Genomic DNA, 111,536 nt, shown 5'->3' on the forward strand with positions numbered 1-111,536 from the left:
CTCGAGCCGCCGGTATTACCGCGGCGGCTGGCACCGGTCTTGCCCGGCCCTTTCTTCACCAGTTATTTAAACTGATGGACAGCCAGCCTGTGCTGGCACTCGGAGTTCCCTTGTCACGGTTTCCCGCATTGCAAAGTTTTCGCGCCTGCTGCGCCCCGTAGGGCCTGGATTCGTGTCTCAGAATCCATCTCCGGGCTCTTGCTCCCACAACCCGTACCGATTACAGGCTTGTTGGGCCGTTACCCCAACAACAACCTAATCGGCCGCAGACCCATCCTACAGCGGCGGACCTTTCGGCTACAGAGCATTCCAGCTTCCATAGTCTATAGGGTATTATCCCCAGTTTCCCGGGGTTATCCCCTTCTGTAGGGTAGGTTGTCCACGTGTTACTGAGCAGTATGCCGAGGTCTTGCACCTCTCGACTCGCATGGCTTAATCGAACTCTGATAGCAGTGGCCTCTGGCAGGATCAACCAGAATTACACAAATATACGCACACTATCTGAACTTTTCGAGGAATTGAGCGGTTACTAAACAAATTTCCGCATTGCCAATGCCAACGTCAGAACCAACTCCGGTCATGCCGGGTATCGTTGGATCTCCATCAAAGAGAATTTCCGTTTTTCGTCGTGTTTGTTTACTCAAACACAGGCCTATAGTGTAGGTCACGGTATTATTTATACCTTGTTACCTTCACCCGTTTTCTCCGACGCGTTCAGGCGTCGGATTCTTTCTCGGAACCGATCATGCCCGCAGGCATTTTTCGTCGGTTCGTCATCAGAATTTGTGGATCACATTATTGCACACCCGGGCATTTAAGGATTACCCCCCGGGCAGCTATGGTTTCCGGGCCGGTTTTATAGGCGTGAAAATTATGTGTCCGGAAGATACGGCCATTTCAGCTCCTGAGAGGGCGTAGCAGGTTATTTTGGGACTTTCAGATCCCGGGGCCCCGGGCCGGCGAAATGGCACAGGATTTTTCCGGACCGGAAAAATCCGTGCGGGGCGCACACAGGAGCGCGGGAGAGTTCTGCAGGTTTTCCGACGGTACTGCGCGTTTAAGGGCCCCTGAGGTGCCGCAAGCTCCCGGTATTCCCCAAACCAGCGATCGCTGATTCTGATCCAGAAGCTGATAACCCAGGCAAAACCATGGGCCGATCACACCCTGCATCCTGCGATTTTCATGCGCAGCCTTCAGGAAAGGGGACGCGGAACAAAGGAAAAGGACAAAACTTCCTCATGCGTATCCGGGTACCGTGAATATCCTGCAATCTCGGGGATCCGGAACGCGACTGCTCCTCTGGACGTGTCTTGCCGTAGCGATCATTGTGGCAGGATGCACGACAGCGCCGGATCAGGCATACCCCTCCCCTGCCTCTCAGGAAGGATATCCCCCCGTTGGCAACGCGACGATAGCGCCCCTTGCCTGGAATTCCACTCCCGCGAGCCCGGCGGGTGCCGCACTTCTCGAAGCAGCAAACAGTCTCATGGATAATATCTATACAAGGGCTCCCGACGCACCCGCATATCTCCCGGAATCCTATACAAATCCGGAGAGGGAAGCTACCGGCTATATCCCGCATACGTACCATCAGAATACCGTCTTCTGGCCTGCGGATGAGCAGAACCAGATTCACTGGATAAGTGAACCGGTATATTCCTCAAACGGCTGGGAGGCAGTCATCCAGTCTGCATATACTCAGCAGGATGTTATATCTCCTCTCCATGCCCGGGTCTTTACCGACTGTTCCGGGTTCATCACCGCTCTTTTTACCAGGGCAAACACCCGGACGGTGACCGGTTTTTCCGGCTGGAAAGCCGGGAATACCGTTCCCCGTGCCGGGTGTACCAATCCCTTCGGCGGATGCACGATCACTTCCCCGATCAACTATTATCGCTTTATCACGAGCAACAGCACCGGTTTTCGGAATATCCCCCTTCGTGAACTTGCTGCCGGGGATATTATTTCAGTGACGAGCACAGAACCCGGGCAATATGTCGGGCATGTAATGCTCGTTGCCGCCGTGTCGCCCGAAATGGATGACCATGGCTCGCGGATTGTCTCAATTATCGATGTTACCGATACTCCTCACAGGAACGATACTCGGAATCCAGCTTCCGGAATCGCCGGGGGATCCATCGGAAATGGCATAGGTATGGGATACATCCTGCTGGATACAACCCCGTCCGGTACCGTCAGGTCCTACCGTAACCTGGATGTCTTGCAACCCTATCCCGGCGCTGTTGCGCTCGGGAGGGCGCTCTGAAGGCCGGCAGTACCGGGGCTGCCCCCCGGGTCTGTTTTTCTTCGGCGGCTGTGTTGTCGGGAACCCTGATCCCGGAATCAACGTATGCCGTCATTGAAATCTCCGGAAATGTACACCCGGGAGGATGCAAGCCGGTTTTTATCACCGGTTCGCTTCGTCCAGCAGCATCCTGTTCAGCTGCAGCGGCATCGTCGCCATCGGCACGTGGGACGTGGGCAGTTCGAGACATCTCCATCCTGCAGGCTCCGCTGCAATCTTTTCCTTTGCTGCCTCCGTAACCCCAATAAACTCGCTCTTTGTGCAGCGGACATACGTGCGGGGGATCGTACGGGTTTTCCCGGGATCGAACTGCAGCTTCTCTACATATGCCTTCGTGGCTTCCAGCCCGGCAAAGGACAGCGGGTCAAAGCCCCCGGCGATAAAGAGGTCGAAGAGCGACTGGCCCGGGTCCGGCGGCGCGGCATCGATATACACGAGCCTCCCGATCCTTGCCGGAATCCTGCCGGCAACCCCCGTAACGACCATCCCCCCGTAACTGTGGCCGGCGAGGATGATTGTGCCGGAATCCTCCTTTTCCACCAGCCTGCGGACCTGCCCGATATGATCGGTCAGGCCATGGGTGTGCTCATCCGCAAGATCCGGTGCAAGGACACGGTGTCCGTGATCCCGGAGGAACGCAGCCGTATCATCCCAGATCTTCGCACGCAGCAGCCCGCCCGGGGGATACCGGTTCCTGCCGCTCAGCCGGTTCCACGTATCCGTCGACATGTTGCCGCCATGAACGAGGATGAAGGTTGCCATAACCAGAAGTGTTCTGACCGTGATCCACAAATGAGTACCGCATCAGACTGCCGGTGAGAACGCAGGAAGGAACGCCGTATTCCTCCCGAAGAGAGAGGAATATATTCCTCCGGCAGGGGGAGAATATCCGGATGCTTGTTTTATTCTGCCGGATTTTTCGGATTACTTTTATAGATTCATTTCCTAACCGAACGTATGGGGTTTGAAACCGGCCTGATTAAATACGTCATACTCGCTCTCGTCTTCCTTCTCCTTGTGGTAATCTATCTCTTCTGGGGCAGCCGGATTGAGGAATACAACCGCCTGAAGCTGATCCGTGCATACCGGGCTGCACCGCAGAAAACGGAAGGGAAGCCAATCCTGATCCATGGAACCGCAGGTCCGAAAGGTGTCGTGATGCCGACCGGGGGGGATCCGGTCGCATTCCATGCCACGTTCATCATGAGCCCCGGCTGCACGCTGATCCGGGATCTGAAGACCATGAAACCCCTCCCGTCATATACTTCGTTCAAGATCTTCACGACAAGCGGGGATTTCACGGTTACGGAGGCAGGCGTACCGTACCGGGTGAGTATCATCAGCGCTCTCGGGCGGATGAAGAAGGGTGCGGACTATTTTTCCAAAAACTACAAGCAGACCATGGTCCTCGACGGTATGGCGGAATGGGTGTTCGACGACATGGTGGCATTCGAGGCCGGCAGCCAGGCGCTCGTCCCGGTCTTTTCAATAACAGAGGCCGGGAGATCGGTGACGAGCACGATCGACTCCCGTGTCCGCACATTCACGCATGGCAGGGACGTTCCGCCCCCGATCGCCGACATTCTGAAACAGAAGATCATACGTCCGGAGCGTGGTACGGAGATCACGGTCATCGAGTTCTTCATCCCGCTGAAAAAGAGTGTCTGGGCCTTTGGTGAATTCGACGGGAGGGATACCATCAGGTATGGGGAAGGGAAAGGCGGGCTGTATATCTCATACATTGATCCGGATAACAGAGGAGCGAACCAATGAGGTCCCCTGAAGAGTTCCTGGCGGGGTGCCCCGGCGACAACGCGGGTAGTGGAGGACAGACACCGTGGGGATCCCTTTGGGAATTCCCCGGCTTCATGGCACGCCGGATGTACATTCTCCTCCGCCGGCCCGGGCAGGCTCTCGGGGAATTCGGGGCAGGGGACTGTCTCACCCCGTTCCTCTTCTTCCTGTTCTTTGCCATTATCACCGGTTTTCTGCGCAGCCTTGCCGTCGTGCTCTCGATACACGCCTTCACGCTTTTCCACCCCAGTGCCGCGTGGAGACCGGCACCACCGGGGATGACGGATGTGCTGAGCACAATCTCAGGCAATTCGTTGTTTCTTGTTTCCCTTACCCTCCAGGGAGTGCTGAACAACTGCCTGTTCCTTGTTGCAGCAGTGATCATGCTTGCAGCCGGGCTGTGGTATGTCACGGGCAATTTCTCATGGAACCCGGCATTCACCATCAGCGCGTATTGTCTTCCGGTCTCCGGGGTGGTTTTCACCATTGCCGATTTTGTCCAGGCCCCCCAGGTGCTTGCCGATCCGCTGCCGGCTTTGCTCAGTTCTGCCTTTTACGTCATCGCGATGATCCTGATGGGAGTAATTGCCGGCCATGGTATCATCGCACTGACAAAAATACCGGCCGAAGTGGCAGTAACAATCGCGTTCTGCTGGATTATCGTCTGGATGCAGGTTCATGGGCTGGGTATGGAGTACGTTGTCAGCCCGGTTGAGCAGGACCTCTCGCAGCGGATCTCGGCAGCGTTTTTCCCGGACAGTTACCCGGTGGCGGGAACACCCGGGAAGGTCCCCTGATCCTCTGTTTTTTACCACAGCATCAGAATAGCAGCAACCTGATTGCTGGTTGGTACGGCCACTATTGAAGATTCAACCAATCCGCGACGGCATACCCACAATTTCCGGCACACTGCACATTGCTCCTGCCCGACCCCCTACTGCTTCCGATGGAGCAATGGGGAGGGATTATTCCGTCGTAATCTTCCAGTGGAAATAAGGGTGTTTTCAGCCACAGTCAGCAGGGGGGTCGGAGGGGGGCAATCGTTCTTTTGGCTCCGGAAAGATTCGGAATGTGCACGAATAATCGCGGAGGTCATGCGCCGGAACCTGCTCGATCTCCAACGGGGAACGGGAAATGGAGCCTGTGGTCCCACGATTCCGCCAACGCGCCGGGATAGATTGCATGCCCCTGCCCGACCCCCCCCTTCCGACCACCAAGGATTTCTCGGACCCGCACGTTCTTCTCCTACATGCCCGATTTCAGGACCCGGCCGGGAACCAAGAGCACATACAAGAAGCTGGACCGGCCCATCGCGGATATCGCTGCGTTCGATGAGATCGTCCATTCGCTGATCATGAAAAACCCGCTTGGTTGCACACCGTACTACCACCGGCAGAAGCACCATCCCCCGATCGAGAGGCTGCGGGAGATGTACACGGCAAAGTTCGAGTACCGGAACACCGCACTGAAACGGATCGGGACCAGCATTGAGACGTACGATTCCGTTGAAGGGTACGAGACCGGCATTGCATCCGTCATATCCAACATGGCCAATATCGCGTCGCACCGGGGGAAGGTCCGGCACCTCTCATCAGCAGACCTCTTCTCGGTCATGCTCCGGTGCCATGACCCGTCCCATGAGGTGTATTACCTGAATATTGCCCGCACCAGGATAACGCTGTCATCGTATTCCGATGACAATATCCGCAGGAATGTGGAGGCGTGGGCGGACTCGGTACCGGCACTGGCATAGGAGGTATGAACTCTACGGGATCAGCCTGCTGACCGATGTTATGATCAGCGCTAACGGCGTGAAGCAAAGGACGACGAGCACGGCAAGGATCGCGAGCCATACAGCATACTCGGTTGCCAGTGATCCGGTGCCATCAGGGAGGGAGACTGTGCCCGCTCCCGTATCCCTGGTGTTCCCTGTGGCCGGAGAATACTGGTCCTCGTCGCAGAAATGCGCAACGAAGCGCGAGCAGAAGACGACCGGGACGGGACCGAGACAGAGTGCGATGACCGGGCCGGCATACGGCACGAGCGCGACCCCGCGGAGACTGAAGGTAAAGAGCAGCCATGAAAGGACAACGACCCCGAAGCCGAGATAGTAGTTCACGAAGCCGATCCGGTCGAACGTCCTCTTGATCTCCAGGATGGCAAACGCCTCGCGGACGCTGCCGGTCCGGGCAAACCGTATCATCCCGATCAGGCCGTACTGCACCGCGTAGAAGAAGAGAACGAGTTCGACGGCTAACAGGACGAGGATCTGGATCGTTGCAGGATCCGGTGGCCAGAGGATGATGGAGAACGTGCTGCTGCCGGCGATCGTGAACTGGATGAACGCCAGGATCTCAGGAACCAGAATCCAGACCAGCGGGATGGTGTGGGCCTTGATCCCGTCAAGGCAGAGGGAGAGGGGGCGGTCGAACTCCGGTGGCAGCGGGTTTTTCCGGAACAGCCTGACGATCCAGCCCCAGACGAGGAGGTTGCACAACACGCCGGCGCCTATCAGCAGGCCGGCTTCCCGCCATGGGACGAGGGCCCAGTGAATGATGTTTCCATCAAGGATCTGCCTGCTCTCCATCAGCGAGGACAGGGCCGCCCACGGGAGGCCAAGCAGGATGAAGACCAGCCAGCGGGACGGCTTTGAGAAAAGGGTGGCACGGGTGAAATATGCTGACTCAACGACAAACCGGCCGACATCCATCGCGTATCTGGTCAATCATATGCCGTGCCGGATTTAAAGGGATGCGGATTCAGGTGCTTTCCTCAGCCGCCCCGCCCCCGGCCTCTGCCGGCTCCGGGTGGCGGATCTGCACCCAGATATCGCCGAAGAACTCCTCCTGCCGGAGGCTGCACCGCCCGTCCAGCGCAAGGAAGAGGAGCGGGATGTACACCTCGGGGATCCCCCATTCCATCCGGGTGCAGAGCTCCGCAAGCGTCAGCTCCTGGTCGAGTTCCAGCCCTTCGAGGTACTCGGCGAGCCGGGTCATCGCGGTCTCCTGGAACCCTTCTTCGTGGGCGATGCTGACAACGTCCTCAGCATCGATGAGGCTGTCGGTGAGGTCCACGCCACGCCCCTCGGACATCCTGCGGCGCCGGCGATCCTCCTTCTCGATGTTCTTGAGCTCGGTGATCAGCTCGAAGAGCGTAGTGGGGCTCTTCCGCATGCTCTTGCGCTCGAGCCGGCGCTGGATTTCGTGCTCCAGCCGCTCGATGGGGCCGAGCCGGCTGCCGAAATCGATCTCCTCGCCCGTGCCGCCGCCGAACTCATCGCCAAACAGGTCCCCGCCATCGCCCTCGTCGTCCGCCTCCTCCACGACATCGAGCTGTTCGGATTTCATCCGCAGGAGCGTAGCCGCGTAGAAGAGCGTCCGGCCCGATACCTGGAGGTTGAGCTCCCGGCGCCGCTCGAGCAGCGAGAGGAAACGGTCGGTCACCTCGATGATGTTGATGTTCCACGGGTCGATCTCGCCCCGCTCCGCCATGCCGACCAGGATCTCGACCGGGTCCTCGACTGCCTGAGTTATGATCTGGCCTGGCGCCGTTTCTTCGCCGGGAGCAGGTCCGGACGGGGCGTCTGGTGCAGGTGCGGGTTCAGCATTTCCGGCAGTTGCACCACCTGCCTCATTCGGGACTGGTTGTTCCGGCACTGGCGGTTCCACGACAGGTGCCAAAGGAACGGCTTGTTCCGTTGCCGTGAGTTCTGGAAGGGGCTGCACTGGTACAGGCTGATCCGCAGGTTGTTCAGCAGGTTGTTCCGGTCCCGGCTGTGATTGTGCGGGTTCCGCCGGGATTGGAGATTCTGCCTGTCCGGATGCCGGTTTCTTCTTACCCTTCTTCCTCTCAGCCATTCGCCTTTACCCCGGTGACCAGCGTGCTCTTGTCCGGCCGCAGCGTCACACCCATGATCCGCTGTGCGGCATCAATCATCGGCTTGCGCAGCGAGATGATGATGAACTGCGTTTTCGGGGCGAGCTCCGCAACCATGGACGCGATCCGTTCCACGTTCGCGCCGTCGAGCGACATGTCGACCTCGTCGAACGCGTAGAAGGGGGCGGGGATGTACCGCTGGATCGAGAAGATGAACGCGAGGGTGGTGAGCGACTTTTCCCCGCCGGAGAGGGACGAGAGGAGGTGCACCTTTTTGTCCCGCGGCTGGACGGCAAAGGTCATCCCGCCGGCGAACGGGTCCTCCTCGTTCTCGAGCACGAGATGGCCGCTGCCGCTCGTGAGCCGGGCGAAGATCTCGCGGAAGTTGGCGTCGATGGCTTTGAACGCGGTCGTGAACGCCTCGTACTTCATCTGTTCGTACTTCTCGATCCGTTCGATCAGCGTGGCACGCTCGCTCGACAGGGTCTCCTTCTTGCCGGTGCGTTCCTCCACCTGCCGTTCGACCTTCTCGTACTCGTCGATTGCAAGCATGTTCACGGCCCCGATCTTTCGCAGTGCCCCGTCGGCCTCCGCGATCTTCCCCTCAATCTCGGAGAGGGAGAGGTTCGTGTCCATCTCCCCGACCTGCTGCTTCAGCATGTCCACCTCGATACCGAGGGTCTTTGCCCGCTCGTCGATTGCTGTCAGCTGGGCCGTGATCCGCTCGGTGTCGGCGTCGAACTTCATGATCTTCAGCTCGGACTCCTGGATATGCCTGGAGACCTCGGCCCGCTTCCCCCGCAGCTCGTCCAGTTCGCCGGAGAACTCCTTCTGGCGCTCTTCGAGGGTCGTTATCTGGGCCTTGTGAGCCCTGATCTGGTCCTGCGCACCGGCGATATCGGTGTCGATCTGGAAGTTACGTTCGTCCTGCCCCTTGCGCTCCTCGGCCAGCTCGCTGATCCGCTGGGTAAAGTGCTGGCGGTCGCGCTGGGCGTCGCTGATGTCCCCGTCCTTGTTCCGGAGGCGGCGTTCGGCCTCCTCGATCTCCCGGCGCTTCTTCTCCATCTGCTCGGTCAGGGCCGGGATGTTCGTGTCGTCGAGGCGTTTCTTGATCGCGTCGATCTTCGCGACGGTCTCGTTGATCTCTCCCGTCATCCGGTCGAGTTCCGCCTCCAGCGCCGCGAGTTCCGAAGCGCCGTTCTTCGTCTCCTCGGCCTGCCGGGCAACCGCCGCCTCGATGGTCTGCTTCTCGACCGTGATCGCTTCGAACCGTTTCGAAAACTCCTCGGTGAACATCCCGATACGGGCAATCTTCTGGTCGATCTCGTTCCTCTGCGCCCGCTTCGCGTCCACCTCTTCCGTGAGCCGTCTGACCCCCGCCTCGAGCGTCGCCGCCTCGCCCTGCAGCTCCGCAAGGTGCGACCGGATCCGTATGATCTCGTCGTCAACGGCGGCGCCGAATCCCCGGGGACCGGCCTGTTTCTTCGTGGCGCCGCCCGTAATCGCCCCGCTCTTCTCGAGCAATTCCCCTTCGAGCGTGACCATGCGGTATTTCCCGATCAGTTTCCGCGCACGGTCGAGCGTGTCGACCACGACTGTTCCGCCAAGGGCAACGCCGAATGCCTTGTCGAACTTCGGGTCGTAGTCGAGGAGGTTGACCGCGTAATCGATCACGCCCGGCTCCCTGAGCGGGGGAAGTGCCGGGGGCTTCAGCTTGTTCAGCGGGAGGAAGGTGACCCGGCCGAGCCGTTCCTCCTTGAGGTACCGGATCGCATCCGCAGCCACCTGGTCGTCGTCGCAGACCACGAAATGGAGCTTGTTCCCCGCGGCAACGTTGAGGGCCGTGGTGTACTCCTTGGGCGCCTTCCCGAGGTCGGATATCGTGCCGTGGACCCCTTCCATGGCAAGGACGGCCTCGAGGGCTTTTCCTCCCGACTCCCCGCGGGCCTGCTGGGCGGCCTCGAGCCGGATCGCGTCCTGCTCGTTCTCCCGGATCTCGTTGCGCAGGCGTTCGAGCGTGTTTCTCTGGGCAAACATCGCCCCTTCCAGCTCCGAGAGGTTCCGGTCGAGGTTCTTCTTCTCGTTCTGCAGCGCCGCGATGTTCGTGTCGCTGTCCGTGAGCTGCCCCTGCTTTGCCGCGTACTCCTCGTCCAGCTGGCGGAGGAGCCCCTGCAGCCGCTCGAGCTCGGAGGTACGCATCCGGCTCTTCTCGATGAGCATGTCCTGCTGGTGGAGGATGCCCGACCGCTGGCCCTTTTTCTCCTCGGCCTCCTGCATGAGGCTGAAGAGCTTCTCGCGGGCCCCTTCCGTGTCCTCGCTGTGCTGCTTTATCTCGGTCTCGATCTTCTCCAGCTGGGCCTTTGCTGTCGCGATCTCCATCGCGATATTTGTCCGGTCGATGGTCAGGGTCCGGATCTGGTCCGTGCACTCGGCCACACGGGTCTCGGCCCTCTTCGTATCCACGTACACGCGGTTGATGGTCTCGAGGTTGGCTTCCTTCTCCTTTTTCAGCCGGGCAATGGTCTGCTCGGAGAACTTGATCCCGCTCTTTGCCTCCTCGAGTTCGGCAATAAGCTTCAGGTACTCGGACCCGCTCTTCTTGTTGATCAGCTCGTCGATATCCGCGAGGTCGGCTTTGAGGTAGGAGAGCTCGTTCTCCTCGAGGCCCTTGTCCGCGGCGATCCGGGTCAGCTTCAGTTTGTGGTCTTCGGTGGATTTCAGGAGCGTGTTGAGCTCCCGGACGCGGTCGTGGAGCTGGGCGGCCGACCGGCAGTTCTGGTAATAGGAGAGCTCCTTCTGCCACTTCTGGTACTCAAGAGCGTGCTCCCGCTCGCGCCGGAGTTCGTTCGCCCGCTTGGAGAGCTCGAGCAGCAGGAGCTCCTCGCGCTCGATCCGCTCCCGGACGATGTCCAGCTCGGCAAGCGACTGGGCCTTCTTGGTATCGAACTCCGCAACCCCCGCGATCTCGTCGATGATCTTCCGGCGCTCGAAGTCGCTCATCTCCATGATGCGGGTGACGTCCCCCTGCATCACGACATTGTAGCCGTGCGGGATGATCCCGTACTTTGCCAGGTGCTCGACGATATCGCTCTGCTTGCAGAGCCGCTCGTTGAGGTAGTTGTAGCTGTAATACCCGTTGCCGGTCCGCTTGATCCGGCGGCGGATCTTCGTACCGTCGGAGAACTGGAGCGAGACCTCGGCGATGTTCTTGCCGGAGTTGAGGTTGATCAGGTCGGTCAGTTTCTCGGCCCGGAGGTTGCGGGAGCTCGAGAGGGCGAGCACGAACAGGATGGAGTCGATGATATTGCTCTTGCCGGAGCCGTTGGGCCCGGAGATGACACTGAAACCTTCCAGAAAGGGTATTTTTGTCTTTTTTGAAAAAGACTTGAAGTTGTCTATCTCGAGTTCTGTGATGTGCAAAGATCCGGCCCCTTACTTCTTTGCAGGATCCTTATTTTCTTCCACCGCGACGATCATGTCGCTCTGCTTGCCCTTTGCCATACCCTTCTTCCTGCCATAGCCGGCCGATGCAACGATATAGCTCTTGTCACCGCGCCGGGGCTCGAGCTTCATGGTCCCGTCGGGCTGCATGATCATGTCCATGGCGGGCTCCGGAGGGGCTGCCGGGGGCTCGGCTGCCTTGGCACTCTTGGGCCGGATGACGGTGCTGCCGGTTGCTGACGGGGTCTGGGCAGGGGCTGATGCCGGCTGGGGCGCCGTACCCTGGACAATGGGGCTGCTCCGCTTCAGTTCCTGCCGGCTGCGTTCCTCGCTCTGCTTGTTCATCTTCATCGCAACCGACTTGAGATCAAGGAGCTCCTGAGTCAGGCCCTTGACGAGTGCCTCCATCTCCCTGACCTTCTTTTCCAGCGTTGCAATCCGGTCCTCGGTTGCAGCGGACAATGAGGTTTCCATCATGGTTCTTTCTCTCTCCTGGTGTTAACGTTCGCGCTCAAGATATATGATCTTTGCACACGATTGCGCCGCCCGCTAACCAACGGTGCCGGTACAGGTGCAGCGCACTCCGTATTACTAATAGATTGATCGCCTGATTAGGATAAAGGGGTTTTGGTTCGTGAGGGCTCATCAGAGCCGGAACCGGAGAAGAACGCGTCAGCGTTCTTTGACATCCGAGGGGTCGTCAGACAACACACCGGTGAAGATATACAGAAGCAACTCTTCGACTTGCGAGGGGTCGGAGAAACCTGAGGTGGAGAAGAATGCGCCAGTATTCTTCCACTTGTGAGTTGCCATTGTTCCGTCCCAGCCGGGCCGGCACTCAGCACCTGAGAAAAAGGTATACCTGATCCGTGCCAACCCTTCTCCATATGTCGCATCTGTCAAAAACGGATCCAGCAATCGCAGATATTATCGAGAAGGAGAGGCTCCGGCAGGTCAACGGCCTGGAGCTGATCGCTTCAGAGAACGTCGTGTCCCGTGCAGTTCTTGAAGCCATGGGATCGATCATGACCAATAAGTATGCCGAGGGCTACCCCGGCAAGCGGTACTATGGCGGATGCGAGTTCCACGACATGGCCGAGAACCTGGCCCGCGACCGGCTCAGGAAGCTCTTCGGGGCGGAGCATGCCAATGTCCAGCCCCACTCGGGCACGCAGGCCAACATGGCGGTCTACTTCGCCGCGATAAAACTGGGCGACAAGATCCTTTCCATGAAGCTGAACCAGGGCGGCCACCTCTCCCACGGCTCCCCTGTCAGCTTCACCGGGAAGTTCTACCAGGTGGCGCAGTACGGCGTGGACCCGAAGACCGAGATGCTCGACTACGGTGCGGTAGCCGAGATGGCGAAGAAGGAGAAGCCCCAGATCATCGTCTGCGGTGCATCCGCATACCCTCGGACCATTGATTTCAGGGCGTTCCAGCAGATCGCCGACGACGTTGGTGCAGTCTGCATGGCCGATATCGCCCACATCGCGGGTCTTGTTGCAACAAAGCAGCACCCGACGTCGGTCGGCGTGGTCAACTACACGACCACGACCACTCACAAGACCCTCCGCGGGCCCCGGGGCGGCGCCATCATGTGCAATGCCGACCTCGGCGTTGCCATCGACAAGGCCGTCTTCCCCGGCATGCAGGGCGGCCCCCTGATGCATACCATTGCGGCAAAAGCGGTCTGTTTCGAAGAGGCGCTCAGGCCCTCGTTCACCGAATACAACAAGCAGATCATCAAAAACGCAAAGGTCCTTGCCCAGACACTCATGGACAACGGCCTGCGTCTCGTCTCGGGCGGCACCGACAACCACCTGATGCTCCTCGACCTCACCGACCAGGGCATCACCGGCCTCGAAGCCGAGACCGCTCTCGGGAAAGCCGCGATCACGGTCAACAAGAACACGATCCCGAACGAGACCAAAAGCCCGTTCGTGACCAGCGGCCTGCGGATCGGCACCCCCGCTGTCACCTCGCGGGGCATGAAGGAGGCCGAGATGCGCCTCATCGGCACCTGGATCGCGAGCGTGATCAAAGATATTAAAAACGAGAAGAACATCAGGGACGTTCGCGGCAAGGTCGAGGCCCTGGCGTCGAAGTTCACGCTCTACCCCGAGTAATACCCGAGGTTGTATGGCGGCCACGATCCTCGACGGGAAAAAATGCTCGGAGATGCGTCTTGAGATCCTCAAAGAGGAGATCGGGGAATGCGGTCTCCACCCCCACCTCGCCACGGTCATCGCGGGAAAAGATCCGGCCTCGCAGATGTACGTGCGGATGAAGCACAGGGCCTGCGAGCAGGTGGGGATCGGCTCCGTCGGGATCGAACTTCCCGGCGATATCTCCACGCAGAAAGTGCTGGAGAAGGTCCGGCAGCTGAACGCGGACCCTGATATCGACGGGATCCTTGTCCAGCTCCCCCTGCCGAAGGGGATCGACAGCGAGCGGATCATCGAAGCGATCGACCCGGCAAAGGATGTTGACGGTTACCACCCGGAAAACATGGGTCTCCTCTTCTCGGGGAAACCCCGGTTCACGTCCTGCACGCCCACGGGGATCATGACGCTGCTTGCTGAATACAAAATCCCGGTTGCCGGTGCCCGTGCCGTTATCGCGGGACGGAGCATCGATGTCGGAAGGCCCATGGCAGCCCTCCTCCTGAACGCTGATGCCACGGTCACCATCTGCCACAGTAAGACAAGGAACCTGGCGGACGAGCTGAAACGGGCCGATATCCTTGTCTCGGCTGTCGGGAAGGCACACTTCATCCGCCCGGAGATGGTGAAGCCCGGGGCTACGGTCATCGACGTCGGGATCAACCAGCTGGAGGGCAAACTTGTCGGCGACGTGGACTTTGCCGCGGTGAGAGAGATCGCGGGTGCCATCACCCCTGTCCCCGGCGGGGTCGGCCCGATGACGATTGCTACCCTGATGGAGAACACGCTGAAGGCTGCGAAGGTGAGAGCATGCAGCAGTGCACGATAAACAAGGTCACGATCGGCGGGGACGCCCCGGTCCGCGTGATGGGCGTCATCAACTGCTCCCCCGAATCCTTTTACGTGGATTCCTTCATCCCCACAAAAGAGATCCATGCAAAAGCCGTGGAGATGGTGGAGGCTGGCGCCGACATCCTTGATCTCGGCGCCCGGAGCACCGCACCGCATGCACAGGCCATCAGCGGGACTGAAGAAGCACGGCGTATCGACGAGGCGTTAAAGGAGCTCGACGGGACCGGCTTCACGGTATCGGTTGACACCATGAGCCCGTGGGTCCTGGACGTCTGCTTAAAGCACGAGATCCATGCCGTGAACGACATTGCAGGGTTCTGTTCGGAGGCGTACGTGAAACGGGTTGCCGATGCCGGCCTGCCCGCCATCGTGATGGCAACGGACTACACCCCGGGCGATGCGGTGGGGGTCGAGGCAACCCACACGGCCCTTCAGACAGTCATACAGCGCTGCAGTTCCGCCGGCATCGATAACTATGTCCTCGATCCCGGTATCGGTCTCTGGACCCCGTTCCGCTCGGTAGACGACGACTGGGAACTGAGCCGGAGGTTCGACGAGTTCCTCCGGTACGACCGCCCGCTTCTTGCCGCAGTCTCCCGGAAGAGTTTCATCGGCAACCTGCTGGACAGGCTGCCGCAGGAACGCCTGGCCGGCAGCCTTGCTGTCACCATGACCCTGCTCCAGAAAGGAGCCGCCATGGTCCGGACCCACGACGTGAAGGAGACAGTGGATACGGTCCGGGTCTTCGAACACCTGGTGAAACGGCGATGAACAGCTCGTTCTCGGTGTACGGGCTTTCCACGGGCATCATCCACTGCGGGGATTCTATCGCTGACCGGGTCATTGGTGCTGCAAAAATCTCCTGTGGCGGATTCCGGGACGGCGACATCCTTGTCCTTGCCGAGACTGCGGTTGCCACATCGGAGGGGAACGTGATCCGGCTTGCTGATATCGAACCCTCCGCACGTGCGCATGAACTGGCCGCAACATACCAGATGGACGCTGCAGTCGTCGAAGTCGTGCTGAGGGAGAGCGACTCTATTGTCGGGGGAATCCCGCATTTCCTGCTGTGCCTGAAAGGCGGGACACTGCTCCCCAATGCCGGCGTTGATGCCTCGAACGCCCCCCATGGCTGCGTTACGCCGCTCCCCGCAGATCCCGATGCCAGCGCCTGCAGGATCCGGGACGCCGTCAGGAAAGCGACCGGGGCAGCTATTGGCGTTATTCTGGCCGACAGCCGCACGCACGCGATGCGATCCGGCTGCAGCGGGGTTGCCATCGGCTGCGCCGGCATCCCGTCCGTCATCGATGAACGGGGGAGGAGCGACCTCTTCGGGAGGACGCTTGAAGTGACCAAACGGGCGGTGGCAGACAACCTCGCTTCTGCTGCCGAACTTGTCATGGGCGAAGCTGATGAATGTATGCCCGCCGCGATCGTCCGGGGAACCGGCCTGCCCGTATCCGACACATATACGGGTGTGGAATCCATCGATGCCGATGAATGCCTCTTCATGGGCATCTTTGCAAAGAGCCGGAAGCAAGAGTTCTGAAAATTTACCGCAGTCCGGAGCAGGGGGCAGACCGGTTCAGATACGCCGGCGGTGTTTGAAAAAAACGATCTTCTCCTCGAGCATCCGGCCCTTGCCGGTCACTTCCCGGGGGTTGGCATTGTCCGCCCGCATGTATTCGATCTCGGCAAAATCACGGATCAGTTCCTTCTGTTCTTCCTCCGTGAAGTGTTCATCCTCCAGCCGCTCGTAGAACTCTGCCTCACCTGCGATACCCTGTGAGGGAGGGGAGAAACCAATACGGTACCTGACTTTGCAGTACCGGCAGTGCGAATGGTATTCGCCTGCGGCCCGCTCTGCGGCGCTCAGGATCCTGAAATTGATCCCTGCACACGCCGGGCAATTCCACTCAAGCGTCATCCCCTTCAGGATGCCATCTGCCTTCTTCTCAAACAGCCGTTCGAACATAGCCGGGTCGCTGTTCCCTGCCGAATCGTGTCTATGTTCCGTTATGGGGGATAATCCTATAAACGCTCCGGTCGGGACAGGAAAGCGGCCGTGCAGGGAAATCCGGCCTTATTTCAGGTGTTCAAGCGCAGTCTGCGCCGCATTCCGGCGGGCTTCCGGCAGCGACATGCCGGTACCATCGAACGTTCTCCCGCCCGGGATATGGACCCGGACCGTGAAGAGGGGGCGGTGATCCGGGCCCGTGCGGGATATCTCGGAATAAAACGGCAGGTCCTCGCCCCGTTTCTGGAAATATTCCTGTAAAAGCCCGATCGCATTGTCGCGGGGATCATGCTCTTCGAGCAGGCCTCTCATGACAGAGGTGACAAAGAAGGTCACGTCATCCAGCCCGACCTCGCAGTACAGGGCACCAATGAAGGCTTCGAACGCCCCGCCCGAGATCCGGGCACCGTACGTCTTCTGTTCGCCGATACAACTCGGGACGAGACGGGAGAAGATCTCCCGGTCGTACTTTTTTACCAGCTGATCGAGCGCCCGGTTCGAGACGACCGCGGCCAGCCGCCGGGTCATCTCGCCTTCGTTCAGCGTACCTTCCGACCGGGTGAAGAGGGCCTGGGCAACGACAAGCCCGAGAACACGGTCGCCGAGGAACTCGTACCGCTGCCAGTCCTCCTTGGAGATGTCCCAGCGGGCGGAGTCCGGGTTGCCGTAGACCGTGTTGAACCGGGAAACAAAAGTATCGATGATCCGGTTGACATCCGGATCCGGAACATAGAGGAGTTCGATTAAGGAATTCCCCGACTGCCCGTTCATATGATGCCCTGAGCAGGGCAGAGCGATAAGCCTATCGCTTTCTTACCACGCCCACCCGGCCTTTTTCAGCCGAGATGGCAAACCCCAGCTCCTCGAGGTATGCCCTGCTCTTCCCGGTCCCGTGGATGAGCAGCTCCACGAGATCCCACGGCTCGTCGATGTCGGTGTGGAGCCGGAAGGAGTCGATAACCTCCACAGAAAGCCCCGCTTCCTCTGCAATCTTCATGTGTTTGAGGAAACTCGCACCATAATAATCGACATGGAACTTCGGAGGTTCTTTCATGAAGATGGCATTGGTCCCGCCCCCGCGCCCGGGAACGATGGCGATATCCTTTTCAGTCGAGAGAAGCCGCCGGACCGACTCCCGGTCAGCCAGCGGGAGGTCTGCCATGATGATCAGGGTGGGGCCGACCGTCTGCGGGAGGATGGCATTGATGCTCCCGCTCAGGTCGGTATCGGTGATGGTTATCTGGACATCCTCGGAGTCGAAGAGTTCGGAGCAGACGAGGACCGGGCTGCACATCGCGTCCTTCACGGCGGCCTTGACATCCTCGAGCATTGAAGCGGCAAACCGCTCCCGCTCCTCCTGGGAAAGAAGGCTTGCGAGCCGGGTCTTCGGGTTCTTCGGTTTATAGGGGATGAGGGCCGCGGGACACATGGTATACCGGGGTATGCCGGGCGATGAAAAAAAGGTGCTGATCCATGTGCGGGAAAAACCGGACGGTTTAACTTCCGGCATGCCGACATTTTATCAATGTTCGATATCGATGCCCCCTTTACCGTGAAGAAGATCCCCGCAACGATCGTTGTCGGGATCTCCCGCCGTACCTCGAATGCCGATGGCAGGAGCGTGACCGATATACCGGCAACGTGGACGGACTTTTTGCAGAGGAACGCGAACGCGAAGATAAAAAATCGTGCTGTCCCGCCGGTGATGTATGCCGTGTACTCGGACTATGCAAGCAACTGGATGGGTGAATATGCGTACCTCATCGGTGCCAAAGTGACGCGTGCCGGTACTGTCCCGGAAGGGATGGAGATCCGGAAGATCCCGGCCCAGACCTGCGCGGTGTTCAATGCGAAGGGCAAGATGCCGGATGCGGTCACCGCGATCTGGGCTGAGGTCTGGCTCTCCAGCCTTCCCCGGACATACACGTATGATTTCGAGGTCTATGATCGGCGGTTCGTGCACCCGACGGCAAAGGAAGTCGATATCTGTATCGCGGTCGATCCGAAGAAGATGAACGAGGCCGGGCTGGTGGCGCAATAAAAAACCACAATCATTTTCAGAGTTGTCGTTTTTTCATTCCCGGACAATCCCGGGATTTCTGCCAGCCTGTAGGGACCGGCTGGAACAAAGCGGGCTGAATATTCCCGGTATTCCGGTAGTATTCCGCCGGGAGGCTCTCAACCGTTTCACACCAGCGCCGGCACCAGCGTAAGGAGAACACATACACCCACCGGTATGATGAGGTTGTCATCTACAGGAGAGAACAGCTCGATGATCCCTGCAATCACGGATGTCACAACAGCACCGGGGATCGTAAGAAACGGGATAAGCGCAACGACTGTAACGGCGATACCGGAGAGCGTCCCTTCCCACGACTTCCCGTTATGGATGCGGTGACGGCCGAACCGGAGGCCGGCGAGCGTTGTGACACTGTCGAGGACGGACAGGGCAACCAGTGCCGGAACGACAACCGGAACAGGGAACAGGATGATGCAGGCAAGGGCGCTGACGGCAAAGAAGAACGCACCTTTCCCGGGGAGGGGATCGCACCGGTCGCCGTACTGCACGAGTGGGGATACGACGGGGACGTGATACCCGCGGAGGATAAGGTCAACCAGAAGGATCCCGGCAAGCAGGCCGCCCGCTATTATGGCGATGACGAGGGCATGGTCAAGGAAAAACACCAGCGCGGCAATCCCGAGGCCGAAGCAGAGATGGATCAGCTGGCGGACCGTCTCTCTCACAGCGCGGCCTCCTGCCGGTTCGGTTGCGGCTCCCGGGAGGTTTGCAGGCCGTCAAGCGGTATGGTGATCCGCCAGACGCCGTCAATCCCGTTAATCCGTGTGAAGTTCACAACCAGTTCCCGGGAGTCCTTTGGCAGCGGCTCTGTCATCCAGAATACCGAGGTTTCGTTATACCTCATACCGCCTCCCGGCTTCGTCAGGAGCGGCCGGCCTCCGTCAACCCGCCACTCTGCACGCGGGCCGGATCCGATCGGGGGCATCGTGGTCACGACCTGGGAGGGCGGGGGATCAGCCGGTGACAGAGTATGGATGTGAAACACCGCCGTACAGGCATCTGCTGTGCAGGAGAATGTCCTGATCGTGATGGTCTGCCCCGCTGCAGTCGCGCTCCTGTTCACCGGAAATGTCCCGACAAGCGGGTGCGCCGGCGGCTGGTACTCATACGGCGGCATGACCCCCTGCCGGTACGGTATGGGTTGTACGGAAGCGGCAATGGCCTCGAGTTCGTTTTTGGGTACGGGGCCCGAGAGGGTGAAGCACCACCCGTCCCTTCCCCAGGTGAGTTCCCCGGTTCCCTCGCGCTGTGTCAGGGTCTTTCCCACGGCCGCGGTCTTGTAAACAGGTTCATCAGGACAGGTCGTTGAATTCCGGGACTGTTCCTGGAGGTAGATCGATTCCTTCTGGCCCCGCTGGTAACTCAATGTATAAGATGCCTGATCGGCGGAGGTTTCCCCGTATCCCCCTGTCTGCGTACCGGTAGTGAAGACATACCCCTCCGGGAGACGGGTAGGAAGGGAGAGCGTGACTGAGGGCGCGAGCCGCTCCTGCATGGAGTACAGGGAATCAAAAAAGAGCGGCAGGTAATGGGGGGGATGGTTCGGGGTGGCATTTTCTGTTGCCTGGACTGATACAGGGGGGTTTGTCCCCGGGCTGATACAGCCGGCTGCTGCGAGGGCAAGAGCAAGAGCGATCGCACATGTCCCGAAGAGGGCTTCAGTTCCTTCCCGCATGATAATTTCTCAGGTAATATTCGAGAATAGTTATTTGAAAAGGCTTCGGGTATAGGCCAGCCCCACTGATACAGGTCAGGTGAAGGATACCGGAAACGAATTATCGTGGCGTCTCCACGCCATCCATCCTGAACGATCCCGCGGGCAGGACAATCTCGAACCGTGCTCCCTTTTCCGGTATACCACTCTCCCGGATGGTCATGCCCGTCACCGCCAGGATCTCCCGCGCGAGAAAGAGACCCCAGCCCGACTCTTTTCCAAAACCTCGCTCGAAGATCTTCTCCTTATCGTCAGCGGGGATCCCCGTGCAATTGTCTTCCACGACAAGGAGCCCCGACGGCCCCTGTTCCCGGAGGGTAACCCTGATCTCCGTTGTTGTCCCGCCACGCTGGACAGCGTTGTCGAACAGGTAATGGAGCGCCCGTTCGAAGAGCGGATCGGCAAGAACCGCGGCTGCCCCGGTTTCGGTGAGGACCCTGACGGTCTTTGCATCAAAGTCCTCGCTGACGCGGTTCACGACGTTCCTGAGGGTATGCCAGCGTGGAGGTTCGACGGCAATATTCTGGTAGTCCTTCGCATACTGGAACTGGCGGCGGATCCTGGTAAGAGCGGACTTCTCCTTCTCGAGGAAACTTTTGAATTTCGGGTCTTGCGCCATCATGCTGAGGAGCTCGTTGTACCCGACAATCGCAGTCATCTGGTTCAGGATATCGTGGCGGGTGACGCTTCCGACAAGCTGGAGTTTCTTTTCCAGGAACGCGACCTTAGCCGTCAGCTCGGCAATCGTCTTTTTATCGTCAGTGTCGTCCCCGCCCGTGCGGGCAGGATCCATACTGGTCTCTTTTCCTTCTCCCTGGGAGGACATCCCTTCTCCGTGTTGTACAGCACTACGCTGCACGATGTAGCAGACATACCTATAACCTGCCTGCTACATTAGCATTGCCTTCCGGGTATTCGGGAGCACGGCAGGCAGAACGTCAACATTCAAGAGAAAGGACGATCATCACTTTTCATGCAGGACCGGCCACTCACCTTCTCAAAAAACGTCTTTTTGCCGCTCACCACGGTCTGCCGGAACCGGTGCGGGTACTGTTGTTTCAGGACACCGGTGCAGGAGGGCTGCCTGATGGTGCCCGCGGAGGTCGAACGGATCCTGAAGAATGGATCTGCGCTGGGATGCACCGAAGCCCTGTTCACCTTTGGCGAACGCCCGGAGGAGGAGCCGGGGTTTTCCGCAATGATTCGGGATGGCGGGTTCCGGACGATCCTCGATTACTGCGAGGCGATGTGCCGGAAGAGCATCGCGTATGGTGTGCTCCCGCATACCAACGCCGGGATACTGACCCTTGAGGAGATGGAACGTCTCCGGCCGGTCAACGCGAGCATGGGGCTGATGCTCGAGACCACGGCGCGGGTGCCCGCACACCGGGGCTCGAAGGGCAAGGAACCGGAGGTGCGGCTCGCGATGATCGAGGATGCCGGACGGCTGAAGATCCCCTTTACGACCGGCCTTTTGCTCGGCATCGGGGAGACGATGGCCGACCGCGAGGACTCGCTCTTTGCGATCCGGGACATCCACCGGCGCTACGGGCATATCCAGGAGATCATCATCCAGAACTTCTGCCCCAAACCCGGAACCCCGATGTCTTCGCACCCCGTTCCGGGAACCGACGAAATCTGCGTGACGATCCAGATGGCACGCGACATCCTGCCGGATGAGATCGCCATCCAGATCCCGCCGAACCTGATCGACGCTTCCTCGCTCATCGCATGCGGGGTTGACGATCTCGGCGGCGTCTCGCCGCTTACCATCGATTACGTGAACCCCGAGCACCCGTGGCCTGCGGTGGAGGAGCTCAGGAGACTGGCCGGCGCACGCGGCCTTGCCGAGAGGCTCTGTATCTATCCCCGGTTCATTGAGAAAGGCTGGTATGACAGGAGTTTGGAACCCCTAATAAACCGGCTCGCACAAACAGTGTATGGAAGGAGCAGCGGACCATGAAGCAGGGAAAACTACTGTATTCCGGCAAGGCCAAGTCGGTCTACCTGACTGACGACAGGGACACGCTCATCGTCGAGTTCCGTGACGACATCACCGCGTTTGACGGCGGGAAGAAGGATACCCTGAAGAACAAGGGAAGCTACAACGCGGGGGTCTCCGCATTTTTCTTCGAATACCTGGAGAAACACGGGGTAAAGACCCATTTCATCACAATGCTGGACAACCACCGCATGGCCGTCCGCCGGCTGCAAATGATCCCCCTCGAGGTCATCGTCCGTAACGTGGCCGCAGGATCCATCGTCAGGAACTACCCGTTCAAAGAGGGGATGAAACTCTCCCCGCCGGTTATCGTGATCGATTACAAGGACGACACGCGCCACGACCCGATGCTCAACGACGACCTGATCGTTGCCCTGAAGCTTGCCACGCCCGCCGAGCTCAAGGCCATCAAAAATGCCGCCCTCGCGGTCAACCGCCACCTATCGGCCCTGCTTGCAAAGCAGGGGATCCTGCTCGTGGACTTCAAGCTCGAGTTCGGGAGGCAGGGAAAGACGATCCGCCTCGGCGACGAGATCAGCATGGACTCGATGCGCCTGTGGGATACAAAGACAAAGGAATCGCTCGATAAGGACGTGTACCGCTTCAACAAGGGCGACGTGATGGAGACCTACAACCGCGTTGCCGGCAGGATAACGAACACGGCGCCCCGCCGCGCTGCCCCCAAGAAAAAGGCCGCCCCCCGGAAGAAGGCCGGAGTAAAAAAACTGGCAGCCGCGAAGACAAAAAAGCGTTAATTATAATCCCCACGCGGAATTGCGGGATCTGAAATCGCAAAGACTAACAATCCCGGTGCATACACATACAATGACAGAACAGCCGGATCGATACCATGACCAACACAACGCATGAAGAGGCAGAGATGCTCCGCTGGGCCAGGGAGTATGCAGAGAACCACGGCTGGATCCTCAACCCCGATGAAAAACAGCTTGCCACGGTCATCAGGGGCCTTGTCCGCAACAGGAACAAATTCGGGCGGGCGTACTGCCCCTGCCGGCTCCGGAGCGGCGACGAGGAGAAGGACAAGGCCATCGAGTGCCCGTGCATCTACCATAAGGATGAAGTGGAGAACCAGGGCGCGTGTCACTGTCACCTCTATTTCCAGAAACCCTGACCTCATCTCCTTCTCATGACCAGTTCACCCGCTGCACCACCGTGCCATTCCCGCGGGCTTCCGCCAGTTACCGGCCCGGACCCCCGCGTTCTCGTTCTCGGGAGCTTCCCGAGCGTCCTGTCGCTCTCTCATGGCGAGTATTACGGGAACCCGAGGAACCGGTTCTGGGCTGTGATTGAGGATCTCTTTGGGATCTCTGCTTTGCTACCCTATACCGAACGATGCCAATACCTGACCGGAGCCGGGATCGCGCTCTGGGACGTTATCGCGTCCTGTTCGCGGCCGGGCAGTGCGGACAGCCGTATCCGGGATGCCGTTCCCAGTGATATTGCCGGTTTTATCAGGGCACACCCCACCGTCAGGCTCATCGTACTGAACGGGAGCGCTGCCGGCAGATTCTACCACCGGGCCGGGGAAGTGCCGGGCATACCGTTTGTCATACTTCCCTCCACGAGCCCCGCGAACGCAGCGGTGAGTTATAAGAAGAAGGTGCGGGCATGGGGGGTTGTGAAGGCAGCATGCGGCCGGGCGTGAACAGTTGATCTCCGGAATTTTTGGTTCTGCGGAACCCCGGCATGAACGAAAATTCACACCCGAATGATGAAAACTACGGGGATTCAGGATCTTATTTTTGTGAGAACTTCCCGCCTCAGGGCCTCTCCGAGGCACGGCGGGGCCAGAGCAAGTTCCGGGAAACGCTCACTGAAGGCCGCGGCGGGAGCGCCCCCGCGGGGGCGGCGGCAACTGTCCTAAGGGGGTATGGGGGCATCTGTCCCCATCATTCTATCATTGAGCGTAATTTTCATGAGAGATCCATTCCTACAACGCACCCCATGGAATTGCGAGGGTCGACAGACCCCGGTCGCCCGCGGTTCCCTCGCAATCTGACGTTCTACCCCGGGAGAGATTTTCTCCAGAGCTGGTTTTTCTCAATGACCGAAAGACAGGGGAGACCTACCGCTCCATCCGGAACTTAAGGAAGATGACGTGGTAGATGGCGTAGAACCCGCAGAGCACCGCCGCAGTGTACCCGAGGATCGCGATCCAGCCAATCTCCTTTGGCAGAGTGAAGGGGCTTGCCTGCAGCACGAGCGATGACCCGACGACGAGCGAGGCCACGACCATCCCGACCATGAGCTTGTCGGCTGCCTTGTCGAGGGCCATCTGCAGTTTCTGGATATCCGTGTCCACGATCTCGAGCTTGAAGGTCCCGGTCGAGAGCCGGCGCAGCATCAGGTTGAGGTTGCGGGGCATGTCGAGGATGGCATCGGCTGAATCGAGCAGCGTCATGGACGCCCGCTTGAGGTAGCCGGCGGAGAGGGTGTTGGTGTCCGCAAGCTTGGTAAGGTAGGGGGTGACCTCCTTCTCGAAATTAAACTTCGGATCGAGCCGGAGGCCGATGTCGAGCACCATCATGAAGACCTTTAAGAGGAGCATCAGGTTCATCGGTACCCTGAGCTGGTAGCGACGCATCGACTCCGTCAGCTCGGTGACCACGAGCTGGAAATTGAGCTGGCCGACATCGTCCCCGCCTCCGAAGTCGTGCATCATGATGTACAGGTCGTCCCGCAGGGGCTCGCGATCCTCTTCAGAGATCGCGATACCGAACCCCTCGAGGGAGCGCAGCATCAGCTCGATATCGTCCGTCGAAAGGGCGAAGAGGAGGTTGATGAAGTTCTGCCGTTTCTCCGGTCGCAGGATGCCGACGATCCCGAAGTCCAGGAACACGATATCCCCCTCTTTTGTCACGAGGAGGTTGCCCGGGTGGGGGTCGCCGTGGAAGAATCCGTCCTCGAAGATCATCTGGAGATAGGCGTTGAAGCCCCTCACGCCGACCTCGTGGGGATCGAGCCCGAGCGCCGTGATCGCCTCGGGATCGTCGATACGGACGCCCTCGATGTATTCCATGACCAGGACTTTGGGCGAACTGAACTCCCAGTAGATCTTCGGGAACCGGATGCCCTTCGCGTTCCGGAAGTTCCGTGCCATCCGGTCCGCGTTCCGGCCGTCCCGTGTGAAATCAAGTTCCTTCACGATCTGGTGGGCGAAGTCGTCGACCATGCCGGTCGGGTTGTAGAGGCGGAACTCGGGGAAGACGAGCTCGATCCGCTGGGCCATGGAGAGCAGGATGGAGAGATCGGTCTCGATGATCTCGCTGATGCCGGGACGCTGGACCTTGATGGCAACCGGCGTGCCGTCGGTCAGGTACGCCTTGTGGACCTGCCCGATGGAGGCAGAAGCGACCGGGGTCTCGTCGATTGCCGAGAACCAGAGCTCGAGGTCGGGGCAGTTCTCCTCGAGGGTGGTGTGGATCTCGGCAAACGGGATCGGTTTTGCATGGTCCTGCAGTTTCTTGAGCTCGTCGATCATCTCCGGCGGCAGCAGTTCCGTCCTCGTGCTCATGATCTGGCCGAACTTGACGAACGTGGGGCCGAGATCCTCGAGGGCGAGCCGGATCCTTTCATAGACCGTTGACGCTTCCGGGGCCTTTCCCGGTTTCCTGGGCGTCGGGAGCCGGAACCGTGCCCTTCCCGGGAAGAGCCGCTCGAGCCCAATCCCGAGACCGTACTGGCCCAGGATGTCAAGGATCTGCGCATACCGCCTGATACTGGAGACCATGATTAGTGGTACGTTCTCGTGATACAAAAGGTTGCTTTCCTGCCGTTCTGGTTACGCGATCGGCAGGAATCAGGGTTTCCGGAAGACAACGATCCGGTTCGTGTTGGTCCCGGATGCCATGTTACCGATACCCCAGATGTTCGAGGTCTTGGTGAAGTGCTGCTGGTTTATGATCACGCACGGGCACTCAAAGCCGGCACTAAGGCCGAGCGGCACGACATGCTCCTCAAGCCGGATCGTCCGCTTCCGGACCTCGCCCACCTCGAATGCGACAAAACCCCCGGGGCGGGTGACACGGTACAGTTCTTCGAATACCGCCCCCATGACCCGCGTCCATTCCCCCACGCTCCGGGCCATGGTGATCGACTTCCCGACATCATCCGCCGCAAGGCCGTTGAACCAGCACCGGAGCCAGTTGTCGTCGCGGTACTGCACGATGTCAAGGAACGGCGGGGACGTGACCGTGAGCTGCACCGATTCGTCCCGGATCTCCGGCGTGCTGCGGGCATCGCGGGTCAGCAGGACCGCCTTCTTCCCGGCCCGGGCAAGGTTCCGTATCTCTGCTTCGGGCATGTTCCGTACCAGGCTCCGCGTCTTTGCCAGGATGATCCGGTGCGTGTCCCGGTAGTCCGGTTCCTGCCCGCGTTTTTTGTTGATCCGCTGCTGGCTCCGTTGCGATACTGCCTGGTTGGGAGGCAGGGTGTAGACCGAAAAGAACCCCTTCGAATGGCCGGTCAGGCGGTTGGTTGCAACCATCGCGATCCACCGGTCGACCATGTCGTCCCGGCAGCCGGCCTTCCTGTTCAGCAGGTACGTCCGGAGCGCCACGATCTCCTTCTCCGTACCGGGGTGGTAGAACATGGAAAGGTCGATGTCCGCGGGCGTATCGCCCCGGGGGATGGCACCGAGTCTCTTTTCAACCACGGGAAGGGAGGGCAGGAAAAACCGGGGCTCGGTCATGATCCGTGACAGGGGGTTTGCATCGTTTGCGATAACGTCGCGGCCCATGAGGCCCGCCTCGATGACGGTTGTTCCCCGTCCGCTGAACGGGTCGTACACGGTATCCCCCTTCCGGGTCAGGAGGCCGATAAAGAACCGGGGCAGCTGGGGCTTGAAGCAGGCGCGGTAGGAGACCTCGTGGATCGGGGATGCCTGCCGCTGCCGGGAGGTCCAGAACTCGTTGGTGAAGAGTTTCACCGTTTCAGTCCCGGAACCCAGCTCACGCGTTTCCGTGGAACGGCCGTCCTGATTCCGGAACATGCCGAGATACCGTACGAGGTCATCACCGGTGGAAATGTTCGGCGCTGTCGCCATCTCGTACAGGATGTTGGCGGACAAAGGTAAAAGGGTGTATGAAACGGCGTTCTGTTGCCCCCACCGATATCCTGAAGAGGAGGGCGCACCAAGGGGGGCATGGTGAATACCCGGGATGGCACGGCCAGCCGAAGAAACCCCCCGGCGCCCCGGCGCCGGACGGGAATTTTTAGAAAGGACAAAGTACATCTATATCGGGAAGAGCGACCAGCAGCGCGGCCTGCCGCAGCCACCGATCGAACTCCCGCCGGATCCCGGCCTTCCGTTTTTCGATCTCCCCCGTCCGGAGATCCTGGAGATCCCCCCGGTTGATCTCAGGACCGCAATCGAACAGCGGCGGAGTGTCCGCGCATATGCCCGTACACCGCTCAGTCGTGAAGAGCTCTCCTTCCTCCTCTGGTGCACGCAGGGTGTCCAGCAGGTGTCCGGAACGTTCTGGACCATGCGCACGGTCCCGTCTGCCGGCGCCCGCCACGCGTTCGAGACGTACCTGCTGGTGAATGCCGTGAGCGGGCTCGACCCGGGCCTGTACCGCTACCTTGCCCTCTCGCACCGCCTCCAGCTGGCTGACCAGGATCCCACGCTTGCCCACCGGATCACTGCCGCGTGCTTCGACCAGCAGTTCATCCTCCGGAGCGGTGTCACGTTTATTTGGACCGCAGTCCCGTACCGGATGACCTGGCGGTATGGCGAACGGGGCTACCGCGACCTCCATCTCGATGCAGGGCATGTCTGCCAGAATCTGTACCTCGCCGCGGAGGCTGTCGGCTGCGGAGTCTGCGCCATCGCGGCGTTCGAGGACGATATGATGAACGCGATTCTTGGAATCGACGGTTCTGACCAGTTCGTGATCTACCTCGCGACCACCGGGAAGAAAGCGTGACGGAGCGCCGGTCAACAACTATGAGGTGTGGGCGCCCGTCGTGTCAAATGCCGGCGGATACCGGACGGTCCCTGATACGCCATCCAGTGCATTGTCTTCGAGCGGGAGCACCATGAAGGCTTCATCGGGGCAGGGGAACGGTGCATGGATTCCGAATTCCCGTGCGGGAACGAATCCGAACCTCGGGTAATACGCCGGGTGGCCGACGACGATCACGATCCGGTTCCCGAGACGCCGGCATTCCTTCAGCCCCTCTTCTATAAGGGCAGCACCGATTCCAAGGCACTGGAAATCCTGGTGGACTGCAAGGGGGGCGAGGGCGAGGGCAGCCGTTTCGGACCGGTCAGAGACGATGGTGACTGGCGGGAAAAGGATATGCCCGATGATCCGGTCGCCGCAGACAGCCACAAGGGAGAGCCCAGGAAAAAAGTCCCCGTCGTGGCGGAGTTCCCTGACGAGCCGTGCCTCGCCATCCTGCCCGAATGCCTGGAGATTGACCTCAAAGATAGCGTCGGCATCCCCGGCTCTTTCCGGCCGGATAATGTATGAATCCATCTCTTAATCTGGGATGGGTGAGATGATAAAGGGGATTTGAATCACCTGTGCCGCGTCTGCTGGTGAAAGGGTGAAATAGCAGACACCGCGAACCATTAGATAATGAACGCCACCCTCCGGGCATATGCCGACCTGCTCCGCATCCAGTTCTCGTTTGCGTGGCCGCTCCTCTTCTGTTCCGGGTATCTCCTCGCAACCGGACTCTCCGGCCCCGTGATCTGGGCAGAACTTCTCAAAGTTGCGCTGATCGGGTTCTTCGGGTTCGAGGCGGGGCTGGTGCTGAACGACTATGTTGACCGGGAGATCGACAAAAAGAACGCCGGAGACAACCGCCTGACCGGCTACTGGCGGTTCTTTGGCACCCGCCCACTGGCAGAGGGCCTTATCCCTCCCCGGCATGCGCTCATGCTCTTCTGCCTCTTTGCCGGGATTGCTGCGGTTCTCGTCCTGACACTGCCCTACCCCCACTCGGTCTACGTGCTGCTCATCATGGCATACAGCTACGTGGTCGAGGTCTTCTACCAGGAGGAGAAGCGTATCCCGCAGGTCTTTCCCTTCCCGCAGGTCATCGGGCGGACTGACTTCGCCCTCTTCCCGGTTGCCGGCTACATCTGTGCGGGGCTGCCGGATATCACTGCAGCCCTGTTCTTCCTCTTCTTCTATCCCTTCGCGCTTGCACATCTCGGCGTGAACGACCTCATAGACGAGGCAAACGACCGTGCAAAAGGACTGCGGACCATCCCCACGATATACGACGCTGAGCGGACCCGGATCTGGATAGCCGGCTTCACGGTCATCCATATCATGATGGCATTCCTCTTCATCAGCCGGCTTAGCAGCCTTGCCCGGCTGGGAGTGTTTGCCGGCCTGGCCCTGCTCATTGTCGCCAATATCATCATCCTCCGGCAACGCACTCCCGAAGGCGCCCTGAAAGCGCTGCCCCTCTTCCATGGTGCGATGGTGTTGTACGCAGGCGGAATCTGTGCGGGGGCGCTGCTGGGGATCTGATACTGTTTTTCTGGCAGGCAGTATTTTCCGAAATAACCAATGTGCGATTTTCAGATCATGTTTGCGATCATGATCGCGATCGAAAACCAGATCCGGATCAATCAAACCCTGATTTCATTGTCTTCATCAGACTCTGGTTTTTTATTTTCAATCAAACCCTGATTGAAATTTTTCCGGCAGACCTTGATTGAAATGCAAGATTCCGGAGCAGTGTTCCGACGGTGGGCGGGACACTAACCTGATAAAAACCCGTTTAACTTTTTACAACCAGACCTTGATTGAAAAATTTTCAGCAGACTTTGATTGAAATATTTTTAGCAGACCCTGATTGTAATATTTTCATCGCGACCAGGACCCTGCTTGAAAATGTGGTCCGGATAGACCATGGTTTGATTGAATTTTTTACCAGATTATGGTTTTTTTTCATTTTCTGGGTTTTATTCTGAGATGATGCCCCCTCTTGCGCCAGCCCTGCCCCCATTGGGGGCGGGGGCACTTGCGATAGTGCCGGAACAGGTAATACAGCATTATCACAATGCGGAGGGGTGGATTCGGGAGGGGACAGGCACTGTCCCCTCCCTGAGATTTAACAATGTAAACTCATATCCTCAGCAGCCGCTCGTTCTCCCGCAGCCACTCCCGGCGCTTCCGGTAGTCGGGCATCAGCCCCTCCACCTTCTCCCAGAACCTCTTCGAGTGGTCTGGCTGCCGGAGGTGAACGTGTTCGTGGACGATCACATAGTCAACAATCGAGAGCGGTGCCTGGATGAGTCGCCAGCTGAAATTGAGCCCGCCCCGGTGGTTGCACGAGCCCCAGCGCTGTGTGGCATTGGTGATCCGGATACCCGTCGGGGAATACCCGGTCATCATCGAGAACCACATGCACCGCGACCGGATCTCCTTGGCTGCCTCCTCCATGTACCAGTGCCGGATTGCCCGCGGGATGTCGGGCCGGATGGTGCGGGGAACAACGAGCCGGTCGGTGCGCCGGATTGTCGTGCCTCCGTCATCAGCGATGTGCAGCGGGTAGGGGCGGCCGAGGAACCAGAAGATCTCGCCCTCCCCGTAGGAATGCGGGACAGCCTGCGGCCTTTTTTTCATCTCGCAGATCTTCTTTAAGATCCAGCCGCTCTTCTCCCGGATTGCTGCTTCAATCACCGCATCGGGCGCCCGCAGCGGGGCCCTGACGATAAGGTGTGCATCCGGTGTAACGATGAGAGCAATGGTGCGCCGCCGCGAACGGATTACGTTCTCGATAAGGATTTCAGTCATGGCCGGACCGGTACTGTGCTATGGATGTACTGTCAGCCGGAAGGAGGAAAAAGGTAGGGGCCGCGGCAATCGCGTGCTGCACCTGAAAGGACCGGTCCCGAAGGACACGGGACGGGACAGATCATCCCCGGCTCAGCACGATGGAGACGACACTGCCCGGGATCTGCGATTCCAGCGACTGCTTGAGGGATGCTGCAAAGTCCTGCACGTCCCCCGCCCGCTGCTCCGGGTCGAAGCCAAGGAAGATCTCGATATAGATCCTTCTCCCGGAGCGGCGGGATCGCACACCGTGGAAATCGTGGTACTTGTCAAACGAGTCCGCCAGTTCGCGGAGGATGAGGATCTGGAGATCCTCCTCGAGGGTCTTGTCGAAGAGGTCCGGAAGGGACGATGAGATCTCGCGGTATCCCGCGAGCAGCAGGAACCCGATGATGACGAACGAAACGATCGGATCGATGTATTCCGCAAGGTGGTGGGATGCAAAGACGACCGAGACGACGAGCGCAAAGAGGATCAGAAGATCAGAGAAGGTTTTGGCCCGGCGGAGCCGCCACTGTGCTTCAATAATCGGGGAAGGATCGCGCTGGGCCCTGCTGAAGTAGGTCCGCCAGTGGTAGGAGTCGGCAGCTGCGGCGAGGATCATGAGGGGGATGCCGATGATCGCTGCATGAGTATCGAGCGGCTCGGGATGGAGAAGCCGGAAGGTGGTGAACGCGAGCAGGATGCAGAGAGATACTAACATCACGCCGCCGGTGATGATGCGGGTGAGGGACTCGAACTTGCCCATCCCGTAATCGTAGGAGAATTTCCCCCCTCTGGTCACTCTCCGGATGACCATGAGGGCAAATACCGAAGCCAGCATCTCGTTGGCAACCTTGATGACGTCAGCAAGGAGCGTGGCGGAGCCGGAGAGGATGACCGCAACAGTCTCGGGAATGATGATGATGAGGTCCATGAAGAGACCGGTCCGGACCAGCTTCTCCAGGGGCTCGTCGGCCGCAGCGGTCCCGCTGCCGGGTTCCTTGTCCGCCATACGTGTAGGTACCTGTTGGCAGGGAACCGATAAAAAACTGCAGGAATTTCAGGTGAGAGAGGAGGGGTGGATGCGGGGCCGGGACGCTGGATCGTCCGGGCCGCTAGGTAACTCCGGATTTTCCGTTGAACCCGTCGCTCACGACCTTGCCATCCCTGAGCCGGACAATGCGATGGAAGTAATCCTTGTGCCAGTCCTCGTGGGATACCATGACGATGGTCTGTCTGAACTCCTCGTTGATCTCCCGGAAGAGCTCGAGCACCATCCGCGAGTTCTCGGAGTCGAGGTTGGCGCACGGTTCGTCGGCGAACAGGATATCCGGCCGGTTCACCATGGCCCGGGCGATCGAGACACGCTGCTGCTGGCCGCCCGAGAGCTCGCGGGGCAGGTGGTCCCGGCGATCGCACAGGCCGATCCGCTGCAGGATCTCGTAACTGTCCTTCTTAATCTGCTCTCCTGTCCGGTCCTTCCGGAGCATGGCCGGGAGGGAGACGTTTTCCATCACGGTAAGGTCGGGAACCAGCGCGTAGTCCTGGAACACGTAACCGAGCTTGTAGAGCCGGAACATGGTCCGCTCGTAATCGGTCAGGCTGCCAAGATCGGTGCCGTCGATGACAATCCTGCCGGAGCTGGGGTAGTCCAGGAGACCGAGCATGTGCAGGAGCGTTGTCTTGCCGCTCCCGCTCGCCCCCATGATCCCGAGGAACTCGCCCTTCGCGATATCCATGGTCACGCCGTCGAGAGCCCTGACCTCGACGCTGCCCATTCGGTAGATCTTCTGCAGATCGGTAATCTCGATCATATCAGGCCCTCATCGCACTCTGGATGTCCTCGCGGGACACCTGCCAGGCCGGGACATAGCCGGCAACAACCGATGCAAGGAAGAGGATCAGGCTGTTGGTCACGTAGTCCATCGGCGTCAGGTACAGGGTTGCCGACCACTCGGGGGTCACCACGGGGTGGGCAGCCATGTACAGGGAGATAAGGAACGTGAGGATAACCCCGCAGAAGATCCCCATCACAGCCATGATCACAACCTGCATGCCGTAATTATGCATGATGACCTCCTTGTCAACGCCGATCGCCCGCAGGATCCCGATCTGCTTGCGGCTGTTGATGGTCTTGATGGTGATGACGATGAAGAGCACGACCGTCGTAATAACAATGCCGACGATGAGCGAGACCATGTTGATGATGGCAAAGCTCTGGAGGGCGCGGCCCATCCCCTTTTCCAGGAGGTCGCTCATGGTGGAAACGCTCTCCGCAACACCGTACTGCTCGAGTTCGTTCTTGATGAACTTCTCCGTGTACCCGGGCTTGGTCTTGACCGTGATGTATTCCGCATGGTCAAGGGTCTGCCCCTCCACCTGCTCCATGTCACTCCATGTTGTAAAGATCGTCTGGTCTGCGGAATACCATCCGGTAGAATAGATCCCCTTGACCCGGTACTCGCGGGAGTATCCCGGCCCGTACTCGACCGTAATCGAGTCGCCGACCTGGACACCGCCGAGCGATGGCTGGAACTCGTCCTCCTGCTTGATGGTCCGGTCGCCGGCAACCGCCTTACCGATGATGACCTCTCCGGTATCGTCCTCGCCAAGGTAGCTGCCGGCGATAATCTTCGAGTACAGGGGAGAAACGAACTTCTCGTCGCCGGGCTTGATGACCCGCACCGAAACGCCCAGCACCCGGCCCCGGTACTTCAGGGTCGCCGCCTTGGTCAGGTGGGGGGTCGCCCGTTCTACGCCGGGCATGCCGTTGATCAGGTCGAGCACCGCATCGAGATCGTTGACGTACTGCTCCCCGCTCTTGGGACCGACAAGGACATTGCCCGTCTCGTAATCCACGATCTGCGCGGTGATGCTCTGCCCGATCCCGTTGAAAAGGCCGGGCAGGAAGACCATGTTGGTGAAACACATCGCGATGATGAGCACGGTCAGGACAACGCTCGACCGGCTGCCCCGCTGGAGCGACCTGAGCGCCAGCAGGAACGCGACATTCAGCTCTTTCTTTCCCATGGGAACTTACCGTCGCCGTTGACCTTCGGGAGGTACCAGTACCGGTACCCGGCAAACCCGAGAATGACAAGGACAATCAGCAGCACCACGATCGTCCCGGTCATATCCGTTGGCGGGACCCGCAGGTTCATCTGCCGGGTCATCGTGTGCGTGCCCATGTCGTCGGTGTAGGTTATCGTCAGGTTGTACGGGTGATTGCCGCCCTGTGCCCCTTCGAGGAGGAAGATGACCGGCGCATCGTTGCCGGGCTTAATTTTCCCGATGAACGCCTCCTTTTTGCCCTCAACCGGCAGGTCGATGGTTGCCGAAACCTGTTTTGCCTCGCCGGTACCGGTGTTCTCGACCCGGATCGTGAGATCGAATGGTGTGCCCTCGGTCAGGCGGGGTGGGCTGGTGTCGACCGAGACGAACCCGAGCTCTGCCTTGCCCTTCATCATAATGTCGATCCCGGTCTGCTCGGTGACAACGGACCCGTCAAGGGCATTGTAGCTGACCGTCACCGGTACCCGGACCAGCCCGCTCTTCGCGTCCTTGTCGGACAGGAGGGCGATGTTCAGTGTCTTCTCCGAACCGGCGCCGATTGTGCCAAGGTGGTACAGGTCGGTGGACTTCGGCGCGACATCCGTGCTCACGTTGACGAGCTTCAGGGTGACGTCATCCGCCATCAGCTGGCCGGCATTCTTCATCGTCAGCGTTACCGGGATATCATCACCCGGGTTGACGCTGGCGGGGAGCGAACTTTCCAGGATCAGGATAGCCTGCTTCTGGATACCGGAGGCGGTGTTGACGTTGACCGGGATGGGATACCGGGTACTCCGGCCGCCCTTGGTATCGATCCAGACCTCAGGGAAGTACATCCCGCTCTTTGATGGTGCCCGGATAGAGAAGGTGATGGTCGTTGACTGACCGGGACCCAGGTCACCGATCCGATTAAAATCCTCGGTCAGGACGCTTACCCCTTTCTCCTCAAGGTGGATATTCTCGATATAGACGTTGATATCGGTCGTCCTCGTCGTTCCCGCATAATCGGGCGAGAGCGCGGTACTCTCGCTGACCGAGGCCGTTGAAGCCGTATTCCTGATGGTGACCGTGATGGTTCCCATACTGTCCGGCATCATGACTGCCGGGGCAGTTTTGTAGTCAGTGATCGTAACGGTAGGAGTCTCTGCCTGGGCCGGCGGGATAAAAACAACCATCAGCCCGAACAGCACGATGAATGCTGCAATGGTACCGATCTCCCGGGATAATGTCATGTTCATGGTTCTTTCGCTCATACTGCCTCCAGTTCAACCGACCCGACGCCCTGGGTGATGGCGATCTCGTTTACCGGCAGGGTGGGATTGAACCCGGCAGTGGTGTAATGTTCGTCAGTCTGTGCAAGGCCGCTGGCATCGGTATCCCCGACACCCTGGTGGAGGCGGATACGGGTATTGCTCTCCTTTCTGACACGGAGAGTCAAATCGCCGACACCGTTATGGATGACCGCGCTGAACGGGCCGCCGTGGTAATCGCCAAGGTCGATGGTCGTGTCCCCGGCGCCGGTGTTGACCGCAAGGGTTGTCAGGTTTGTATTCCCGAGCAGGATATCGCAGTCGCCCGCCCCGGAATTCACCGTCAGGGCAAACGGCACTGCATTGTTCAGGTTCACGTCCCACGTGTTGTCCCAGCTTTCGGGAGAATGGGCAAAGACCCAGTCTTTTTTCTTGTGACCCGTTTCGGTCATAACCACCCGTTTTGCCGATCCATTCATGCTCACGGCATAGTCCGGCTGCATAAGGGGACTTGCGGAATATACGGTTGTTTCCATGAGATTGTCCTGCTGTGCCCCGCCGTGTACGGTGAGGTCACCGGCACCAAGGATGATCCGGACTTCCCCGGAGGAGGCACCGTCAAGCGGGAACGAACTGGTATTGGCTGACCTGAATGCCGTCCTGTTGAAGGGGGATGCAACCGGCTCCGGGCCGGGCGAAAATCCTCCCGAGAGCGCGAGGATTGCAAACCCGGTTATGTATGAAACGATCGAAATAGCCACAAGCCAGAGGATCACCCGGGTTATCGTCAGGCGGGATATGCTGGCCGAAACAGCTGCCAGGGGATCATTGTCTCTGGTACTCTCAGGTTTCATGATGCACTCTCCGTTCCCGTTATGACCCTGATGTTCCACTTGAGATACCGGATGCAGACATGGTAGAAGAACCGGCCAAGGTAGTAGTTCCCGATGATGACGAGCAGCCCGGTTGTTGTCATACCGATTGAGATGAAGATCCCGGCAAGAGGGGAATACCAGATGGAGTATGCAGAAATTCCCGCGATCTGGAGCAGGGACCAGATGACCCCCGTAACCCCTCCAAAGGTGATCATCACCCCGACAAGGAAGATGACTGCCAGCATCACGACAAGGAGGATGAACGGCACGAGTACGAAGACAAGGTTGAAGAGGCCGAGGCCGAGCGTGGCGACAACCGCATGGACAATATTTGTGCACGAGCGGTTATCCTCGGCCTTCTTTACCAGGTGCATGACCCGGATCTCCCGGGCAACATCCTCGGGAGAGCCCAGGGACTTCCAGAGCTCCTCATCCGTTCTCCCGTTTGTTTTGCCGATCGAGAAATGCTCCGAATAATCCGAGAGGATATCGTCGAGCTCCTCTTTCGGGAGCGTTCCTTCAAGCCGGGTCCTGAGGATCCGGATGAATTCCTGTTCATTCTGCTGCATTGTTCTTCCCCTCGAGGAGCGCATTCACCGAAGCCGCAAACCGCATCCATTCTTCCTTCTGTTCGTGCTCTTCCTTCCGTCCGCTCTCTGTCAGCCGGTAATACTTCCGGGGAGGCCCGCCTGCCGACTCCTGCAGGTATGTCGTAACATACCCCTCGTCTTTCAGGCGGTGGAGCAGCGGGTAGATCGTTCCTTCCGAGATATCGATCCGTTTTGATATCTCGCTGACCAGTTCGTACCCGTAACAGTCCTTGTGCGCCAGAACAGAGAGAACGCAGATTTCAAGTACGCCTTTCTTGAACTGGATATTCATGGCTTCTTCCCGAATACAGGGGACTGCCCGGCACCGGTACAGGGTTTCTCTGGTGTTTTGAGTGCTGGTTTTTTTGGATTCCGGAAAATCCGGAGAGGGTAGGGCCGGGCAGGTCCGTGTTAATTGCTTAACACAGTATCTTGCATTGCAAGGTACTTACTATCATTGAGAACGCGCAATATATATAATGATCGTTTTTGTCGGGATCGTTCCGTGTTCTCCCATAAGGCCACCGGCGATGCTTTCATACTGACATGCCCGGGCCCGACCTATCCTGAGTCTCAGGTGTACTACCCAAAGACATAAAACTTACCATGAGTAAGATTAAGTTACCGGGAGTATCGAGTCCCTGATGATATTTTTCACCCAAGCCGGAGATATTCCATCCCATGCCGCGCATCATTCCCGAATACAAGGAAGAGGTCAGGAAGAAGATCATCGATACCGCGTACCACCTTTTCATGGTCAGGGGATACCATGGGACAACCATGGAAGAGATTGCCGGGGCGCTCGGGGTCACCAAGCCGGCGATCTACCAGTATTTCCCGGGAAAGGAGGACCTGTTTGCAGCGGTTTCGGAGCGGGGCCGGCAGGAACTGAAGGGCATCCTCGAGCGCTCGTACCGGGACCGCGATTTCCGGGGCGGCAGCGAAGCCCTCTTCGATTCCCTTTCGCGATACACTCCGCAGTTCTATGGCATGTTCTCGGAGATGATGATCCTTGCACCGCGGAACGAACGGATCCGCCAGATCCTCGAGGAGGACCGTCGCGGCGACATTCTTGTCATCGAGCGGTTCATCGCCCGCCAGCAGGAGAAGGGGCTCGTTCCGCCCCGGCTCGATGCCAACACCCTTGCCCTGGCAAGTCACGCCATCATCGGCGGCCTGCTCCTCGACATGAGCACCGGGCTTGACAGAGGAGAAGCAAAACGGATCTGGATCACGACCGTTGAAGCGCTCCTGAAACCATCCTGAACGGGTATCTCGTGCAGGAATGACGGAAAAGAGCGCCCCGTCTCCTCATCCTCTTCCCTGCGACCCTCCACCGGCCAGGACAACCGGAAGGAGATTACAGGACCATGTCGAACAACTCGGGATTTTCCCGGGAATAGGTTTCTCTCAGGCCCTTGAGCGGCAGGTTCTTGATATAATCATACGAACGCGAGAGGAATGCGATCAACTGTCCATGGTCCGGGTACCTGGCACGGAGGGGATCCGTGAGGCGGATAAGCGTCATCGCATCAGGGACAGTATCGGGAATGGTCACGCGTGATCACTACATGGATCGCTGAACAATTACTTATGTTTTATTATTTGTATTCTATCAGAACAGAATCGGGAGCCGCCCGGTTCCGGAAGAGACGGGAAAAAGGTACAGGGGCCGGCCGCAGCCGGTGGATTACCGGGTATCGGAGGTGCCCTGGTGGAACGGGCAGAAACAGTTGGTGCATCCCCTGCAGACAAAGAACTGGAGATCCGCGGCAGCGATCAGGCAGAGTGCCACGAAGACATACATGAAAAACGGCTGCATGAGCAGCCAGTACTGGGGAAAGACGATAAAGAATACGACCGGGACAACGATCCCCGTCTTGTCTGCGAAGGTGTACGGCCCCGGCTCGCGCTGAGGAAAGTAGCGGGTGAGTTTCCCCGGGATGATGTGCCCGCAGTCCGTGTCCCGGCAGGGACATTTCATGCAGACCGAGTATATCAGGACAAGGCATGAAAGGAGAACCCCGACGATATAGAGGGCTGCAAAGACAACAGATGACGCGAGGATGGCAACAGTCGCTGTAACGGCAGCAGCTGCAAGGAGGAGGAGGGAAAGGATCCCGTGTACGTGGCGGTTCATGGATATCATCCTGTTATTGCACAGAGCGGCTTAATCATTGTGTTCGGATCCCGGATTTTTCCGGCGGTCATCCGCCGGGAGGTCATTTATGGGTGAAGTACGCCGTTATTCCTGACGCAGTCGCGCTGTCGATCCTGGCAAACCCGACCCGCTCGAACTGGACAACTTTTGAGAGTTCCTCCTTCACCCGGGGTTCGCAGGATCCGTGTATCTCCCCGTCCGGGGTCAGGAGTATGCAGGGGACCGTGTCCTTTGCAGGGAGCCACTGGATGATCCGGGCTTTCGCGGCCCGTGCATCGGCAAGCGAGTCCCCGCCGTAGGAGAACAGCGGCGTTCCGTTGTCCCATGCGACCTTTACATTGAACAGGTCCTTGAGACGGATCATACAAACCCCTTCGGTGATTTCGGCTTTCGGTACAAGGACGTCTCCCGTAAACTCAAGCGTGCGGGTTCCCCGTGCTTCGTCAGACGGGTGGAGCAGGGCGCGGGCCGTGTGATTCGGTGCCCCTGCGATTGTAATCCTCACCGGATCCGGCACAAAGAAGTAACGGTTTGCCACCGGATCGACGATCTTTTTGTTCTCTGCATAGAGGTTGTCCCACGAGAACGAGATGTCGGTTTCGCCGATACCGATGGCAAGCATGGCGTTCTTCACGGCAACGGGGCTGATCCCCCGGCGGGCAAGGGCCCGGAGCGTCCCGAGCCGGATATCGTCCCAGCCGGTATACGTGCCCTCTTTTATCCCGGCACGCATCTGGGAAGTCGAAAGAACCACGCCCTCAATCCCCATCCGGCCATAGTGCCGGTATACCGGCACTTCCCAGCCCATATGGTCGTAGATGTATTTCTGCCGCCGGGTGTTGGCGATGTGGTCCTTGCCCCGGATCACGTGCGAGACGCCGAGCAGGTGATCGTCTGCTACCACCGAGAAGTTCATCAGGGGATACACGTGAGCCTTCACCTTCGGGTGAGGCGGGGCGTCAAGGATCCGGAAAGCGGGGAAGTCCCGCATGGCCGGGTCGGGGTGGTCAAGATCGGTTTTGATCCGGACCGATGCCTCACCTTCCCGGAAGGAGTGATCGAGCATCTTCTGCCAGAGTCCCAGATTCTCCTCCACGCTCTGGTCGCGGCAGGGGCAGGCCTGCTTTGCCATCTTGAGTTCCTTGAAGTGCTCGTTGTCGCAGGTGCAGACGTACGCGCCCTTCCGCTCGATCAGCTGCCGGCAGAGATCGTAATAGATCGGAAGGCGGTCGCTCTGGGTCACGACTTCGGTTATCCCGAGGCCGAGCCACCGGATGTCTTCCCGGACTGTTTCGTAGGCTTCAGGATCGACACGCTTGGGATCGGTGTCCTCAATGCGGAGGATATAGCGGCCGCCATACTGCTTTACGTAAGCATCGTTGAGCGCGGCTGCCCGGGCATGCCCGATGTGGAGCGGCCCCGAGGGGTTGGGGGCAAAGCGCATGATAACGCCCTTTTCCGCCTTCTCGAGATCGGGGAGCACTTTCCTGTGCTCGTGCTTCTCCGAGAGGGCGGCCATCATCTCCGGCGCCCGTTCCTGAAGGGTGGAGGCACGCTCGTCAGGTGAGAGTTTCGCCACATCGGCGATAGCGTCCTTTGCCATGGCAGAGACCTCCTTTGCCCTGCCCCGCAGCTCCGGGTGTGCACCCATCACCATGCCAATGACCGCACCCGCCTGCGGCACGCCCCCGTGCTTCACCGCGTTCTGCAGTGCGCACAAAAAGAGGATCTCCCGTATGTCGTCACCGGCCATCCTAAAAGCTCCGGGTTACGAAGAACTCGCCGATGTCCATCAGGAGCTGCCGCTCCTTCGAGGGAGCGAGCACGGAGAGGTGCCGGTTGCTTTCGGCCACGAGGTCGGTCGCGGTCTTCTTCACCTCGTCGATTACGCCGGCATCGGTCAGTTCCCTGATTGCAGCCTGGATATCCGCAGGTGAGAGGTCCCGCTGGTACTTCTTCAGGTCGAGGCCCTTCTCCCGCGCCCGTATCATAAGAAGGGTCTGCTTGCCCTCGCGGAGGTCAGAGGCCTGGTCCTTCCCGCTCTTCTCCGGGGGGGTCAGGAGGTCGATAATGTCATCCTGGATCTGGAAGGCTATGCCCGTGCTGAGCCCGAAATTGTACAGCGCCTTCACCTGCACACCGTTGCCGCCGGCAAGGATCGCGCCGATACCCGCCGCCGCGGCATAGAGGACCCCGGTCTTCTTTTTCACCATTTCCAGGTACTCGCCTTCGGTCACATCGGTGCGGTGCTCGAAGGACATGTCCATGTGCTGGCCTGCACAGATCTCGTCGCAGGCTTTCGCCAGCATGGTCACGGCGCGGACCTTCGCATCGTCCTTTGCCTGTGCCATGCAGAGGTGCTCGAAGGCCCGGGCATACAGGACATCGCCGGCAAGGATGCCGGTGGGCATATCCCATTTCGTGTGCACGGTCGGGGCACCGCGCCGGAGGCTGTCATCGTCCATGATGTCGTCGTGGACGAGCGTGAAGGTATGCGTGACCTCAAGGGCGAGCGCCGCGTGCAGGATATCATCCGAGCTGCCCGGTTTCACCGTATCTGCAGCGAGCATCACGACCGCCGGGCGGAGCCGTTTTCCTCCTGCAGCAAGCAGGTGGGCCGAGGCCTTGTTCAGTTCGCCGGTCTTGTCGACAAAGTACCGGTCGATCATGTGATCGATGGTTTTTGCAACCGATGCAAGATAGGATGGAAGTTCTGACATGGTTCTCCTCGTTTACGCAATCTTCAGCCGCTGGCCGTTCCTCATCAGGTGGACGGTGGAGTTGGCAGTATACCCCATCTCCCCGGCGAACTGGGTATATTCGGCGTTCATGGTCATGCTTCCGTGCGCAGGGATGATGTGCTGCGGCGAGAGCATCTGGATCATCTCGTAGTGGTCCTCCCGGTACGCGTGGCCGCTCACGTGGAGATCGTCGAAGATCCGCGCCCCGACCAGTTTCAGCCGGGCCTCGACCAGGTGGCGCTGGCCGAAGTTCAGCGGGCTCGGGATGATGTTGGCCGAGAACAGGACCTTGTCGCCGCCCGTGATCTGGTAGGGCGTGTCCCCGGTCGCCATGCGGGTCAGGATCGACCCGGGTTCTCCCTGGTGGCCGGTGACGATGGGCAGGAACTGTCCCTTTCCCGCCTTCATCATCCGGCGCAGGGTCCGGTCGACCGTGCGCCGGTTGCCAAAGACGCTCGTGGTCTCGGGAAAGGAGACCAGTTTCATCTGCTCTGCCGTCACCGCATATTTCTCCATGGAGCGGCCGAGCAGCACCGGTTTTCTCCCTATCTCGTGGGCGCACTCTGCAATCGTCTTGATACGCGAGATATGGGACGAGAAGGTCGAGACGATGATGGCGTTTTTGTCATCCTCGTAGCTGGTGATGGTGTCCCGCACAAGGTCCCGGGCAACCCGTTCGCTCGGGCAGCGGCCTTTCCTCCCGATATTGGTGCACTCGACGATAAGGGCGAGCACGCCTTCCTTCCCGATCTGGCGGAGGCGGGCAAAATCCGGGGGTTCGCCAATGACCGGGCTCCGATCCAGCTTGAAGTCCAGCGCATAGACGATGGCCCCCCGGGGGGTGTGGAGGACCGGGATGACCGAATCGATGATCGAGTGCTGGACGCGGACGAACTCGAGGGTCAGCCCCTGGGACAACGTGTACCGCTGACCGGCTTTGAGCGCGAAGAGCTTGTTGGGGATGTTGAACTTCTGTTCACTGGAGATCTGCTGCCGGATCAGCTCCGTGGTGTACGGGGTTCCGATGACTGGCGCATTGTACCGGTGCGCCAGTTTCGGGATCGCCCCGATGTGGTCGAGGTGCCCGTGCGAACAGACAATCGCTCGTACTGTCCCGTCGGCCGCGTTCAAAACGGTATCATCGGGGATCGCCTTGATCTTGATAAGGTCAAGGGAGTGCATGTTCTCGATCTCCGCATCCTCGTGGATCATCACCTGATCGATGCGGAGCCCCATGTCGAAAATGACAATTTCCTTTCCGCAGCGGACAGCGGTCATGTTCCGCCCGACTTCGTCGTATCCTCCGACTGCGATTATCTCGATTTCCATTCTGTATCTCCTGAGTGCTGTGACTGGTTATTCTTTGTGAAAAATCCCCTGGTTTCGCAGGTTATCGTTTAATCCGTGCCGGGTTGTCCTTATCGATCATCTGGCGGGTCTTACCCGTGATATGCAGGGAAGCCTTCCGGAGGTCGGGAACACGGGCTGATCCTGTCAGGAACATGGCAACCGTGAGCTCCCGGTGGATCGTATCGATAGCATCTGCCAGCGCCTTGTCACCCGTCATGGCGGGTTTGAGGAGCGGGAGTGCCATGCCGCAGAGGTCAGCCCCGAAGGCGAGCCCCTTGGCAATGTCGAGACCGCTGCGGATGCCGCCCGATGCTATGACCGGCCCGCCGGTTGCGAGCACCTCGGCAAGGCTGACGATGGTAGGGATTCCCCAGGAGGCAAAGTCCTGCCCGAGACTTCTGAGTTTCCGGTCACCGGCTTTTTTGCTCTCGTCTGCCCTGACGCTCTCGACCGCCGCCCAGGACGTCCCGCCCCAGCCCCCAATGTCGATGGCTTTCACGCCGGCACCCCAGAGCTTCCGTGCGGCGCCGGCCGAGATCCCGCACCCGGTCTCCTTGACGATGACCGGTTTTCTGAAATCCCTGCAAAGCCCTTCGATAGCCGCAAGGCAGCCGGTCGCATCGTGGTCCCCTTCCGGCTGGATCGCCTCCTGCAGGAAGTTGAGGTGGATTGCGATTGCGTCCGCATCGATCATTTCCACAGCCCGTTCAGCCCATTCTGCCCCGTGATCACGGAGCTGGACAACCCCGAGGTTCGCAACAAGGAACGCGTGCGGTGCCTGGTCGCGGACAACCGAGAACGTATCGGAAAGCGAAGGGTTCTCGAGCGCAGCCCGCTGGGAACCGACGCCCATGCCGATGCCGTACCGTTCCGCGGCCCGCGCGAGCCGGGCGTTCGTCTCCTTCGTACCGGGATGGCCGCCGGTCATTCCCGAGATGTAGAGGGGAGAGGAGAAGGTATGGTTCAGGAACCGGCACTTCAGGTCGATCTTCCCCATGTCGCATTCCGGCAGGGCGTTGTGCACGAACCGGATATCTGCAAGTCCTGCATCGCCGCTTTCTACTTCTTTTTCCGCGCAGATGCGGAGGTGATCGAGTTTTCTCGATGATGTAAACTGTTTCTTGTCTGCCATTCGATCTACTCTCCCCCGACAATCGTCCCGCCATGGCCGGATCCGGCGAGGAAGTCCGGGATTCGCGATACGTGAAAGATATCTGACCGGATCCCTGCGTCCGCAAGGCCGAGCAGCTCGTCGATCTTCCCTTTCATGCCGCCGGTGACATCAGTGTGGCGCGAGCTGCCGATCCGGAGCGCCGCAACCGTCTCTTTCGTAATCGACGGTACAACGACACCCCCGTCGAGCACCCCCGGCACATCGGTGGCAAGTCCCACGCGGCCGATCTTCAGCGCAACGGACAGGTAGCGGACGAGCTGGTCACCCGAGACGATACAGGCCCCGCGCGAGAGGTCCATCACCACGTCGCCGTGGATCACGGGAACCATCCCGAGACCGAGCATTGTCTCCAGGTGCCGGGTCTCGAACCCGACCAGCCGCCCGTTGTCCGCGATGCCGGTGTGCAGCGGATGGACGCCGACAGCCGCCACCCCTTTTTCCCGGAGAGCGTCGACAACCGCGCCGTTGAGGCTGCTGACCGCCCGGTGGGTGACGAATATCCCCTCGGTCTGCCCAGGTTTCGCTCCCGTGTCGAGATGGTAACGTTTCGCCTCGGGATGCCCGCAGGAACCGGCCCCGTGGATGACCACGATCCCGCCGGTCCGTGCACCGGCAATGGCAGAGGCAATGGTGGCAAGCTGCCCGCGGTTGACCGCGCAGTCCGCCTTCTTGTCGGTGATGACGCTCCCGCCCAGTTTCAGGATCAGCCGTTCAGACATTCTTCTCCTTCCTGACGCCTTCCGTATCGATGCCGGTCACGATCGCCCGGGCCTCGCACTTCTCGATGGCCTGGGCAACGCGATGCTTGAGCTGCTTGGGGCAGAGCGCCACCATGCTCCCGCCCCCGCCGGCGCCCGTGATCTTTGCCCCGAACGCACCTGCGCTGCGGGCTGCGACCACCATCTTTGCCAGCTGCGGATGTCCGACCCCGAGAACCTCGAGCAGGTGGTGATTCATGTTCATGTACCGCCCCAGCTCCCGGGGATTGCTCAGGTGGTGGATCGCGCTCATCGTGACCCCCTCGATAGCATCGAGAACCGGATCCACAATCTTCGGGCTTGCCTTTTTTAAGTCCGCCACCTGCTCGACCATCCGTGCCGTGCTGTGCGAGACGAGCGAGTCCCCGACAACGAGGTGCATGTTCTGCGGGGGCAGGCGCCGCCGCGATCCCCCCGCGATGAGGACGATCCCGCCATACGTGGAAACGGTGGTATCGGTGGGGCTTGCCCGCCCCTTCTGGACCTTCTTTTCGATCTCGAATGCCATGTCCGCGATGTCCTCACGGGTCTTGTTCAGCCGGAACTCGTCGTTGATCGCCGAGAGAGTGGCCACCGTGACAGCCGCCGACGACCCGAGGCCGGAGGAGCTTGGGATCTGGGAGTTGATGTACACGCTCCCGATCACGTTCATGGCTTCGAAACATCCGTCGATATACGGGGACTTGGCGCGGGCGGCCCGTTTCGTGTCCCGCACGGTGACGAAGACCCGGGGCTTGATTGCCATGGCTATGCCGGGCTTTCCGTATACCACTGCATGCTCGCCGAACAGGAAGACCTTGCCCGGCGCACTCCACGTTGCCAACCTAGATCACCGCAATACTCGCGTACCCCACGACTTCCCTCTGGTCGCCGGTCACATCACCGCTCGTCGCGTACCGGATCAGCTTCGCCGCTTTCGCCCCGAGGCCGGCGCAGGCGGTTACCATCGCCGTGATCGGGCCGTACCCGCAGGCAGTCACCCGCCGCTCCGCGATTCGCCGGTAGAATTCCTTCGTGTCGAGCGTGAGAAGCGGCTCGATGGCCCAGAGATCGTCCGCCTTCGCCTTCTGTGCAGGCACGTAGTGCGAGAAGTCGCTGGACGCCACGATCCGCACGTCCCGTTTTGTCTGGCGGATCGCGTGGAGGACCTTCTCCGCAAGGCGTATGGCACCGGGGTAGTCCTGCTGGCCCATCATCACCGGGGCGATCCGTGCCCGGGGGAAGCGGTACTTGATGAAGGGCACCTGCACCTCGAGCGAGTGCTCGTCCCGGTGCGAGAGTTCATCGGTCTCGATATCCAGCGCCCGGACGAACTCGGCGTCCGTATCGACAACGCCGAGCGGCGTCTCCCACGGCACTTCGGAGACACAGTTGATGTATCCACGGTGGGAGGGGCCGATCACGACGAAGGTACCGGAAAAACCGGGGGGGATTGCGCCGAACGCGGTGGCGGCAACCTGCCCCGAGTAGATATACCCGGCATGCGGGGAGACGATGCCGAGGGGATTTCCTTCCGGCTTTATTCCTGCGAAGAACCTCTCCAGGAGCTGTTCCAGGTGAGAGGGCTCCCGCGGGTAAAACATGCCGGCAACAGCGCATGTCCGCATTGTCATCGGATTACCCTCTGGTTCTCCTGTTATATCCAGATATCGGTCACCGGAAAAAAGTGGGACCAAAAAAATCAGAAATCGGTCTCGAAATCCTCGGGGGTGAGAGCCGTGGAGATACCGCGGAGACGGAGCATCTCGCGGGTCAGGAGGAAGTAGATCATCGAGAGAGCCTTGCGACCCTTGTTGTTGGTCGGGATGACGAGGTCGACGAACTTGGTCATGTTGTTGGTATCGCAGAGCGCAACGACCGGAATGCCGCACTGGACCGCCTCGTTGATGACCTGGGCGTCCCCGATCGGGTCGGTGACGACGACGACCTGCGGTTCGATGTAACCTTCGAGCACGGGGTTTGTCAGGAGGCCCGGGATGAACCGGCCGGTGGCGGACATGGCGCCGATGGTGTCGGCGAACTTCTTGGCCGGGTACTGGCCGTACTGCCGCGAGGTTACGACAAGGATGTTGGGGGCCTCGTACTGGTTCAAGAACTTGGCAGCGGTCTTGATGCGGGCATCGGTCTCCCGGATGTCGAGGATATAGAGACCATCACCGCGGACGCGGTAGATGAACTTCTTCATGTCCTCGCTCTTCTGCTGGGTGCCGATGTGGACACCGGCTGCAAGGTACTCCTCGACGGGGATGAGCGGCTCTTTTAATTCGATTTCCATTTCATTTACTTGGGTCATAGCTGTTCCTCAATGCGAATCAGTTCGTTTAATTTTGCAATGCGTTCTCCACCCACCACGCCGCATTTTAAGAAAACGCAGGAGAACGCGGTGGCAAGGTGCGCGATGGTCGTATCGGTTGTCTCGCCGGACCGGTGGCTCATCACCGTGTCCAGGCCGTGGGTGTGGGCGAGCCGGACAGCGTCAAAGGTGTCCGTGAGCGTCCCCACCTGGTTGGGTTTTATCAGCACGCAGTTGGCGGCATCCTTCTCGATACCCTGCTGGATGCGGTCAACCTGCGTGACAAAGAGATCGTCGCCGCAGACAAGGCAGCGCCCGCCGATCTGGCTGTTCAGCTCGGCGAATGCGTCGAAGTCGTCCTCGAACAGGGGATCCTCGACATAGACGAGGTTGTACTTGTCCACGAGTTCCGCGACATACGCGATCTGGTCCTCGGTGGACCGCACGGTCTTACGGTACCTGTAGGCCTTCCCGTCCCACATCCGGCTTGCTGCAAAATCAAGCCCCATGTCGACCTCGACGTTCATCTCATCGGTGACATGACCGGTTGCCTCGGCAATGAGCTCAAATGCGAGGGCATCATCGATCTGCGGTGCCCATGCACCCTCATCACCCTTGCCGCAGGGTTTCCTGTGCTTCTTTAAGAGTTCTTTGACATGCCGGTGGACCGCCGCGTTGGCAAAGACTGCCTCTTCGGTATCGGCAGCACCGCCCGGGACCACGAGGAACTCTTGGATCTCGGTGGCGTTTTCAGCGTGCGCGCCGCCGCCGATGACGTTCCCGAGCGGGAGCGGCATCTCCTTTGCGAATGCGCCGCCAAGGTAGCGGAAAAGGGGGAGGCCGAGTGACGATGCCGCTGCTTTAGCGTTCGCGAGCGAGAGCGCAACGGCGACATTGGCCCCGATGCCCGAGAAGTCGGCGGTGCCGTCGATATCCCGGAGCTGCTCGTCGAATGCCTCCTGGTCGGCCGCGTCCATACCGATCAGGGCCGGGATCAGGTTCTGGATAGCGTTGTCGAGCGCCTCGTCGACCGGTTTCACCTTTGCCTCGAACGAACCGGTGCTGGCACCGCCCGGCGCTGCCGACCTGCCATGGCCACCCGTGGTATACACGTCGGCCTCGACAGTCGCATTGCCCCGGCTGTCCAGGATCTTCCGGAGTTCAATAACCTCGATGGTGGTCATGGCGCTCTACTTCCTCTTTACGGTAATGGGGATGGTGTTGTTGCTGAATTCCTCGACCGCGATCTCCAGCGGGTCGATCTTCGTCGTGGTGATAAGTAACGGAGCACCCATTGATATCTGCAGAGCCCTTGCTCCAATGATCCTTGCCCGTTCATACCGGGTATATGTCTGCGTCTGCATGTGTCGTCCTCAGGATTTTTTGTAATTGTACGATTGGAATGGGGTCGCTGAGATTCGAACTCAGGTCACTGCGTCCCGAACGCAATAGGATGGTCCAGGCTACCCTACGACCCCGCATTCATCTTACACTGCTTACTGGTACGGATTGAGCTCGTCAATGATCTCTTTGTGCGTCAGGAGCATGCGCCTGCAGCAGTACCGGGAAATATGAAGATCGTCGAGGATCTTCTTGGGATCCTCTCCCTTCTCCCGCCGTGCCCTGAACTCTTCCCACGCTGCGGAGATGGGTTTTCCGCAGGTGAAACACCGGACTGGAATCACGATCTAACCTCTCATCATATCTTTTGGTTCAGCGATAAGACTTTTGGAACTTCTTGCGTGCACCGCGGCCGTGGGGCTTCTTGGTCTCTTTCTGGCGCGAGTCGTTGACTAAGAGCGTCCTGTCGTAGGCCAGGAAGATATCCTTCATCTGGGGGTCGTTGTGCCACTTGACGATGCCGCGGGCGAGCGCGGTCCGGACCGCCTCGGCCTGTCCCATGACACCGCCGCCGGCAACGTCAATGACGACGTCGATGCCGTGGATGGCGTTGGGGACGAGGAGGATCGGTTCGGCGATCTTCATCCGGGTGGTTTCGGAGCCGAAGGCTTCGAGCGGTACCGAGTTGACGCGGATGACGCCCTTGCCGGCCTTGAGGGTTGCCCGGGCGATTGCTGTCTTGCGTTTTCCGCTTGTATTGATGATCTTGACCATGTCGGGTGCCTCCTTAGAACCTGGCTCCGAGGAACGTGCACACTGCGCCGAGCGTGACGAAGTTCGGGTTGTTCAGGCGGTTCATGTGGACCTCTTCGGGCACTTCCATCTCCTTGCCTGCGAGATCGACCGGAATGCCAACGTAGCACTTGATCCGCTTCATGGCTTCCACGCCGCGGGGGCGCTTGTAGGGGAGCATGCCGCGGATGGTCCGCTTCATGAGGTGGTCCGGCCTGCGCGGGACGAACGGTCCCCAGTGGGCGCCGCTCGCGCCGCGTTCCCGCTTGTGCTGGTAGTTGCCGAGCACGCGTGCGCGGCTGCCGGAGATGATGGCCTTCTCTGCGTTGACGATCGCGATCTCTTCGCCCGCAAGCGCGCGCTTGGCGGTGATGCTTGCAAGGCGGCCGAGGAGCAGCCCGTCGCCGTTGATGATGGTTACCATAGCTTCTTCACCTCAGGATCCGGACACCGCTGCCCTTGGGGTTGTCGCTGATGAGCTGTTCGATGGTCATGCACTGTCCCTTGGCGTCCCGGATCTTGCTTGTGGCCGATGCCGAGAAGTTCAGCGCCGCGATTTTCACGGACTGTTCCAGCACGCCGCTCCCGAGCACCTTGCCGGGGACGAGGATCGTCTCGCCTTTCTGGGCGTAGCGGTTGATCTTGGACAGGTTGACCTCCGCGTAGTTCCGGTTGGGGGTCTCGAGCCTGCTTGCGATCTCGCGCCAGATCTTCGCCTCGTTCTCGCGTGACTTGTTTTTAAGGAGCGAGATGAGGGTGGTGAGACGGGGGTTCGTCTTCTCGATGATTCGTGTCATTTCTTTTCATCCCCTGATAATTCGCCGAGCTGTTGTTCCAGCGTGTCTGCCTGCTCCTTCACAAAAAGCAGCGCACGGTTCATGATCTCTTTGACCGGCAGGGACCCGTCGCTCTCGACCATGTAGATAAAACGGTCGTTCTCGGCGGATATTGCAATTGCCGGTATGTCCCCGATGCCGGTCGAGAGGCAGGCGCGTTCGCAGAGCCTGCACATCGAACAGTCGGGAAGTTTTCCGGGTACAACCTGGACTTTCTTACCCTTGACTGCAAGAATCCCGCGGGGGCACTCGTCAACGCACAGGCCGCAGGCGTCGCAGGCATCGCTGATGGTGACCACGGGGTGGTTCTTGTACCCGCAGACGAGCGTGGGCTGCCACTTGGCATGTGCCCGGCCGGTGTTGAGGGTGGCCCTGGCCTCGATGACGAGTTTCTGCCCCTTCGTGAGCTTCACGATGGGGATGTTGTCGTATACCGGCGCGGTCTTCGGGTCCTGCGGGATCAGGTCGCTTGACATGACTGTCCGGGGGCCCTCGACGGAGAGGGTATACGTTGCCGTGCAGCCCGGGCATCCCGCCCCGCCGCACGAACAGGTGTCCTGTGTGGAGTAACTGGAAAGGTCTGTCTTTAAGGGAATGAGCCCGAGCCGGTGGGCCAGCATCTCGTCGAAGAGTGCGCTCGTGTTGTCGTAGATGCGCACATCCTCGATGGCAAGGGTCGGTACTTCACCGATCATTGCGCGGCGGAATGCGTTGGCAAAGGCCGTGCTCGCTCCCGAGAGCGTGAATCGTGCGAGGGAGTCGTCCAGACTGGCGAATTCGATCTCCATCAGACTCTCCTTCCTCTCCTGCCGCCCTTGGGCCGGCACGAGTCGTGGGGAATCGGCGTTACATCTTCGATGCGGCCGATGCGCATGCCTGCACGGGCAAGGGCGCGGATGGCTGCCTGGGCACCGGGGCCGGGGCTCCTCTGCTTGCCCTGGCCGGGCGCACGCACCTTGACGTGGACACCGACGATTCCTTTCTCACGGGCGGTCTGGGCAACGTTGCCCGCCATCTGCATTGCAGCATAGGGCGAGCTCTCGTTGCGGTCCTGCTTGACGACCATCCCGCCGCTCGACTTGGTCACGGTTTCGGCACCGGACAGGTCGGTGATGGTGATGATGGTGTTGTTGAAGGACGCAAAGATGTGGGCGATGCCCCACTTCTCCTTCTCGTTTGCTGCCATGGATTACCTCCTCCCGCCGCGGTATCCTTCGGACTGCGGCATGGGCTTGGGGTTGCTGGCGGGCTTGGCGATCCGTACCTTCTCCGGGTGGGCGTCGGAAACGAGCGGCGATGTCCCGTAGTAGGAGACCTGGCCTTCGTCCTTGCGGGAGACCTGGTAACCGGGGATATTGACACGCCTGCCGGCGATCGCGATGTGTCCGTGGGTGATCAGCTGCCGGGCCTGCTTCGGCGACCGGGCGAGTCCCTTGCGGTACACGACCGTCTGGAGGCGGCGCTCGAGCTGGGTCTGGACCTTGAGCGAGAGAACATCGTCGATCCCCGCATCGGGGCCGAGAAGGCCTGCACGCTGGAGGTGGCTGATGAGCTCTTCCTTCTTGGCCTCGTACGTGTCGCGGTGGGCCTCGCTGGAACCGAGGGCCAGCAGTTCGCGGGCTGCCTTGCGGTACCTGCGGAGATGGGCCTGGGACTTCCAGACCTCGCGCTTGTTCCGGAGACCGTATTCGATCACGAGACGGGTCTCGTTCTCGATGCGGGACTTCTCCCACGGGCGCTTGGGGGTCTGGTAGGCCTTATGATTCTTGCCTGGGTATCCCATGGATTATGCCGCCCCCCCTTCCTTCTTCTTCTTGACACCGACGGTCGCGCCGGTCCTGCCGGTTGACTTGGTGCGCTGGCCGCGGACCTTCTGCCCGGTCTCGTGGCGGATGCCCTTGTAGCAGCGGATCTTCCGCATAAGGTTGACATCCTCATCTCTTGCGAGGCCGACATCAGCGCCGAAGAGGTGTTTTGCCTCACCGGTGTAGACGTCCCTGGGGCGGTTCGCCATCCAGCCCGGGATCTTGCCCGAGTATTGTTCGACTGCCGTGCGGATCCGGTTGACCGAGGCCTCGTCAAGGCGGCCAAGGGTCGCGTACTCGTCGACTTTCGCCATCCGGGAGATAACCGTAGACGTATGCCGGCCGACGCCCTTGATGCCGGTCAGGGCAACCCTGACGGACTTGGTGCCGTCGAGATCGCTGGTCCCGATCCTTACAAAGTATTTTATTTCGTCTTCCTGAGCCATCCAATCCCCTCGTTGTGTGAGATCTTCTCTTGAAGCGCTGAGGGAGGGATTTGAACCCTCGAGTCCTTTTGGGACACAGGTTTAGCAAACCTGCGCCATACCAGGCTTGGCTACCTCAACAGAGGAATCTCGCATCTTCTCAGACACTCGCGGTGTATGTGGTACGCCGCTCCATGAATGGTGCTTATTCTATGGGGAGGGGGAGGTTATAAGCGTTTGTGTAAGGAAGCCATTCACAGAAAGTGAATGTAATCTAAAATTCATGAAATAATTGTTCTCCTGAGTTCGTAGTATTTGCCATTATAGAAAAGAATTGTCTCATATTTCGCGACCAGGCGACCTTCCTCGCAACTGAACTTTCCTCCACCGATACAGGAGGGGTACATATATCCATCGTATTTCTCACAGGTCGCTTTGGTATTCTTACCCCCGTTCATAACTGCGTCAAGTTCGGGAAATTCAGAAAAATCCTTTTCCGTGAGTATATCTGCTGTGCTAATATTTTTTGGCATCCAGTTCGCTATTTCATACACCTCAAATTTTCCGCCACAAAGACGGGGGCCGGGGTGTTTCAACATATTCGGTAACGAAGACAGGATAGCCAGGGGATAACGAATCTCATGAGGCAACCAGAGATGCGATGGCCCGATATCGTTCCTGCTGTAAATATAATGGAGGGGGGATGAGTTGTATTCCGGCCGAGCATCTTTCTCTGCCCTGCCGATGTAAAATAATTCACCATTGAGGGATGCATATCCCAGAATGACATCCGGACCTACCGTTATCTGGAAATTATACCTTTTTTCATCTGCAAATTTTCCAGCATAGGTAATTATCCCGTCACTGCTCTTGGTCGTGTCTGAATTCGTGATATTGACGAGGTATTCTTTTCCCCGGATACGGATCGGAAAGAACGATCCGGATTTTAATTTTTCCTGCATCGCAGGGATATTGAATGTCACCAGATCATACCTGCTGATTCCTGATGGGAGATTCAGTTTTTCAGGATTCCGGATACCGCCAGCAGCAAGGTCAGCGGGAGATCCGGCACCCTTCACAATAACATTGGTATATCCGGGAATTTCGTAAGGAATACCGGAATTCTGCTCGATATACCCGGCTGTAACCACTGCCGCGATAATAAGCAGCAATACAGCCAGGACAGTACGATGCGGGATCACGGCACGCCCGCCTCCGGTACCTCCCTTACAACGAACTCCGCGGATAACCCGCACCGGTACTGGATCCGGTATCTTCCGGGAATCCAGCCGGTCGTGGCGAAGTGCATGGGCTGGCATGACTCATCGTAATACGCCACATCGTCAAACGGCAGCATCGTGACAATCGGCAGCCGCATCACCTGCCATGATTCGTTCTTCACGAGCCGGGCGATGCGGTACGAGCACGGGTGGTCGGTGCACCCACCTTTCCCCGGGTTTGCATCCACAACATAAAATTCCACGACCTCGCCCACGTTATAGGTCCGGGCATCAAGGACGATGGATTCGAATGGCGGGGGTGTTTTTGGGATGCCGGTAAGCTGCGGGCCGGGGGGTATCGCAACGGGAGAATCCGGTTTCTGCTGTCCCGTGCATCCCGCTGCCAGCAGCACCGCTGCGGCAAGCAGGAGCAGGGTGATTCCCCCGTACACAGAGTTCATGGAGTTCACCTTCATTCACCGTTCCGCTAATCCGGGTATACTATGGGAACGATAACCAGGAGATCGTAACCGTAACCGTCCTGCATCTTGCTCTCCTCAGTTACCAAAAAACCCCCGCACCCGTCGAATACCGAAGCATTGACCGTGAAAGTGGTCTCGTTAAGGCCGGCATTGCCTTTTGTTACCTTCGTTGTTCCGTTAATACCAGCCCGTTCGCCGAAAGCCGGCATATCTGCCGCAGCGATCGGGCGGATCTCCCATGACACATCATTGCCAACGGAGAGATTGGTCGTGCCTCTGAAAGTACAGGTCTCGGCAGGATGGAAAAGATGATATGACTCTGTCAGTTCCATCTCCGGGCAGGGACTGATCCCGATGAAGTACGGGCTCGCGGGAATTGAACTGACTTTGAAACCTGTCCTGGCGGAAACGGGTTTCCGCCCGGGATGGTGATCCTCGGATACAATATATTTGTCGTATTCAACCTTGGGGAAGAGCGCTGTATCGATGTCGATTGCAGTGGTATTCGTGCCATCGCTGCCTTTCTTAATCGTCATATTTCCTTTCATTATGGTTGTACCGTTAATTATGGAAGAGACCTCAAACTCAAGGTTGTCACCGGCAGGAAAGATGGTTGTACCGTGAACCGTAAACCTGTCCCCGTATTGTTTGTCCGCGATGGGATCCAGATTGATATCGTCATGCTTTTTCTCAAGGGTAATCGAAAGGGTATCCCGGGTATCTCCCTTCACAGCCCGTTCAACAAGGATCAATGGAATCGTATCGTCCCCGGTACCATCAGGGTAATCATCCGGGACCAGTTCCGCAGGATCGATATAAACATGCGTGTAATTCCGGCCACCCTTCCCTCCTGTGACATGAATCCTTGTACCTGCAGCACTGGCATTTTTGAACGTGAATTCAGCGGACGGCGACTCGATCTCACAGAGTACTTCCGTTCCGGCCGGGAGGTTGGTAAAACCGGTTACCGAGAATCTTTCCCTGACATCTCTGCTGCCGATATGGCTGATTTTAATCCAGGATGCACTGTTGTTGGTTTGCAGGGGGGTTTCTTTCGGAGTTTCTGAAGTGGTTGCGGAATCCACCGTGCATCCCGCCGCGAGAAGCACTGCTGTAGTGAGCAGGAGGAGAATGGCCGGGATTTTGTATAGCGGGTGCATGACAAGTCAATGGAAGGTGAACCTGATAAAATGGCAACAGCATCCCTTAAATATATTATGAAATATTTTTGCCTCCATGTCCCGCACGCTCGCCCATACCGGTTCCGGATTGTTGTAACAAGGGGGTCGAATTAATTTTTCTGATGTCCCGGAAGATGTCTCCATGAAGAATCAGTCGCTGAATTCCGGTCATACCAGTCCCGCGACCGGGAAAACCAGAAAAAAATAAATTCGACCCCCTCATCCCGCCCGCTGGATTTCAGCAAAAACGACCGATTTTCACGACAGCAGACACTATCTGGTATCAATCATGATGGGCAGGGGGGGTCGAATTAATTAAAATGTACCGGCACGATTGTGGCCGGAAAATAGATGGACTGATCCAGCACGTGGGACTGGCAGGCAGAAGGCTATCCCAGCTCGAACGTTGTCACGCCAAAGATCTCCTCAAGCGGGAGCGGCACGGGATCGCGGGTGGAGTAGAGCCGGGCGGTGTGGAAGACCGGGACCATCTGCCGTTCCTCAACAAGCGCGACAGCAGCCCTGTTCGGCACCGGGATATCGAGGAAGAACGGCTCGGCAGGGATCTGTGCGATGAGCCCGTCAAGGATCAGGTCTGCTGTTTCCCGGTTCTTCGCAAAGAGCGGCCCGATCTTGTATCCCCGGTGGCAGGTCCGCCGGACACCGTAGCCGAGGATCTTCCCGCTATCATCCAGACGGGCAATCCCGAAATGGTCCTTATGGCCGATCCAGAACCGCAGGAAACTCTCACGCTTCGCAGGGAAATGCGCTGTATCGTACGAGAGCAGATCGTCAAAGTTCACTTTCTGCACAGGCGTAAGGCCTTTCGGCATCAGGCCTCCGCCCCTCCCCTCATACCGGGCATTGTTGTAGTGGAAGAAGAGCCCGCCGTCCTTTTCGTATTTCGGCACCATTGCAACAACCCCGTCGCCGCCTACGATACGGGACCCGGCATGGCGCATGGCGTGGCGATAGAGCTGCATCCCGATCCCCTTCCCCCGGTACTCCGGTTTCACGATATACAGGCCGGCGAACGCGAACCGGTCGTCGTAGTTGAGCACGGAGACGGACCCGGCCATCCTGCCGTCAATCTCGGCGCAGAAGAATCCCCCGGGGTCCTCCAGCCAGAAGCACTCCGCATCCGCAAGGCCGGGGTTCCACCCTTCCGCAACCGCCCATTCCACCGCGACCGGGAGCTCTTCCTTCCTCATATTTCGGATCTGTATCTTCGCCATAGAGTACAACCGTGGACGGGATATTGGGCAGGAAACTACATACAGGTGACGGTCCGGTGGTATCTGCAACCGTTCCGGTACTTACGCAGGCAACGGCCGGGAACGATCTCCCGTGAAGGTGGCAGGGAGAGATGAGGAGCCCGGCCGGTCACTTCCCGGCAAAACGGTACGACCCCTTCGGGACCCGGATCTCGAACCGTGCCCCTTTACCCGGGACCCCGGTCTCGGCGATCGTCATGCCGGTAACGGAGAGGATCTCGCGGGACAAAAACAGGCTTCCCGAAGCTCCCGAACCGATACCCTTCTCGAAGATGGTCTCCTTCCGGTCATCCGCGATCCCCGGGCCATCGTCTTCGATGAAGATCACTGCCTCGTCACCAGTAACGGAAAATCCGGCACGGACGACCGTTGCCCCCTTCGCGTGGACGATGGCATTCTCGATGAGGGTGATGAACACACGCTCGAGAAGCGAATCGGCATACACAGTCAAGCCTTCCAGCCTGAAATCCCGTTTCAGGGAACCGAGGTCGAGATGGGAGATGGCAAAGAGCATCACCTCCATGACATTCTGCCAGCGCGGCGGGCTCATCCCCATCTCGTTGTACTGCCGGGCAAAATGCAGCGATTGCTGGATCTCGCGGACAACGGCTTCTTCCTTCTCGAGAAAGCTTTTCAGCTGGGGATCGGCAAGCCTGCCTTTTAAGAGTTCCAGGTATCCTGTCTGGACAAACACCTTGTTCTGGATATCCGAAAAGATGACCGTGTTGAGGAGCGCGATCTTCTTGGTCAGTCTCTGGAGTGCGTTCTCGAGGCGCTTGCGTTCGCTGATATCGAAGGCCAGAAGACCGAGCTGGGCCACTTCGCCATCGTCCCCGAGGACAGGATAGTAGGACACGAGGTACGTCCTGCCCCCCTTCTCGCTCTCGAAATGGATGGTTTCTTTTGTCCGGATCGCCTCCTGGACGAAGCGGTTGTACGTATCGATATCTTCTCCTGATATGAGCGACGGGTAATCGGCCCCGGTCATCTCCCCAACCGTTTTACCAAAGAATCCTGCAAACGCCGGGTTCACGAGGAGGATCGTTCCCGTCCGCGAGAACAGGGCTGCCGGGCCGGGCATGGCATTGACAAAAACCCGCAGCTGCTCCTCCCGCATCAGCAGGTCCCTGCGGGATGTGATAATCGTCTTTTCGAGCTCGGCCAGTTCGTCGTTACCGGAGAGGACCGGTTCGAGAACTGCTGCGGGGCCCTGACCGAGCGAACGCACATGGTCCGTCAGCCGTCCCATGCGCTGGAGAACGGTCCGATCCATGACAATGACGACGATAAGCCCGGTCAGGATTGCCCAGAGGGCGAGAAGGGCAAGGTACGTGACGATATTCGCGTACCCGGTCCGGTACAGCTGCCGTTCCTTGGTAACGCTGATTACGATATCCCGCCCGGCGAGATCCCTGATCGTGCCAAAGCCGGTGATCCAGCTCTCGTTATCGGGAACAATGATAAATTCCTCTTTTCCCGGCAGGCGGTCAAGACCGGAAGGGAGGCTGGTTTCAGTGCGCCCCGGGGTCGGCGGGTAAAGGACCATCCTGAAGCCGGTCAACTCGTTGATCCGCCGGAGGGAATCGTATTCCAGATACCTGCCCATGACAAGTGTCCCGTGGACCGGCCCGGTCCTGTCCGAATGAAGGATTGGCACGGAGGCAACCATCATGGGTCCGTCGGGAGTAAGCAGAAGACCTGCTATCCCAGGACTGTCTTCGGGGGGCCGGGAAAGCCGGGTATTACCCGTTACGAGGTTTTCAAGATCTGCCGGAACCGATCCGTTTGCCCGATAGCCCTGAGACAATACCTGCCCGTAGATCGGAATTCCCTTTTCATCAAGGATCATGAACAGGTTCAGGTGGATCGTTGCCAGAGCGTCCGGCTGCGTGTTGCTCTCGATGAATTCCGGGTTCCGGTCGGCTGCGAACCGGTACATATCGTCCCACCATGCCCAGTCCTGGGCAGTACTCAGCAGCGCACCAGACTCCTGCGCAAGGGCAGAGCGGCTCTGGTTCATGGAGTCGCCCATGTCCTGCTCCTCGATGCGGTCGAGCCCCGAGAGGGTCACCGAGAGCGAGACGACCGCTATGATGATGAAGAAGACAAAGAATGTCAGGCCAAGGATGAGGAGCGAGCGGTTTCTCAGGTTCAATGGCGCCTCCCCGCGATAATCCCGTTATCGGTGTAAGAAGTAATTAACAGAACCCCTAGAAAAAGGATCCGGTGATGTCATCGGGATTCCTGGCGGTGTATGGCCGGTTGCGGTATACTTCACGCCGGATATACCGAATCCCCTGGAGATGAAAAACCGGCGCCGGAAAATCATGAAGCGTATGGCGTTGTTCCGGATCGCGGGTTCCATGCTGACCCCGAAAACCGGCAGGATGTCTGCCTGCGCCATGGCGCCGTTCCATCGGTTTTTCGCCACGATACGCATTACGCGTTGCACACACGAACACACGACCCGGGCAGCGTGACTGATCGGGGATGAACGGGACGCAAAAAAAGTGATCAGAGTGCCTTTACCAGCGATGCGCGGGTGACGATCCCGGCAAGTTTCCCCTTGTCCATGACCGGCACTGAGCTGATGTTCTTTTTGAGCATCAGGGCTACGATATCGGACACCTTAGCCGTCCGTTCCACAGAGACGAGCGGGGAACTCATGATATCCTTGACGAGCAGGTTCCGGATCCGGTGGTCCTGGTGGTTTCCTTCCACCGACTCGCGGAACTTCCGCAGCGCGATCGCCACGTCCGTTTCCGTTACGATCCCGGTATACTTTTCTTTCTCCGACACGATGAACCGGGTGATGTTGTCGTCAAGCATCCGGCGTCGGAGGTGGACCACGCGCTCCTCTGCCTCGATGGTGACCGCCTTTTCGAGGGCCCCATTGATCCCGCCCTCGGGCTGGAACTTCTTCAGCAGATCGCCGGCGCCGACCTGGCCGATCAGCTTATGGTCGGCATCGTAGACCACGACCAGCTTATACTGCTGGAGCAGCGGGATGAGCACGTTGATACTCTCGTCAGGGTACACGCTCGTGAACTCCTCCTCGACCACGCTCGCCACGTGGATGGCCGTGGGTGCGATGGTGGAATTCTGTTTGCTGCCCAGTTTCTCTGCTATTGCCTTGCGGGACACGGTCCCGACAACGGAATTGTTATTGACCGCGATGAGCGGATCGATGCCCTCATCGAGCATCTTGTCGAGCGCTTCGGTGATTTTTGCCGATTTTGCGATTGTTGCGGGCTTTGCCATTACGTCTCGGATAAAAACTTCTTTTGTCATTTCGCCACTTCCTTTATGATATCATCGCGTTTTATGATTCCGGTTACTGTGCCGTTCTCCACGACAACAAGGCTGTTGACATGGTGTTTCTGCATCGTTTCAAGGGCCTGCGGGACCGGAGTCCCCGGGGAAACCGTGAGGACAGGGCTCGTCATCACGTCCCCGGCAGTCACGGATGCAACTGCCATGAGAGCGGGACCCGGCCCCCGTTCTGCCGTTTCGCGCCGTTTTATGGTCACGTCTTTTCCCATCACACCCGACATCTTCGGTTCATCGTTGTAAAATGCAAGGTTGGTCTCGGAGATGATGCCGGCAGGTGTGCCGTCATCATCGAGCACGAGCACCTTGTCGTTGCGTTCCCGCATGACGGATATCACCCGGTTGATCGAGTGGTACCGGCTCACGGTGGGTACATCCTCCATCACGTCACCGACCGGCCGGGTTATCCGGCGGACGAGGACGGACTTCATCAGATCCGTCTTGGTGATGATACCGGTCACGACACCGGCATCAACCACCGGCACGCTGCTGAAGTTTTTTATCGTGAAGATCCGTGCGATCTCTTTGACCCCGGTATCGGGCTGGACCGTGACAGGATTCTCTGTCATGAGGGCTCCCACCGGGATCCGGTCGAGCGGGCGCCGGCGCCAGGCCGGCTCTCCTTTCTGCATGCGGTACGCGATATCCTTTTTCGTCAGGATCCCGACCAGCACGCCGTTCTCCATCACCGGGAGGCGGGAGATATGATGCCGGACCATCAGGTTGCGGGCATGGGCCACGGTCGCCTCAGGAGAAACGATATGAACCGGCGCGTTCATGATATCGCGGGCGTACATCGTCATCCCTCCCGTGCAAATGCCCGCACAAGGTCGAACTCGGTAACGAGGCCGATCAGACGGGAGTCCTCGATCACGGGGAGCGCCCCGATGTTCTTTTTGAGCATCTCGCGGGCTGCCTCGTTGATGCTCCGGCCGGGTGTTGTCGTGATGAGCGAGCCGGCGACCAGCGTGCGCACGGGGAGGCTGGTCACTTCCGCGATGTTGCCCGTGGTGAGGCGGGAGAACACTTCCCTGCTCCCGAGATACCGCATGATATCGGTCGCCGTGATGATCCCGTAGAGCACGTCATCACTGACGACCGGCAGCCGCCGGAAGCGGTACGTGGTCATGTCCTTTGTCACCTTCGCTATCGGGCAGTCGGGCTCCGTGACGCGGAGGGCGGTTGTCATGACGTCCTCGACGGACAGCATGCTCCGCTCGGACGCCAGCACCCTCAGCACGTCGCGCTCGGTCACGATCGCGGCAAGCGCCCCGTCGCGGCCGGTGATCGGGATCCCCCCGGTTTTTTTCCCGGTGATGATGCCGACCGCATCGCGGATACTGGCATCGTGCCCGAGGGTGACGGGTTTCTGGGTCATGATGGTCCGCACGTTCTCGTTCAGCGCCGCGATGAGGTTCCCGTTGTGCCGCACCTCAACGAGACGGTGCTTGTCGCCGCCCCCCATGAAGTTGATGATGTCTCCCGAGGTGACGATCCCCCTCAGCTTCTTCGTGCCGGGATCGGTGACAGGGAGGCGGCGGAACCCGCACTTCGTCATCTGTTCCACTGCGCCGATGATACTCTTTGAGGGGGGGATGGAGATAACGTCCGTTGTCGCGATCGCCATCACTTCGCCTTCCTGCTCTGCGATCCTGGACTTGAACTCGACCGGGCCCCGGTCGAGCTTGCCCTGCATTTTCAGGAGCCGGTCGCCGCCTTTGGCGATCCGGTCGTTCTGGTGCATGATCACCCTCCGACTGACTGTATCTGCCGGTGGCGTGACCCGGACGGGTCCGCACCGGTTTTTTCACCCATACTCGTAATCCTGTTCCTGAAGTGTTCCGCTCATCCCAGCGAGGCAAGGACGTCGTGCCGGTCGATGATCCCGACAAGGCGGTTGCCATCGAGAACCGGCAACCGGCTGACGTCATGTCTGACAAGCAGTTCCGCAGCAGCGCTGACCGGTTCCCCCGGTGCAATAGTCACCACGTCCGTGTTCATGATACTCTCGACCGGTGTCTTCGCATTTTCGGCGACAACAGACCGTACCCGCCGGGAACCGATCAGGTCGCGCCGCGATATGATCCCGGCGAGCCGCCGCTTCTTCATCACCGGGAACGCGGAGAAACCGCTCTCCACGATGCGGGCATAGACCTTCGCGATCCCGTCGTCCGGTTCCACGACCACCACGTCCCTGCTCATCCGTGTTTCGACCGTCCCGTGCAGCTCGTGCCGGGAGATGATGACCGGGAAGAGGTCCGCGAGGAGGACGCCTCCCGCAATCCGGGGTTCCGGGTCGACCACGGCAGCGCTGTCGGTGCGGTAGCTCCGCATCGCCCGTGCCGCCGCCTCGATGGGATCCGCCGGGTGTACCATCGGCGCCTCCTTCACGAACCCTTCAATCGTGATATTGGATTTCGTTGCGGTTACCCGCAGTCCGTCCGTGAGGTCGATGTACCCGAGCAGGTTTCTCTTTGCATCGGCAACATAGACCTCGCGGAAACGGTCATCCCTCAGGATCTGCCGTGCCTTGGTTATCGGGTCTCCGGGTTTCAGCACAGGGATCTCAAGGATGAAATCCTGTGCTGTCCTCATGTGATGTGGTCCTCCTCGCGGCACCGCGGGCAGAGCAGGACACCGTCCACCCGCTTGAGATCATCAGACATCTGGCTGCAGCGGCCGCACATCCCCGGGTCAACCGTCTCCTCGCGGTTGATCTCGATGAGGTCCATGAGCAGATCGTTCAGCTCATTGGACACGGCAAGGAGATCCCTGACGGTCACGATACCGATGACCTTGCTATGCCCGTCAATAATCGGAAGTCTCCGTACCTTGTGCCTGATCATCATCCTGGCGGCATCGCCTACAGTCTTATCCGCACTCACCGTAATGAGTGGCGTACTCATGATATCGTTTACGTGCACTGTGCTTGGCTTGAGATCCTTTGCAACGACCTTGCAGGCAATGTCCTCCTCGGTCACGATGCCGATGGGCTTGTTGTGGTCGAGGATGATGACGCTGCCGACCGCATCGTGGCACATCGACTTGGCGGCCTTTGCAACCGTTGCTTCGATGCCGATCGTGGTCAGCCTGCGTTTCATGACCTCCCGCAGGGGGACACGGGTCTCAAACCGGATCGCGTCCTGTGTCTTTTTCATGAGTCACCTCCTTGAAGTGCTGAACTGATGATTACAATTAGCATACTCCCTTCCCCTTGTATAAATACAATTTGGCAGGACCAATGAGTGATGCCTGCGGGTAATAGGCAGGGACGGAACATGCGGCTGGCGATCGGTCTTCCGGCGGGGGGATGACGTCCGTTATAAGAAACATAATAAACTGCATACTCTATACATAACTAAGCATTACAGTGGCTGCCGTGTATCCCGCTACAGCTGCAGCCGATGAGGTGGAGTTTGAAGAGGTTGTATCACACCGTGGGCAACATGAAGAAGAGATTTTCCAGCTTCCTTGCCCGGTTTTTTAAGAAGAAACGGACCCGTATCGGTATTTACGGCCCGCCGAATGCGGGAAAAACCACCCTCGCAAACCGTATCGCCCGCGACTGGACCGGGGATGCGCTCGGCCCGGTCAGCGAGATCCCGCACGAGACCCGCAGGGCACGAAAGAAGGAAGATATCGTCATCACCGGGGCAAACGGCAACACGGTGACCATGGACATCGTGGACACGCCGGGGGTCACGACCAAGATCGATTACCACGAGTTCCTCGAGTTCGGGATGGAGAAGGACGAGGCGATCATCCGGGCCCGGGAAGCGACCGAGGGCGTTGCTGAGGCAATGCACTGGCTCCGGGAGGACATCAACGGTGTCATCTACATGCTGGACTCAAGCCTCGATCCCTTCATGCAGGTCAACATCATGATGATCGGGATCATCGAGGCCCGCAACCTGCCGGTGATCATCGTTGCCAACAAGATCGATCTCCCCGACGCCGCGCCGGGCAGGATCCGGAGCGCATTCCCCCAGCACCCGGTGGTCGCGATCTCGGGGCTCGAGGGCCGAAACGTAGAAGACCTCTACGAGACCATGCTCGAGTACTTCGGGTGAGTCCATGCCCCACAAGTGCACGAAATGCGGGCGCGAGTATAAGGACGGATCGACCGAGATCCTGAAAGGCTGCGGGAGTTGCGGCAACAAGAAGTTCCTGTACGTCAAGGAGGAGCAGATCCACGAGGATGTGCTCGACGAGAAGCCCTTGAGCGAGATCGCGGAGGAGTCAAAGGAAGAGATCCTCGAGGTCGTCGAACCGAAGAAGGGGAAGAAGGAGATCGAGATGTACGACCGGGTGGAGACCATCCGGATCGTGGCACCGGGCTCCTACGAGCTGAACCTCGAGAAAATGGCCGAGAGCGACGAGCGGATCGTCAGCGTCGGCAAGGAAGGATCCTACATCATCGACCTGATGTCGATGACCAAGGACGAGCCGAAGAAGAAAAAGAAGCGGTAAGTCCTCGTTTTTCAAGCCTCACCTTCCCGGTTTTTTTCCGAACCGGAGTATTACGGGATTTCTCTTGCAATATCGCGGGAAAGGATTGTCTGGTTTGCCGGTGAATTTCTGCTACAGGTATGCAGAAAGCAGACAACACATCGTCACATAACGCAGAGCAGTACGACCACCAGATCAGGCTGACGATTCCCCATTACGATGATATCCGGCGTGAAATCCTGAACTTCGTGAAGATCCAGTGCCCGGAACCGGAAACCTGGCTCGATACCGGGTGCGGTACTGGCTCATTTGTGCGGAGGGCACAGGATATGTTCCCTGGAACAGAGTTCTGGATCGCCGATCCAGCGGAGGCAATGCTCGGGGTTGCCGCTGAAACCCTCAGGGGGTGCCGGTATTCCGTTCTTGGCCGGTGCGGAACCGGTGATCTTCCTCCACTCACGGACCTCCGGTTCGATGTGATTACTGCAATCCAGTGCCACCACTACCTGACACGGGACGGGCGTAAAGAGGCGGTGCGGGCCTGTTATTCCCTCCTGAACAACGGGGGTTTCTTCATCACCTCGGAGAATGTGCGGCCGTTCTCGGAGGAGGGGATTGCACGATCGCTGGCATCGTGGGGAGCGTTCCAGCGCAGTGCCGGGCGGAGCGAGACTGATGTCCGCAATCACCTTGCACGGTTCGATCAGGAATATTTTCCCATTACGGTGACAGAGCACCTGCAGAATTTCCAGGATGCGGGGTTTGCCGTTGCCGAGATCCTCTGGATTTCGGGGATGCAGGGTGTTTTCTGGTGCAGGAAGTGAATGAATCGCGGTTATTGATGAACCGCAGCCCCCCTTGCGCCAGCCCTGACCCCGTTGGGCGCGGGGGCACTTAGGATTCCTCCGCATTACCGGATCAAGGACATTGTGTAAGGCAGGATACTGATTCCCCGCCTCAGGGTCCCACTCGGGACACAACGGGACAATTCGGTTTCCCGGAAAAGGTAGTTGAGGCCGCCGCTGGGCGTCCTTCGGGGCGGCGGCAGGAATCATAAATGGGGGTATGGGGGTCTCAACCCCGTCATTATCATTACCGCGTCAAAAGCTCGTCCCGGATCCCCTCGTACGGCACCGGCAGCCCGAGGCGGCGGTAGAACTCGTCAACGAAGATAACGCAGTTCAGGATGGCCCATTCCGCACACCCGTGGCCGAGGCACTTGTCCGGAAAGAACGGCACGTTTTCTGCCGCAAGCGGGTTGATGGCGAACTTCCGTGCAAGCATCCGTTCGAAATGATCCGACGTGCTCTCCGGTTCCCGGCCCGGTGACCGCCGGTGGTGGATCACCACCCATTCGCGGGTATAGTGGAGGAGATGGTTTCTGATCTCGATGAGCTCGCGGACGTTCACGAACGCCTGGTCGCCCTCCTCGAAACCGGGCTGGCCGGCAATGGCGAGAATGGTCTGGTACTTGGTGAGCATCGGCGCCCGGTCGAAATTCTTCGGGTTGTGCCACTGCCTCCCGATCGTTCGCAGCAGTGTGCCGTGCTTCTCGTCAGCAGCAGCGAACTCCTCGTCCGTTGCATCGGCGTGAAGCTCGTTCACGGTGGACTCAAGGAACGAGACCGAGGAAAGGACGGCGTTGAGGACGAACGCCTCGTGCCGGAGCCGGGCATCCTCCGTCACCGTTTTGGCCTTCTGGTATTCCTGCTCGACCGCGTACGCAAGCCGGCAGAGCAGGGCCGCGGACTGGATGTAGCGGACGGAGAAGCTGTCACGGAACCGGATCTCGGACTCCTCGCCTTCCGTTTCAAGAGGGATCTTGTCCATCAGTAGTAGTCACATTTTCTTTCTAAGGCTAAAAGGGTGCGGGGCGCGAGCATGGATGAAACGTCATTGAACCGGCAGATGATATAGTATTGCATTATTAAGAGAGTAAAAATCCATCGGAACAAAATAACCAAGCCTATATATTTTCAACTTCAGAATTTTGCGCCACAGGTAATATCATGAAACGCGAACTCCTCACTGCCGCGATCGCGGCCATGCTCATTCTTGCAGCATTGACTGCAGGGTGCACCGAAGCACAAAACCAGAACCAGAAAGCTGTCTATGCCACGCCGACCCCTTCACCGGCAACGATCACCGTACCGTACGGGGAGGAGGTCAAGACCATCATTGATTCCCCGGCAACCTCGGAAGTCTACCTCACCATGACTGCCCGGGCGGATGCCAAGAGCCTCAGTGGCGGCCGGTCGTTCATGCGGATAAAAGTCAACGGGAAGAACATCACCGCGGAACGGCTCGTCAACAAGAACCTGAACTTCACCTATGCCGACGATCCCACACCCCGGTCACGCTCCTACTGGAGCCAGAACATGTCGGCGTGGTACCTGTTCTTCTCGCCGGACTTTGTCGGGTACGATAACCCGAAACTCGTCGACCACATTGTCGAGGGCAGTGCATACGTGTACAGGTTCAATGTATCCGACATCGTCAACAAGGGCGCCCCCAACGATATCGCGGTCGAGAACATCGGGGATGAGGTTGCGGCCCAGTATACCGACCCGAAGGACATCGAGTTCTACAAGGCCGCATCCATCGTGATCAACCCGATCCGGCTGGAGGGCAAGGGTGCCGATGTCGTCCAGGTGATCAAGGAAGCCGCCCCGGTGCGGATCATCGTCGGGAAGAAGTCAACCGTGACCCTGACGATTACCAACAACCTGCCCGGGGGCCTTACCGATGTGGAGATCCGGGATGCGGCACTCCCGTCAGGCCTGAGCGGCCAGGCGATAACCGGTAAAGTGGACAAACCCATCGAGAGCGGCGGGAAATATACTGTCAGTTACGATATCACTGCCGACAAGACCGGCTCGTACACGCTCGGTGCAGCCCAGATCACCTTTGCGGATGCAACCGGGAACTACCAGAAACTCAGTTCCGGGACTGTCACGCTGACAGTCATCTGAGCCTCCCTTCCCCCTTTTTCCGTTCGTATCTGTCTGACAGGATCCCGGCCACCCGGCCTTTCGCACAGCAGGAGAATTGTTGCATTGACAACATTTATGCACATTCCCCACCCAACATACCGGTTCACATGGATCCACATCTGCCGGACGATATCCCCTTCGGAGCGGTCGTCTCCCTTGTCAGCCGCAGCAAGTCTGTCTTCCTCAACAACCGGCTCCGGCCCATGGGACTCTCGGCAGGTCAGTTCCCGGTCCTCATGCTCCTTTCCTATGAAGAGAATATCATGCAGGACAGGCTCGTCCGTCACTACCGCCTTGACAAAGGGACAATTGCACGGGCGGTGAAGAAGCTTGAGGACGGGGGATATATACGGCGGATCACTGACCCGGCCAACCGGCGGGCAGTCCGGCTCTTCCTCACAAAGAAAGGGGAGCGTGCAATCCCGCTCCTCCGGGCCATCAACCGCGAGTGGGAGGAGCTGGTCCGCGACGGCCTCAGCCGTGACGAACGTGCAGCGCTCCACAGCCTGATGTGCCGGGCTGCGGAGAACAGCATGGCGATTATCGCAAAAAACGGAGATTGTGGCAATGAGCTCAGATAACCCTCCCGGGTCCGGATCCGCACCCCGGCCCGGCAACAATGCAACCGACGGCGTCTCACTCCTGATGGGCGACCCGAAGACAGCGATCCTCCGGCTCTCGGGGCCGATGATTGTGGCGATGTTCCTGATGTCGACCTACAACATCGTCAACGCCATCTGGGTTGCCGGCCTGGGCCCCGACGCCCTTGCAGCCGTCGGGTTCGTCACCCCGCTCTTCATGATCCTCATCGGCATCTCCAACGGCCTCGGGGCTGGCGTGGGATCGGTTATCTCCCGCCGGATCGGCGCGGGGGACAAGGCGGGTGCCGACAATGCTGCCGTCCACGCGCTCCTCCTCGTTGTTGTCGTATCGGCAGTCTTCACCATCCCCCTGATCCTCCTCACCGGCCCGATCGTCGCCCTTTTCGGTGCAGGGGCGACCGCCGGCCTCGCCACCGAGTACGGGCAGGTGGTCTTCCTGGGGATGGTCCTCATCCTCTTCACCAACATCGCCTACGCCATCCTCCGGGCCGAGGGCGATGCGAAACGGGCGATGTACGTCATGGGCGCCTCGTCGTGCCTGAACATGGTCCTCGACCCGCTCCTCATCTATTCTGCAGGCCTTGGCATTGCCGGGGCCGCATGGGGCATGATCGTCTCGCTCCTGATGGTCTCTGCCGTGCTCATCTACTGGTTCTTTGGAAAAAAGGACACGTACGTGACGATCGCGCCGGCTGCATTCTCGTACGACCGGAAGACCGTCCGGGATATCCTCGGCGTCGGTCTGCCCGCCAGCGTCGAGTTCTTCCTCATGTCGATCCTCGCTATCTTCATCAACGGCCTGCTGGTTGCAACCGCAGGCACGGATGCCGTTGCCGTCTATACTGCCGGGTGGCGGGTTGTCTTCTTTGCCATCATCCCCATGATCGCCATCGCCACCGCGGTCATCTCGGTGGCCGGCGCTGCCTACGGTGCACGGAAGTTCGAAAAGATCCTCACCGTCCATACCTTCTCGATTACCCTCGGCATCGCCATCGCCATCGTGGTCAGCGCCATCACCTACATCTTCGCCCGGCAGATCGCCGTCATCTTTACCTATTCGCCGGAGAGCGCCCATCTCGGGCCGGAGATAGCAGCATTCCTTGCCGTCATGTGTTTCTTCTACCCGTTCATCCCCCCCGGCGTCATGTCGGGATCGATCTTCCAGGCAACGGGCAGGGGGATGACCTCGCTGGTCATCACCGTCCTGCGGAACCTGCTCTTCATTGCCGTCTTCGCCTACCTGTTCGGTATCGTGCTGGGATATGGAGAGCACGGGGTCTGGTGGGGGATCGTTGCCGGCGATATCCTCGGGGGCCTTGTGGCATTCCTCTGGGCCCGGTACTATATCTCGCGGCTGATTGCCAACGGATAACTCTCCCGTATTCACGGACCGTTTCCCCGGAGGAGCCGCGGCCGGTTATCCCCGCATACCTTCTCTTTGCATCCGGCAGGTTCTCACCGGGCAGTGCGGGAGGGGGTTTCGAGCGGTTCCCTGTTCCTTCATCACCGCCCGCTGTTCTGAACGCAATCGATCTCAGGGGAGAATACCTTGATGTCGATGACCGGTGTCCCGTCGAGGGCGTCCAGCCCCCGCACCGTCAGGACTCCATCCCTCACTTCCAGCAGGTCAACCATGCAGATCGCAACCGGGTTCGGGCGGTCGGGCGAGCGGATGGCAAACACCCCCTTTTCCTCCTTTGTCCCGGGCGGGACCGCCCGGAGGATGGTCCGGTCCGCCCGGTCAAACCAGCAGAGGATCCAGAGGTGTTTCCTCCCCTCGATCTGCCAGAGGGCGGGGGCGTACTGGTCGTCAATTACGATCTCGGAGACCGTATCGGAGAGCCTGCCCTGCCGGGGGGCGTCTTTCCGCGTTTTATAGGGAGAGCGGACAACTCCTACGGGATGGAGCTCGATGGGTGAGGGGGTCATCAGTGATGAGAGATTGGCGGAGGAGTTATTTAGCGGTGGCGGGAGTGATTCATGAGTCGGGACCCGGCGGGCAGGCAGCGTGGCGGTGCTGCGACCCGGCCGTGATAAATATCTTGACCGGTAAGTTTCCTGTACCGGATAGAGAACACGGGCAGATCTTCGTGAAAGAGTGTACATGATGAACACAAAGCGCATTCTGGAAACGGCCGAGACCCTCCTCTTTGTTGTGCTCATCCTCCTCCTTGTCATGTCCGCGTTCATCTGGTTCTTTGTCTTCTGCATTGACTGGGAGGACTGGTTCTTCGGGGTAAAACTGGACGGCCTGCCGGCCGGGATGTACCTGTCTGCCAAGACAGCGGGTGCAATCATCATCATATATTCCATGGCGCACTACCCAAAATACCGGCGACAGAGCGTCATTTCCGTCTTTGCGTTCTATGGCTTTCTCTGTCTCGATTCCATCGGGACGCTCCTGAGAAATCCCCACGACACCGATTACCCGCAGCTGATGACCGGTCTCTTCTGTCTCGCGATGCTCCTCTTCATCGTACACGGAACACTCTCACTGATACAGCCACAGGATTCTGACGAGTCGAGAACATGATATCTGATTCTGTCAGACCGGTGTGCCGCTCCCTGCCGGAGTATCGATATCCTTAATATCCCCGCCGTCGATTCAATAGACAGCACTTTTAACGGTGCTGACAGATGTAAGTCCGACGTGCGTTACCGCACTGCCTCAAAGACGGCTTTGGGATTACAGAGAGTCAGAGACACACCTCGGCTTTTCTGGACTTACGTATTTGTCTGTAACAAGGAGGCTACACAATGGCACGAATGCATGCCCGCAGAAGGGGCAAGTCATGCTCAGTCCGCCCCTACCGGAAACAGGCCCCCGCATGGTCCACAACGGACGCGAAGGCGATCGAAAAGATCATCCTGGATCTGAGGAAGGAAGGCGCATCGAGCGCGAAGATCGGACTGGTACTCCGGGACCGCTACGGCGTCCCTGACGTGAAACTTGCCACCGGCAAACGGATCGGGGACATCCTGAGAGAGAACAAGGCCGCATCCGAGATCCCCGAGGATCTCCGCGACCTGATGGCAAAGGCACTGACACTCAGGAAACACCTTGCCGACAACAAGAAGGACCTGCACAACAAGCGCCAGCTCCAGCTCATCGAGAGCAAGGTGCGGAGGCTCGTCCGGTACTACACGGGAACAAAGAGACTGCCCGCCGGCTGGGTCTACAAGCCGGAGAACACCGAGATCCTGCTGTCCAGGTAAGGGTCCGCTCTATCGTCCACACAACCATGTCGCTTGAGACCGCAGCGGGGATCGTTGCAGACAAGATCCGGAGGCAGGAGTTCGTCGAGGTGTTCGCACACCACGATGCAGACGGCATAGCCGCGGCCTCGATCCTCTGCCACGCGATGCTCCGTGCGGGCATCCGCTTCCGGCTCCGGGTTCGGCAGGAGATTGCCGTATCCGGCCTGCCGGACGATGCGGCATGCCTGCTCTGCGATCTCGGGGCGGGCATGGAAGACCTTCCCCGGGATGTGATGGTGGTCGACCACCACCTCCCGCTCTTTACCGGGGAGTTCCACGTCAACCCGCGGCTCTGCGGGATCGACGGCGACCGCGAACTGTCCGCAGCCGGTACCGCGTATTATGTTGCGCTGAAGATGGGAGACAACCGGGACCTTGCCGGTCTCGTCATCCCCGGCATCATCGGCGACGGCCAGCAGATGACAGGCAAGAACCTCGAGATCTTCAACGAGGGGATCGCGAACGGGATCATTGAACCGGGCCGGGGGATCACCCTGCCCGGCAGGGACATGACCGAACGCTGGTACATGGCAACCAACCCGTACCTCGACGGCATCAGCGGCGCTGAAGAGCGCATCGAAGCGATCCTCGGGATGTCCCGCGACCCGGCACAACCGGGGAACGGCCACGGGCTGGAGACGCTCCTGTCCCAGGTGGTGCTCGAAGCGGCACCGAAGACCAGTGCCGCAAGCCTGCTTGCGGTCTGGGGCGACACGTACCACCTCCAGCGCGAAGTAATCGAGGACGCCCACGCTCTCACTGCTGTAATCGATGCCTGCGGCAAAACCGGTTCAGGCGACATCGCGGCAACGCTCTGCCTGCGCTCGTCAGCGTACGTTGACCGGGCCTGGGAGATTGCACGCCAGCACCGCAGCAACGTCATCGGTGCAGTCAGGACCGCAAAACCGGTCGGGGATTCCACGGGAATCTACGAGATAGAAAGCGCGACGCTCGCAAGCGATGTCGCCGATATCCTTGCCCGCGATATCCCCCACGCACAGCCCGTGCTGGTCTATGCAAAGAGCGGGGATTCCTGCAGGATCTCGGTTCGCTGCCCGCCGGGCATGACCGCAGACCTCGGGCCGATCGTCCGCGCCCTTGCGGGATCCTGCGGCGGGCGCGGAGGCGGGCACCTGCTCCGGGCCGGCGCAACCATCCCCTGCGACAAGGTTGGCATGTTTGCAAAAGGCTGGCAGGAGGCGATCGCTGCATGATGCAGATCAGCGGAACCATCACGACCATGCACGGGAATGCCCCGTGCGTTGCACAGGCGCTTGCGCCGGACAACCTCAGGAGCATGAAGACAATGGCGGATGGCGACCGGGTCATAACCACGATCACCGGGACACAGCTCCGGTCGGTGATCGCGTCCGTGGACGATTATCTGATGAACCTTACCATTGCGGAGGACGCATGTTCCGTCCGCAGGACACAGAAGAAACCCTAAGAAGGCGATAGTATGGCAAAGAAGAAACAGGTAGGAAGAAGAGTTGAAGGCTGGAAAGCCAAGAGCTGGTTCAAGGTCCACACCCCCGACACGCTCGGAAAGGTATACATCGGCGACACCATTGCAAACGATGCCGAGAGCGCCGTCGGCCGGATCATGACCGCGACACTCGGCGAGATCGTGAACGATTACGCCAAGCAGCACATGAAGATGAGTTTCAGGATCGCAACCGTGACCGGCGATGCGGCATACACCGATTTCGTCGGCCACGAGGTGACCCGCGACTATCTCCGCTCGCTGGTGAAGCGCCGGAGCTCCCGCATCGACACCGTTGTCCCGGTCACGACCAAGGACGGCAAGAAGGTCCGGCTGACCATCTGCACGTATACGTTCGCCCGTGCCAACCTCTCGCAGGAGCACGCGATCCGCAACGCGATCCTGCAGGCCGTTGCCGCACAGGGCCAGGCATGGGACCTGACGGCGCTCCTCAACGGGATCGTATCGGGCGAGATCTCCCGCGATCTCTTCAAGGCAGTCAAGACCATCTACCCGACCCGCCGGGTCGAGATCATCAAGTCCAAGGTCGAGCCGATCGCAGCGCCGGTCGACACGACATAATCCTGAGGGTGATCAGACCCGAACAAGGAGAAGATTTGCGCAGCAAATCTTCGACATCCTCTCTTTTTGTAATGTTCTATTATTTTCGAGCCTCATTTCCGGATCGTGGCTGGAAATTTTTTTATCGCGAAAATCCGTTGTAAAGTACTCTCCTGATTGCCGGGTACATACTTGACTCACTAAGGGCGTACTTTACAACTTTTTTCATTCTCCGGCGTGAGCGGTCCGGCCGATCGATCGGATCCCGATTGAAAAATTCCGGGCGGGGGGTGAGGGGGTGATTGAAATTATTTTCCGGAACACGATAACCGGATGAGACTCCGGCTTCCTGATTGCGCTCAACGCAACCATTATGCCCACAAACTGCATGACATAATGCAGGACATCTGAGGAGACACCTGATGAAATTCATCACGAGCCGCGAGATCCGCTCCAATCCCGCCCGCCTCTGGGAAGTGCGGGAGGGGGACGAGGCGGTAATCACGGTCAACGGAAAGCCACGGGCGATCGTTGTCGCCATTGGCGACGATCTCGAAGAGACGCTGGCAACCGTCCGCAGAGCAAAGGCCGCAACAGCTCTTGAAAAGATCCGGTTACACTCCCGCGAGAAAGGACTGGATACCCTGCCGCAACGGGAAATAGACGCAGAGATCCGGAAGGTTCGTGCGGGGCGGTAATACGGGCACATCGCAAATCGTTCTCGATACCAATGTGCTGGTATCGGGCCTCCTCTCCCCCCATGGCCCTCCTGCGGCCATCCTCAACCTCGTTATCAACGGCAGCGTTGTCACGGTCCTGGACATCCGGATCTTCGAAGAATATTCTGATGTGCTCGGGAGAAAGAAATTCGGATTTCCCGCGGATGCGGTGCAGGATCTTCTCGCGTTCATCCGCAGGGAGGGCTTGTTCGTCATGCCCCGGCCTCTCTCATGTCCGGTGCCGGATCCCGATGATCTCCCGTTCATCGAGGTTTCGCTTCATACCGGGACGCCAATCATAACGGGTAATGTCCGGCATTTCCAGAAATCCGGTGCCGTTGTCACTACACCGGCTGAATACCTGAAACAATACTGGTCTTCCAGCGGCTCGTGAAGGAGTACCAGTATCCTTCCCGTAATACCGGGAAACCATATAATCCCGCCCGGCCAACCATTCCATACGAATGACCGCGAACAAAATCCTTTTTCTTGTCATTGACGGAGTTTCCGACCGTCCCTGCCCCGAGCTCCGGGGACTCACCCCGCTTGCCGCGGCAAAGAAACCGGTCCTCGACAAGCTTGCGGCGGAGGGCGTCTGCGGCATCATGGACACCATCTCCCCCGGTATCCGTCCCGGATCCGACACTGCCCACCTCTCCCTGCTCGGCTACGATCCCCACACATACTATACCGGACGGGGGCCGCTCGAGTGCGAGGGCTCGGGCATCCACATGGAACCGGGGATGATCGGGTTCCGGTGCAACTTCGCCACCCTTTCCCCGCAGGGACTCATCACGGACCGGCGGGCAGGCCGGATCCACGACACGCAGGCCCTCTCAGAAGCAATCCGGAAGGAGGTCGATCTCTCGGGCTTCAGGGTCGAGTTCGATTTCCGGTCCGGGGCAGGCCACCGGGCCGCCCTCGCCCTGAAGGGTAAGGGGCTCGGACACTGCGTTACCTCCAACGATCCCAAGAAGGAGGGCGTCCCCCCGCTGAAGGTGAAAGAACTGCGCCAGACGCAGGCGGACCAGAAGACCGCCGATATCTGCAACGAGTTCGTGAAGCAGTCTTCCGAGATACTCTTCAGGCATCCCGTCAATGTCGAGCGGGTGAACAAGGGGCTGAACCCCGCCAACATCGTCCTGATGCGGGGCGCCGGCGAGATGGGTGACCTGCCACCCTTTGAGAAGAAGTACGGCCTCAAAGGCAGCGTCATCTCGGCAGCAAGCCTCATCACCGGTATCGGCACGGCGGTTGGCCTCGAACATATCCCGGTCGAAGGAATCACCGGTTCGCAGAACAGCAACATCAAAGGAAAGATCCGGGCAGCTCTTGCGGAACTCAGAAGCAAGGACTTTGTCCTTGTCAATATCAAGGGAGCCGATGAATCCGGGCACGACGGGCTTCCCCTGCAGAAGAAGGCCTTCATCGAGAAGATCGACGAAGAATTCGAACCGCTCCTGGCGCTGAAGGGCACGATCATTGTTATCTGCGCCGACCACTCCACCCCCTGCTGTATCAAGGACCATTCCGCCGATCCCGTGCCGGTCATCATCCGGGGCGAGGGCGTGCGGACGGATGACGTGGTCCGGTTCGACGAGTACTCCTGCGCAAAAGGCGGCCTCTGCCGGATTCACGGCTGCGACCTGATGCCGATTGCGCTCGACCTGATCAACAGGGCACATAAGTTCGGTGCCTGATGCGGGGGGATGCATGAAGGAACGGGCTGCAAAGAACTGGCATAACCACTGCCTCCTCCCGGACGGGACGGAACTGCAGGAGCACAGTATCAAGACCGACCGGGACATCGTTGTCGGCGAGTTCTGCCAGATCGATTACGGCCTCCGCGGGGCCGACGTGTACGTGGGCGAATCCTCGAAGATCCGCGAGTATGTCTGGGCAAACGGCGACGCCCGGATCGGGAACTGGTGCGTGATCGGCAACGACGTCATTGCAAAGGAGGATGCGTATATCGGCGAAGGTGTTACGATCAATGGAAAACTCGAAGTGAGCGGGGAACTCGACATTGGCGAGAAGGTCGAGATAAAGGAAGGATTCACGGCCAAGGGCAACATCGCGATCCGGAACCCGATGCCGGTCTTCATGTTCATCATCATCTACCTCATGACCCTCCTCCACATCCAGAACGAGAAGGAACTCGACCGGATTCTCGACGGGCTTGTGGAGGGCGGCGAGGACTCATCGAAGATCCCGCTTATGATCCCGGCAAAGTCGAAACTGAACATGAAACTCTTCGCAGTACCTTCGACCATGAAGATCGGGAGGAAGTGCCGGCTCCACGGGAATATCCGGGCCGGTTCCATCGACGTCCAGCAGGACACGGTCATCTTCGGAAGCCTCCGGGCAAAGAACCGGATCAGCGTCACCGACGGCGTCACCATCCACGGGAACGTGGAGAGCGCGAGCACGGTCTATGTGAAGAAGGGTGCCCATATCCTCGGCGACGTTGTTGCACGGTCGATCGTCCTTCACGAAGACGCAAAGGTGGACGGCACCATCACCGCACCGCACGGCATGCGGATCGAGCGTGGGGCATGAACGTACAGGAAATCCTTGGTATTGAGGGAGATATCCGGTTCGTGGAACCGGAGTTTGCAGCGCAGACGGATACAATCTTCAACAGCGTCCTTGCCACTGCCGGCGGCGACGAGGGGCGGCTCCTCGTGGACGGGGATGGCGAACCGATCGCTCTCGCGTTCCACGGCACCGGCGGATGGGTGGCCGGATCGTTTTTGTTCCGGAACCCGACCGTGGAGCTGATCGAGCAGTTCGAGAACATGAATGGCGAGATCCTGCAGGAGGATCGTCCGGTCTTTACGGCCGCGATCAGGGAGTATTACAGCACCCTTCTCATGAGAGATGTCCCGCCTGCTCTTGAGGATCTCAACCCGGTCCGGTACGGGATCCTGAAAAACCTCATCGAAACGCACTGGGGCAGGGGATACCACGGGATGTGCATTGACGCCTGCTGCGGTTCGGGCGTGGGCTCGCAGGTGCTCCGGGAGCTCGGGTACGTCCCGATATCCTTTGACAACGATGCTTCTCTCCTCTCCCGCGGGCTTGCAGCCGGCCGCCTGCTCCCATCGGAGACCATGCTCCTTGACGCCCTGGTTGCTGCCCGGTATGTCGAGCCCGTCCCGCGGGGCATCGGGATCATGATGGGGGAGATCAACGACTTCTCAAAGGAGATGTGGGAGCAGATCACAAGCCAGCTCTTCGCGATAACAGAGACCACCCTCATCACGGTTGGCACCGAACCGGAAGCCCGGCTCATCGCGCAGTGGGGAGAGGAGATGGAGCGGACCGTGGAGATCACCGAGAACCCGGCCGATCCCATCTACGACCGGTGGGTGTGCAGCGCGAAGAAGAGATAAATACGGAGATTCCGGTTCTGAAAAAAACGGGTATGAAACCCTGTCGATTCCAGACCGGAACGATGAAAATCGCGTGACTTTTGATAATCACGATGGCTCCCCGCCACGGGGCGCCTCACGGGGTACGGCGGGGCGATTCCCTGTTCGCGAAGTACGCTCCCTGAAGCCGACGCGGGGCGAGTTAAAATCCTTTGGGTTTCTCTTCACACCGCCCTGTCCGTCAGGTCACCACTCTCCCTCTTCCGGGCGCTGGATCCCTCGGGGAAAAGACGGGAGATGAACGCCTCGTGTTCTTCGAATCCGGCGACCGTTCGTCATGATCCGGGAGTATGGGGCATCAGTCCCATCAGTAAAATGAGAAAAAAACCTGAACACGGGAATACGATTATTCCGCCGGCATCTGCACCCGCTTCAGCCGCTCGGAGACCGAACCGTTCTCGGCTGCGGTCGTGATGGCCGGGGTGCACGACCGGATACCCCGTGCCTTGGTGAACATGATCGCGGGGTTGAGGTTATCGGGTGTCAGGGTACGGGCAAGGTTGGCAAGATCCTTTTTTACCTGGAGCTCCCGGACCTCATCTGATTCCATGACCACTTATTGATTTTTTCGTAATATAAACATTCTGCTTGCGGAAAAACGAATAATTTTACTCGGATTTCAAAATTACAATATAATCAAGCTGCAATACCGATTTTCCCCGCTCACCGCCGCTTCCGCCCGTACCGGCGCGGGCCGGTCGTGTTTTTCTTCCGGTCCTCACGAACGGAGGGTTCCGGTTTTTTCTCCCTGTGCACGTCCTCGCTTTCCAGTTCGGCAATGATCTCGAGCGGATCGTTCATCACCTTTGTCAGCCGGACCACCTCCAGCAGCCGCTCCATGCCGATGAAGTGCTCGGCCATCACCCGGGCGAGCGGGGTCATGATGAGCCGGGTTCCCTTCTTCTCCACAAGACGGTGGGCAACGAGCTCGGGAAGCACCGGTTCCATGCTGCCGACCATCAGCTCATTAATCCGGTTGAGATCCGCCTCCTCGCCATTGCAGCAGACCGCGTTCGCCACGTACTCCTCCGAGCTCTTCTCGAAATCATGCTCGGGGGCAACTTCCTCCATATCGCCTTTGAGGAGCCGGATCGCGATCTCCTCCTCGGTCCCCGGGTTCTCGCGGGAGTAGCTCCCGCCGGGCTCGGCCAGGATCACGACCCGGCCGAGGTCGTGGAAGTCCGGCCGGCCGGCACGCCCGCCCATCTGGTTGAACTCCTGCACGGTGAGCCAGTCCCGGCCCATAGCAAGCGCATCGAAGATGACCTGCGATGCCGGGAAATCTACGCCAGCCCCGAGGGCCGCGGTCGTGACAACGGCCATCAGCTTCCCCTGAGCAAACCGGGTTTCTACGTCCCGGCGCTCGACAGAGGTGAGCCCCGCGTGGTACGCGGCTGCACGCTGGCCCAGCGCCTCGGCAATCGTGTGCGTACGGGAGCGGGCGTTGGTGAAGATGATGGTCTGGCCGCGGTACCCCTTCGATGAGGTCCGCTTGTACTCTTCGGTCGTGAACTGTTTAATCGCCGGGATCTTCTGCTTGCGCTCGACAAAGAGGAGATAGCGCTCGAGCCCGACCGGCCGGTCTGCGTACTGGACGAGCGTGCAGTTCAGCTTCTTTGCAAGCACCTTCGGCGACCCGATGGTTGCCGAGAGATACAGGAACTGGGCCTGCGGGCAGAGATACTTGAGCCGGGCGATCATACCATCGAGGCGGTGGCCGCGGTCGCGATCCTCCAGCATCTGGACCTCGTCGATAACGACCGTGGCAACGCCGGTCATCTTCTGCCCGCACCGGATCATGTTGTCCACGCCCTCGTAGGTCCCCACGATGATCGGGGCATTCGGGTTCCGGTCGCCGACCTTCCGGGTCTCGGGCAGGTTCAGCCGGCTGACTCCCGTAAGCAGGCCGGTCTTCGCAAACTTCCCGTACCGTTCCGTGAACCGCTCGTATTTCTGGTTCGCAAGGGCCACGAGCGGGACTAAAAAGAGCGTCCGTCCCCGGCCCTCGAGGTAGTTCTTCATCCCTGCCATCTCGCCGATGAACGTCTTGCCGCTCGCGGTTGCAGCAACCACCAGCAGGTCTTTCCCGTGCAGGAGCCCGGCATCAACCGCAAGCTGCTGGGCCGGCATCAGCTGTTTCACACCCGCTGCATCCACGAACTGCCGGGGCAGGGGGAGCTCGTCCACCAACGCCGTCTTCATCACCGGGTGGGCCTCGAGCTTGTCGAAGAGGGCCGAGGCCATCGTCACCTTCTCCGGCTGGAGGGTGGCGAGAACCCGGTCCAGGTTCCGGAACTTCAGGAGCAGGTCCTCGAGGTGCCGGATCCCGTCCTGCCCGAGCCGGCCGATGTGGGAGACCTCGCGGCGCAGCTCCCGCCGCCCGCAGTCGAGGCAGATCCGCTCGCCCTTCCCGAACGTTACCGTATTGGTGTCATTGAGCGGAGTGTACCGCTCGTCCAGCAGGCACATCCGGCAGGCATCCACGGGCCTGGTGCGGACCTGGAAGGCAGACAGGAATGATTCGAACTCATCATCCGGCTTCACCATCCGCACATCGGCCTCGCGGAGCTGGGCGATAAGGTCCCTGGAAGGCGTATGGTGGTAATCCTTCTTCTGACCCCACTTCACGCGGTAGCGGGTCGGCCGGGGACCCCGGGGGGTTTCGGTCAGCTCCACGTACGCAGCCCCCCGCGTATGCCGGCCATCGAAAAAAAGCAGCCTGTAGGTACCGCCTTTCTGGGGCTGGACAAGGATCATCATGGCGCGATCAGGTCATGGATCACGTACGCGAGGTTCACGCTCTCAAGACGCTTGAGGAAATCCGTGAACTCTTCGTCCACGATCACGATAACGCAGTCGATCCCGTGGAAGGCCGCCTCGATCACGCCCTCCCGGGCGCCAAAGAACATGTCCGGGTCCCGTCCCGCGGCCTTCAGGGCGATCCATGCTTCGAGTCCCACGGCGGCAACCAACCCGGCACTGCCGGCGATCTTCTTCAGTTCCTCCTTCCTCACCCTGCGGGACCCGCCGTGCTGGATCCGGGGCACCTTGCAGACATGAACCTTCCCTTCGTGATGCTCGATGATCCCGTTCAGGTGGGAGACACCCACGTCCTGGTCCTTTTTCGCATCCGCCACGACCGAACCGGTTGCCTGCTGCGGTGATTTGCCCGCGTACAAAAAGCCGGCTTTCATAAAGACACCGACCTCGTCACCCGCCCTCAGGTCCTCGGCAGCGATTGCAGTCCAGACCGAGACCTGCTGGATGATGTCGCGCCTGATGTGCCGTGCGTAGGATTCTAGCGACTCGGCGTTCGCCAGCACCCACTCGATCCCGGCCTTCGTCACCTCATAGTTGCCCCGGCCGGACGCAGAGACCATCCCTTCTTCCACGAGTTCGCGGATATACTCGGAGATCGCCTGGGGAGTGACGCCCAGTTTCTCGGCAATCTCCTGCTGCCGGACTGCCGGCTGGTGCTCTGCGATCTCGACAAGGATCTGCAGTCTCGAGACCTCGCGCTTGCTGCGTAAAATCGAATACAGGGGATCCTTAGCGCCCGGTGTCAAGCAGCACCAGTCCCTGCCCCTTCACGTCCATGTGGGTGATCCTTTTTGCGAGCCCCTTGACAAAGATCGGGCTGACACTGAACTTCCGGGAGAGGTCGTTGATGGAGCTGTTGCCTTTTGAGAGTTCCCGCTCGATCTGCTCCACCACATCGCGGAGGTTCTCATCGTTGGAGAGCGCGATGTAGAGGATGTCGGAGAGGTCGGAGAGGTTGCACTGGAAGTTGGCCCGGAACTTGTTGTAGGTTGCCCGGAACTCCTTCTCGGGCTTCTTCCCGGGCTTGGGCATCCGCCACTGCTCCTCCACGAGGTTGCCCTTCTTTAAAATCTGGAGGCAGAGCGGAACGCTGTCATCGCCGATCTGCGAGCGGATCTCCTCTTCGGTCATCCATGACTTGTTCAGCAGTTCGTAGACCTTTTTGAAAACGGGGTCGTTGAACGTCATCAGAAGAGGAACAAGCTCCACGGGATCGTTTACGATTCGAATATGGCCCGGCACGGTAAAAACCCTATACTTATATCGTCCCCCGCATCAATAAAATTTTGCGACACAAATCATGCAGAAAACGGGCAGAATCACGGTTCGCGGCATTGTACAGGGAGTCGGGTTCCGCCCGTTCGTCTATGCGCAGGCATGCGATCTCGGCATCTCCGGTTCGGTGAAGAACCTCGGGAGCGAGGTGGAGATCTATGCCCGCGGGGAGCGGTTCGAGGAGTTCGTCGGGGCAGTCTCGCGGGGTCCCGCGCTCGCCCGGATCGACTCGGTTGAGGTGACCGGGACGATCCAGGAGATCCCGGACGGTTTTTTCATCCTCCGGAGCGGGACCGGCTCGTTCACCGGCATGATCCCGCCCGATATCGCGATCTGCAGCGATTGCATTGCCGACATCTTCCGGAAAGGGGGGAGGTATCACGACTACTGGGCTACCTCGTGCGTGAACTGCGGGCCCCGGTACAGCATCATCAGCGAAATCCCCTACGACCGGGAGCGGACGTCCATGGCGGATTTCCCGATGTGCAATGCCTGTGCCGTGGAGTACAGTGACCCCCACTCCCGGCGCCACCATGCCCAGACCATCGCGTGCGATGCCTGCGGGCCGGACCTGAGCCTGTCCGACCGGGCCGGGAACAGGGTCACCTGCCACGACCCGGTGAAGGAAGCCGCCTCGCTGCTCGACAACGGATCCATCCTCGCCATCCGGGGGATCGGCGGGTTCCACCTGGCCTGTATTGAAAAGTCTGCAGCAACCCTCAAGCAGCGCCTCGGCCGGATCGAGCAGCCGTTCGCGATCATGGTCCGGCCGGACTTCATCGAGAACCTCGCGATCGTTACACCGGAGGAGAAGAGACTGCTTGAGAGCCCGATCCATCCTATCGTTGTGCTGGAGAAGCGGGACCATTCGGCCCACGCTGAGATCAGCAACATCCATACCATCGGCTGCATGTTCCCGTACACCGGCCTCCACCACCTCATCTTCTCGCACCTGAAGCACCCGCTCCTGATCATGACCAGCGCCAACATGCCCGGGTACCCGATGATCACGGACACCGACGTGGCTATGGCGAAGCTGAACCACGACGCGGATTTCTTCCTTGTCCACAACCGGCGGATCGTGAACCGGTGCGACGATTCTGTGATGCGGGACGGCTTCATCATCCGGCTCTCGCGGGGCATTGCCCCGAAGCGGACAGCAATCGACCTCGGGAACCGCTGCATCCTCGGGGTCGGCCCGGAGCTGAACGCGAACGCCACGATTTACCGGGGCGGGTTTGCCGTCACCTCCCCGCATGTCGGCAACGTGCGGAACCCCCCAACGCTCGCGTACCTGGAGGAGACCGTGAAAAACCTGCAGCGGATCCTCGGCGCGAAGTTCGATGTAATTGCACATGACCTCCATCCCAGCTTCCTTTCTACGCGCTTCGCCCGCGAGCTTGCGGCGGAGCACAGTCTCGAGCTTGTCCCTGTCCAGCACCACCGTGCCCACATCGCGGCAGCGACGACCGGGCCGTGCGTCGGAATCGCAATCGATGGCGTAGGGTATGGCGACGACGGCACGATCTGGGGCGGCGAGATCTTCTGCGGGCAGGTGCCCGGCCTGCAACGCGTTGCCCATCTCGAGCCGGTACCGATGCCGGGCGGGGACCTTGCCACCCGTTTCCCGGAGCGGATGCTCTACGGCATCCTGCCGGAGGAAGAGATCCTGGCACTCCTCGCCTCGCGGGGCTGGCCGGATGTGGATCTCGGCGTTCTGAGAAAGCAGGTAGCCACGGGATTCAACGTACCGACAACCACCAGCACCGGTCGCGTACTGGATGCGGCAAGCGCCCTTCTCGGGATCTGCAAAGAGCGGACCTATGACGGCGAGCCGGCCATGAAACTGGAGTCTGCGGCCGCCGGCGCTGCGCCGGAGCCATGGGAGCTCACGTTCTCATCGCTTGATGGCTGCGAGGTGCTCTCAACCCGTGCCCTGATGAGAACGGCGCTTGTGAAACTGAAAGACGCAAACCCTAAGGATCGCCGCCATGTCAAATCCATTGCCTCCTCCTTCCAGTATAACCTTGCCCGTGGTATTGCCGCAATGGCTGTCAGGGTTGCGGGACAGCAGGGCATGAAAAACGTGGCTCTCAGCGGGGGGGTTGCCTACAACCACCAGATCCGGGAAACGATCCGGCAGGAGATAGCAAAGAGCGGCCTGAACTGCATCATCAACGCCGACTACCCGCTCGGCGACGGCTGCGTCTCGTACGGGCAATGCGTGTACGCCGGTGCGGTGCTGAAGGGACGGAGGGAGTGAGCCCCCGGTTCCAAAAAATCTCTGACGCTCTTGGGGGCTTCGCCTGGCGACGAAGCCCCCGCCGCTGGGCATCCCCCGTTGCGATAGTCACTCATAAGGGAGACGCGAAAACATCAGGAAATGGAAAAGTATCCTCCTTTGCATTCCTGAAAACGGTAATCCGTCCCATCGCAAACGCCCCCGCCGCCAACGGGGGCAGGGCTGGCGTAAAGGGGGCGATCCGGTTACTTACCGGTTTGTTGCACCCGTACATTTTATCTCACCTGAAAAGAAACGGTGAACTAACGAACAATGGCAGACGATGATCGAATCCAGGAGCAGGAAAAGAAGATCAAAAACCTCGAGATGGAACTCAACGATCTCCGGCAGGGGCTGACGGTTGTTGCCGACTATTACCGCGACCTCCGGCAGGTATCCCGTCAGCAGGTGGCGACCGAGATCGTTGATCAGGACCTTGCCCGTCCGCTTGTCGATGAGGACCGGGAGTTCGAGGGCATCTGGCGGTTCCACGAGGATGTGCTCATCCCGGACCCGTTATCGCACATTCCCTGCAATGCCATGTACGAGGCATTTGTACGGTACTGCGCCCGGACCGGGCGGAATCCCGTTGGGCAGGAAGCATTCGAGTTCGTCTTCGCCCGGATGGAGAATCCCGTGCCCTCCCTCGGGAACGGGGTATGGACCGGCTACCGCCTCCGCATGGACCGGCTCTGACCGGCACGGCAGGTCCCATTTTTTATGACCCATGTTCATATCACCGAAAAATCGGGGATCCCGCTCATGGGCTCGCTCTATTTCGGCGTCATCGACCGTGGCACGAGCCTCCTGCAGGTGCGCCCGAGCTGCGGGTGCAACCTGAACTGCCCGTTCTGTTCGGTGGATGCCGGCCCGGCATCGAGGACACGGGCCACGAGTTATGAAGTCGATATGGAATACCTCCTCGGTGCCGTGCAGGAGATTGCCCGGTTCAAAGGTCCGGGCGTGGAGTGCCACATCGACTCGCCCGGTGAACCGCTCATGTACCGCCGGCTCCCTGATCTCGTGGCGGCACTCCGGAAAATTCCGGAAGTCACCGCCATCTCGCTCCAGACCAACGGCACGCTCCTCAATGCTGATACTATCGCAGCCCTCGAATCGGCCGGGCTCGACCGGGTCAATCTCTCGCTCCACGCCCTTGATCCCGGCATCGCGAAGATGCTTGCCGGCGTGGACTGGTTCGAGATCGATACGCTCACCGAATCCGCACGGGCGGTTGCCCGGAGCCGGATCGACCTTTTGATCGCCCCGGTCTACGTCCCGGGGATCAACGATGATGAGATCCCGAAGCTGATCCGGTTCGCACGGGAGATCGGCGCCGGAAAACGGTTCCCGCCGCTCGGGATCCAGAAGTTCGAGCACTACCGGTACGGCAGGACCCCGAAGGGTGTGAAGTCCCAGAGCTGGTGGCAGTTCTACAACCGGAGCCTTGCCGGGTGGGAGAAGGAGTCCGGCCTCCGGCTCCGTCTCGACCCGTCCCGGGATTTCCAGACCATCCGGCGCCCGTTCGTCCCGCTCGTGTTCGACAAAGGCGAGAAGGTCACCGTGGAGATCCGGGCGCCGGGCTGGATCCGGGGCGAGATGCTCGGGGTGGCACGCGACAGGGTGGTCTCGGTCTACAACTGCGGGAAGCAGGCCGGGAACGTGCGGGTGAAGATCGTCTCGACAAAACACAATATTTACACGGCACAGCCCGTCTGATCCCCGGCCCCGGAAGCCACTCTCCGGCGAATGGATCGGCATGTTTATCCAAACCCGGATAAAACCTTCCCTATGAATAATTCCACAATTTTCATGGTCATCGGGATTATCATCATCGGTGTCGGTCTTGCATGGGTCATCACCGGCGGACCCGGCAATACTGCGGCAGGCACGATGCCGCAGACAACCGTCACCACGATCATGACAACGCCCGTTCCCGTAACCACACCTTCTGCCGTCCTGACCGTTCCTCCGGTCACCACAATCGCCACCATCGCACCACCTGCGACAGCCGCAACCCCAGCGGTAACCGTAGCAACGGCGAATGATTACGCGAACCATTTTCTCGATGTCGCCTACGCGGGCACCAACCGGCTCGAACGCCTGGATTATTCCTCGTCCAGACCCCGGGTCGTCATCGTTGCCTTGTCCGCAGGATCTGACGATATCGCCCTGCTCGAAAAGACCGCCGCTGATTTCAACGGGGTCTCGTCGACCATGAAGATCTCCGAGAATATCAAGGAGAGCGGGACCGGCGACCTGTTCATCAAGTTCCTCCCGGAAGACGGCCTCTCGGCCATCAGCCTCATGGAAGCGCCCGAGAGCGGACCGTTCACCGAGTCACTGACCCGCAGGGAACTGCGCCAGGACAATGCTGTGGGGGCAAAGATCATCCGCGGCACGGTTTACATCAACGCGAACCTCAAGGATGATGCACGGAAACACGTCCTGGTCCGGAGCCTGATGTACGAGATGGGCCTGACCGGCGAGAGCGCAATCTTTCCGGACAGTGTTTTTTATGCCGGCGACAATACCAATTACCAGCTGACGACAGCCGACAAGAAGGTCATCGGCACATTGTACCAGGACGGCCTCTATAACGGGATGACCCTAGATGAAGTCCGGAAGGTCGTCTATATCCCGTAGGTACCCGGGGTTCGTCCCGGTATCGTTTCTTTTTTTATTCGGGAGAAACGCTTTATCGTTATCCCGTTGATAGTTGTTGGATGGGCAGCAGGGAGCAGGTCGGGCGGAACTGCCCGTATTGTGGAGCAATCATCGCGTACGACGAGTACTTCTGCCGCGCCTGCCATAAGCGGATCTACGACCAGCAGGATTTCAGCGCCCCGTCGCCGCTGAAGGCCGAAACGTTCGTGGTCGCTGCACGGAACCCCTGGATCGCAGGCATCCTGTCCTTTGTCAGCCCGGGGCTCGGCCAGTTCTACAACGCGGAGACCATGAAGGGTTTTTTGTTCTTCCTTGCACTGATTGTCATCTCGTTCGACATGGTCGCCACGGACATCCTCACGCGGTTCCACGCAATCTTCTTCTTCGGAGTCTGGATCCTCAGTATTTTCGATGCCTTTTACTCGGCCTGGCAGATCAGCCACTTCGTCAAGCCGTGCACCACCGGCGCGAGTTACGCGTTGTATATCCTCCTTGTGTTGTATGCGTTCATCGTCGGGCTCCACCTGTACACCGGGCAGCCGGATACTGCGTATCTCGCAAAGCTGTTCCCGCCGGTTGCGCTGATGGCGGGATGATGCATGCAGAGGTCTGGGAGAGGCGTTTTTTTAATGCCCGTATGCACCGGCACTGAAAACAGAAATTCAATACATTTTTATTGAAAATGAGAGTCGAAGATACACTTCGCAAATCTTCTCCTCCTCGAGGTTCTGATGAACCTCTCGGATTAGCCGGACAGGGCGCCGGGCCCTGCCATGCCGCTCTCTTCGTCTTCCTTCTTGTACTCCTGCACGTTTGCCGTCAAGAGAACGCAGCAACGGGTCCGGGAGCCCGCAGGTCCCACCATGATTATATTATCCTCTATCCATGATATGTGATAAGAGACATCCGGGCAGCATCCCGGGTGAGCGGAACATATGGCCGAACGCAGCGCTGACTGGATGAAACAGGCAAAACGCGATCTGGATATGGCGAAAAATGCCCGTGACGCCGGCTTCCATGAATGGGCGTGTTTCATTGCACAACAGGCAGCGGAGAAAGCAGTCAAGGCAGTGTACCAGGCAAAAGGCGGATCGGCAATCGGCCACGGTATTGGCTCGCTGCTTCGAGGGCTTTCCGAGAGGAAGATAGAGGTTCCCGAAGGGATTCGCAGGGCAGCAAAAAAACTTGACGGCTTCTACATCCCCTCACGATACCCGGATGGTATGGCAGAAGGAACACCGGCAGATCATTTCGATTCGGAGGATGCAGACGATGCAATCCGCAGTGCGGGAGAAGTCGTACGGTTCTGTGAAGACCTTCTGGCTTGACCGGGATTATATAGACCGGCAGCTTGAAGGGGCTGTTGGTATCCTCAGAACTGATCCGAACGTACAAAGGATAGTTCTTTTCGGATCATTTGCAGAGGGGCGGGCAGTCCCCGGGAGCGATGTGGATATTCTTATTGTCCTGAAGGCTGATCCACGCAGGTTTGTTGACAGGATCCGGCATTTTCTCGATGCATTCTCGGAAATCGGTATTGCCGCTGATGTGTTTCCCTATACGACTGATGAGCTTGATAATCCACTGGTGAAGACTGCGCTGCAGACAGGAAAGGTTCTGTTTGAGCGGTGACGTTGAAAACAGTTTTTCTTACAGAATAGTAAAAGAGAGAAAAGTTTAGCCGAACAGGGCGCCGAGCCCTGCCATGCCGCTCTCTTCGTCTTCCTTCTTGTGCTCTTCCTTCTTCTCTTCCTTCTTGGCGGCGGGTGCTGCTGCGCCTGCTGCTGCGGGTGCTGCTGCAACGGCAACCGGGGCTGCTGCTGCTGCCTTGATGGCTTCCTCAATGTTGACGCCGTCGAGGGCTGCAATGAGTGCCTTGATCCGTGCTTCGTCTGCTGCTACACCAGCGGCGGTCAGGACTGCCTTGACGCCGTTCTCATCGATCTTCTTGCCTGCCTTGTGCAGGAGAAGTGCTGCATAGATATACTCCATTTCAAATCACCTGTTGAATCTCAATAATTATTTTACCAGGTTCCTGAGTGCCTGGCTTTCTCTCTGCGCTTTACCGATAATCGCATCGACAACGTCCTTCTCGTAGACCGCTGCATCGATCGCAACTGCCCGTGCATCACGGACCGCCTTGGTCAGGATTGCTGCCATGGTGTCCTTTGTCGGGTATGCTGCCTCGACCGACAGTGCCTGTGCCTGCCGGGCTGCGAGCGCGATCTGCCCGAGGATGACCGTCTCGTCGACTGCGAGCACGGACGGCTCGTAGATGCTGCCGTCATGGAATGCTGCCTGCAGGGCAACACCGACGTCCATGGGCTTGACATCAAGCTTGACGAGGATTGCCGCGAGTTTCGCGTTGATGACGCCGCCCTTCTTGACGACCGTCTTGGTCTCGCGGATCTTGACCTTGCCGCCCTCGATGGCTGCCGGGATGCCGGCCTGCTGGAGCTCGCCGACGATCGGGCCGGGCTTGAAGCTCGTGGGGCCGCCGGGGATAACGATGTCCTCGGGCGCCTTCTCGCCGGGCTTTGCCGCCATCTTGGTCTTGGTCTTCTCGAGCTGCTTGAAGAGCTTGAACGGGTTGTCGTTCGTGAAGATGATCGCCGAGTGACCGGAGATGTACTTCGAGAGGTTCTTCAGATCCCCGCCGATCTCCTCGAACGCGTGCTTGATTAATGTGTTCCTCGTCACCTTGATGACAGCTTTCCCGCGGAGGTTCCGGCGGATCTGCTGCACCTGCTGTGCGGGGATTCCGTACATGTCGACAAGCCCGACGAGCTTATACAGCTTCGCGTTCTTCTTGATGTCTTCGACCTCATCCTTCTTCCACGCGGGGAGGTGGTGGGTGTACAGTGCCATTATTCCAGCCTCACTGCGGGACCCATCGTGGTCTTGACATAGACGGAACGAACGTTCAGCGGGCCCTGTTCCAGGACGGACTCGACCCTCTTGACGACCGTTTCGATGTTCTCAGCGACCTGCTCCGGCGTCATCGCCGTTGTACCGACCTTCATGGAGAAGACCGTCTTGTCTTTTGTACGGATCTTCACCGAGTTGCGCAGGCGCTCGACGATCGGGCGGATGTCCTGCTGTGCCGGGATCGGCATGGGCATCCTGCCGCGGGGCCCGAGCCGGGGACCTAAGTACCGTCCGACACCGGGCATGACAGCCGTCTCCGCGAGGAAGTAACGGTACTTAGACGCTACCTTCCGTGCTTCGCGGGGCTGGCCGCCGAGCCGCTCAACTTCTTCAGGGCCGATGATCAGGTCGACTTTGGCATCCTTTGCCTGCGTGACGATGTCTCCTTTCCCGATGACACAGATGCCGACGTTCTCGCCGGACCCGTGGGGAAGAAGAACCGTCTCGTCGATACGATTCTTCGGCTGCGCCATATCGATGTTCTTGAGATTGATGGTAATATCAATGCTCTCGGAGAACTTGCGTTTTGGCGCTTTCTCAATCGCCGTTTTCACAGCGTTTAAAATCTTGGCCCTATCAACCATCAGATTCCTCCATAGTTCTGCGACCGGACTTTTGGCCGATCTCCTATGGTTTTCGGATTATTTCACTGCGAGTTTGCTGTCGTACTTGCCCTCGGCGATGAGCTTGAGAACCTCTTTAGGCTTCTTGCCATCAACCGTGACTCCCATGCTCACGCATGTGCCGATGACTTCGCGGACTGCGGTCTTCAGCTCGTAGGAGAGCATGCCTTCGAGTTTCATGTTGGCGATTCTGACAGCGGCCTCGAATGGCAGGTTTCCTGCCACCTTGGCGTTGGGCTCTCCGGATCCCTTCTCGATACCGGCCTCTTTCTTGATGAGTGCCGTGGTCGGCGGGATACCGACCGTCAGCGTGAAGTTCTTCTTCGCGTCGACTTCGATCTTCACGGGGACCTGCATGCCGTTGAAGGATGCGGTCTTCTTGTTGATCTCGTCGACTACGGCCTTCACGTTGATACCGAGGGGCCCGAGCGACGGTCCAAGGGGTGGACCAGCCGTTGCCTTTCCGCCGGGTACTAATACCTCGACCACTTCTGCCATAGTCTTTGCACCACGCTTTTCCCTTTATGAAAAAGGGCTCCAAGCTTGGGTCTGTAAATATTGATGGGAGGGGAGATAAAGGTGATCGTTAGTGGGGGGAGAAGGAGAAGAGATTAACACTTTTTTATCTTATGGATTACCTTGAATTGAATATCATACCAAAGTAGGAATGTTGTTGTGAATCCGTTCATAAAATAATGATTATTCTCATCAGGGTTTTTTATTAACAATTCAACAAGTGATTGTTCATTTCCACTGTTACAATGAAATTGCCCGATAAATTTTTTTGAAATTGTTGGATTGACTGTACAATAATCAAATTCTGAAATGGATTCCTCATTATAAAAGGTTAAACCGCCTTTAAATCCATGCCCGAACAAGTAAATGCAAACGGCATTGGGATTTTCGATTTCGTTTTTAACTTCAGTAGGAGTTTTACATAACGTTATTTTATACTTACATTTTTGAGATTGAATCCTATTAACAAGCAAATCAATTCCAACAAAGATACCAACACGTTTACTCCGTTTAGTTGAGTTCGCGATAATTATTGAATGGTATGGACTCGAGTATGATTCATTACTAATTTTCTGATATGGAAAATTTAGAGCAATTTTCTCAGATTTTTTTATTGAGTTAACGACTGGAAATAAAAGGCTGAACGCAATTAAGCTTCCAAAAAAAATTAACAAAAGTGAAGTAACAAATAATCCCCAAATTATTACAGCGAGACCCGAAATAAAAAGAAAGACCCAAAGAATAATTCTGAAGATATTGAGATAAATTTTCATCAAACAATAAGATTGTTTTTTCAATACTTGATATTCCCTATTAACAAAGGAAAAATTTTGTCTTTTAAAGGATCTACTTGAGAGGGATGACCAATCAAATAGGTCTTCGACCGAATCTTTTTCGATTGCGTCGCACCGACTTCCAAAGTGGGGGGTAGAATCCCCTCCCTGGCTCCCCCAAACCGACTGTCTCCCATCCGGCGCCATTTTCGCCTCCGTTTACCCTTCCCGGTACCCGATTTGACACTGTTTCGTGAAAAAAAGACACTATTGTTTTCGGATACGCCTGAAATGGCCTCCGATTGCCGTAAAACCAGGAAAATCGTGCCCGGAAATGTCGGGCTGCCGCACTCTTACAGCGGCCGATCCCCGCCTCGGGCCTGCTGGGCTATTGTGGGGCTGTCCCGCCTAAAATCACCCTGCGAAAAGACGCCCGTATCCGCGTTCTGTGGAGGGGCACCCATCAGCACGTATTCGCGGACGTGGCGAAGGGAAGGGCGGGTTTTTGAATTCACGTCGGAGAGATCAGATTTAAAGGGGTGTCGGACATGGGGCCGGCTGAGTTCTCCGACGGAGAGAAAACCCTGGCCATCCACGCAGGCCAGAAAACGGAATCCCTGTTGCATTCATTGCAGGATACATGGCGGGCGGGTTGCATTCCGGAGCCAAAAGCTGGAATCTGCCGGCAGCGGTACCGATAAATACTGGTTCCCGGTGATATTTACTATAACACACATATGCCCGAGGATTCATGGGAGAAAAACCTGTATCCGGGTCCCGGTTACACGATTGACGAAGATAGTCTGCGCCTTCACCAGATCCCCGGCGATTCTATTCGCGTGAGGGGACATACCCTCGGGGAGAATTATAACCACATCCGCGAATCGGAAATGGACACGCGGTTTGAGGAAGTGCTCCGGAGCGTGGGGCGGGTGTACTTCTCCCGGTATGGTATCGGGATCCTGGTAATTTCGGTGATTCTGTCCGCGGCAACCTCGGTCATGTCCCCCGAGGGGATCTTTTTCTGGAATGTCATCCTCTTCGTCATCGTGTGGATAAAATCCGAATTGTCTGCACGGTCACCGGTACGGGCTGAGTGGCAGGATGTCGAGGAGGAGATCGATACCCTGTAAGGGTGTGCGCTCCCGGTTCCGAAAGGATTACCTGGCCGCGACGCAACCGCGGTCAATTCACCCGGCAGGATTGTTTTTTTTGTTCGGTATCCGTCCCTTCGTATGGTAACGGTGATCGTGAACTGCTTCTTCATCGCAGAGATCCCGGCGCGATCCGGCATTCATACTTCCCGGCGCTGCTGACATCCATTCTCTCACGCCTTTGACGGAACGGAATACATATTACACTGCATGACGATTTTTTGTCAGAGGCGATATCATCACCGGAACTCACGGGCATGGGACGCCGTACCTGCATACAAACACAAGGAATGCAACACCCTGCCGCGACAGGAAGTGCGGGTCCCTTGTCCTTTTGGTTCTTGTCATTGCCTGCTTTACCTGCCCGTCTGCTGCTGACACGTTCGGCCAGCCGGATGCCGTTTCCGATACCGGCGTATTTACAGTGCCTGCCGGTTCGTCTCCCGCATCCAATACCTCAGAGGGTCCGCAGATCGTCCGCATCGGGACCTATGTGGTGGATTTCTCCAATTACAATCCCCGGGAAGGAACGTACCAGACAAATTTCTACGTCACGCTGGACTCCGACCGGCCGGTGAATACCACGGACTTCGAGATGATGAACGGGCATGCGGACACGGTCGGGCTCCTTACCGATACCCCGACACGGAAATACTTCCGGGTCTTTGCCTCTCTTGATACCGATCCCGACTTCCACCGCTTCCCGTTCGACCGGCACACGCTCCAGATCGTTGTCGAGCCGCGGGTAAAGAACATGGAGGAGATGATCCTCGTCATCGACAGGAATTCCACCGGACTCGACCCGCTTGCCAGTCTCCCCGGCTGGAAATTCGGTGCAAAACGTGCGTATGTCATGAACCACACCTACGAAGGGGAGGAGATAGCCTACTCCCGCGTTGTCTATTCGTACGACATAACGCGGGACTCGCTCTCGACATTTTTAAAGTTCTTCCTCCCGGTGATGCTGATCGTCATCGTCTCCCTCTCGTCACTCCTGATGAAAGTGACGTCACGGCTCGGCCTCAACGCCTCGATGTTCCTCGCGGCCGTGCTCATCCACTGGCGGATCGCCGACGCCATGCCGATGGTCGAGTACGCGACCTTCCTTGACTATTTTATGATCGTGACGTATGCTACGCTCGTAATGGTGCTGATATCGGGTATCCTGATCAACCGGTTCAATGAGGTGAAGGATAGTGCGATGGTCGATATGGTAAGCCGCTGGTCGATCCGGATCATTCCGTCGGTTTCGGTTATTTTGTATTCCGTCCTCTTCCTGACCCTGCTGGCCTGATGCCGGGTTCGGGAAGTCTCTTTTTTTTGGAACCCACGATATCGGATCACGGTGCAAATTCCCTGTCATACGTATCGGTGCGATAATCCATGGCAGCAGAAGAACCACGACGCATGACAACGGTCTCCATCCTGACACGGAGGCTGAAAGAAGGCAGGACGTATGACGATTTCCGCAGGGCATGGTTCCACACAACGGGATTCGGAGTACAGGGAAAGGAACCGGGCGGCAGCAGTGCCCGGCTGCTCACCTTCATCAACATCTTTGACCCGCGGGAAGTGATCGTCCTCGGGTTTGCAACGGCAACCCTGGAGCAGATGAAAAATGCTCTCGACATCGACGTGAAAATACGGGGCGAGAATCCGCTCGACGACGTTATCGAGCCTTCTGTCGGCAGATCCTTTGCACTCCAGATCGCGGAGGACGATTTCTCGGAGGCCGGTGATATCCCCTACACTCCGGCGACTATCGGCGGGAGGAAAACCGACATGGCGGAGTTTGAACGTGATCTCGGGGCGGTTGCGGGGCTCTATTCCGCTGCAGCAAAGAAGCGGGACGCCTTGAATGCGGGAAAAAGAACATAAAACATTACGGATATTTCCTGCACCACCTTTTCATGTTTTATAAAAAAATCAGGCGTCAAATCGGGCTGGAAAAGCCGAATGCTCATCGGTTGATGACCTGATGAACATCTCCTGCCACCCCTTCCTCTATGGCAGGCATCCCAAAAGAATAAAAAGGCCGGCACGCTATCAAACAGCATTCAGAAACCGGAATACTGCCAGATTTCCGGATCTGCCAGGAACGGATTGCCAGGTTCGAACATGGTCCCGCTGCCTCTTCACACCTGCGAAAAGAACAACACCCTGCAGTGGGCAAGCCTGCTGGCAGCTGCACTCCTTCTTATTACTGTGCTCTGTTCTCCGGCAGCCGCTGCCCGCGACGTGAAAGTCGCCCTCCCCGATCTCAAGCCTACGCTTTTTACCGATGATCAGGGAAAGCCGGCAGGTTTTTTCGTCGACATCATCAACGACATGGCCGCGCAGGAGGGCTGGAATGTCATCTGGGTCCGTGGGTCACTCTCTGAGAGCATGGAACGACTGAAGACCGGCGATATCGACCTCATGACGGGAATCGCTGCCAATCCCGACCGCGAGAAGGTATATGACTTCAGTCACGAGTCGCCCTTCTCAGTATGGTCGCAGGTCTATGCACGTCCCGGGTCCGGCATCAACACGATCCTTGACCTTGACGGGAAACGGGTAGCCGTAGTCAAGGGGGATATCAGCGGGATCGCATTCCGCGACTACGCAAAGAAGTTCGATGTCAATGCCACGTATGTTGAGCGGGATATTCCGACTGATTCTTTTGCGGCAGTTGCAGCCGGAGAAGCAGATGCCCTTGTGGTGTTCAACACGGCAGGCCAGGAGGACGCGAAAACCTACGGTCTTTCCGAGACTCCCGTGATGTTCAATCCCACTCCGATGAGTTTTGCCGTACCGAAAGGTAAGAACGCGGATATTCTTCTGGCCCTCGACCGGTATGTTGCGGAAGGAAAGGGCAACCCCTCGTCGGTCTACGGCCAGGCAATGCAGAAATGGTTTGGTATAAAGGCCGACGGCGGGATAATCCCCCCCTGGCTGTGGGGCGGTCTCGTTATCGCAGCCCTGATTGCCGTCCTCTTCGTTGCCATGAGCGTTCTCCTCCGGCGGCAGGTGAGAATAAAGACCGCTGAACTTGCACGGCAGAACAAGGATCTGCAGGCAGAGATCGCGAGTCGCAGGAAGACCGAGCAGGAGCTTGCCGATGAGATCTCACGGCGCAGGATTCTCATCGACCAGTCACGGGACGGCATCGTCATCCTTGACCAGGAGGGTAAAGTCTATGAAGCGAACCGGAGATTCGCGGAGATGCTCGGATATTCGCGTGAGGAGATCCAGCAGCTGCACGTCTGGGAATGGGATGTCCAGATCAAACAGGACCAGATACAGGAAATGATCCGGACAATCGATGCGCAAGGGGACAATTTCGAGTCCCGCCACCGCAGGAAGAACGGGAGCGTAATCGATGTCGAGATCAGCACGAATGCCGCGGAATTCTCCGGCCGGAAGCTGATATTCTGTATCGTGCGGGACACCAGCGAACGGAAACGGGCAGAAGAGCAGCTGAAAACGATCAACGAATACCTGCAGTCTGAGGTGGCGAACCGCAGGAAAGCGGAGACCGAACTGGCACAGAAGAACGCGGAACTCCAGGCGGCGTACGAGCAGCTGGCAGCAACGGAAGAATACCTCAGGCAAAACTATGAGGAACTCAGGATGAGCGAGAATGCCCTCCTGCAGGCGCGGAAAAAACTGGCCCTCCTGAACACCATGACCCTGCAGGATGTCCAGACCGGGATCTTCTCGCTGGCCGGGTATATCCAGCTGGCAAAGACCGGCGGATGCAGCGCGGAGGCTCAGGAGCGTCTCACCAAGGGCGAGGATATCCTGCGGACCGTGAGAAACTCGATCGACTTCATCAGGAAATACCAGGACCTCGGGATCGGCCAGCCGCGGTGGCAGGAGGTGAATTATGTGCTGCTCAATGCGATCTCCCACCTTGACTTCTCCCGGATCTCGCGTGCCGTGGACCTGGCGGATCTCGAGATCTATGCAGATCCCATGCTTGAGCACGTTTTCTTTACCCTGATGGAGAATGTCCTTGTGCATGGGAAAGGGGCAACCGGTATAACGATCCGGTACCGGCAGGAAGCTGACCACCTCACGATCGTTGTCGAAGACAACGGCCCCGGCATACCGGCAGAAAAAAAAGAGAGGATCTTTACCCGGGAATTCAAAGGACTGAGCGGGACAAACCTCTTCCTTGCCCGGGAGATCCTGTCGATCACGGGGATCACCATCCGGGAGACAGGAGTTCCGGGTTCAGGTGCCCGGTTCGAGATTACCGTGCCGGCAGGTGAATACCGCTTCGGCAGGAACGGGGACGATCGCTCCGGGTCTCCTGCCCGTGCTGAGCCTACATAACCGGGACAATTTCACGATGCCGGAGGACGGGGAACCGATCGCGGATCGCGGGACCGGCCCGGTTCACCGCCTGCCTTTCTGCTCCCAGCGGTCGAGGAGCAGAATACGTTCCGCGGAGGTCAGCCAGGTCTGCCTGAGTTCGTTCCTGTCTTTCTGGAGAACATGGGCAGCAAGGCCAAGACCTATGGTCATGCAGTAAATTGCCCGGGTTGCTTCCCTCAGGTCCACTTCCGCCGGAACCTGGCCGTTCTCCCGGGCGCGGGCAAGCTCGTTCATGATCAGGGCACTGTTCTCATCGAACAGGTCCGAGATCCGCTGCAGGAATGCCGGATCCTTCGGTGCGCTGGATATGGCTTGTATGAAGATGAGGATGAACGGCTTCGGCTGGAGGAAGATGAAGTCGGCAATCCGTTCAAGAGCGGTATGGATATCATCTGCACCGGAAACACATGCAAGGACATGATCGCGGATCCTGCGAATCATCGCGATGATGACGTCCTGCATCAGCGCCATGCTGCTGGGAAAATACGAATAGAATGCTCCCTTGGTGACCCCGACCTTCTGGGCGATCGCTTCCAGCGTCACGCTGCCCCAGCCGCCATCGAGAGCGACATCAACCGCTGCCTCGATGATCTTCTTCTTTGCATCCTCGCGGTACTCCGGGTTGATCCGTGGCATGATCTGTATCTGCATTGGCGGGTTGTGTATATTCACCTTGCGTTTTCTCAATTAAAACATTTTTCAGTAAACTAAACAAATGTTTAATTAATTGAACAAATGTACACTCATCAGGGAACCAGTATTCCCGTTCATGCTATGACAGGAGGAGATGGCGATTCGTGCACTTGGAAACAACAGATCCGGATCCCGGGTCCGCGAACAGAATGTGAGAACATCCGCAGGGGTACGGCTGCTCATGCCCGGTATCCTGATAATCCTGCTCCCGCTGGTTGCCGCACCGGTTTTTGCTGCCGATCCCACGGTCATCGTGGACGGCTACACCGTGACCCCCGCGGTGCTCATGCCCGGCGATACCGGGACGATAACGCTGATAATTAAAAATACCGCACAGGCCGCGACCGAGAAGGAGAACAGCGGTATTGTCATGGGCAGCACGTTTGCCTCGACCAGGAGTACGGACATCAACGTCTTCATCGAGAACGTGCACCTTGACGAGAACGGGGTAGAGGTTCTCAACGATGACTTCGACCGGGTCGGCGAACTCGGGCCGGGCCAGTCCGTGCAGGTCACGTTTATCATACGGGCACCGGCAAAGAGCGGCATATATTTCCCCGAGGCATGGATCGATGTCAAGGACGGCCGGAGCACCCGTTACCCGATCCTGGTCAATGTCAATACCGACATCGCGACCCAGAAAAAGCCATCTCTTGCAATAACCAAGAACCTGCCAAAAAGCGTTGTTCCGGGCGATGACATCGCTGCCGGCATCGTGATAGAGAACACCGGCCTGACACGGGCAAGCGATATATCCGTTATCGTGGATCCGTCCGTGAAATCCATCGCGCTCGCAAGTACTGGCCGGTTCTATATTGCCTCCCTTGACCCGGGCGAGACCTTCCCTATCAGCCTCCGGTTCGCATCTGACCGGGATACGCCGGTCGGGATCTACCCGGTCAGTCTTGTCATCACCTACAACAATATCGACGGGACAACCGTGCGGCAGACCGAAACGCTCGGCATCCCGTTCAGGGGAAAGGCCGAAATCGCCGTTTCTTCGGTGACAACGGATCCCTCAAGGCCGGTTCCGGGCAGCCCGTTCACGCTGGTCGTCCGGATCGAGAATACCGGCACCGATCGCGCCACGTCCGTCCGGGCATCGCTTGACTCCGGTTTTGATGGTACGAAGGAGGCCTTCATCGGCTCCATTGACAGGGACAGCGACGCCCCCGCGATCTTCTACCTGCAGGCAACAAAGGATGGCATCGTACCCACGAAAATCTCCATCTCCTACCTTGACGAGTACGGATCGCACACGGTCAGCGAGACGACAACGGTCATGATCGCTCCCGGCTCCGTTCTCCCGCTTGTCATCGTCCTCATCGCCATCCTCTGCGCCGGTGCCGGGGCAGCGTACTGGTACTACCGGATCCGCCCGGGGAAGGGCAATGGGAACTGACGGCGGCTGGCGGGTCTCGCTCTACCTCGCGGTCCGGGCCATCCGGCGGGGGAACCGGAACACGCTCGCCCTTACCGTGCTCATTATCGCGCTCGTGATTGTCCTGATGAACTTCCTCTCCATGATCATCGGCGGGGTGGTGAGCCTGTACAACCAGCAGATGATCGATTTCCAGTACGGCCACGTGGCGATCGAGCCCAGGGACCGGGAGACAACAATTACCGGTGCCGATGCAGTTATCCGGCAGGTCCAGCGGATCCCGGGAGTCACCGGTGCATCAGCCCGGGTCAGCACGGGAGTCACCATCACGAACCCGAAGAACGGGAAGTTCCAGTCAAAAGCGCTCACCGCGTTCGACCCCGTCGACGAACAACGGGTCACGCAGTACCAGCTGAGGATGAAGGACGGAGACTATCTCTCCAAAGGCGATTCCGGCCAGATCCTGATCGGTGCCCTGCTGGCCGGGACCGAAGACGAGGCAAAGGACAAACTGCCGTCCCTCGGGGGGGTGAAGGTCGGCGACCGGATCAATGTCATGTACAGTAACGGTATCGTGAAGAGTTACCGGGTAAAAGGGATCTTCGAGACCGAGGGCGCGCTGATCGATTCCGGGGCTTTCATCACCCGGACAGAGATGGACTCCGTGATGCATACGGAAGGGATCGCTACCGAGATTCTCGTCCGGGGTCCATCGGCTGACAGCGCCACATCCCTCAAGTACGCCATCATGAATTACGGTGTCGGAGAGAAGGTGAAGACCTGGAAGGAGAAGGGCCAGGGTATCCTCGGAGATGCGATTGCCAGTTTCTCCCTCCTTAACACCATCATGACCGTGGTCTGCCTCGTGGTCGCGAGCGTGGTCGTCTTTATCGTGACCTTCATCAATATCATCAACCGGAAGAAACAGATCGCGATCCTCAAGGCCATCGGCATCCGCCGGCAGGTGATCGTGGGAAGCTATCTCCTGCAGGTGCTCTTCCTCTGCTCCTGCGGCATTGTTCTCGGGACCCTGATGCTGAACGGTATCTCCGCGTTCCTGAGCGTGTACCAGCTGAAGTTCCCGATGGGGTATCTCACGCCCATCATCGATTACAGCGGGCTTGCGACCAGCATCGCGCTGCTTCTTGTCGTGTCGGTCATCTCGGCATACCTCCCGGCGCGGCAGGTTACAGACGAGGAAATCCTCGATGCGATGAGGGGCTAGTATGATCGAGGTTGCGGATCTGAAAAGAATATACCGGCTCGGCCAGGTGGAAGTGGCGGCGCTCCGGGGCGTGTCTCTGTCGATCGACAAGGGCGAGTTCGTCGGGATCATGGGGCCCTCCGGCAGCGGGAAGTCCACGCTCCTGCACCAGCTCGGTCTCCTTGACACACCGACATCCGGCACGATCTCGATCAACGGGACCGATGTCTCGCGGCTCGACAACGGCGAACGAACGCTGTTCCGGCTCATGCATCTCGGGTACGTCTTCCAGGACTACGCGCTCGTCTCAGAGCTCAACGTGATGGAGAACGTGGCGATACCGGCGATCATGCAGGGCCGCCCTCTCGATGATTGTTACGATGATGCCGCCCGGGTGCTCGAAAAGGTAGGCCTTGGTAAACGGCTCCATCATCTTGTGTACGAACTTTCCGGGGGTGAGCAGCAACGGGTCAGCATTGCCCGGGCGCTCGTGAACACTCCTTCGATCCTGTTCGCGGACGAACCCTGCGCAAACCTCGACACGGAGAACTCCCGAACGGTCCTCGAGCTCTTCCGGTCCGTGAACCGGGAGCTCGGCCAGACCATCGTCATGGTCTCCCACGAACCATGGCACATGGAGTACTTCGACCGTATCATCTTCATCCGCGACGGCCTGCTTGATCAGGAGCGGATGGGAAGAGTGGGAAGGAATGGAAGGCCGGGGAACCCTGCATGAAAAAAGGGGGTTGCCATCTCGGAAGAATCCTTTGTTTCCGGCCTGAACCGGAAACGCAAGATATATCCGTAATCAGGCAGGATACCCTCTCAACCTGCGGATATCCGGACGGGACGGAATCGGATACCCCGGCCATCTGTTCCGGGGCATGGTTTGTCAGGCCCGATTGGATACTCCCGGAACCTGGTGATATCATTGCGCTCCATCCGGCAGGTAGTTGTGTTCCTTATCCTGCTTGTTGTGTGCGGGTTCCTGCTGTATTCCGTTTACACCGGCATTGAAGAGAAAACCATTGCGCAGGTGAACCACGAGCAGATGGTGCATGCCGGCCAGGCTGCCGAGGGGATCGGGAATTTTTTCGATACCTATAACAATTCCCTGTCGTTCCTTGCAGGCAACGAGCACATCATTTTCCTTGATCCTGATGGCAGGGAGCTGATGCGGGATTTCTATGACAGCCATGCCGGGGAGATCTCATCCATCACCCGGGTGGACGAGCACGGGATTATCGCTTACACGTACCCGGTTGAATCCGCAACCGGGACGGACATCTCCTCCCAGTCCCACGTCCGCGAGGTGATAGAGAGCCGTGCCGTGGTGATCAGCGATGTCTTCACCTCCGTCCAGGGTTTCAGGACCGTTGCATTCCACATGCCGGTCTTCGGGAACGGGACCTTCCGGGGCAGCATTGCGATCCTGATCCCCTTCGATGCCCTTGCGAAGGATAACCTCGGCCCGATCCGGGTGATCGATTCAGGATATGCCTGGGCAGTCAGCCGGAACGGCGTCGTGCTCTTCTATCCGGATCCAGGGCAGATCGGGAAGAACGTTCTTGATATGTATCATGACTCCCCGACGTTCTCCGCCATGGCACGCGGGGCGATGAGCGGATCCCGGGGGATGTCTTCCTATACGGTCAGCGCAGATCCTGCACGGCAGCTCCCGGCCCGGAAATTCCAGGCGGTCTACATGCCGGTAACCCTGGGGAACACGTCGTGGTCCGTTATCGTCTCCACACCCGAGGATGAGATCCTCGGCACCATCGTGGGATTCAGGAACGACCTCACCCTCATCTCGGCGCTGCTGATCCTCTCGCTGCTCTTCTTCACGTATTACATCGCCCGCGCCCGGGGGATTATCAGGGAGGAGGAGAAACGCAGAAAGGCAGAAGAGGCCCTGCGGGAGAGCGAGGAGTTCAACCGCGGTCTCGTGGAGAACCTTCCGGATATCATCGCGATCTATGACAGGGACGGGATCGTCCGTTTCGCCAACAAGGCCGGCCTGCAGATCCTGGGATCTGATGCAGCGGAAGTGATCGGAAAGCCGATCCTGTCGTTTGTAACGGACCGCCAGAGAGACGAACTCAGGAAAAAGATGGCGGAACGGTTGTCGGGTGCTCCACTGCAACCCTACGAGGTGGAGATCAGCACCGGCGGCGAACCACGCACGGCCCTCCTCCAGGCAGTCCCGATAACATATAAGAACGAACCCGCTGTGCTCGTCCTGATGACGGACATCACCGAACGGAAAAAAACCGAGCAGATTCTTCTCGAAGCCCACCGGGACCTCGAGAGGAAGGTCGCGGAGCGTACCCGCGAACTTTCGGAGGCCAACCTTCACCTGCAGGAGCTCGACCGGCTCAAGTCCCTCTTCATCGCGTCCATGAGCCACGAGCTGAGGACGCCGCTCAACTCCATTATCGGGTTCACCGGCATCATGGCAAAAGGGCTCGCCGGCGAGATCAACGCGGAGCAGAAGAAGCAGCTTGGGATGGTCCAGGACAGCGCACGGCACCTCCTCGCGCTCATCAACGACGTAATCGACATCTCCAAGATCGAGGCGGACAAGATCGAGGCCGGTATCTCGACCTTCGATCTTGCCGATGTGATCCTTGACGTGAAGACCACCTACGCCCCGGCAGCACAGGAACGGGGCCTCGTCCTTGCCATGGAATATTCCGGATCCGTCACCGTAACGAGCGACCAGCGGCGCATAAAGCAGATCGTTATGAACCTGGTCAGCAACGCGATCAAGTTCACTGACGAGGGGAGGATTGATGTGACCGTGGAGCAGAGAGGATCCATGGTGGAGATCGCGGTCAGGGACACGGGCATCGGTATCGGGACCGAGGAGCTCGAGCAGCTCTTCCGCCCCTTCGGCCGCATCACGATGCCGGGGCGCCTCGCCGAGGGGACCGGGCTGGGCCTGTACCTGTCAAGAAAACTTGCACGGTTTCTTGGAGGGGACATCAAGGTCGAGAGCGAGCCGGGGAGGGGCAGCGTGTTTGTCTTTGCGTTCCCGGCCATATACCACGAACAGGAGAAACCATGACGACAGTACTGGTCATCGAGGACAATGAGAAGAACAGGTACCTCATGTCCTTCATTCTCAGGGGGGCCGGCTATACCGTGATCGAGGCAGTTACCGGAGAAGAAGGTGTCAGGACGGCTCTCCGTGACCATCCGGACCTGATCCTGATGGACATCCAGCTGCCCGGCATTGACGGGTACGAGACCACCCGGCAGATCCGTGCTTCCCCTGGCGGGGCAACAATCCCGGTGATAGCGCTGACCTCATATGCGATGACCGGGGACCGTGAGCGGGCGCTCGCCGCGGGCTGCACGGGATATATCGAGAAACCGATCAACCCGGATACCATCCTCGACGAGATCAGGAAATTTGTCAGATAACTATATACGACAGGTTTAAGATAGGTCATTGGAAGGAGGTGCAGGTCATCCCGGGGACGGAACCGGCAGAAGGTGAGGGCAAAAACATCCTGATTGCCGACGATAACAGCCGGAATGTCTACCTGCTTGAAGTGTTGCTCAGGGGCGCCGGATATTCGGTCGTGACCGCAAAGAACGGAGCGGAGGCGCTCGAAAAACTCCGGGCCGGGCGATTCGACGGGATCGTCTCCGATGTCCTGATGCCGGTCATGGACGGGTTCCAGCTCATCCGGGAATGCAAGAAGGATCCGGAGCTTCGCTCAATCCCGTTCCTTTTCTATACGGCAACCTATACGGAAAAGAAAGACGAGGAGTTCGGCCTCTCCCTCGGGGCACTCCGGTATATCATCAAACCGGCAGAGCCCGAAGACCTCCTCCTGCAGATCCGGGAGGCATTCAGAGAACACGGAGCGTGCCCGAGGGATTATGCCGCACACCCGGTCATCGATGATTTGACCTTCAGCCGGGAGTACGCGCAGCGGGTAGGTGCGAAGCTTGACAAGAAGACCCGGCAGCTTGCCGAGAGCGAGGAGAAGTTCCGCCTGCTCTACGAGAATTCCCTTGATGCAATTTTCATGACCGGCATGGATGGCACGATCCTTGCGGCAAATCCCGCAGCGTGCCGCATGTTCCAGCACACGGAGGAGGAGATGAAAACCCTTGGCAGGGCAGGGCTTGTCGATATGACCGATCCGCGCCTTCCCGCTGCACTGGATGAGCGTGAGCGGACAGGATTTTTCAAAGGCGAACTGACCCTGGTGAGAAAAGACGGCACACGGTTCTCCGGGGAGATATCGTCCGCCGTCTTTTTCGATCGGAACGGGCAGAAGCGGACGAGCATGATCGTCAGGGATATCACCGACCGCAAGCTGATGGAGGAGAGAATCAGTCTTGCAAACCGCAAGCTTGCGCTGATGAGGGATGTGGCTTACCAGGATATCAAGAACAAGGTCACGGCACTGCGGGGATATCTCGAGCTTGAAAAGAGATCGAACACCGAGCAGGAGCGGATCTCGTTCATCGCAAAGGAGGAGGAGATCCTCGGATCAATCCACACCCTGATCGAGAGCACGAAGGATTACCAGCAGATGGGGGAAGACCAGTCACGCTGGATTCCGGTGGAACATTCGGTGCGGATACAGTTCGCCCACCTGAGCCGCAAAGAAAGCCTGGCCCTTGACTGCAGCCTGAACGGGCTTGAAATCTATGCCGATCCCCTGATTGACCGGGTCATCTTCAACATTCTGCAGAATGCGTCACGGCACGGAGAAACAGCGAGCCGTGTTTCCGTTACATGCAGGGAAACCCTGCAGGGGCTGCTGCTGATCTTTGAAGATGACGGTGTCGGGATTCCCCCGGATCACAAGACCCGGATCTTTGAGCGCACGGTTGGTGGTGCGGGGAAGATCGGGCTGTTCTTTGTCCGGGAATTCCTGGAGATCTCCGGCATGAGCATAGCCGAGACGGGGATGTATGGAAATGGCGCCCGGTTTGAGATCACGATACCAAAGGGCCTGTACCGGTTCAGGCCGGCAGATACATAAAGGATTTATCCCCCGTTGGGAACCCGGCCGTTTTCACATATCATCCCCGGCTCACTGCATCTTTGTTCTCTCCCTTCTTTCCCTGATGGTCCGATCCGGCACCATGTGTCGTTCCTTGGATTCCGGCCGGGCCTGTCGCGCGATCCGGCTGTCTTTACCCGGAATATAAGCGGGAATGCAGGGCATGGTATCATGCAGGAGATTGGCCGTGCAGGGTCCCCTGATACCGACATCCGGATCCAAGGGTCTGAACTAGCCGGAATATTCCAGGAAAAACGGCCGGAGAAAAGATAAGAATTACTGGTCGCTGACCTTCTCGACCACGCGGACATTGTCGCCGCGGACGGTGATCGGGATTGGGACAACGGCTTCGTAGAGCTCGACCGTGATCTCTTCCTTGCCGGAGTCCACGCGCTTGACCACGGCCTTCTCGCCCTTGAACGGGCCCGCGATCAGCTCCACGATGGTTCCTTCGTCGATGCCGGCAACGACCGGCTTCGGGACGAGGAAGTGGCCGACCTCGGCAAGGCTCGTCTCGCCCTTGGTGACCACGCGGGCGTGGGCGATCAGCTCCACGAGCTGCTCGATGCGGTTCCGCTCCTCGGGCGTCTCGACGAGGACATAGCCCTGCAGCTCGTTCGGGACGATGATCGACGAGACCCGGATATCGGTTGCCTTTGTCTCGATCGCCTTGAGGATATTGTCGGCTACTGTCCGCTCCTGCTTTGATGTGGTCTTGATCGCAAAGATGCGGTTTTTGAACACTTCGGGTGCAGCGGGAGCCGCAGGGGGCTGGGATGCAGGTGTGGCAGATGCCGGGGGGGTTGGCTGTGTCATAACCCTCGCGATCAGAACCCGAACATGGCTTTGTGTTCGAATCCGACCATGATGATGAAGCCGATCAGCCCCACGAGAAGGACACCGGCTGCCGCAACGGCCGCGATCTTGGTGAACTCTTCCCGGGTGGGGGTGCGCGCGAGTTTGAGGACCCGGAGGTACTTGCGGAATAACTCCTCGTGAATAACGTCCGTTTTGAATTCAGGCTTTGAAATTTCCATATTCACTCACTTGAGAAAATCGATCTCAAACTGTTTCTGTACTTTGGGGGTAAGCTTCTCATTACGACCATATATTTGTGGCGACCGTACGCCCGTGACCACCAGGAGGGTCCGCATCTTGTCTTCCATGGCCGGGTCGATCTGGGCACCCCAGATGATACGCGCATTCGGGTCCACGCGGTTGTACACTTCCTGCACGACCCCTTCCGCCTCCTCCATGGTCATGTCCGGGCCGCCGACAACGTTCACGAGGGCAGCAGTTGCGCCGCTGATATCCACATCAAGGAGCGGCGAGCGGATCGCTTTCTTGACCGAATCGGCCGCCTTGTCCTCGGAATCGCTCTCCCCCATCCCGATCATGGCCACGCCGCCGCGTTCCATGACGGTGCGGACATCGGCGAAGTCGAGGTTGACGAGCCCGGGCATGGTGATGAGTTCGGTAATTCCCTTCACGGCACGCATGAGGACCTCGTCGGCGACCTTGAAGGCCGCGTAGAGCGGGAGCTTGGGGACGACCTCGAGCAGTTTGTCATTGGGCACGACAATGACGGTATCGGCAACATCCCGGAGGCGTTCGAGGCCGGCCTCTGCGTTCTCCATGCGGATGGCACCTTCCGCGGCGAACGGCAGCGTGACGATAGCAATCGTGAGGGCTCCTTCTTCGCGGGCAGCCTTGGCAACGACCGGCGCGACGCCCGTACCTGTTCCGCCCCCGAGGCCGACGGTGATGAAGACCATGTCGGCACCGGAGACGATGGCGCGGATCTCCTGCTCGCTCTCAAGGGCTGCTTCCTCCCCGATCTGGGGAATAGAGCCGGCGCCGAGGCCGCGGGTCCGCTGCCGGCCGACGAGGACGCGCTGGTCAGCGTGGGTGCGGATCAGGTGCTGGGCATCGGTATTCATGGCGATGAGCTTGGCGCCGTGGATGCCTTCCTCCATCATGCGGGAGATGGTGTTCGACCCGCCGCCCCCGCACCCGATCACCGCGATCTCGGTCTTGAGCTCAGCGAGGATCTGGTCAAGGTCTTCGTTATTCTGCGAGGGCTTTGTGGTGGTATCGTCCCTCGCCCTGGTTAGTGCCTCTTCTACAATCGACCTCATGAAAACTTCTCCAATCCCGGGATGTGGATGGTAATGTCGCTGCCCGAAGATACCATTGCTGGTGTGATCGTCCTGCCGTCGATCTCAACAGGCTGGCCCCCCGCCAGCTGCTTAAAGAAAGGCCCGGCCGGGACACCGAATTCGCGCGCTTTATCCGGGTCAAACCGAACCTTTGTTATGATCAACAGATCCTTCTCCGTTGCAGTGATCTCTTTACTACGTATGATTTTTACGCACAATGTATTTAAAGCATTTATTATTTGCGACGAATGACTGACGTCCGTAATGAATGAATTCAGCATGCGGTTGTCCTGCGTTGCAAGGTGCATGACCGGAAGACCGGAGAGTTCCCGGACCAGGCCCGGTTCGTCGGATTTCAGTGCTTCACCCAGGAGGACGGGATCGATCTGCACGAACGCCAGGGGTTCGTTGCCGTGCATGTCGTGGACGTACACCCGTGCACCCGGGGATACTGTACCGGCCATCTGCCGTGCAGCCTGGTACCGCTCCCATGACAGGTGCCCCATCGACAGGATCTCGCTCTCGGAGAGCCGCGGGATACCCGTTTGTGCAAGCATGCCTGATAACCGGTTAAGATCTTCGCGGTTAAGCGCTTTCCGGTCGATATAAGCCGCCACCGCCCCGCTTTTTGCCATCATGGCCGATAGCATGGCCGCATCCAGTGTCGCGATCTCGCGGGTATGGGCGATGTGGCCGAACGCCCCCCGTGACGTGAGGGCGATCTCCGTCTGGCGTGCGGCATAGTGGGTACCACCGAAACCAATGAGCGGGACCGGGTCCTGCGGGACGGCGGTGAGGAGCGCCTGCGCAACGGCAAGGCCGGCGGCAGGGTCGGTCCATTCCTTCTCGGTGCTCCCGATCTCGGCAAAGAACGAGGGCAGATGAAGGCCGGTCGGCCCGTGGTGGGTGACTTCGTACGAAACCCGGTAGCCCTCCGGGCAGTGCCGGGCAAGCGAACGGAGGGCAGCCTGCATCATGCCGGTCGCAGCGGGGGCAAGCGTCCGGGGCGTGCCACCCAGATCCGCCTCCCGGAAATTGCCGGTGATATGCACGGTCAGGACCGGGACCGGGTTGACACTGGAATGCCGTGAGATGAAGATGACAAGATCGGCGTCCGTTTTTTTATCGATTCCCTCCGCGTGGATAAGCCTGCCCTCAGTCTCGATGAACTCGTACGAACGGCCCGGCTGCTGCCAGCCGGGATCGCCCGAGTCCAGCAGCTGCAGGAGATGGTGCCGGATATTCTGCCCGGCCCTGTCCAGCAGCGAGCTGACGAACGCGATCTTCATTGGGGAGATATTGGGCGTCGTCGTTCAATAAGCCTCCCGTGGCTCATGAAATAAAAAAAAGCATAATCACAATCCGGATGGTCGATTTCAATTCCGAAAATGAGGGCCTCAGGGCCTCTCCGAGGCACGGCGGGGCAATTACCGGAATTGCAGACTGAGGGAAAAGGGTTATCGTGCAGCTTGAAAAAACGTTTTCACTATTCCCGAACAGGATATTGAAGCCGCCGCGGGGCGCCCTTCGGGGCGGCGGCACCTGTCATATTTGGGGGTATGAGGGCATCAGCCCCCGTTATTGTCTGTGAAAAATTGCCTGTGATAAAAAGAGTGAATTGAATTTCGAAAACCCCGCGATTTTTTTTAAAAACCGCAGTCATTTGCAGCAAACCCTATCTCCGATCACACCCGATGATGTACCATGGACGCTGAGAGGATCGAACAGGCATTCAAAGCCGAAGGAATCGGCAAGAGAATCTCGTGCCCGGAGGCATTCGCCATTGCCGGGAAATACCAGATCCACAAGAAGGATATCGCCGAGTACTGCAACGCACACGGCATCAAGATCCATGGATGCCAGCTCGGCTGCTTCAGGTAACCTCAGGTCCTTTTTTTCTGATGCTGCTCTTTTGCCGCAGCATGTACAGCCCGCTCCACCGCATCTTCCGGCGAGGAACAGGGCACGACACCGTCGATATCCCAGGTCCCGATCCCGAATACCGGCCGGCCGCTCCTGAGCGCCATCGCGATTTCCGACAGGGTGCCGTATTTCCCGCCGATCGCTATGACCGCATCGGCTGACAGTACGACGAGGGCGTTCCGGGCAATGCCAAGGCCGGTACGGATGGTGATGGAGAGGTACGGGTTGCCCCCGTCCGTTCCCGGCAGGATCCCGACCGTTCTCCCGCCGGCCTCACGGGCGCCCCGGCACGCCTCTTCCATGACGCCGCCAAGTCCCCCGCACACAAGCACGGCCCCCTGTCCGGCAACAAGGCGCCCTGTTACATACGCAGCTTCCCTTTCAGCCTGCACTGCGTCCCCATGGCCGATCACTGCAATCTGCATACAGGACCGGTAGTGCGGTTCCGGCATATTCCTTTTTATTTCTGCTTTTCATTCCTGTACTCCAACCGGAAAGGTATTAAGTAATGTATTTAACTATGCGAGTGGAGACTTTGCTACCCACAGTACTGAGGGATATCCTTTGCCGCAGGCCCAGACCGTGTCCATCCTTGCAATCGACGATGATCCGGCTGTTCTCGAATCCTTCAAGGCAGTCCTCGAGAAAGAGCCGGGATTTGTTGTCGATACCGTTTCCACGAGCTCGGAAGCGCTCGAGATTCTGGAGAGCCAGTATTACGATGTGATCGTATCGGATTATTCCATGCCGGATATTGACGGGATCACGCTGCTGCGCGAGGCACGGGCACGGGGCTGCAAATCCCTCTTTGTCATCGTCACGGGAAAGCGGCTTGCCCATATCGCGATGGACGCACTGAACAGCGGTGCTGACTTCTTCATCCAGAAAGGGCCCAACACGGCAAAGGACCTCGAGAACCTGATCGGGTTTATCCGGAGCAAGCTGCCCGAGAAGCAGGCCGAGGCCGGCAGCGATGTGGCCGAATGGGGGCGGTTCTACCACTCCGTTGTCGAGAGCACGCCGGATCTCCTCTGCCGCATGCAGCCCGACGGGACGTTCATCTACACGAACGAGACCTGCCAGCAGTTCTTCAAAAAGTCCTATAACGAGATGCTCGGTATAAACTTCTTCTCCCTGATCCCGGCAGAAGAGAAGGGCCCGGTCCTCGCCCAGCTCCGGAACCTCTCACCCAAGAAACCGGATATTGCAATGGAGCACCGCGTCAATGCCGGAGGGAAGACTCCGGTACTCCAGTGGTTCTACCATGCATTTTTCGATGCCGGTGGTGCGGTCTCGGAATACCAGCTCTCGGGCCGGAATCTCGAGGGCGTTGTCAGGATCGGCGAACAGGCGGGGGCAAAAGCACATGCATCTCCCTCCACGGTCTTCCCGGCAGCTCCCGCAGCACCGGCTCCTGCAGCATCATCGTCGCCTGCCACCGCAAAACCGGCATCACAGCAGGTGCCGGAAGCCTATGACTGGAAAGGCCTTGTCGATACCATCAACACGCTCGAGAACCCGGTCTTTGCCATCGATAAAAGCGGCACTATTATCGCGTGGAATAAAGCCATCGAGCAGTTGACCGGCGTAACGGCATCCCAGATGCTTGGCAAAGGCCGCCAGGAATACGCCGTCCCGTTCTACGGCAAACCGGGGCCGATGCTCATCGACCACATCTTCCTGCCGCCCGGCAGCCCCGTCATTGCAAGCCTGCCGCCGATAAAGAAGGTCGGCGATACGTTCATCGGCGAGATGGAACGCGTGAAGATCAAGGGGAAACCAATGCTGCTCTGGGGCAAGGGATCGCCGGTCTATGACGGGAAGGGCACCCTGATCGCCGCGATCGAGGTCATCACGGTCGGCGAGCCGCAGGCCGAGGAGACCACAACGTCGGAGAAGTACCTTGGCGGGATCTCGAGCATCACCCTCAAGGTATCCGGGGAAGGCGTCGGTGGCGCGATCGCCGGGGCCATCGGGTCATCGACCGGCGGGTACGGCGTCTATGCAACCGACCAGCGGGTCTTTGTCATCCGCAACCCGGACCTCGATGCCGAGAAGTCCGGGGCAGGCGGCGTCCAGTTCAGCACCTTCATCATGGACGAGCTCTTCGGCATGTCAGTCGATACCCGGCAGAAATCGATCAGGGAGCTGGAGAAGCTCAAGGTCTTCGAGGCGTACAAGAAGGATATCATCAAGATCGGGCTCAAGAAACCCGTGCTGCTCTCCGGCTACCTCACCTTTACGGTCGACAAGGCCGGATCGTTCCGGATC

Annotated in this window: 121 protein-coding genes, 2 tRNA genes and 1 rRNA gene (1 of these 124 running past the window's edge); 52 read left to right on the plus strand and 72 right to left on the minus strand. The window is 58.8% G+C overall.

Annotated features, from left to right (window positions below):
* Positions 1-479: ribosomal RNA gene (locus A4E33_RS05085) — 16S ribosomal RNA — on the minus strand; the annotation flags it as partial.
* A 776-nt stretch (positions 480-1,255) separates the two neighbouring features.
* Between A4E33_RS05085 and A4E33_RS05090 the strand changes: the two genes are divergently transcribed.
* Complete coding sequence (locus A4E33_RS05090) at positions 1,256-2,266, plus strand: hypothetical protein (protein WP_292346607.1); 1,011 nt, start codon at positions 1,256-1,258, stop codon at positions 2,264-2,266.
* A 141-nt stretch (positions 2,267-2,407) separates the two neighbouring features.
* Here A4E33_RS05090 and A4E33_RS05095 read toward each other — a convergent pair whose 3' ends face one another.
* Positions 2,408-3,067 (minus strand): alpha/beta fold hydrolase, encoded by a 660-nt coding sequence (locus A4E33_RS05095; RefSeq protein WP_292346608.1) that lies wholly within the window; start codon positions 3,065-3,067, stop codon positions 2,408-2,410.
* A gap of 195 nt (positions 3,068-3,262) precedes the next feature.
* Between A4E33_RS05095 and A4E33_RS05100 the strand changes: the two genes are divergently transcribed.
* The 3 genes from A4E33_RS05100 (at position 3,263) to A4E33_RS05110 (ending at position 5,852) form a co-directional block, all read left to right on the plus strand.
* On the plus strand, positions 3,263-4,078 hold the full coding sequence (locus tag A4E33_RS05100) for a hypothetical protein (protein ID WP_292346609.1): 816 nt from the start codon (positions 3,263-3,265) through the stop codon (positions 4,076-4,078).
* The gene (locus tag A4E33_RS05105; protein ID WP_292346610.1) at positions 4,075-4,896 is read left to right on the plus strand and encodes a hypothetical protein; all 822 of its coding nucleotides are present in this window, start codon (positions 4,075-4,077) and stop codon (positions 4,894-4,896) included. Before A4E33_RS05100 ends, A4E33_RS05105 begins: the two co-directional genes overlap by 4 nt.
* 452 nt (positions 4,897-5,348) lie before the next feature.
* Positions 5,349-5,852, plus strand: coding sequence for a hypothetical protein (locus A4E33_RS05110; RefSeq protein ID WP_292346611.1), 504 nt, complete (start codon positions 5,349-5,351; stop codon positions 5,850-5,852).
* 12 nt (positions 5,853-5,864) lie between these two features.
* Here the strand turns inward: A4E33_RS05110 and A4E33_RS05115 are convergent, their stop codons facing one another.
* From A4E33_RS05115 to A4E33_RS05130, 4 genes are all read right to left on the minus strand, one after another.
* On the minus strand, positions 5,865-6,824 hold the full coding sequence (locus A4E33_RS05115) for a DUF4013 domain-containing protein (protein ID WP_292346612.1): 960 nt from the start codon (positions 6,822-6,824) through the stop codon (positions 5,865-5,867).
* A gap of 34 nt (positions 6,825-6,858) precedes the next feature.
* Positions 6,859-7,755, minus strand: coding sequence for a segregation/condensation protein A (locus A4E33_RS05120; RefSeq protein ID WP_292346613.1), 897 nt, complete (start codon positions 7,753-7,755; stop codon positions 6,859-6,861).
* A 193-nt stretch (positions 7,756-7,948) separates the two neighbouring features.
* A complete protein-coding gene (smc, locus tag A4E33_RS05125) occupies positions 7,949-11,395 on the minus strand; it encodes a chromosome segregation protein SMC (protein ID WP_292346614.1) in 3,447 nt (1,148 codons plus the stop codon).
* Positions 11,396-11,407: 12 nt separating this feature from the next.
* Entirely contained in the window at positions 11,408-11,893 is a 486-nt protein-coding gene (locus tag A4E33_RS05130) for a hypothetical protein (protein WP_292346615.1), read from the minus strand.
* A 410-nt stretch (positions 11,894-12,303) separates the two neighbouring features.
* On the opposite strand from A4E33_RS05130, the gene glyA reads away from it, so the two are divergent.
* From glyA to cofE, 4 genes are read left to right on the plus strand one after another with little or no spacing between them, the layout of a single operon-like run.
* Positions 12,304-13,542, plus strand: a complete 1,239-nt coding sequence (gene glyA, locus A4E33_RS05135; RefSeq protein ID WP_292346616.1) for a serine hydroxymethyltransferase — start codon at positions 12,304-12,306, stop codon at positions 13,540-13,542.
* A 13-nt stretch (positions 13,543-13,555) separates the two neighbouring features.
* Positions 13,556-14,407: a bifunctional methylenetetrahydrofolate dehydrogenase/methenyltetrahydrofolate cyclohydrolase FolD gene (gene folD, locus A4E33_RS05140; protein WP_292346617.1), complete on the plus strand. Its 852-nt coding sequence runs from the start codon at positions 13,556-13,558 to the stop codon at positions 14,405-14,407.
* Positions 14,389-15,201, plus strand: coding sequence for a dihydropteroate synthase (gene folP / locus A4E33_RS05145; protein ID WP_292346618.1), 813 nt, complete (start codon positions 14,389-14,391; stop codon positions 15,199-15,201). The genes folD and folP overlap by 19 nt, the downstream gene beginning before the upstream one ends.
* Complete coding sequence (gene cofE, locus A4E33_RS05150) at positions 15,198-15,980, plus strand: coenzyme F420-0:L-glutamate ligase (protein ID WP_292346619.1); 783 nt, start codon at positions 15,198-15,200, stop codon at positions 15,978-15,980. The genes folP and cofE overlap by 4 nt, the downstream gene beginning before the upstream one ends.
* A 36-nt stretch (positions 15,981-16,016) precedes the next feature.
* On the opposite strand, the gene A4E33_RS05155 is transcribed toward cofE, so the two are convergent.
* From A4E33_RS05155 to cofC, 3 genes are all read right to left on the minus strand, one after another.
* Positions 16,017-16,406, minus strand: a complete 390-nt coding sequence (locus A4E33_RS05155; RefSeq protein ID WP_292346620.1) for a hypothetical protein — start codon at positions 16,404-16,406, stop codon at positions 16,017-16,019.
* A gap of 108 nt (positions 16,407-16,514) precedes the next feature.
* Positions 16,515-17,219: a ribonuclease III family protein gene (locus tag A4E33_RS05160; protein ID WP_292346621.1), complete on the minus strand. Its 705-nt coding sequence runs from the start codon at positions 17,217-17,219 to the stop codon at positions 16,515-16,517.
* Positions 17,220-17,250: 31 nt separating this feature from the next.
* Positions 17,251-17,877: a 2-phospho-L-lactate guanylyltransferase gene (cofC, locus tag A4E33_RS05165; protein WP_292346959.1), complete on the minus strand. Its 627-nt coding sequence runs from the start codon at positions 17,875-17,877 to the stop codon at positions 17,251-17,253.
* 96 nt (positions 17,878-17,973) lie between these two features.
* On the opposite strand from cofC, the gene A4E33_RS05170 reads away from it, so the two are divergent.
* Positions 17,974-18,489, plus strand: a complete 516-nt coding sequence (locus tag A4E33_RS05170) for a GyrI-like domain-containing protein (protein ID WP_292346622.1) — start codon at positions 17,974-17,976, stop codon at positions 18,487-18,489.
* A gap of 146 nt (positions 18,490-18,635) precedes the next feature.
* On the opposite strand, the gene A4E33_RS05175 is transcribed toward A4E33_RS05170, so the two are convergent.
* The 3 genes from A4E33_RS05175 to A4E33_RS05185 all read right to left on the minus strand — a co-directional run bounded on the left by A4E33_RS05175 (position 18,636) and on the right by A4E33_RS05185 (position 21,068).
* Positions 18,636-19,193 (minus strand): diacylglycerol/polyprenol kinase family protein, encoded by a 558-nt coding sequence (locus tag A4E33_RS05175; RefSeq protein ID WP_292346623.1) that lies wholly within the window; start codon positions 19,191-19,193, stop codon positions 18,636-18,638.
* Entirely contained in the window at positions 19,190-20,203 is a 1,014-nt protein-coding gene (locus A4E33_RS05180) for a hypothetical protein (RefSeq protein ID WP_292346624.1), read from the minus strand. Before A4E33_RS05180 ends, A4E33_RS05175 begins: the two co-directional genes overlap by 4 nt.
* Positions 20,204-20,303: 100 nt before the next feature.
* A complete protein-coding gene (locus A4E33_RS05185) occupies positions 20,304-21,068 on the minus strand; it encodes a HAMP domain-containing sensor histidine kinase (RefSeq protein WP_292346625.1) in 765 nt (254 codons plus the stop codon).
* A gap of 147 nt (positions 21,069-21,215) precedes the next feature.
* Between A4E33_RS05185 and cofG the strand changes: the two genes are divergently transcribed.
* The 4 genes from cofG to A4E33_RS05205 all read left to right on the plus strand — a co-directional run bounded on the left by cofG (position 21,216) and on the right by A4E33_RS05205 (position 23,910).
* Positions 21,216-22,205: a 7,8-didemethyl-8-hydroxy-5-deazariboflavin synthase CofG gene (gene cofG / locus A4E33_RS05190; RefSeq protein ID WP_292346626.1), complete on the plus strand. Its 990-nt coding sequence runs from the start codon at positions 21,216-21,218 to the stop codon at positions 22,203-22,205.
* The gene (gene purC, locus A4E33_RS05195; RefSeq protein ID WP_292346627.1) at positions 22,202-22,999 is read left to right on the plus strand and encodes a phosphoribosylaminoimidazolesuccinocarboxamide synthase; all 798 of its coding nucleotides are present in this window, start codon (positions 22,202-22,204) and stop codon (positions 22,997-22,999) included. The genes cofG and purC overlap by 4 nt, the downstream gene beginning before the upstream one ends.
* Before the next feature lie 95 nt (positions 23,000-23,094).
* Positions 23,095-23,376: a ferredoxin-thioredoxin reductase catalytic domain-containing protein gene (locus A4E33_RS05200; protein WP_292346628.1), complete on the plus strand. Its 282-nt coding sequence runs from the start codon at positions 23,095-23,097 to the stop codon at positions 23,374-23,376.
* Positions 23,377-23,391: 15 nt separating this feature from the next.
* The gene (locus tag A4E33_RS05205; protein ID WP_292346629.1) at positions 23,392-23,910 is read left to right on the plus strand and encodes a DNA-deoxyinosine glycosylase; all 519 of its coding nucleotides are present in this window, start codon (positions 23,392-23,394) and stop codon (positions 23,908-23,910) included.
* Between the two features lie 420 nt (positions 23,911-24,330).
* On the opposite strand, the gene A4E33_RS05210 is transcribed toward A4E33_RS05205, so the two are convergent.
* A complete protein-coding gene (locus tag A4E33_RS05210) occupies positions 24,331-25,995 on the minus strand; it encodes an AarF/ABC1/UbiB kinase family protein (protein ID WP_292346630.1) in 1,665 nt (554 codons plus the stop codon).
* A gap of 69 nt (positions 25,996-26,064) precedes the next feature.
* The gene (locus A4E33_RS05215) at positions 26,065-27,333 is read right to left on the minus strand and encodes a DNA methyltransferase (RefSeq protein ID WP_292346631.1); all 1,269 of its coding nucleotides are present in this window, start codon (positions 27,331-27,333) and stop codon (positions 26,065-26,067) included.
* A gap of 91 nt (positions 27,334-27,424) precedes the next feature.
* Here A4E33_RS05215 and A4E33_RS05220 point away from each other — a divergent pair, with 91 nt between their 5' ends.
* Positions 27,425-28,192, plus strand: coding sequence for a SagB/ThcOx family dehydrogenase (locus tag A4E33_RS05220; RefSeq protein WP_292346632.1), 768 nt, complete (start codon positions 27,425-27,427; stop codon positions 28,190-28,192).
* An 18-nt stretch (positions 28,193-28,210) separates the two neighbouring features.
* On the opposite strand, the gene A4E33_RS05225 is transcribed toward A4E33_RS05220, so the two are convergent.
* Complete coding sequence (locus A4E33_RS05225; RefSeq protein WP_292346633.1) at positions 28,211-28,747, minus strand: GNAT family N-acetyltransferase; 537 nt, start codon at positions 28,745-28,747, stop codon at positions 28,211-28,213.
* 102 nt (positions 28,748-28,849) lie between these two features.
* On the opposite strand from A4E33_RS05225, the gene A4E33_RS05230 reads away from it, so the two are divergent.
* Positions 28,850-29,755 carry a UbiA family prenyltransferase gene (locus A4E33_RS05230; protein ID WP_292346634.1) on the plus strand — a complete coding sequence of 302 codons (906 nt, stop codon included), beginning with the start codon at positions 28,850-28,852 and terminating at the stop codon, positions 29,753-29,755.
* A 600-nt stretch (positions 29,756-30,355) separates the two neighbouring features.
* Here the strand turns inward: A4E33_RS05230 and A4E33_RS05235 are convergent.
* The 8 genes from A4E33_RS05235 to A4E33_RS05270 all read right to left on the minus strand — a co-directional run bounded on the left by A4E33_RS05235 (position 30,356) and on the right by A4E33_RS05270 (position 37,106).
* The gene (locus A4E33_RS05235; RefSeq protein WP_292346635.1) at positions 30,356-31,027 is read right to left on the minus strand and encodes a M48 family metallopeptidase; all 672 of its coding nucleotides are present in this window, start codon (positions 31,025-31,027) and stop codon (positions 30,356-30,358) included.
* Positions 31,028-31,148: 121 nt separating this feature from the next.
* The gene (locus A4E33_RS05240) at positions 31,149-32,060 is read right to left on the minus strand and encodes a cation diffusion facilitator family transporter (RefSeq protein ID WP_292346636.1); all 912 of its coding nucleotides are present in this window, start codon (positions 32,058-32,060) and stop codon (positions 31,149-31,151) included.
* Between the two features lie 103 nt (positions 32,061-32,163).
* Positions 32,164-32,862, minus strand: a complete 699-nt coding sequence (locus tag A4E33_RS05245; RefSeq protein ID WP_292346637.1) for an ABC transporter ATP-binding protein — start codon at positions 32,860-32,862, stop codon at positions 32,164-32,166.
* A gap of 1 nt (position 32,863) precedes the next feature.
* Complete coding sequence (locus A4E33_RS05250; protein WP_292346638.1) at positions 32,864-34,078, minus strand: ABC transporter permease; 1,215 nt, start codon at positions 34,076-34,078, stop codon at positions 32,864-32,866.
* Positions 34,060-35,352, minus strand: a complete 1,293-nt coding sequence (locus A4E33_RS05255) for a COG1361 S-layer family protein (RefSeq protein WP_292346639.1) — start codon at positions 35,350-35,352, stop codon at positions 34,060-34,062. Before A4E33_RS05255 ends, A4E33_RS05250 begins: the two co-directional genes overlap by 19 nt.
* Positions 35,349-36,203, minus strand: a complete 855-nt coding sequence (locus A4E33_RS05260) for a toast rack family protein (protein WP_292346640.1) — start codon at positions 36,201-36,203, stop codon at positions 35,349-35,351. The genes A4E33_RS05255 and A4E33_RS05260 overlap by 4 nt, the downstream gene beginning before the upstream one ends.
* Entirely contained in the window at positions 36,200-36,793 is a 594-nt protein-coding gene (locus tag A4E33_RS05265) for an HAAS signaling domain-containing protein (RefSeq protein WP_292346641.1), read from the minus strand. The genes A4E33_RS05260 and A4E33_RS05265 overlap by 4 nt, the downstream gene beginning before the upstream one ends.
* On the minus strand, positions 36,780-37,106 hold the full coding sequence (locus tag A4E33_RS05270; RefSeq protein WP_292346642.1) for a PadR family transcriptional regulator: 327 nt from the start codon (positions 37,104-37,106) through the stop codon (positions 36,780-36,782). The genes A4E33_RS05265 and A4E33_RS05270 overlap by 14 nt, the downstream gene beginning before the upstream one ends.
* A gap of 389 nt (positions 37,107-37,495) precedes the next feature.
* Between A4E33_RS05270 and A4E33_RS05275 the strand changes: the two genes are divergently transcribed.
* Positions 37,496-38,080 (plus strand): TetR/AcrR family transcriptional regulator, encoded by a 585-nt coding sequence (locus tag A4E33_RS05275; protein WP_292346643.1) that lies wholly within the window; start codon positions 37,496-37,498, stop codon positions 38,078-38,080.
* 94 nt (positions 38,081-38,174) lie between these two features.
* On the opposite strand, the gene A4E33_RS05280 is transcribed toward A4E33_RS05275, so the two are convergent.
* The 27 genes from A4E33_RS05280 to A4E33_RS05410 all read right to left on the minus strand — a co-directional run bounded on the left by A4E33_RS05280 (position 38,175) and on the right by A4E33_RS05410 (position 58,802).
* Positions 38,175-38,372: a hypothetical protein gene (locus A4E33_RS05280; RefSeq protein WP_292346644.1), complete on the minus strand. Its 198-nt coding sequence runs from the start codon at positions 38,370-38,372 to the stop codon at positions 38,175-38,177.
* Positions 38,373-38,504: 132 nt separating this feature from the next.
* Positions 38,505-38,954 (minus strand): hypothetical protein, encoded by a 450-nt coding sequence (locus A4E33_RS05285; RefSeq protein WP_292346645.1) that lies wholly within the window; start codon positions 38,952-38,954, stop codon positions 38,505-38,507.
* Between the two features lie 82 nt (positions 38,955-39,036).
* Positions 39,037-40,728: a glutamate--tRNA ligase gene (locus tag A4E33_RS05290; RefSeq protein WP_292346646.1), complete on the minus strand. Its 1,692-nt coding sequence runs from the start codon at positions 40,726-40,728 to the stop codon at positions 39,037-39,039.
* Between the two features lies 1 nt (position 40,729).
* The gene (locus tag A4E33_RS05295; protein ID WP_292346647.1) at positions 40,730-41,695 is read right to left on the minus strand and encodes a polyprenyl synthetase family protein; all 966 of its coding nucleotides are present in this window, start codon (positions 41,693-41,695) and stop codon (positions 40,730-40,732) included.
* Positions 41,696-41,707: 12 nt separating this feature from the next.
* Positions 41,708-43,045, minus strand: a complete 1,338-nt coding sequence (locus A4E33_RS05300) for an RNase J family beta-CASP ribonuclease (RefSeq protein ID WP_292346648.1) — start codon at positions 43,043-43,045, stop codon at positions 41,708-41,710.
* Between the two features lie 61 nt (positions 43,046-43,106).
* Positions 43,107-44,198, minus strand: coding sequence for a type 2 isopentenyl-diphosphate Delta-isomerase (gene fni / locus A4E33_RS05305; protein WP_292346649.1), 1,092 nt, complete (start codon positions 44,196-44,198; stop codon positions 43,107-43,109).
* 5 nt (positions 44,199-44,203) lie between these two features.
* A complete protein-coding gene (locus A4E33_RS05310) occupies positions 44,204-44,959 on the minus strand; it encodes an isopentenyl phosphate kinase (RefSeq protein ID WP_292346650.1) in 756 nt (251 codons plus the stop codon).
* Positions 44,952-45,821, minus strand: coding sequence for a mevalonate kinase (gene mvk / locus A4E33_RS05315; protein WP_292346651.1), 870 nt, complete (start codon positions 45,819-45,821; stop codon positions 44,952-44,954). Before mvk ends, A4E33_RS05310 begins: the two co-directional genes overlap by 8 nt.
* 1 nt (position 45,822) lies before the next feature.
* The gene (amrB, locus tag A4E33_RS05320; RefSeq protein ID WP_292346652.1) at positions 45,823-46,611 is read right to left on the minus strand and encodes an AmmeMemoRadiSam system protein B; all 789 of its coding nucleotides are present in this window, start codon (positions 46,609-46,611) and stop codon (positions 45,823-45,825) included.
* Positions 46,612-46,679: 68 nt separating this feature from the next.
* Positions 46,680-47,291: a 30S ribosomal protein S2 gene (gene rpsB / locus A4E33_RS05325; RefSeq protein WP_292346653.1), complete on the minus strand. Its 612-nt coding sequence runs from the start codon at positions 47,289-47,291 to the stop codon at positions 46,680-46,682.
* The gene (eno, locus tag A4E33_RS05330) at positions 47,288-48,475 is read right to left on the minus strand and encodes a phosphopyruvate hydratase (protein ID WP_292346654.1); all 1,188 of its coding nucleotides are present in this window, start codon (positions 48,473-48,475) and stop codon (positions 47,288-47,290) included. The genes rpsB and eno overlap by 4 nt, the downstream gene beginning before the upstream one ends.
* 6 nt (positions 48,476-48,481) lie before the next feature.
* Entirely contained in the window at positions 48,482-48,655 is a 174-nt protein-coding gene (locus A4E33_RS05335) for a DNA-directed RNA polymerase subunit K (protein WP_292346655.1), read from the minus strand.
* A gap of 39 nt (positions 48,656-48,694) precedes the next feature.
* Positions 48,695-48,769 (minus strand) — tRNA-Pro (locus tag A4E33_RS05340).
* 18 nt (positions 48,770-48,787) lie between these two features.
* Positions 48,788-48,976, minus strand: a complete 189-nt coding sequence (locus A4E33_RS05345; RefSeq protein ID WP_292346656.1) for a DNA-directed RNA polymerase subunit N — start codon at positions 48,974-48,976, stop codon at positions 48,788-48,790.
* Positions 48,977-49,004: 28 nt separating this feature from the next.
* Positions 49,005-49,406: a 30S ribosomal protein S9 gene (locus A4E33_RS05350; protein ID WP_292346657.1), complete on the minus strand. Its 402-nt coding sequence runs from the start codon at positions 49,404-49,406 to the stop codon at positions 49,005-49,007.
* A gap of 13 nt (positions 49,407-49,419) precedes the next feature.
* Positions 49,420-49,848, minus strand: coding sequence for a 50S ribosomal protein L13 (locus A4E33_RS05355; protein WP_292346658.1), 429 nt, complete (start codon positions 49,846-49,848; stop codon positions 49,420-49,422).
* 7 nt (positions 49,849-49,855) lie between these two features.
* Entirely contained in the window at positions 49,856-50,221 is a 366-nt protein-coding gene (locus tag A4E33_RS05360) for a 50S ribosomal protein L18e (RefSeq protein ID WP_292346659.1), read from the minus strand.
* Positions 50,218-51,048, minus strand: a complete 831-nt coding sequence (locus tag A4E33_RS05365) for a DNA-directed RNA polymerase subunit D (RefSeq protein WP_292346660.1) — start codon at positions 51,046-51,048, stop codon at positions 50,218-50,220. The genes A4E33_RS05360 and A4E33_RS05365 overlap by 4 nt, the downstream gene beginning before the upstream one ends.
* Complete coding sequence (locus A4E33_RS05370) at positions 51,048-51,446, minus strand: 30S ribosomal protein S11 (protein ID WP_292346661.1); 399 nt, start codon at positions 51,444-51,446, stop codon at positions 51,048-51,050. The genes A4E33_RS05365 and A4E33_RS05370 overlap by 1 nt, the downstream gene beginning before the upstream one ends.
* A gap of 3 nt (positions 51,447-51,449) precedes the next feature.
* A complete protein-coding gene (locus tag A4E33_RS05375; protein ID WP_292346662.1) occupies positions 51,450-52,043 on the minus strand; it encodes a 30S ribosomal protein S4 in 594 nt (197 codons plus the stop codon).
* Positions 52,044-52,046: 3 nt separating this feature from the next.
* On the minus strand, positions 52,047-52,511 hold the full coding sequence (locus tag A4E33_RS05380) for a 30S ribosomal protein S13 (protein ID WP_292346663.1): 465 nt from the start codon (positions 52,509-52,511) through the stop codon (positions 52,047-52,049).
* Between the two features lie 35 nt (positions 52,512-52,546).
* A tRNA-Ser gene (locus A4E33_RS05385) sits at positions 52,547-52,631 on the minus strand.
* A gap of 140 nt (positions 52,632-52,771) precedes the next feature.
* Positions 52,772-53,662 carry a hypothetical protein gene (locus tag A4E33_RS05390; RefSeq protein ID WP_292346664.1) on the minus strand — a complete coding sequence of 297 codons (891 nt, stop codon included), beginning with the start codon at positions 53,660-53,662 and terminating at the stop codon, positions 52,772-52,774.
* A gap of 26 nt (positions 53,663-53,688) precedes the next feature.
* The gene (locus A4E33_RS05395) at positions 53,689-54,171 is read right to left on the minus strand and encodes a hypothetical protein (RefSeq protein ID WP_292346665.1); all 483 of its coding nucleotides are present in this window, start codon (positions 54,169-54,171) and stop codon (positions 53,689-53,691) included.
* A 26-nt stretch (positions 54,172-54,197) separates the two neighbouring features.
* A complete protein-coding gene (locus A4E33_RS05400; RefSeq protein WP_292346666.1) occupies positions 54,198-55,352 on the minus strand; it encodes a hypothetical protein in 1,155 nt (384 codons plus the stop codon).
* Positions 55,353-55,762: 410 nt separating this feature from the next.
* Positions 55,763-56,584 carry a GNAT family N-acetyltransferase gene (locus A4E33_RS05405; RefSeq protein WP_292346667.1) on the minus strand — a complete coding sequence of 274 codons (822 nt, stop codon included), beginning with the start codon at positions 56,582-56,584 and terminating at the stop codon, positions 55,763-55,765.
* 172 nt (positions 56,585-56,756) lie between these two features.
* Positions 56,757-58,802 (minus strand): CHASE4 domain-containing protein, encoded by a 2,046-nt coding sequence (locus A4E33_RS05410; RefSeq protein ID WP_292346668.1) that lies wholly within the window; start codon positions 58,800-58,802, stop codon positions 56,757-56,759.
* A gap of 172 nt (positions 58,803-58,974) precedes the next feature.
* Between A4E33_RS05410 and A4E33_RS05415 the strand changes: the two genes are divergently transcribed.
* Positions 58,975-59,127: a hypothetical protein gene (locus tag A4E33_RS05415; protein WP_292346669.1), complete on the plus strand. Its 153-nt coding sequence runs from the start codon at positions 58,975-58,977 to the stop codon at positions 59,125-59,127.
* 34 nt (positions 59,128-59,161) lie between these two features.
* Here A4E33_RS05415 and A4E33_RS05420 read toward each other — a convergent pair whose 3' ends face one another.
* From A4E33_RS05420 to A4E33_RS05440, 5 genes are all read right to left on the minus strand, one after another.
* On the minus strand, positions 59,162-59,938 hold the full coding sequence (locus A4E33_RS05420; protein WP_292346670.1) for a CBS domain-containing protein: 777 nt from the start codon (positions 59,936-59,938) through the stop codon (positions 59,162-59,164).
* On the minus strand, positions 59,935-60,780 hold the full coding sequence (locus tag A4E33_RS05425; RefSeq protein ID WP_292346671.1) for a CBS domain-containing protein: 846 nt from the start codon (positions 60,778-60,780) through the stop codon (positions 59,935-59,937). The genes A4E33_RS05420 and A4E33_RS05425 overlap by 4 nt, the downstream gene beginning before the upstream one ends.
* Positions 60,777-61,721, minus strand: coding sequence for a CBS domain-containing protein (locus A4E33_RS05430; protein ID WP_292346672.1), 945 nt, complete (start codon positions 61,719-61,721; stop codon positions 60,777-60,779). Before A4E33_RS05430 ends, A4E33_RS05425 begins: the two co-directional genes overlap by 4 nt.
* A gap of 101 nt (positions 61,722-61,822) precedes the next feature.
* Positions 61,823-62,572 carry a CBS domain-containing protein gene (locus tag A4E33_RS05435; RefSeq protein WP_292346673.1) on the minus strand — a complete coding sequence of 250 codons (750 nt, stop codon included), beginning with the start codon at positions 62,570-62,572 and terminating at the stop codon, positions 61,823-61,825.
* Entirely contained in the window at positions 62,569-63,135 is a 567-nt protein-coding gene (locus A4E33_RS05440) for a cyclic nucleotide-binding/CBS domain-containing protein (protein ID WP_292346674.1), read from the minus strand. The genes A4E33_RS05435 and A4E33_RS05440 overlap by 4 nt, the downstream gene beginning before the upstream one ends.
* A gap of 288 nt (positions 63,136-63,423) precedes the next feature.
* On the opposite strand from A4E33_RS05440, the gene A4E33_RS05445 reads away from it, so the two are divergent.
* The 3 genes from A4E33_RS05445 to A4E33_RS05455 all read left to right on the plus strand — a co-directional run bounded on the left by A4E33_RS05445 (position 63,424) and on the right by A4E33_RS05455 (position 65,250).
* Positions 63,424-64,047, plus strand: coding sequence for an Era-like GTP-binding protein (locus A4E33_RS05445; RefSeq protein ID WP_292346960.1), 624 nt, complete (start codon positions 63,424-63,426; stop codon positions 64,045-64,047).
* 4 nt (positions 64,048-64,051) lie between these two features.
* A complete protein-coding gene (locus tag A4E33_RS05450) occupies positions 64,052-64,447 on the plus strand; it encodes a Zn-ribbon domain-containing protein (protein ID WP_292346675.1) in 396 nt (131 codons plus the stop codon).
* Positions 64,448-64,566: 119 nt separating this feature from the next.
* Positions 64,567-65,250: a class I SAM-dependent methyltransferase gene (locus A4E33_RS05455; RefSeq protein WP_292346676.1), complete on the plus strand. Its 684-nt coding sequence runs from the start codon at positions 64,567-64,569 to the stop codon at positions 65,248-65,250.
* Positions 65,251-65,518: 268 nt separating this feature from the next.
* On the opposite strand, the gene A4E33_RS05460 is transcribed toward A4E33_RS05455, so the two are convergent.
* The gene (locus tag A4E33_RS05460; RefSeq protein WP_292346677.1) at positions 65,519-66,256 is read right to left on the minus strand and encodes a hypothetical protein; all 738 of its coding nucleotides are present in this window, start codon (positions 66,254-66,256) and stop codon (positions 65,519-65,521) included.
* A gap of 179 nt (positions 66,257-66,435) precedes the next feature.
* Here A4E33_RS05460 and A4E33_RS05465 point away from each other — a divergent pair, with 179 nt between their 5' ends.
* From A4E33_RS05465 to A4E33_RS05475, 3 genes are all read left to right on the plus strand, one after another.
* Complete coding sequence (locus A4E33_RS05465; RefSeq protein ID WP_292346678.1) at positions 66,436-67,398, plus strand: BatD family protein; 963 nt, start codon at positions 66,436-66,438, stop codon at positions 67,396-67,398.
* Between the two features lie 128 nt (positions 67,399-67,526).
* Positions 67,527-68,000: a MarR family winged helix-turn-helix transcriptional regulator gene (locus A4E33_RS05470; protein WP_292346679.1), complete on the plus strand. Its 474-nt coding sequence runs from the start codon at positions 67,527-67,529 to the stop codon at positions 67,998-68,000.
* On the plus strand, positions 67,987-69,393 hold the full coding sequence (locus A4E33_RS05475) for an MATE family efflux transporter (protein WP_292346680.1): 1,407 nt from the start codon (positions 67,987-67,989) through the stop codon (positions 69,391-69,393). The genes A4E33_RS05470 and A4E33_RS05475 overlap by 14 nt, the downstream gene beginning before the upstream one ends.
* A gap of 131 nt (positions 69,394-69,524) precedes the next feature.
* On the opposite strand, the gene tsaA is transcribed toward A4E33_RS05475, so the two are convergent.
* Complete coding sequence (gene tsaA / locus A4E33_RS05480) at positions 69,525-69,950, minus strand: tRNA (N6-threonylcarbamoyladenosine(37)-N6)-methyltransferase TrmO (protein WP_292346681.1); 426 nt, start codon at positions 69,948-69,950, stop codon at positions 69,525-69,527.
* Between the two features lie 175 nt (positions 69,951-70,125).
* On the opposite strand from tsaA, the gene A4E33_RS05485 reads away from it, so the two are divergent.
* The 10 genes from A4E33_RS05485 to A4E33_RS05530 all read left to right on the plus strand — a co-directional run bounded on the left by A4E33_RS05485 (position 70,126) and on the right by A4E33_RS05530 (position 77,437).
* Positions 70,126-70,554: a hypothetical protein gene (locus tag A4E33_RS05485; protein WP_292346682.1), complete on the plus strand. Its 429-nt coding sequence runs from the start codon at positions 70,126-70,128 to the stop codon at positions 70,552-70,554.
* Between the two features lie 224 nt (positions 70,555-70,778).
* On the plus strand, positions 70,779-71,237 hold the full coding sequence (locus A4E33_RS05490) for a 30S ribosomal protein S15 (RefSeq protein WP_292346683.1): 459 nt from the start codon (positions 70,779-70,781) through the stop codon (positions 71,235-71,237).
* A gap of 26 nt (positions 71,238-71,263) precedes the next feature.
* The gene (locus tag A4E33_RS05495; RefSeq protein ID WP_292346684.1) at positions 71,264-72,493 is read left to right on the plus strand and encodes a DHH family phosphoesterase; all 1,230 of its coding nucleotides are present in this window, start codon (positions 71,264-71,266) and stop codon (positions 72,491-72,493) included.
* Entirely contained in the window at positions 72,490-72,726 is a 237-nt protein-coding gene (locus A4E33_RS05500; protein ID WP_292346685.1) for a KEOPS complex subunit Pcc1, read from the plus strand. Before A4E33_RS05495 ends, A4E33_RS05500 begins: the two co-directional genes overlap by 4 nt.
* A 12-nt stretch (positions 72,727-72,738) precedes the next feature.
* On the plus strand, positions 72,739-73,344 hold the full coding sequence (locus A4E33_RS05505; RefSeq protein WP_292346686.1) for a 30S ribosomal protein S3ae: 606 nt from the start codon (positions 72,739-72,741) through the stop codon (positions 73,342-73,344).
* 401 nt (positions 73,345-73,745) lie between these two features.
* On the plus strand, positions 73,746-74,021 hold the full coding sequence (locus tag A4E33_RS05510) for a hypothetical protein (protein ID WP_292346687.1): 276 nt from the start codon (positions 73,746-73,748) through the stop codon (positions 74,019-74,021).
* Entirely contained in the window at positions 74,008-74,436 is a 429-nt protein-coding gene (locus A4E33_RS05515; protein ID WP_292346688.1) for a putative toxin-antitoxin system toxin component, PIN family, read from the plus strand. The genes A4E33_RS05510 and A4E33_RS05515 overlap by 14 nt, the downstream gene beginning before the upstream one ends.
* Positions 74,437-74,506: 70 nt before the next feature.
* Entirely contained in the window at positions 74,507-75,742 is a 1,236-nt protein-coding gene (locus A4E33_RS05520) for a 2,3-bisphosphoglycerate-independent phosphoglycerate mutase (protein ID WP_292346689.1), read from the plus strand.
* A gap of 13 nt (positions 75,743-75,755) precedes the next feature.
* Positions 75,756-76,601 carry a polymer-forming cytoskeletal protein gene (locus A4E33_RS05525; RefSeq protein ID WP_292346690.1) on the plus strand — a complete coding sequence of 282 codons (846 nt, stop codon included), beginning with the start codon at positions 75,756-75,758 and terminating at the stop codon, positions 76,599-76,601.
* Complete coding sequence (locus A4E33_RS05530) at positions 76,598-77,437, plus strand: hypothetical protein (RefSeq protein ID WP_292346691.1); 840 nt, start codon at positions 76,598-76,600, stop codon at positions 77,435-77,437. Before A4E33_RS05525 ends, A4E33_RS05530 begins: the two co-directional genes overlap by 4 nt.
* A 385-nt stretch (positions 77,438-77,822) precedes the next feature.
* On the opposite strand, the gene A4E33_RS05535 is transcribed toward A4E33_RS05530, so the two are convergent.
* From A4E33_RS05535 to A4E33_RS05550, 4 genes are all read right to left on the minus strand, one after another.
* Entirely contained in the window at positions 77,823-78,026 is a 204-nt protein-coding gene (locus tag A4E33_RS05535) for a hypothetical protein (RefSeq protein ID WP_292346692.1), read from the minus strand.
* Positions 78,027-78,139: 113 nt separating this feature from the next.
* Positions 78,140-80,236 (minus strand): DEAD/DEAH box helicase, encoded by a 2,097-nt coding sequence (locus A4E33_RS05540; protein WP_292346693.1) that lies wholly within the window; start codon positions 80,234-80,236, stop codon positions 78,140-78,142.
* Positions 80,233-81,042, minus strand: a complete 810-nt coding sequence (locus tag A4E33_RS05545) for a winged helix-turn-helix transcriptional regulator (RefSeq protein WP_292346694.1) — start codon at positions 81,040-81,042, stop codon at positions 80,233-80,235. Before A4E33_RS05545 ends, A4E33_RS05540 begins: the two co-directional genes overlap by 4 nt.
* Entirely contained in the window at positions 81,026-81,538 is a 513-nt protein-coding gene (locus A4E33_RS05550; protein WP_292346695.1) for an ArsR family transcriptional regulator, read from the minus strand. The genes A4E33_RS05545 and A4E33_RS05550 overlap by 17 nt, the downstream gene beginning before the upstream one ends.
* A 58-nt stretch (positions 81,539-81,596) precedes the next feature.
* Between A4E33_RS05550 and hypF the strand changes: the two genes are divergently transcribed.
* From hypF to A4E33_RS05585, 7 genes are all read left to right on the plus strand, one after another.
* Positions 81,597-83,834 (plus strand): carbamoyltransferase HypF, encoded by a 2,238-nt coding sequence (gene hypF / locus A4E33_RS05555; RefSeq protein WP_292346696.1) that lies wholly within the window; start codon positions 81,597-81,599, stop codon positions 83,832-83,834.
* A 291-nt stretch (positions 83,835-84,125) separates the two neighbouring features.
* The gene (locus A4E33_RS05560) at positions 84,126-84,548 is read left to right on the plus strand and encodes a hypothetical protein (protein WP_292346697.1); all 423 of its coding nucleotides are present in this window, start codon (positions 84,126-84,128) and stop codon (positions 84,546-84,548) included.
* Between the two features lie 24 nt (positions 84,549-84,572).
* On the plus strand, positions 84,573-85,571 hold the full coding sequence (locus A4E33_RS05565) for a radical SAM protein (RefSeq protein WP_292346698.1): 999 nt from the start codon (positions 84,573-84,575) through the stop codon (positions 85,569-85,571).
* A gap of 72 nt (positions 85,572-85,643) precedes the next feature.
* On the plus strand, positions 85,644-86,498 hold the full coding sequence (locus A4E33_RS05570) for a DUF2927 domain-containing protein (protein ID WP_292346699.1): 855 nt from the start codon (positions 85,644-85,646) through the stop codon (positions 86,496-86,498).
* Positions 86,499-86,578: 80 nt separating this feature from the next.
* Entirely contained in the window at positions 86,579-87,115 is a 537-nt protein-coding gene (locus A4E33_RS05575) for a hypothetical protein (protein WP_292346700.1), read from the plus strand.
* A 339-nt stretch (positions 87,116-87,454) separates the two neighbouring features.
* Positions 87,455-87,847 carry a HEPN domain-containing protein gene (locus tag A4E33_RS05580; RefSeq protein WP_292346701.1) on the plus strand — a complete coding sequence of 131 codons (393 nt, stop codon included), beginning with the start codon at positions 87,455-87,457 and terminating at the stop codon, positions 87,845-87,847.
* Complete coding sequence (locus A4E33_RS05585) at positions 87,828-88,151, plus strand: nucleotidyltransferase domain-containing protein (protein WP_292346702.1); 324 nt, start codon at positions 87,828-87,830, stop codon at positions 88,149-88,151. Before A4E33_RS05580 ends, A4E33_RS05585 begins: the two co-directional genes overlap by 20 nt.
* A 45-nt stretch (positions 88,152-88,196) precedes the next feature.
* Here the strand turns inward: A4E33_RS05585 and rpl12p are convergent, their stop codons facing one another.
* The 5 genes from rpl12p to A4E33_RS05610 all read right to left on the minus strand — a co-directional run bounded on the left by rpl12p (position 88,197) and on the right by A4E33_RS05610 (position 91,566).
* Positions 88,197-88,511 (minus strand): 50S ribosomal protein P1, encoded by a 315-nt coding sequence (gene rpl12p, locus A4E33_RS05590; protein ID WP_292346703.1) that lies wholly within the window; start codon positions 88,509-88,511, stop codon positions 88,197-88,199.
* Between the two features lie 27 nt (positions 88,512-88,538).
* Positions 88,539-89,387, minus strand: coding sequence for a 50S ribosomal protein L10 (locus A4E33_RS05595; RefSeq protein ID WP_292346704.1), 849 nt, complete (start codon positions 89,385-89,387; stop codon positions 88,539-88,541).
* The gene (locus tag A4E33_RS05600; protein WP_292346705.1) at positions 89,387-90,031 is read right to left on the minus strand and encodes a 50S ribosomal protein L1; all 645 of its coding nucleotides are present in this window, start codon (positions 90,029-90,031) and stop codon (positions 89,387-89,389) included. Before A4E33_RS05600 ends, A4E33_RS05595 begins: the two co-directional genes overlap by 1 nt.
* Positions 90,032-90,088: 57 nt before the next feature.
* Positions 90,089-90,568 carry a 50S ribosomal protein L11 gene (locus A4E33_RS05605; RefSeq protein WP_292346706.1) on the minus strand — a complete coding sequence of 160 codons (480 nt, stop codon included), beginning with the start codon at positions 90,566-90,568 and terminating at the stop codon, positions 90,089-90,091.
* A 113-nt stretch (positions 90,569-90,681) separates the two neighbouring features.
* On the minus strand, positions 90,682-91,566 hold the full coding sequence (locus tag A4E33_RS05610; RefSeq protein WP_292346707.1) for a hypothetical protein: 885 nt from the start codon (positions 91,564-91,566) through the stop codon (positions 90,682-90,684).
* Positions 91,567-92,096: 530 nt separating this feature from the next.
* On the opposite strand from A4E33_RS05610, the gene A4E33_RS05615 reads away from it, so the two are divergent.
* The 4 genes from A4E33_RS05615 to A4E33_RS05630 all read left to right on the plus strand — a co-directional run bounded on the left by A4E33_RS05615 (position 92,097) and on the right by A4E33_RS05630 (position 96,833).
* Positions 92,097-92,492, plus strand: coding sequence for a hypothetical protein (locus tag A4E33_RS05615; protein ID WP_292346708.1), 396 nt, complete (start codon positions 92,097-92,099; stop codon positions 92,490-92,492).
* Between the two features lie 355 nt (positions 92,493-92,847).
* Positions 92,848-93,807, plus strand: coding sequence for a hypothetical protein (locus A4E33_RS05620; RefSeq protein WP_292346709.1), 960 nt, complete (start codon positions 92,848-92,850; stop codon positions 93,805-93,807).
* A gap of 89 nt (positions 93,808-93,896) precedes the next feature.
* Positions 93,897-94,391, plus strand: a complete 495-nt coding sequence (locus tag A4E33_RS05625; RefSeq protein WP_292346710.1) for an ROK family protein — start codon at positions 93,897-93,899, stop codon at positions 94,389-94,391.
* 240 nt (positions 94,392-94,631) lie between these two features.
* A complete protein-coding gene (locus A4E33_RS05630; RefSeq protein ID WP_292346711.1) occupies positions 94,632-96,833 on the plus strand; it encodes a PAS domain S-box protein in 2,202 nt (733 codons plus the stop codon).
* A 63-nt stretch (positions 96,834-96,896) separates the two neighbouring features.
* Here the strand turns inward: A4E33_RS05630 and A4E33_RS05635 are convergent, their stop codons facing one another.
* A complete protein-coding gene (locus A4E33_RS05635; RefSeq protein WP_292346712.1) occupies positions 96,897-97,511 on the minus strand; it encodes a TetR/AcrR family transcriptional regulator in 615 nt (204 codons plus the stop codon).
* A 151-nt stretch (positions 97,512-97,662) separates the two neighbouring features.
* On the opposite strand from A4E33_RS05635, the gene A4E33_RS05640 reads away from it, so the two are divergent.
* The 6 genes from A4E33_RS05640 (at position 97,663) to A4E33_RS05665 (ending at position 105,162) form a co-directional block, all read left to right on the plus strand.
* Positions 97,663-98,970 (plus strand): COG1361 S-layer family protein, encoded by a 1,308-nt coding sequence (locus A4E33_RS05640; protein WP_292346713.1) that lies wholly within the window; start codon positions 97,663-97,665, stop codon positions 98,968-98,970.
* Positions 98,960-100,174, plus strand: a complete 1,215-nt coding sequence (locus A4E33_RS05645) for an ABC transporter permease (protein ID WP_292346714.1) — start codon at positions 98,960-98,962, stop codon at positions 100,172-100,174. Before A4E33_RS05640 ends, A4E33_RS05645 begins: the two co-directional genes overlap by 11 nt.
* 1 nt (position 100,175) lies before the next feature.
* Positions 100,176-100,889 (plus strand): ABC transporter ATP-binding protein, encoded by a 714-nt coding sequence (locus A4E33_RS05650; RefSeq protein ID WP_292346715.1) that lies wholly within the window; start codon positions 100,176-100,178, stop codon positions 100,887-100,889.
* A gap of 186 nt (positions 100,890-101,075) precedes the next feature.
* Positions 101,076-103,220 (plus strand): ATP-binding protein, encoded by a 2,145-nt coding sequence (locus A4E33_RS05655; RefSeq protein WP_292346716.1) that lies wholly within the window; start codon positions 101,076-101,078, stop codon positions 103,218-103,220.
* A complete protein-coding gene (locus A4E33_RS05660; protein WP_292346717.1) occupies positions 103,217-103,579 on the plus strand; it encodes a response regulator in 363 nt (120 codons plus the stop codon). The genes A4E33_RS05655 and A4E33_RS05660 overlap by 4 nt, the downstream gene beginning before the upstream one ends.
* Before the next feature lie 38 nt (positions 103,580-103,617).
* A complete protein-coding gene (locus tag A4E33_RS05665; RefSeq protein ID WP_292346718.1) occupies positions 103,618-105,162 on the plus strand; it encodes a response regulator in 1,545 nt (514 codons plus the stop codon).
* Between the two features lie 297 nt (positions 105,163-105,459).
* On the opposite strand, the gene A4E33_RS05670 is transcribed toward A4E33_RS05665, so the two are convergent.
* From A4E33_RS05670 to A4E33_RS05685, 4 genes are read right to left on the minus strand one after another with little or no spacing between them, the layout of a single operon-like run.
* Positions 105,460-105,999, minus strand: a complete 540-nt coding sequence (locus A4E33_RS05670) for a transcription elongation factor Spt5 (protein WP_292346719.1) — start codon at positions 105,997-105,999, stop codon at positions 105,460-105,462.
* An 11-nt stretch (positions 106,000-106,010) separates the two neighbouring features.
* Positions 106,011-106,220 carry a protein translocase SEC61 complex subunit gamma gene (locus tag A4E33_RS05675; protein ID WP_292346720.1) on the minus strand — a complete coding sequence of 70 codons (210 nt, stop codon included), beginning with the start codon at positions 106,218-106,220 and terminating at the stop codon, positions 106,011-106,013.
* Positions 106,221-106,226: 6 nt separating this feature from the next.
* Positions 106,227-107,321: a cell division protein FtsZ gene (gene ftsZ / locus A4E33_RS05680; RefSeq protein WP_292346721.1), complete on the minus strand. Its 1,095-nt coding sequence runs from the start codon at positions 107,319-107,321 to the stop codon at positions 106,227-106,229.
* Entirely contained in the window at positions 107,318-108,631 is a 1,314-nt protein-coding gene (locus A4E33_RS05685) for a D-aminoacyl-tRNA deacylase (RefSeq protein ID WP_292346722.1), read from the minus strand. The genes ftsZ and A4E33_RS05685 overlap by 4 nt, the downstream gene beginning before the upstream one ends.
* A gap of 415 nt (positions 108,632-109,046) precedes the next feature.
* Here A4E33_RS05685 and A4E33_RS05690 point away from each other — a divergent pair, with 415 nt between their 5' ends.
* Positions 109,047-109,223 carry a hypothetical protein gene (locus A4E33_RS05690; RefSeq protein ID WP_292346723.1) on the plus strand — a complete coding sequence of 59 codons (177 nt, stop codon included), beginning with the start codon at positions 109,047-109,049 and terminating at the stop codon, positions 109,221-109,223.
* 2 nt (positions 109,224-109,225) lie between these two features.
* Here A4E33_RS05690 and A4E33_RS05695 read toward each other — a convergent pair whose 3' ends face one another.
* A complete protein-coding gene (locus tag A4E33_RS05695; RefSeq protein WP_292346724.1) occupies positions 109,226-109,690 on the minus strand; it encodes a TIGR00725 family protein in 465 nt (154 codons plus the stop codon).
* Positions 109,691-109,829: 139 nt separating this feature from the next.
* Between A4E33_RS05695 and A4E33_RS05700 the strand changes: the two genes are divergently transcribed.
* Positions 109,830-111,536, plus strand: the 5' portion of a protein-coding gene (locus A4E33_RS05700; RefSeq protein WP_292346725.1) for a response regulator. It continues 81 nt past the right edge of the window; 1,707 of the gene's 1,788 nt are visible here — the first part of the coding sequence; its start codon is at positions 109,830-109,832; the stop codon falls past the right edge of the window.

Origin of the sequence: Methanoregula sp. PtaB.Bin085 (assembly GCF_002067035.1) — an archaeon.
Lineage (GTDB): Archaea > Halobacteriota > Methanomicrobia > Methanomicrobiales > Methanospirillaceae > Methanoregula.

Bases quoted from the DNA above. Each gene is read 5' to 3' on its own strand.
- A4E33_RS05450 (WP_292346675.1), top strand. From the start codon at position 64,052: ATGCCCCACAAGTGCACGAAATGCGGGCGCGAGTATAAGGACGGATCG.
- A4E33_RS05400 (WP_292346666.1), bottom strand. From the start codon at position 55,352: ATGCACCCGCTATACAAAATCCCGGCCATTCTCCTCCTGCTCACTACA.
- A4E33_RS05100 (WP_292346609.1), top strand. From the start codon at position 3,263: ATGGGGTTTGAAACCGGCCTGATTAAATACGTCATACTCGCTCTCGTC.
- A4E33_RS05250 (WP_292346638.1), bottom strand. From the start codon at position 34,078: ATGGGAAAGAAAGAGCTGAATGTCGCGTTCCTGCTGGCGCTCAGGTCG.
- A4E33_RS05360 (WP_292346659.1), bottom strand. From the start codon at position 50,221: ATGACACGAATCATCGAGAAGACGAACCCCCGTCTCACCACCCTCATC.
- rpl12p (WP_292346703.1), bottom strand. From the start codon at position 88,511: ATGGAGTATATCTATGCAGCACTTCTCCTGCACAAGGCAGGCAAGAAG.
- amrB (WP_292346652.1), bottom strand. From the start codon at position 46,611: ATGACAATGCGGACATGCGCTGTTGCCGGCATGTTTTACCCGCGGGAG.
- A4E33_RS05375 (WP_292346662.1), bottom strand. From the start codon at position 52,043: ATGGGATACCCAGGCAAGAATCATAAGGCCTACCAGACCCCCAAGCGC.
- A4E33_RS05105 (WP_292346610.1), top strand. From the start codon at position 4,075: ATGAGGTCCCCTGAAGAGTTCCTGGCGGGGTGCCCCGGCGACAACGCG.
- A4E33_RS05220 (WP_292346632.1), top strand. From the start codon at position 27,425: ATGGCACGGCCAGCCGAAGAAACCCCCCGGCGCCCCGGCGCCGGACGG.
- hypF (WP_292346696.1), top strand. From the start codon at position 81,597: ATGCAGAAAACGGGCAGAATCACGGTTCGCGGCATTGTACAGGGAGTC.
- A4E33_RS05510 (WP_292346687.1), top strand. From the start codon at position 73,746: ATGAAATTCATCACGAGCCGCGAGATCCGCTCCAATCCCGCCCGCCTC.
- A4E33_RS05295 (WP_292346647.1), bottom strand. From the start codon at position 41,695: ATGTCAGAACTTCCATCCTATCTTGCATCGGTTGCAAAAACCATCGAT.
- A4E33_RS05690 (WP_292346723.1), top strand. From the start codon at position 109,047: ATGGACGCTGAGAGGATCGAACAGGCATTCAAAGCCGAAGGAATCGGC.
- A4E33_RS05335 (WP_292346655.1), bottom strand. From the start codon at position 48,655: ATGCAGACGCAGACATATACCCGGTATGAACGGGCAAGGATCATTGGA.
- A4E33_RS05645 (WP_292346714.1), top strand. From the start codon at position 98,960: ATGGGAACTGACGGCGGCTGGCGGGTCTCGCTCTACCTCGCGGTCCGG.
- A4E33_RS05470 (WP_292346679.1), top strand. From the start codon at position 67,527: ATGGATCCACATCTGCCGGACGATATCCCCTTCGGAGCGGTCGTCTCC.
- A4E33_RS05675 (WP_292346720.1), bottom strand. From the start codon at position 106,220: ATGGAAATTTCAAAGCCTGAATTCAAAACGGACGTTATTCACGAGGAG.
- A4E33_RS05355 (WP_292346658.1), bottom strand. From the start codon at position 49,848: ATGGTAACCATCATCAACGGCGACGGGCTGCTCCTCGGCCGCCTTGCA.
- A4E33_RS05200 (WP_292346628.1), top strand. From the start codon at position 23,095: ATGACCAACACAACGCATGAAGAGGCAGAGATGCTCCGCTGGGCCAGG.
- A4E33_RS05485 (WP_292346682.1), top strand. From the start codon at position 70,126: ATGATGAACACAAAGCGCATTCTGGAAACGGCCGAGACCCTCCTCTTT.
- A4E33_RS05615 (WP_292346708.1), top strand. From the start codon at position 92,097: ATGCCCGAGGATTCATGGGAGAAAAACCTGTATCCGGGTCCCGGTTAC.
- A4E33_RS05600 (WP_292346705.1), bottom strand. From the start codon at position 90,031: ATGGTTGATAGGGCCAAGATTTTAAACGCTGTGAAAACGGCGATTGAG.
- A4E33_RS05490 (WP_292346683.1), top strand. From the start codon at position 70,779: ATGGCACGAATGCATGCCCGCAGAAGGGGCAAGTCATGCTCAGTCCGC.
- A4E33_RS05445 (WP_292346960.1), top strand. From the start codon at position 63,424: ATGAAGAAGAGATTTTCCAGCTTCCTTGCCCGGTTTTTTAAGAAGAAA.
- A4E33_RS05275 (WP_292346643.1), top strand. From the start codon at position 37,496: ATGCCGCGCATCATTCCCGAATACAAGGAAGAGGTCAGGAAGAAGATC.
- folD (WP_292346617.1), top strand. From the start codon at position 13,556: ATGGCGGCCACGATCCTCGACGGGAAAAAATGCTCGGAGATGCGTCTT.
- A4E33_RS05625 (WP_292346710.1), top strand. From the start codon at position 93,897: ATGGCAGCAGAAGAACCACGACGCATGACAACGGTCTCCATCCTGACA.
- A4E33_RS05540 (WP_292346693.1), bottom strand. From the start codon at position 80,236: ATGATGATCCTTGTCCAGCCCCAGAAAGGCGGTACCTACAGGCTGCTT.
- A4E33_RS05160 (WP_292346621.1), bottom strand. From the start codon at position 17,219: ATGAACGGGCAGTCGGGGAATTCCTTAATCGAACTCCTCTATGTTCCG.
- A4E33_RS05530 (WP_292346691.1), top strand. From the start codon at position 76,598: ATGAACGTACAGGAAATCCTTGGTATTGAGGGAGATATCCGGTTCGTG.
- A4E33_RS05310 (WP_292346650.1), bottom strand. From the start codon at position 44,959: ATGTCTGAACGGCTGATCCTGAAACTGGGCGGGAGCGTCATCACCGAC.
- A4E33_RS05610 (WP_292346707.1), bottom strand. From the start codon at position 91,566: ATGGCGCCGGATGGGAGACAGTCGGTTTGGGGGAGCCAGGGAGGGGAT.
- A4E33_RS05455 (WP_292346676.1), top strand. From the start codon at position 64,567: ATGCAGAAAGCAGACAACACATCGTCACATAACGCAGAGCAGTACGAC.
- A4E33_RS05095 (WP_292346608.1), bottom strand. From the start codon at position 3,067: ATGGCAACCTTCATCCTCGTTCATGGCGGCAACATGTCGACGGATACG.
- A4E33_RS05500 (WP_292346685.1), top strand. From the start codon at position 72,490: ATGATGCAGATCAGCGGAACCATCACGACCATGCACGGGAATGCCCCG.
- A4E33_RS05290 (WP_292346646.1), bottom strand. From the start codon at position 40,728: ATGGCCGGTGACGACATACGGGAGATCCTCTTTTTGTGCGCACTGCAG.
- A4E33_RS05370 (WP_292346661.1), bottom strand. From the start codon at position 51,446: ATGGCAGCAAACGAGAAGGAGAAGTGGGGCATCGCCCACATCTTTGCG.
- A4E33_RS05265 (WP_292346641.1), bottom strand. From the start codon at position 36,793: ATGCAGCAGAATGAACAGGAATTCATCCGGATCCTCAGGACCCGGCTT.
- A4E33_RS05405 (WP_292346667.1), bottom strand. From the start codon at position 56,584: ATGAGGAAGGAAGAGCTCCCGGTCGCGGTGGAATGGGCGGTTGCGGAA.
- A4E33_RS05475 (WP_292346680.1), top strand. From the start codon at position 67,987: ATGAGCTCAGATAACCCTCCCGGGTCCGGATCCGCACCCCGGCCCGGC.
- A4E33_RS05300 (WP_292346648.1), bottom strand. From the start codon at position 43,045: ATGGAAATCGAGATAATCGCAGTCGGAGGATACGACGAAGTCGGGCGG.
- A4E33_RS05670 (WP_292346719.1), bottom strand. From the start codon at position 105,999: ATGACACAGCCAACCCCCCCGGCATCTGCCACACCTGCATCCCAGCCC.
- A4E33_RS05110 (WP_292346611.1), top strand. From the start codon at position 5,349: ATGCCCGATTTCAGGACCCGGCCGGGAACCAAGAGCACATACAAGAAG.
- folP (WP_292346618.1), top strand. From the start codon at position 14,389: ATGCAGCAGTGCACGATAAACAAGGTCACGATCGGCGGGGACGCCCCG.
- tsaA (WP_292346681.1), bottom strand. From the start codon at position 69,950: ATGACCCCCTCACCCATCGAGCTCCATCCCGTAGGAGTTGTCCGCTCT.
- ftsZ (WP_292346721.1), bottom strand. From the start codon at position 107,321: ATGAGGTCGATTGTAGAAGAGGCACTAACCAGGGCGAGGGACGATACC.
- A4E33_RS05130 (WP_292346615.1), bottom strand. From the start codon at position 11,893: ATGATGGAAACCTCATTGTCCGCTGCAACCGAGGACCGGATTGCAACG.
- A4E33_RS05380 (WP_292346663.1), bottom strand. From the start codon at position 52,511: ATGGCTCAGGAAGACGAAATAAAATACTTTGTAAGGATCGGGACCAGC.
- cofG (WP_292346626.1), top strand. From the start codon at position 21,216: ATGCAGGACCGGCCACTCACCTTCTCAAAAAACGTCTTTTTGCCGCTC.
- A4E33_RS05570 (WP_292346699.1), top strand. From the start codon at position 85,644: ATGAATAATTCCACAATTTTCATGGTCATCGGGATTATCATCATCGGT.
- A4E33_RS05630 (WP_292346711.1), top strand. From the start codon at position 94,632: ATGGTCCCGCTGCCTCTTCACACCTGCGAAAAGAACAACACCCTGCAG.
- fni (WP_292346649.1), bottom strand. From the start codon at position 44,198: ATGGCAGACAAGAAACAGTTTACATCATCGAGAAAACTCGATCACCTC.
- A4E33_RS05270 (WP_292346642.1), bottom strand. From the start codon at position 37,106: ATGAATATCCAGTTCAAGAAAGGCGTACTTGAAATCTGCGTTCTCTCT.
- A4E33_RS05365 (WP_292346660.1), bottom strand. From the start codon at position 51,048: ATGGAGATCGAATTCGCCAGTCTGGACGACTCCCTCGCACGATTCACG.
- A4E33_RS05635 (WP_292346712.1), bottom strand. From the start codon at position 97,511: ATGCCACGGATCAACCCGGAGTACCGCGAGGATGCAAAGAAGAAGATC.
- A4E33_RS05420 (WP_292346670.1), bottom strand. From the start codon at position 59,938: ATGACAAAAGAAGTTTTTATCCGAGACGTAATGGCAAAGCCCGCAACA.
- A4E33_RS05260 (WP_292346640.1), bottom strand. From the start codon at position 36,203: ATGAAACCTGAGAGTACCAGAGACAATGATCCCCTGGCAGCTGTTTCG.
- A4E33_RS05435 (WP_292346673.1), bottom strand. From the start codon at position 62,572: ATGAGGACAGCACAGGATTTCATCCTTGAGATCCCTGTGCTGAAACCC.
- A4E33_RS05430 (WP_292346672.1), bottom strand. From the start codon at position 61,721: ATGCACCAGAACGACCGGATCGCCAAAGGCGGCGACCGGCTCCTGAAA.
- A4E33_RS05170 (WP_292346622.1), top strand. From the start codon at position 17,974: ATGTTCGATATCGATGCCCCCTTTACCGTGAAGAAGATCCCCGCAACG.
- A4E33_RS05605 (WP_292346706.1), bottom strand. From the start codon at position 90,568: ATGGCAGAAGTGGTCGAGGTATTAGTACCCGGCGGAAAGGCAACGGCT.
- A4E33_RS05255 (WP_292346639.1), bottom strand. From the start codon at position 35,352: ATGAGCGAAAGAACCATGAACATGACATTATCCCGGGAGATCGGTACC.
- A4E33_RS05230 (WP_292346634.1), top strand. From the start codon at position 28,850: ATGAACGCCACCCTCCGGGCATATGCCGACCTGCTCCGCATCCAGTTC.
- A4E33_RS05225 (WP_292346633.1), bottom strand. From the start codon at position 28,747: ATGGATTCATACATTATCCGGCCGGAAAGAGCCGGGGATGCCGACGCT.
- A4E33_RS05415 (WP_292346669.1), top strand. From the start codon at position 58,975: ATGAAGCGTATGGCGTTGTTCCGGATCGCGGGTTCCATGCTGACCCCG.
- A4E33_RS05595 (WP_292346704.1), bottom strand. From the start codon at position 89,387: ATGGCACTGTACACCCACCACCTCCCCGCGTGGAAGAAGGATGAGGTC.
- A4E33_RS05210 (WP_292346630.1), bottom strand. From the start codon at position 25,995: ATGGTCTCCAGTATCAGGCGGTATGCGCAGATCCTTGACATCCTGGGC.
- A4E33_RS05185 (WP_292346625.1), bottom strand. From the start codon at position 21,068: ATGTCCTCCCAGGGAGAAGGAAAAGAGACCAGTATGGATCCTGCCCGC.
- glyA (WP_292346616.1), top strand. From the start codon at position 12,304: ATGTCGCATCTGTCAAAAACGGATCCAGCAATCGCAGATATTATCGAG.
- A4E33_RS05425 (WP_292346671.1), bottom strand. From the start codon at position 60,780: ATGACGATGTACGCCCGCGATATCATGAACGCGCCGGTTCATATCGTT.
- A4E33_RS05205 (WP_292346629.1), top strand. From the start codon at position 23,392: ATGACCAGTTCACCCGCTGCACCACCGTGCCATTCCCGCGGGCTTCCG.
- A4E33_RS05465 (WP_292346678.1), top strand. From the start codon at position 66,436: ATGAAACGCGAACTCCTCACTGCCGCGATCGCGGCCATGCTCATTCTT.
- A4E33_RS05495 (WP_292346684.1), top strand. From the start codon at position 71,264: ATGTCGCTTGAGACCGCAGCGGGGATCGTTGCAGACAAGATCCGGAGG.
- rpsB (WP_292346653.1), bottom strand. From the start codon at position 47,291: ATGACCCAAGTAAATGAAATGGAAATCGAATTAAAAGAGCCGCTCATC.
- A4E33_RS05285 (WP_292346645.1), bottom strand. From the start codon at position 38,954: ATGAACCGCCACGTACACGGGATCCTTTCCCTCCTCCTCCTTGCAGCT.
- A4E33_RS05460 (WP_292346677.1), bottom strand. From the start codon at position 66,256: ATGGACAAGATCCCTCTTGAAACGGAAGGCGAGGAGTCCGAGATCCGG.
- A4E33_RS05565 (WP_292346698.1), top strand. From the start codon at position 84,573: ATGACCCATGTTCATATCACCGAAAAATCGGGGATCCCGCTCATGGGC.
- A4E33_RS05580 (WP_292346701.1), top strand. From the start codon at position 87,455: ATGGCCGAACGCAGCGCTGACTGGATGAAACAGGCAAAACGCGATCTG.
- A4E33_RS05180 (WP_292346624.1), bottom strand. From the start codon at position 20,203: ATGCGGGAAGGAACTGAAGCCCTCTTCGGGACATGTGCGATCGCTCTT.
- eno (WP_292346654.1), bottom strand. From the start codon at position 48,475: ATGACCACCATCGAGGTTATTGAACTCCGGAAGATCCTGGACAGCCGG.
- A4E33_RS05685 (WP_292346722.1), bottom strand. From the start codon at position 108,631: ATGAAGATCGCGTTCGTCAGCTCGCTGCTGGACAGGGCCGGGCAGAAT.
- cofE (WP_292346619.1), top strand. From the start codon at position 15,198: ATGAACAGCTCGTTCTCGGTGTACGGGCTTTCCACGGGCATCATCCAC.
- A4E33_RS05520 (WP_292346689.1), top strand. From the start codon at position 74,507: ATGACCGCGAACAAAATCCTTTTTCTTGTCATTGACGGAGTTTCCGAC.
- cofC (WP_292346959.1), bottom strand. From the start codon at position 17,877: ATGTGTCCCGCGGCCCTCATCCCCTATAAACCGAAGAACCCGAAGACC.
- A4E33_RS05525 (WP_292346690.1), top strand. From the start codon at position 75,756: ATGAAGGAACGGGCTGCAAAGAACTGGCATAACCACTGCCTCCTCCCG.
- A4E33_RS05695 (WP_292346724.1), bottom strand. From the start codon at position 109,690: ATGCAGATTGCAGTGATCGGCCATGGGGACGCAGTGCAGGCTGAAAGG.
- A4E33_RS05505 (WP_292346686.1), top strand. From the start codon at position 72,739: ATGGCAAAGAAGAAACAGGTAGGAAGAAGAGTTGAAGGCTGGAAAGCC.
- A4E33_RS05350 (WP_292346657.1), bottom strand. From the start codon at position 49,406: ATGGTCAAGATCATCAATACAAGCGGAAAACGCAAGACAGCAATCGCC.
- A4E33_RS05235 (WP_292346635.1), bottom strand. From the start codon at position 31,027: ATGACTGAAATCCTTATCGAGAACGTAATCCGTTCGCGGCGGCGCACC.
- A4E33_RS05155 (WP_292346620.1), bottom strand. From the start codon at position 16,406: ATGTTCGAACGGCTGTTTGAGAAGAAGGCAGATGGCATCCTGAAGGGG.
- A4E33_RS05650 (WP_292346715.1), top strand. From the start codon at position 100,176: ATGATCGAGGTTGCGGATCTGAAAAGAATATACCGGCTCGGCCAGGTG.
- A4E33_RS05660 (WP_292346717.1), top strand. From the start codon at position 103,217: ATGACGACAGTACTGGTCATCGAGGACAATGAGAAGAACAGGTACCTC.
- A4E33_RS05575 (WP_292346700.1), top strand. From the start codon at position 86,579: ATGGGCAGCAGGGAGCAGGTCGGGCGGAACTGCCCGTATTGTGGAGCA.
- A4E33_RS05245 (WP_292346637.1), bottom strand. From the start codon at position 32,862: ATGATCGAGATTACCGATCTGCAGAAGATCTACCGAATGGGCAGCGTC.
- A4E33_RS05560 (WP_292346697.1), top strand. From the start codon at position 84,126: ATGGCAGACGATGATCGAATCCAGGAGCAGGAAAAGAAGATCAAAAAC.
- A4E33_RS05240 (WP_292346636.1), bottom strand. From the start codon at position 32,060: ATGGCGGACAAGGAACCCGGCAGCGGGACCGCTGCGGCCGACGAGCCC.
- A4E33_RS05535 (WP_292346692.1), bottom strand. From the start codon at position 78,026: ATGGAATCAGATGAGGTCCGGGAGCTCCAGGTAAAAAAGGATCTTGCC.
- A4E33_RS05395 (WP_292346665.1), bottom strand. From the start codon at position 54,171: ATGAACTCTGTGTACGGGGGAATCACCCTGCTCCTGCTTGCCGCAGCG.
- purC (WP_292346627.1), top strand. From the start codon at position 22,202: ATGAAGCAGGGAAAACTACTGTATTCCGGCAAGGCCAAGTCGGTCTAC.
- A4E33_RS05640 (WP_292346713.1), top strand. From the start codon at position 97,663: ATGGCGATTCGTGCACTTGGAAACAACAGATCCGGATCCCGGGTCCGC.
- A4E33_RS05440 (WP_292346674.1), bottom strand. From the start codon at position 63,135: ATGAAAAAGACACAGGACGCGATCCGGTTTGAGACCCGTGTCCCCCTG.